The 112,944-nt window shown below is 71.4% G+C and carries 109 protein-coding genes and 1 tRNA gene (2 of these 110 running past the window's edge); 74 read left to right on the top strand and 36 right to left on the bottom strand.

Annotation, left to right across the window (positions count from 1 at the left end; all coding sequences use genetic code 11):
- On the top strand, positions 1-172 hold the 3' end of the coding sequence (locus AB0M80_RS09475) for a methyltransferase domain-containing protein (RefSeq protein WP_364561290.1). The gene continues 1,235 nt to the left of window position 1, outside the view; only the last 172 of its 1,407 coding nucleotides appear in the window; its start codon lies off the left edge, out of view; it ends in the stop codon at positions 170-172.
- Between the two features lie 28 nt (positions 173-200).
- Positions 201-3,380, top strand: a complete 3,180-nt coding sequence (locus tag AB0M80_RS09480; RefSeq protein WP_364561293.1) for a glycosyltransferase — start codon at positions 201-203, stop codon at positions 3,378-3,380.
- Here AB0M80_RS09480 and AB0M80_RS09485 read toward each other — a convergent pair whose 3' ends face one another.
- Positions 3,381-4,529: a hypothetical protein gene (locus tag AB0M80_RS09485; RefSeq protein WP_364561296.1), complete on the bottom strand. Its 1,149-nt coding sequence runs from the start codon at positions 4,527-4,529 to the stop codon at positions 3,381-3,383.
- A 242-nt stretch (positions 4,530-4,771) separates the two neighbouring features.
- Here AB0M80_RS09485 and AB0M80_RS09490 point away from each other — a divergent pair, with 242 nt between their 5' ends.
- Positions 4,772-5,377, top strand: coding sequence for a hypothetical protein (locus tag AB0M80_RS09490; RefSeq protein WP_364562021.1), 606 nt, complete (start codon positions 4,772-4,774; stop codon positions 5,375-5,377).
- A 42-nt stretch (positions 5,378-5,419) separates the two neighbouring features.
- On the opposite strand, the gene AB0M80_RS09495 is transcribed toward AB0M80_RS09490, so the two are convergent.
- Positions 5,420-6,100 carry an alpha/beta hydrolase gene (locus tag AB0M80_RS09495; RefSeq protein ID WP_364561298.1) on the bottom strand — a complete coding sequence of 227 codons (681 nt, stop codon included), beginning with the start codon at positions 6,098-6,100 and terminating at the stop codon, positions 5,420-5,422.
- 134 nt (positions 6,101-6,234) lie between these two features.
- On the opposite strand from AB0M80_RS09495, the gene AB0M80_RS09500 reads away from it, so the two are divergent.
- Entirely contained in the window at positions 6,235-6,774 is a 540-nt protein-coding gene (locus tag AB0M80_RS09500) for a DUF2716 domain-containing protein (protein WP_364561300.1), read from the top strand.
- 33 nt (positions 6,775-6,807) lie between these two features.
- Entirely contained in the window at positions 6,808-7,209 is a 402-nt protein-coding gene (locus AB0M80_RS09505; RefSeq protein ID WP_364561303.1) for an immunity 7 family protein, read from the top strand.
- A 150-nt stretch (positions 7,210-7,359) separates the two neighbouring features.
- Here AB0M80_RS09505 and AB0M80_RS09510 read toward each other — a convergent pair.
- Positions 7,360-7,432: transfer RNA gene (locus AB0M80_RS09510), tRNA-Gly, on the bottom strand.
- Positions 7,433-7,619: 187 nt separating this feature from the next.
- Here AB0M80_RS09510 and AB0M80_RS09515 point away from each other — a divergent pair.
- The 11 genes from AB0M80_RS09515 (at position 7,620) to AB0M80_RS09565 (ending at position 19,196) form a co-directional block, all read left to right on the top strand.
- Positions 7,620-9,179 carry a sigma-70 family RNA polymerase sigma factor gene (locus AB0M80_RS09515; RefSeq protein ID WP_364561306.1) on the top strand — a complete coding sequence of 520 codons (1,560 nt, stop codon included), beginning with the start codon at positions 7,620-7,622 and terminating at the stop codon, positions 9,177-9,179.
- 113 nt (positions 9,180-9,292) lie between these two features.
- Positions 9,293-9,733, top strand: a complete 441-nt coding sequence (locus AB0M80_RS09520; protein ID WP_206784122.1) for a DUF983 domain-containing protein — start codon at positions 9,293-9,295, stop codon at positions 9,731-9,733.
- 39 nt (positions 9,734-9,772) lie between these two features.
- Positions 9,773-10,633: a DNA-formamidopyrimidine glycosylase family protein gene (locus AB0M80_RS09525; protein WP_364561309.1), complete on the top strand. Its 861-nt coding sequence runs from the start codon at positions 9,773-9,775 to the stop codon at positions 10,631-10,633.
- Positions 10,634-10,732: 99 nt separating this feature from the next.
- The gene (locus AB0M80_RS09530; RefSeq protein ID WP_364561312.1) at positions 10,733-12,058 is read left to right on the top strand and encodes a histidine kinase; all 1,326 of its coding nucleotides are present in this window, start codon (positions 10,733-10,735) and stop codon (positions 12,056-12,058) included.
- 19 nt (positions 12,059-12,077) lie between these two features.
- Entirely contained in the window at positions 12,078-12,923 is an 846-nt protein-coding gene (locus AB0M80_RS09535; protein WP_364561315.1) for a S49 family peptidase, read from the top strand.
- Positions 12,924-13,080: 157 nt separating this feature from the next.
- The gene (locus AB0M80_RS09540) at positions 13,081-14,469 is read left to right on the top strand and encodes a glycoside hydrolase family 16 protein (protein ID WP_364561318.1); all 1,389 of its coding nucleotides are present in this window, start codon (positions 13,081-13,083) and stop codon (positions 14,467-14,469) included.
- Between the two features lie 94 nt (positions 14,470-14,563).
- Positions 14,564-15,397 (top strand): LytTR family DNA-binding domain-containing protein, encoded by an 834-nt coding sequence (locus AB0M80_RS09545; protein ID WP_043792552.1) that lies wholly within the window; start codon positions 14,564-14,566, stop codon positions 15,395-15,397.
- A gap of 13 nt (positions 15,398-15,410) precedes the next feature.
- The gene (locus AB0M80_RS09550) at positions 15,411-15,938 is read left to right on the top strand and encodes a hypothetical protein (RefSeq protein ID WP_364561321.1); all 528 of its coding nucleotides are present in this window, start codon (positions 15,411-15,413) and stop codon (positions 15,936-15,938) included.
- A gap of 31 nt (positions 15,939-15,969) precedes the next feature.
- Positions 15,970-17,760 carry a cation acetate symporter gene (locus tag AB0M80_RS09555; RefSeq protein WP_364561323.1) on the top strand — a complete coding sequence of 597 codons (1,791 nt, stop codon included), beginning with the start codon at positions 15,970-15,972 and terminating at the stop codon, positions 17,758-17,760.
- Between the two features lie 40 nt (positions 17,761-17,800).
- Positions 17,801-18,157 (top strand): rhodanese-like domain-containing protein, encoded by a 357-nt coding sequence (locus AB0M80_RS09560; RefSeq protein ID WP_364561325.1) that lies wholly within the window; start codon positions 17,801-17,803, stop codon positions 18,155-18,157.
- Position 18,158: 1 nt separating this feature from the next.
- Positions 18,159-19,196 (top strand): DUF4328 domain-containing protein, encoded by a 1,038-nt coding sequence (locus tag AB0M80_RS09565; protein ID WP_364561328.1) that lies wholly within the window; start codon positions 18,159-18,161, stop codon positions 19,194-19,196.
- Here the strand turns inward: AB0M80_RS09565 and AB0M80_RS09570 are convergent.
- Entirely contained in the window at positions 19,193-19,783 is a 591-nt protein-coding gene (locus AB0M80_RS09570) for a TetR/AcrR family transcriptional regulator (RefSeq protein WP_364561331.1), read from the bottom strand. The two genes, AB0M80_RS09565 and AB0M80_RS09570, sit on opposite strands and share 4 nt — an antisense overlap.
- Before the next feature lie 96 nt (positions 19,784-19,879).
- Between AB0M80_RS09570 and AB0M80_RS09575 the strand changes: the two genes are divergently transcribed.
- The 3 genes from AB0M80_RS09575 to mca all read left to right on the top strand — a co-directional run bounded on the left by AB0M80_RS09575 (position 19,880) and on the right by mca (position 21,699).
- Positions 19,880-20,230, top strand: coding sequence for an MFS transporter (locus tag AB0M80_RS09575; protein ID WP_364561334.1), 351 nt, complete (start codon positions 19,880-19,882; stop codon positions 20,228-20,230).
- A gap of 174 nt (positions 20,231-20,404) precedes the next feature.
- On the top strand, positions 20,405-20,860 hold the full coding sequence (locus AB0M80_RS09580) for an MFS transporter (RefSeq protein WP_364562024.1): 456 nt from the start codon (positions 20,405-20,407) through the stop codon (positions 20,858-20,860).
- Positions 20,857-21,699 carry a mycothiol conjugate amidase Mca gene (gene mca / locus AB0M80_RS09585; protein WP_364561336.1) on the top strand — a complete coding sequence of 281 codons (843 nt, stop codon included), beginning with the start codon at positions 20,857-20,859 and terminating at the stop codon, positions 21,697-21,699. Before AB0M80_RS09580 ends, mca begins: the two co-directional genes overlap by 4 nt.
- Positions 21,700-21,788: 89 nt before the next feature.
- Here the strand turns inward: mca and AB0M80_RS09590 are convergent, their stop codons facing one another.
- Complete coding sequence (locus AB0M80_RS09590; protein WP_364561339.1) at positions 21,789-22,955, bottom strand: cytochrome P450; 1,167 nt, start codon at positions 22,953-22,955, stop codon at positions 21,789-21,791.
- A gap of 53 nt (positions 22,956-23,008) precedes the next feature.
- On the opposite strand from AB0M80_RS09590, the gene AB0M80_RS09595 reads away from it, so the two are divergent.
- From AB0M80_RS09595 to AB0M80_RS09610, 4 genes are all read left to right on the top strand, one after another.
- Positions 23,009-23,890: a DUF5926 family protein gene (locus AB0M80_RS09595; protein ID WP_364561341.1), complete on the top strand. Its 882-nt coding sequence runs from the start codon at positions 23,009-23,011 to the stop codon at positions 23,888-23,890.
- Positions 23,891-24,019: 129 nt separating this feature from the next.
- Entirely contained in the window at positions 24,020-24,373 is a 354-nt protein-coding gene (locus AB0M80_RS09600; protein WP_364561343.1) for a DUF952 domain-containing protein, read from the top strand.
- 312 nt (positions 24,374-24,685) lie between these two features.
- Positions 24,686-25,192, top strand: coding sequence for a SigE family RNA polymerase sigma factor (locus AB0M80_RS09605; RefSeq protein WP_364561345.1), 507 nt, complete (start codon positions 24,686-24,688; stop codon positions 25,190-25,192).
- Positions 25,189-26,016, top strand: a complete 828-nt coding sequence (locus tag AB0M80_RS09610) for a hypothetical protein (RefSeq protein ID WP_364561348.1) — start codon at positions 25,189-25,191, stop codon at positions 26,014-26,016. Before AB0M80_RS09605 ends, AB0M80_RS09610 begins: the two co-directional genes overlap by 4 nt.
- Before the next feature lie 96 nt (positions 26,017-26,112).
- On the opposite strand, the gene AB0M80_RS09615 is transcribed toward AB0M80_RS09610, so the two are convergent.
- The 3 genes from AB0M80_RS09615 to AB0M80_RS09625 form a co-directional block, all read right to left on the bottom strand.
- Entirely contained in the window at positions 26,113-26,667 is a 555-nt protein-coding gene (locus AB0M80_RS09615; protein ID WP_360277390.1) for a ferritin, read from the bottom strand.
- Positions 26,668-26,811: 144 nt separating this feature from the next.
- Positions 26,812-27,996, bottom strand: coding sequence for an arginine deiminase (locus AB0M80_RS09620; RefSeq protein ID WP_364562027.1), 1,185 nt, complete (start codon positions 27,994-27,996; stop codon positions 26,812-26,814).
- 40 nt (positions 27,997-28,036) lie between these two features.
- Positions 28,037-28,849 carry a CPBP family intramembrane glutamic endopeptidase gene (locus AB0M80_RS09625; RefSeq protein WP_364561350.1) on the bottom strand — a complete coding sequence of 271 codons (813 nt, stop codon included), beginning with the start codon at positions 28,847-28,849 and terminating at the stop codon, positions 28,037-28,039.
- A 22-nt stretch (positions 28,850-28,871) separates the two neighbouring features.
- Here AB0M80_RS09625 and AB0M80_RS09630 point away from each other — a divergent pair, with 22 nt between their 5' ends.
- Positions 28,872-29,333 carry a PPOX class F420-dependent oxidoreductase gene (locus tag AB0M80_RS09630; protein WP_364561353.1) on the top strand — a complete coding sequence of 154 codons (462 nt, stop codon included), beginning with the start codon at positions 28,872-28,874 and terminating at the stop codon, positions 29,331-29,333.
- On the opposite strand, the gene AB0M80_RS09635 is transcribed toward AB0M80_RS09630, so the two are convergent.
- Positions 29,325-30,119: a DUF2470 domain-containing protein gene (locus AB0M80_RS09635; protein ID WP_364561355.1), complete on the bottom strand. Its 795-nt coding sequence runs from the start codon at positions 30,117-30,119 to the stop codon at positions 29,325-29,327. The genes AB0M80_RS09630 and AB0M80_RS09635 overlap by 9 nt on opposite strands.
- A gap of 154 nt (positions 30,120-30,273) precedes the next feature.
- Between AB0M80_RS09635 and AB0M80_RS09640 the strand changes: the two genes are divergently transcribed.
- A complete protein-coding gene (locus AB0M80_RS09640) occupies positions 30,274-31,302 on the top strand; it encodes a hypothetical protein (protein WP_364561357.1) in 1,029 nt (342 codons plus the stop codon).
- A gap of 43 nt (positions 31,303-31,345) precedes the next feature.
- On the opposite strand, the gene AB0M80_RS09645 is transcribed toward AB0M80_RS09640, so the two are convergent.
- On the bottom strand, positions 31,346-32,272 hold the full coding sequence (locus tag AB0M80_RS09645) for a LysR family transcriptional regulator (RefSeq protein WP_364561359.1): 927 nt from the start codon (positions 32,270-32,272) through the stop codon (positions 31,346-31,348).
- Between the two features lie 92 nt (positions 32,273-32,364).
- Between AB0M80_RS09645 and AB0M80_RS09650 the strand changes: the two genes are divergently transcribed.
- On the top strand, positions 32,365-33,582 hold the full coding sequence (locus AB0M80_RS09650; protein WP_364561361.1) for an MFS transporter: 1,218 nt from the start codon (positions 32,365-32,367) through the stop codon (positions 33,580-33,582).
- Here AB0M80_RS09650 and AB0M80_RS09655 read toward each other — a convergent pair.
- From AB0M80_RS09655 to AB0M80_RS09665, 3 genes are all read right to left on the bottom strand, one after another.
- Complete coding sequence (locus AB0M80_RS09655) at positions 33,579-34,316, bottom strand: hypothetical protein (RefSeq protein WP_364561364.1); 738 nt, start codon at positions 34,314-34,316, stop codon at positions 33,579-33,581. The two genes, AB0M80_RS09650 and AB0M80_RS09655, sit on opposite strands and share 4 nt — an antisense overlap.
- A 12-nt stretch (positions 34,317-34,328) precedes the next feature.
- The gene (locus AB0M80_RS09660; protein ID WP_364561366.1) at positions 34,329-36,137 is read right to left on the bottom strand and encodes a substrate-binding and VWA domain-containing protein; all 1,809 of its coding nucleotides are present in this window, start codon (positions 36,135-36,137) and stop codon (positions 34,329-34,331) included.
- 77 nt (positions 36,138-36,214) lie between these two features.
- Positions 36,215-37,387, bottom strand: a complete 1,173-nt coding sequence (locus AB0M80_RS09665) for a homogentisate 1,2-dioxygenase domain-containing protein (RefSeq protein ID WP_364561369.1) — start codon at positions 37,385-37,387, stop codon at positions 36,215-36,217.
- Positions 37,388-37,472: 85 nt separating this feature from the next.
- Here AB0M80_RS09665 and AB0M80_RS09670 point away from each other — a divergent pair, with 85 nt between their 5' ends.
- On the top strand, positions 37,473-38,327 hold the full coding sequence (locus tag AB0M80_RS09670; RefSeq protein ID WP_364562029.1) for a hypothetical protein: 855 nt from the start codon (positions 37,473-37,475) through the stop codon (positions 38,325-38,327).
- Positions 38,324-38,965 (top strand): helix-turn-helix domain-containing protein, encoded by a 642-nt coding sequence (locus tag AB0M80_RS09675; protein WP_364561372.1) that lies wholly within the window; start codon positions 38,324-38,326, stop codon positions 38,963-38,965. The genes AB0M80_RS09670 and AB0M80_RS09675 overlap by 4 nt, the downstream gene beginning before the upstream one ends.
- On the opposite strand, the gene AB0M80_RS09680 is transcribed toward AB0M80_RS09675, so the two are convergent.
- Both AB0M80_RS09680 and AB0M80_RS09685 read right to left on the bottom strand, forming a co-directional pair.
- A complete protein-coding gene (locus AB0M80_RS09680) occupies positions 38,962-39,609 on the bottom strand; it encodes a DUF998 domain-containing protein (protein WP_364561375.1) in 648 nt (215 codons plus the stop codon). The two genes, AB0M80_RS09675 and AB0M80_RS09680, sit on opposite strands and share 4 nt — an antisense overlap.
- 56 nt (positions 39,610-39,665) lie before the next feature.
- Positions 39,666-40,253, bottom strand: a complete 588-nt coding sequence (locus tag AB0M80_RS09685; protein ID WP_364562032.1) for a TMEM165/GDT1 family protein — start codon at positions 40,251-40,253, stop codon at positions 39,666-39,668.
- Between the two features lie 187 nt (positions 40,254-40,440).
- Here AB0M80_RS09685 and AB0M80_RS09690 point away from each other — a divergent pair, with 187 nt between their 5' ends.
- The 5 genes from AB0M80_RS09690 to AB0M80_RS09710 all read left to right on the top strand — a co-directional run bounded on the left by AB0M80_RS09690 (position 40,441) and on the right by AB0M80_RS09710 (position 48,801).
- Positions 40,441-41,400 carry a S41 family peptidase gene (locus tag AB0M80_RS09690; RefSeq protein WP_364561378.1) on the top strand — a complete coding sequence of 320 codons (960 nt, stop codon included), beginning with the start codon at positions 40,441-40,443 and terminating at the stop codon, positions 41,398-41,400.
- 71 nt (positions 41,401-41,471) lie between these two features.
- Positions 41,472-42,944 (top strand): cytochrome ubiquinol oxidase subunit I, encoded by a 1,473-nt coding sequence (locus AB0M80_RS09695; RefSeq protein ID WP_364561381.1) that lies wholly within the window; start codon positions 41,472-41,474, stop codon positions 42,942-42,944.
- Between the two features lie 126 nt (positions 42,945-43,070).
- Positions 43,071-44,078 (top strand): cytochrome d ubiquinol oxidase subunit II, encoded by a 1,008-nt coding sequence (cydB, locus tag AB0M80_RS09700; RefSeq protein ID WP_364561384.1) that lies wholly within the window; start codon positions 43,071-43,073, stop codon positions 44,076-44,078.
- Between the two features lie 107 nt (positions 44,079-44,185).
- Entirely contained in the window at positions 44,186-47,356 is a 3,171-nt protein-coding gene (gene cydD / locus AB0M80_RS09705; RefSeq protein WP_364562035.1) for a thiol reductant ABC exporter subunit CydD, read from the top strand.
- Positions 47,357-47,415: 59 nt separating this feature from the next.
- Positions 47,416-48,801 carry a GAF domain-containing protein gene (locus tag AB0M80_RS09710; RefSeq protein ID WP_364561386.1) on the top strand — a complete coding sequence of 462 codons (1,386 nt, stop codon included), beginning with the start codon at positions 47,416-47,418 and terminating at the stop codon, positions 48,799-48,801.
- A gap of 198 nt (positions 48,802-48,999) precedes the next feature.
- On the opposite strand, the gene AB0M80_RS09715 is transcribed toward AB0M80_RS09710, so the two are convergent.
- A complete protein-coding gene (locus AB0M80_RS09715; protein ID WP_364561388.1) occupies positions 49,000-49,626 on the bottom strand; it encodes a response regulator transcription factor in 627 nt (208 codons plus the stop codon).
- A 284-nt stretch (positions 49,627-49,910) separates the two neighbouring features.
- Between AB0M80_RS09715 and AB0M80_RS09720 the strand changes: the two genes are divergently transcribed.
- A complete protein-coding gene (locus AB0M80_RS09720) occupies positions 49,911-50,384 on the top strand; it encodes an excalibur calcium-binding domain-containing protein (protein WP_364561391.1) in 474 nt (157 codons plus the stop codon).
- Positions 50,381-51,031: a class F sortase gene (locus AB0M80_RS09725; RefSeq protein ID WP_364561393.1), complete on the top strand. Its 651-nt coding sequence runs from the start codon at positions 50,381-50,383 to the stop codon at positions 51,029-51,031. The genes AB0M80_RS09720 and AB0M80_RS09725 overlap by 4 nt, the downstream gene beginning before the upstream one ends.
- Here AB0M80_RS09725 and AB0M80_RS09730 read toward each other — a convergent pair.
- Entirely contained in the window at positions 51,001-53,289 is a 2,289-nt protein-coding gene (locus AB0M80_RS09730; protein ID WP_364561396.1) for a helicase-associated domain-containing protein, read from the bottom strand. The two genes, AB0M80_RS09725 and AB0M80_RS09730, sit on opposite strands and share 31 nt — an antisense overlap.
- Positions 53,290-53,303: 14 nt before the next feature.
- Positions 53,304-54,104: an excalibur calcium-binding domain-containing protein gene (locus AB0M80_RS09735; RefSeq protein WP_364561398.1), complete on the bottom strand. Its 801-nt coding sequence runs from the start codon at positions 54,102-54,104 to the stop codon at positions 53,304-53,306.
- A gap of 191 nt (positions 54,105-54,295) precedes the next feature.
- On the opposite strand from AB0M80_RS09735, the gene AB0M80_RS09740 reads away from it, so the two are divergent.
- Positions 54,296-55,681 carry a 3'-5' exonuclease gene (locus tag AB0M80_RS09740; RefSeq protein ID WP_364561400.1) on the top strand — a complete coding sequence of 462 codons (1,386 nt, stop codon included), beginning with the start codon at positions 54,296-54,298 and terminating at the stop codon, positions 55,679-55,681.
- A 57-nt stretch (positions 55,682-55,738) separates the two neighbouring features.
- Positions 55,739-56,077 (top strand): DUF3024 domain-containing protein, encoded by a 339-nt coding sequence (locus tag AB0M80_RS09745; protein WP_364561403.1) that lies wholly within the window; start codon positions 55,739-55,741, stop codon positions 56,075-56,077.
- Here AB0M80_RS09745 and AB0M80_RS09750 read toward each other — a convergent pair.
- Positions 56,074-56,391 carry a nucleotide pyrophosphohydrolase gene (locus AB0M80_RS09750; RefSeq protein WP_364561406.1) on the bottom strand — a complete coding sequence of 106 codons (318 nt, stop codon included), beginning with the start codon at positions 56,389-56,391 and terminating at the stop codon, positions 56,074-56,076. The two genes, AB0M80_RS09745 and AB0M80_RS09750, sit on opposite strands and share 4 nt — an antisense overlap.
- 190 nt (positions 56,392-56,581) lie before the next feature.
- Between AB0M80_RS09750 and AB0M80_RS09755 the strand changes: the two genes are divergently transcribed.
- From AB0M80_RS09755 to AB0M80_RS09765, 3 genes are all read left to right on the top strand, one after another.
- The gene (locus tag AB0M80_RS09755) at positions 56,582-57,502 is read left to right on the top strand and encodes a nitrate- and nitrite sensing domain-containing protein (RefSeq protein WP_364561409.1); all 921 of its coding nucleotides are present in this window, start codon (positions 56,582-56,584) and stop codon (positions 57,500-57,502) included.
- Between the two features lie 88 nt (positions 57,503-57,590).
- Positions 57,591-58,928 (top strand): hypothetical protein, encoded by a 1,338-nt coding sequence (locus AB0M80_RS09760; RefSeq protein WP_364561411.1) that lies wholly within the window; start codon positions 57,591-57,593, stop codon positions 58,926-58,928.
- Positions 58,929-59,157: 229 nt separating this feature from the next.
- Complete coding sequence (locus AB0M80_RS09765; protein WP_364561414.1) at positions 59,158-60,663, top strand: hypothetical protein; 1,506 nt, start codon at positions 59,158-59,160, stop codon at positions 60,661-60,663.
- 3 nt (positions 60,664-60,666) lie between these two features.
- On the opposite strand, the gene AB0M80_RS09770 is transcribed toward AB0M80_RS09765, so the two are convergent.
- From AB0M80_RS09770 to AB0M80_RS09780, 3 genes are all read right to left on the bottom strand, one after another.
- Positions 60,667-60,813 (bottom strand): hypothetical protein, encoded by a 147-nt coding sequence (locus AB0M80_RS09770; protein ID WP_176169279.1) that lies wholly within the window; start codon positions 60,811-60,813, stop codon positions 60,667-60,669.
- Positions 60,814-61,048: 235 nt separating this feature from the next.
- A complete protein-coding gene (gene coaA, locus AB0M80_RS09775) occupies positions 61,049-61,981 on the bottom strand; it encodes a type I pantothenate kinase (protein ID WP_364561417.1) in 933 nt (310 codons plus the stop codon).
- Between the two features lie 177 nt (positions 61,982-62,158).
- Positions 62,159-62,779 carry a macro domain-containing protein gene (locus tag AB0M80_RS09780; protein ID WP_364561420.1) on the bottom strand — a complete coding sequence of 207 codons (621 nt, stop codon included), beginning with the start codon at positions 62,777-62,779 and terminating at the stop codon, positions 62,159-62,161.
- A gap of 98 nt (positions 62,780-62,877) precedes the next feature.
- On the opposite strand from AB0M80_RS09780, the gene pheA reads away from it, so the two are divergent.
- The 3 genes from pheA to AB0M80_RS09795 all read left to right on the top strand — a co-directional run bounded on the left by pheA (position 62,878) and on the right by AB0M80_RS09795 (position 65,168).
- Positions 62,878-63,786, top strand: coding sequence for a prephenate dehydratase (gene pheA / locus AB0M80_RS09785; protein ID WP_364561423.1), 909 nt, complete (start codon positions 62,878-62,880; stop codon positions 63,784-63,786).
- On the top strand, positions 63,783-64,400 hold the full coding sequence (locus AB0M80_RS09790) for a histidine phosphatase family protein (RefSeq protein ID WP_364561426.1): 618 nt from the start codon (positions 63,783-63,785) through the stop codon (positions 64,398-64,400). Before pheA ends, AB0M80_RS09790 begins: the two co-directional genes overlap by 4 nt.
- Before the next feature lie 117 nt (positions 64,401-64,517).
- Complete coding sequence (locus AB0M80_RS09795; protein WP_364562037.1) at positions 64,518-65,168, top strand: DUF4232 domain-containing protein; 651 nt, start codon at positions 64,518-64,520, stop codon at positions 65,166-65,168.
- On the opposite strand, the gene AB0M80_RS09800 is transcribed toward AB0M80_RS09795, so the two are convergent.
- The 4 genes from AB0M80_RS09800 to AB0M80_RS09815 all read right to left on the bottom strand — a co-directional run bounded on the left by AB0M80_RS09800 (position 65,165) and on the right by AB0M80_RS09815 (position 68,525).
- Positions 65,165-65,635 carry a hypothetical protein gene (locus AB0M80_RS09800; protein ID WP_364561428.1) on the bottom strand — a complete coding sequence of 157 codons (471 nt, stop codon included), beginning with the start codon at positions 65,633-65,635 and terminating at the stop codon, positions 65,165-65,167. The genes AB0M80_RS09795 and AB0M80_RS09800 overlap by 4 nt on opposite strands.
- A gap of 38 nt (positions 65,636-65,673) precedes the next feature.
- Positions 65,674-66,939 carry an MFS transporter gene (locus tag AB0M80_RS09805; RefSeq protein ID WP_364561431.1) on the bottom strand — a complete coding sequence of 422 codons (1,266 nt, stop codon included), beginning with the start codon at positions 66,937-66,939 and terminating at the stop codon, positions 65,674-65,676.
- 171 nt (positions 66,940-67,110) lie between these two features.
- On the bottom strand, positions 67,111-67,461 hold the full coding sequence (locus AB0M80_RS09810; protein WP_364561433.1) for a metallopeptidase family protein: 351 nt from the start codon (positions 67,459-67,461) through the stop codon (positions 67,111-67,113).
- The gene (locus AB0M80_RS09815) at positions 67,461-68,525 is read right to left on the bottom strand and encodes a septum formation family protein (protein WP_364561436.1); all 1,065 of its coding nucleotides are present in this window, start codon (positions 68,523-68,525) and stop codon (positions 67,461-67,463) included. The genes AB0M80_RS09810 and AB0M80_RS09815 overlap by 1 nt, the downstream gene beginning before the upstream one ends.
- A 94-nt stretch (positions 68,526-68,619) precedes the next feature.
- Between AB0M80_RS09815 and AB0M80_RS09820 the strand changes: the two genes are divergently transcribed.
- From AB0M80_RS09820 to AB0M80_RS09835, 4 genes are read left to right on the top strand one after another with little or no spacing between them, the layout of a single operon-like run.
- Complete coding sequence (locus AB0M80_RS09820) at positions 68,620-69,228, top strand: hypothetical protein (RefSeq protein WP_364561439.1); 609 nt, start codon at positions 68,620-68,622, stop codon at positions 69,226-69,228.
- A complete protein-coding gene (locus AB0M80_RS09825; protein ID WP_364561441.1) occupies positions 69,229-70,395 on the top strand; it encodes a glutathionylspermidine synthase family protein in 1,167 nt (388 codons plus the stop codon).
- Between the two features lie 45 nt (positions 70,396-70,440).
- On the top strand, positions 70,441-70,893 hold the full coding sequence (locus AB0M80_RS09830) for a DUF350 domain-containing protein (protein ID WP_364561444.1): 453 nt from the start codon (positions 70,441-70,443) through the stop codon (positions 70,891-70,893).
- A gap of 40 nt (positions 70,894-70,933) precedes the next feature.
- Entirely contained in the window at positions 70,934-71,839 is a 906-nt protein-coding gene (locus AB0M80_RS09835; protein WP_364561446.1) for a haloalkane dehalogenase, read from the top strand.
- Positions 71,840-72,301: 462 nt separating this feature from the next.
- Here the strand turns inward: AB0M80_RS09835 and AB0M80_RS09840 are convergent, their stop codons facing one another.
- Positions 72,302-73,591, bottom strand: coding sequence for an aspartate aminotransferase family protein (locus AB0M80_RS09840; protein WP_364561448.1), 1,290 nt, complete (start codon positions 73,589-73,591; stop codon positions 72,302-72,304).
- A 129-nt stretch (positions 73,592-73,720) separates the two neighbouring features.
- Here AB0M80_RS09840 and serS point away from each other — a divergent pair, with 129 nt between their 5' ends.
- Both serS and AB0M80_RS09850 read left to right on the top strand, forming a co-directional pair.
- Positions 73,721-74,983, top strand: a complete 1,263-nt coding sequence (gene serS / locus AB0M80_RS09845; protein ID WP_364561450.1) for a serine--tRNA ligase — start codon at positions 73,721-73,723, stop codon at positions 74,981-74,983.
- 64 nt (positions 74,984-75,047) lie between these two features.
- Positions 75,048-76,049, top strand: a complete 1,002-nt coding sequence (locus AB0M80_RS09850; protein ID WP_364561452.1) for a DUF3558 family protein — start codon at positions 75,048-75,050, stop codon at positions 76,047-76,049.
- Here AB0M80_RS09850 and lhgO read toward each other — a convergent pair.
- Positions 76,046-77,233: an L-2-hydroxyglutarate oxidase gene (gene lhgO / locus AB0M80_RS09855; RefSeq protein WP_364561454.1), complete on the bottom strand. Its 1,188-nt coding sequence runs from the start codon at positions 77,231-77,233 to the stop codon at positions 76,046-76,048. The two genes, AB0M80_RS09850 and lhgO, sit on opposite strands and share 4 nt — an antisense overlap.
- 78 nt (positions 77,234-77,311) lie before the next feature.
- Here lhgO and AB0M80_RS09860 point away from each other — a divergent pair, with 78 nt between their 5' ends.
- Together AB0M80_RS09860 and AB0M80_RS09865 are read left to right on the top strand one after the other, a co-directional pair.
- Positions 77,312-77,920 carry a TetR/AcrR family transcriptional regulator gene (locus AB0M80_RS09860; protein ID WP_364561455.1) on the top strand — a complete coding sequence of 203 codons (609 nt, stop codon included), beginning with the start codon at positions 77,312-77,314 and terminating at the stop codon, positions 77,918-77,920.
- Positions 77,917-78,405, top strand: a complete 489-nt coding sequence (locus AB0M80_RS09865) for a nuclear transport factor 2 family protein (RefSeq protein WP_364561456.1) — start codon at positions 77,917-77,919, stop codon at positions 78,403-78,405. The genes AB0M80_RS09860 and AB0M80_RS09865 overlap by 4 nt, the downstream gene beginning before the upstream one ends.
- 10 nt (positions 78,406-78,415) lie before the next feature.
- On the opposite strand, the gene AB0M80_RS09870 is transcribed toward AB0M80_RS09865, so the two are convergent.
- Positions 78,416-81,508 (bottom strand): BTAD domain-containing putative transcriptional regulator, encoded by a 3,093-nt coding sequence (locus AB0M80_RS09870; RefSeq protein ID WP_364561458.1) that lies wholly within the window; start codon positions 81,506-81,508, stop codon positions 78,416-78,418.
- A 126-nt stretch (positions 81,509-81,634) separates the two neighbouring features.
- Between AB0M80_RS09870 and AB0M80_RS09875 the strand changes: the two genes are divergently transcribed.
- The 7 genes from AB0M80_RS09875 (at position 81,635) to AB0M80_RS09905 (ending at position 88,498) form a co-directional block, all read left to right on the top strand.
- Positions 81,635-82,768 (top strand): DegT/DnrJ/EryC1/StrS family aminotransferase, encoded by a 1,134-nt coding sequence (locus AB0M80_RS09875; protein ID WP_364561459.1) that lies wholly within the window; start codon positions 81,635-81,637, stop codon positions 82,766-82,768.
- Positions 82,769-82,791: 23 nt separating this feature from the next.
- Positions 82,792-83,721, top strand: coding sequence for an NAD-dependent epimerase/dehydratase family protein (locus AB0M80_RS09880; protein WP_364561461.1), 930 nt, complete (start codon positions 82,792-82,794; stop codon positions 83,719-83,721).
- Positions 83,722-83,753: 32 nt separating this feature from the next.
- Complete coding sequence (locus AB0M80_RS09885; protein ID WP_364561462.1) at positions 83,754-84,950, top strand: glycosyltransferase family 4 protein; 1,197 nt, start codon at positions 83,754-83,756, stop codon at positions 84,948-84,950.
- Complete coding sequence (locus tag AB0M80_RS09890; protein ID WP_364561464.1) at positions 84,937-85,563, top strand: acyltransferase; 627 nt, start codon at positions 84,937-84,939, stop codon at positions 85,561-85,563. The genes AB0M80_RS09885 and AB0M80_RS09890 overlap by 14 nt, the downstream gene beginning before the upstream one ends.
- A gap of 289 nt (positions 85,564-85,852) precedes the next feature.
- The gene (locus AB0M80_RS09895) at positions 85,853-86,362 is read left to right on the top strand and encodes a SigE family RNA polymerase sigma factor (RefSeq protein ID WP_364562039.1); all 510 of its coding nucleotides are present in this window, start codon (positions 85,853-85,855) and stop codon (positions 86,360-86,362) included.
- On the top strand, positions 86,359-87,066 hold the full coding sequence (locus AB0M80_RS09900; RefSeq protein ID WP_364561466.1) for a hypothetical protein: 708 nt from the start codon (positions 86,359-86,361) through the stop codon (positions 87,064-87,066). Before AB0M80_RS09895 ends, AB0M80_RS09900 begins: the two co-directional genes overlap by 4 nt.
- Positions 87,067-87,106: 40 nt before the next feature.
- Entirely contained in the window at positions 87,107-88,498 is a 1,392-nt protein-coding gene (locus AB0M80_RS09905) for a M20/M25/M40 family metallo-hydrolase (protein WP_364561467.1), read from the top strand.
- Here AB0M80_RS09905 and AB0M80_RS09910 read toward each other — a convergent pair.
- Together AB0M80_RS09910 and AB0M80_RS09915 are read right to left on the bottom strand one after the other, a co-directional pair.
- Positions 88,495-89,451, bottom strand: coding sequence for a Gfo/Idh/MocA family oxidoreductase (locus AB0M80_RS09910; protein WP_364561468.1), 957 nt, complete (start codon positions 89,449-89,451; stop codon positions 88,495-88,497). The genes AB0M80_RS09905 and AB0M80_RS09910 overlap by 4 nt on opposite strands.
- Positions 89,448-90,554, bottom strand: a complete 1,107-nt coding sequence (locus AB0M80_RS09915; RefSeq protein WP_364561470.1) for a DegT/DnrJ/EryC1/StrS family aminotransferase — start codon at positions 90,552-90,554, stop codon at positions 89,448-89,450. Before AB0M80_RS09915 ends, AB0M80_RS09910 begins: the two co-directional genes overlap by 4 nt.
- A 149-nt stretch (positions 90,555-90,703) precedes the next feature.
- Between AB0M80_RS09915 and AB0M80_RS09920 the strand changes: the two genes are divergently transcribed.
- The 7 genes from AB0M80_RS09920 to AB0M80_RS09950 are packed head-to-tail and all read left to right on the top strand — an operon-like array spanning position 90,704 to position 97,074.
- A complete protein-coding gene (locus tag AB0M80_RS09920) occupies positions 90,704-91,423 on the top strand; it encodes a UDP-N-acetylglucosamine acyltransferase (RefSeq protein ID WP_364561472.1) in 720 nt (239 codons plus the stop codon).
- Positions 91,424-91,434: 11 nt separating this feature from the next.
- A complete protein-coding gene (locus AB0M80_RS09925; RefSeq protein WP_364561475.1) occupies positions 91,435-91,680 on the top strand; it encodes an acyl carrier protein in 246 nt (81 codons plus the stop codon).
- Complete coding sequence (locus AB0M80_RS09930) at positions 91,673-92,404, top strand: SDR family NAD(P)-dependent oxidoreductase (RefSeq protein WP_364561478.1); 732 nt, start codon at positions 91,673-91,675, stop codon at positions 92,402-92,404. Before AB0M80_RS09925 ends, AB0M80_RS09930 begins: the two co-directional genes overlap by 8 nt.
- A complete protein-coding gene (locus AB0M80_RS09935) occupies positions 92,401-93,795 on the top strand; it encodes an AMP-binding protein (protein ID WP_364561481.1) in 1,395 nt (464 codons plus the stop codon). Before AB0M80_RS09930 ends, AB0M80_RS09935 begins: the two co-directional genes overlap by 4 nt.
- Positions 93,792-94,844: an acyl-protein synthetase gene (locus tag AB0M80_RS09940; RefSeq protein ID WP_364561484.1), complete on the top strand. Its 1,053-nt coding sequence runs from the start codon at positions 93,792-93,794 to the stop codon at positions 94,842-94,844. Before AB0M80_RS09935 ends, AB0M80_RS09940 begins: the two co-directional genes overlap by 4 nt.
- Positions 94,841-96,085 carry an acyl-CoA reductase gene (locus AB0M80_RS09945; RefSeq protein WP_364561487.1) on the top strand — a complete coding sequence of 415 codons (1,245 nt, stop codon included), beginning with the start codon at positions 94,841-94,843 and terminating at the stop codon, positions 96,083-96,085. The genes AB0M80_RS09940 and AB0M80_RS09945 overlap by 4 nt, the downstream gene beginning before the upstream one ends.
- An 11-nt stretch (positions 96,086-96,096) precedes the next feature.
- Positions 96,097-97,074, top strand: a complete 978-nt coding sequence (locus AB0M80_RS09950; RefSeq protein WP_364561490.1) for a lysylphosphatidylglycerol synthase transmembrane domain-containing protein — start codon at positions 96,097-96,099, stop codon at positions 97,072-97,074.
- A 56-nt stretch (positions 97,075-97,130) separates the two neighbouring features.
- Here the strand turns inward: AB0M80_RS09950 and AB0M80_RS09955 are convergent, their stop codons facing one another.
- On the bottom strand, positions 97,131-98,276 hold the full coding sequence (locus AB0M80_RS09955; RefSeq protein WP_364562041.1) for a DUF6541 family protein: 1,146 nt from the start codon (positions 98,274-98,276) through the stop codon (positions 97,131-97,133).
- 195 nt (positions 98,277-98,471) lie between these two features.
- Here AB0M80_RS09955 and AB0M80_RS09960 point away from each other — a divergent pair, with 195 nt between their 5' ends.
- The 3 genes from AB0M80_RS09960 to AB0M80_RS09970 are packed head-to-tail and all read left to right on the top strand — an operon-like array spanning position 98,472 to position 102,430.
- Positions 98,472-100,256, top strand: a complete 1,785-nt coding sequence (locus tag AB0M80_RS09960) for a hypothetical protein (RefSeq protein ID WP_364561493.1) — start codon at positions 98,472-98,474, stop codon at positions 100,254-100,256.
- Positions 100,253-101,692, top strand: coding sequence for a hypothetical protein (locus tag AB0M80_RS09965; protein ID WP_364561496.1), 1,440 nt, complete (start codon positions 100,253-100,255; stop codon positions 101,690-101,692). The genes AB0M80_RS09960 and AB0M80_RS09965 overlap by 4 nt, the downstream gene beginning before the upstream one ends.
- A gap of 9 nt (positions 101,693-101,701) precedes the next feature.
- A complete protein-coding gene (locus AB0M80_RS09970; RefSeq protein ID WP_364561499.1) occupies positions 101,702-102,430 on the top strand; it encodes a lysophospholipid acyltransferase family protein in 729 nt (242 codons plus the stop codon).
- A gap of 56 nt (positions 102,431-102,486) precedes the next feature.
- Here AB0M80_RS09970 and AB0M80_RS09975 read toward each other — a convergent pair whose 3' ends face one another.
- Positions 102,487-103,287: an HAD family hydrolase gene (locus tag AB0M80_RS09975; protein ID WP_364562043.1), complete on the bottom strand. Its 801-nt coding sequence runs from the start codon at positions 103,285-103,287 to the stop codon at positions 102,487-102,489.
- A 95-nt stretch (positions 103,288-103,382) separates the two neighbouring features.
- Between AB0M80_RS09975 and AB0M80_RS09980 the strand changes: the two genes are divergently transcribed.
- A complete protein-coding gene (locus AB0M80_RS09980) occupies positions 103,383-104,264 on the top strand; it encodes an LLM class flavin-dependent oxidoreductase (RefSeq protein ID WP_364561502.1) in 882 nt (293 codons plus the stop codon).
- A 137-nt stretch (positions 104,265-104,401) separates the two neighbouring features.
- On the opposite strand, the gene AB0M80_RS09985 is transcribed toward AB0M80_RS09980, so the two are convergent.
- A complete protein-coding gene (locus tag AB0M80_RS09985; RefSeq protein WP_364561505.1) occupies positions 104,402-106,411 on the bottom strand; it encodes a DUF6541 family protein in 2,010 nt (669 codons plus the stop codon).
- A 79-nt stretch (positions 106,412-106,490) separates the two neighbouring features.
- Here AB0M80_RS09985 and glf point away from each other — a divergent pair, with 79 nt between their 5' ends.
- From glf to AB0M80_RS10010, 5 genes are all read left to right on the top strand, one after another.
- Positions 106,491-107,714 carry a UDP-galactopyranose mutase gene (gene glf, locus AB0M80_RS09990; protein ID WP_364561508.1) on the top strand — a complete coding sequence of 408 codons (1,224 nt, stop codon included), beginning with the start codon at positions 106,491-106,493 and terminating at the stop codon, positions 107,712-107,714.
- The gene (locus AB0M80_RS09995; protein WP_364561511.1) at positions 107,707-108,225 is read left to right on the top strand and encodes a phosphatase PAP2 family protein; all 519 of its coding nucleotides are present in this window, start codon (positions 107,707-107,709) and stop codon (positions 108,223-108,225) included. Before glf ends, AB0M80_RS09995 begins: the two co-directional genes overlap by 8 nt.
- On the top strand, positions 108,222-109,196 hold the full coding sequence (locus AB0M80_RS10000; protein WP_364561514.1) for a decaprenyl-phosphate phosphoribosyltransferase: 975 nt from the start codon (positions 108,222-108,224) through the stop codon (positions 109,194-109,196). Before AB0M80_RS09995 ends, AB0M80_RS10000 begins: the two co-directional genes overlap by 4 nt.
- A gap of 118 nt (positions 109,197-109,314) precedes the next feature.
- Positions 109,315-110,013, top strand: coding sequence for a hypothetical protein (locus tag AB0M80_RS10005; protein WP_364561517.1), 699 nt, complete (start codon positions 109,315-109,317; stop codon positions 110,011-110,013).
- 75 nt (positions 110,014-110,088) lie between these two features.
- Positions 110,089-111,606: a hypothetical protein gene (locus AB0M80_RS10010; protein ID WP_364561519.1), complete on the top strand. Its 1,518-nt coding sequence runs from the start codon at positions 110,089-110,091 to the stop codon at positions 111,604-111,606.
- A gap of 96 nt (positions 111,607-111,702) precedes the next feature.
- Here AB0M80_RS10010 and AB0M80_RS10015 read toward each other — a convergent pair whose 3' ends face one another.
- Together AB0M80_RS10015 and AB0M80_RS10020 are read right to left on the bottom strand one after the other, a co-directional pair.
- A complete protein-coding gene (locus AB0M80_RS10015; RefSeq protein WP_364561522.1) occupies positions 111,703-112,458 on the bottom strand; it encodes a decaprenylphospho-beta-D-erythro-pentofuranosid-2-ulose 2-reductase in 756 nt (251 codons plus the stop codon).
- Positions 112,455-112,944 carry the end of an FAD-binding oxidoreductase gene (locus AB0M80_RS10020; protein WP_364561525.1) on the bottom strand. The gene runs 881 nt beyond the window's last position, so the window shows 490 of its 1,371 coding nt (coding positions 882-1,371); the start codon falls outside the window, past its right edge — the gene reads right to left on this strand; it ends in the stop codon at positions 112,455-112,457. The genes AB0M80_RS10015 and AB0M80_RS10020 overlap by 4 nt, the downstream gene beginning before the upstream one ends.

Genomic DNA, 112,944 nt, shown 5'->3' on the forward strand with positions numbered 1-112,944 from the left:
GGTCGCGAAGGCCGACGTCGGGCCGGGCCTGACGGAGCAGGTGCTGCCGGTCCGGCTCGACGCGCACCGGCAGGTGCGGCTGTCCTTCGACGCGGACTGGTCGGTGACGGCCGGTGGCGACCGGCGCACGCTGGCGTACGTCCTGGTCGGGCTGGGGCTGCTGGAAAGGTGAGGTCGGTGGGACGGCTAATCTGCCCCGCATGGGCAAGGGGACGAGCGCCGAGCGGCTGATCGACTGGACCGGCGAGCGGTGCGTGCCGTGGACCGACGATCTCCAGGTGATCTACGAGCACTACCACCGCTACGCGTTCGCGGGCCGGTTCGCCGAGGGCAAGCGCGTCCTCGACCTGGCGGCCGGCGAGGGCTACGGCTCCTCGATGCTCGCGCGCTCGGCCGCCGAGGTCGTCGGGCTCGAGATCGACCCGAAGACCGTCGAGCACGCCCGGAACCGCTACCCGGCCGTCCGGTTCGAGGTCGGCTCGATCACCGACCCGCAGGCGCTCGACGGCGAGGTCTTCGACGTCATCACCTGCTTCGAAGCCATCGAGCACGTCGACGAGCAGGACCGGCTCATGGAGCTCGTCCGCAACCGGCTCGCGCCCGGCGGGGTCTTCCTGTGCAGCACCCCGGACGTCGAGGTCTACACGCACGACCACGGCAACGAGAACCCGTACCACGTGCACGAGCTGACCGAGTCCGCGTTCCGGTCGCTGCTGTCCGCCAGCTTCGAGCACGTCGTGGTGCTGCGGCAGAACGTCGCCGTCGGCTCGCTGATCCACGACAACGGCGCCGGGACCGGCGCCGAGGTCCTCACCCTGCGGCCCGACGAGAGCGACGGCTGGATCGTCGAAACCGGCGCCCCGCACACGTACTTCGTCTCCGTCGCGTCGGCCGAGCCGCTCGAGGTGCCCTCGACGTCGGCCATGGTCGACCCGAAGCTGACGCTCGTCGCCCGCGCCGCCGCCGAGACGGGACGGCTGCGCGCCGAACTCGGCCGCACCGAGGCCGAGCGCGAGCGGGCAGCCGCGTCCGTCACCCGGCTCACCACCGAACTCGCCCAGGTCACCGCGGCCGAGCGGCTCGCGTCGACCGAGCGCGACGAGGCACTCCGGCAGGCCGAGCGCGCGCGCGAAGACCGGCAGCGCGCGGCCGACGAGCTGAACCGGCTCCAGCGCAAGGCCGGCTACGACCGCGAACGGCTGGAGTGGCTGGCCGGCAACAACACCAGCCTCAGCGAGACCATCGGCAGGCTCGCCGCGGAGAACGAGAAGCTGCGCGCCGAGACCTCCGCGCTCGTCCAGCGGGCGATCGGGAAGTACCGCGGCACGATCGAGCGGTACGCGCCCCGCGGCACCCGCCGCCGCGACTTCTACGAGACGGCCCTCGGCCGTCCCGCCGGGGTGCTGCCCGGAGCCCCGGTCGCGGTGCCGGGCCCGGTCGCGGTGACCACCAGCGACCAGCCGATCGTCAGCGTCGTCATCCCCGTCTACGGCAATTGGCGGTTCACCCGCGGCTGCCTCGACTCGATCCAGCGGCACCTGCCCTCGACGCCGTTCGAGGTCGTCGTCGTCGACGACGCGTCGCCGGACGACTCCGCCGACCGCGTCGCCGGCTGCGCGGGGGTCCGCCTGGTCCGCGCGCCGAAGAACCTGGGTTTCGTGGGGGCCTGCAACCTCGGCGCCGAGCACGCGCGCGGCGACTTCGTCATGTTCCTCAACAACGACACCGAAGTCCGCCCGGGCTGGCTGGACGAGCTGGTCGCCGTCGTCGAGACGCGGCCCGACGTCGGGCTCGTCGGCTCGAAGCTGGTCTACCCGGACGGCCGCCTGCAGGAGTGCGGCGGCATCATCTGGGCCGACGGCACCGGCTGGAACTACGGCAGGTTCCAGTCGCCGGACGCGCCGTGGTTCCAGGCGCTGCGCGACGTCGACTACTGCTCGGGCGCGGCCCTGCTCGTCCGGCGGGAGCTGTTCGAGCGCATCGGCGGCTTCGACAAGCGCTTCGCCCCCGCGTACTACGAGGACACCGACCTCGCGTTCGCCGTGCGGGCGGCCGGGTACCGGACGATGGTCCAGCCCGCGTCGGTCGTCGTGCACCACGAAGGCATCACCAACGGCACGGACGTCTCGTCCGGGGTGAAGCGGCACCAGGAGCTCAACCGCGGCATCTTCATCGACAAGTGGAGCGTCCAGCTGCGGGACCACTTCCCCGAGGCGAGCCCGCGCGCGGTCTGGGCCGGGCGGCAGCGCACGAAGGACGGCCACCGCGGCGGCACCGTGCTCGTCGCCGACCACCAGGTGCCCATGCCCGACAAGGATTCCGGGTCGGTCCGGATGTTCCGCATCCTCGAACTGCTCGTCGGCCTCGGCGAGCGGGTCGTGTTCATGCCGCTCAACAACGCGCTCCCGGAGCCGTACGCCGAAGCGCTGTACCGCGCGGGCGTCACGGTGGTGACCGGGCTCGGCGAACAGCTGGAGTTCCTGCGCGACGCCGGCCCCGACCTGAGCCTGGCCGTGCTGTCGCGGCCGCACGTCGCCTGGCAGCTGCTGGAGCAGGTCCGCGAGCACGCGCCGGACTGCGTCATCGCCTACGACACCGTCGACGTGCACTTCGTCCGGCTCAACCGCCAGGCCGACCTCGCCGCGCAGCTCGGCAACACGCGGGAAGAACTCACGCTGCGGCGGCGCGCCGAGGTGCTGCGGGAATCGGAACTCGGCCTGACCCGCGCCACCGACGTCACCTTCGTCGTGTCCGATGTGGAGCGTGAGCTGCTGCGGGAGCTCGTACCGTCGGCGCGCGTCGAGGTGCTGTCCAATGTGCACTACGCCGACGGAGCGGTGGCCGTCCCGGAAGGACGGTCGGGTGTGCTGTTCGTCGGCAGCTTCGACCACCACCCCAACCGGGACGCGGCGCGCTGGCTGGCGGAGGAGATCATGCCGCTGGTGCGCCGCCGCCGTCCGGATGCGGTCGCCCAGATCGTCGGCAGCAACCCGCCGCAGGAGATGCTCGACCTGGAGCGTGACGGCGTCGTCGTCCGCGGCTGGGTCCCGAACCTCGACAGCGCCTACCGCGAGGCCCGCGTGGTCGTCGCGCCGCTGCGGTTCGGGGCCGGCGTGAAGGGAAAGCTGGGCGAGAGCCTGGGCTACGGGGTCCCGGTCGTCGCCACGCCACTGGCCGCCGAAGGCATGCACCTGACCCACGGCCGGGACGTCCTCGTCGGCGGCTCGGCCCAGGAGCTCGCCGACGAGATCGTCACCGTGCTCGAGGACGACAAGCTGTGGCAGCGGCTGTCCGAAGAGGGCAAGACCGTGGTGGACCGCCTCTTCGGGGCGGACGTCGCTCGCCGCACCCTGGCCGGGGTGCTCGACCGGCGCGGCTGATCAGCTGGGCGGCAGCGCTTTCTTGAACACCGCGACGGCGTTGTCGAGGCTGGTCTTCAGCTCGTTCTTGTCCTTGGCGAAGGGCTGGGACGCCCACAGGACGATCGCGACCTTGCCCGAGGTGTACCAGGTGCCGTCCAGCCGTTGGTCGCCGTTGCGCCCGGTGACCGTGCCCGGGTCGGCGGGGATCGGGACGTACCCGCCGGCGGCGGCGGCCTCGCGCAGGTAGTCGATGATCGCCTTGGCGCCGTCCTCGTTCTCGGCGGGGATCGCGTAGCCGAGGAACCCGGTGTCGCCGGCCGAGGAGGCGCGGTAAACGAACTGCGTGACGCCGTGCTGCGAGAAGACCTGGGCGGCCTCCTTGGGGTACAGCTTCAGGTCCAGGCCGCGGGCCAGCGACATCGCGGAGCTCTCCGCGTGCTGCAGGCCGGGCAGCGGCGGCACCTGGTCCTCCAGCTGCGGCTGGGCCGCGGCGGCCGGGGGCTGGGTCACGACGGGCGTGAACGTGGTCAGGGCGTTCGGCTGCTGGTCGTCGCCCCCCAGCCACATCGTCGCGCCGATGACCATGCCCACCACCACCAGCACGCCGAGCACGACGAACGGCCAGGTCGCGCGTCCGGACGACTCGCCGTGGGTGGCCCAGCGGTGCTTACCGGGCGCCTCCTCCGGTTCGGGGTGCGGCTGCGGTGGGCGCGATTCGCCGCCCGGCGGCGTGATCGGCGGGAACCGGCTGCCCGGTCCTTGCTCCGCCGGGCCGTCGACGCGCAGGTAGCGGGTCGGCGTGATGTCGGCCGGGCTCGGCGCGGTCGTCATGTGGTCCGGGATGGCCGGCACGTGGCTCGTGGACAGCGACGTCGGCAGCCCGGTCCGCTGCCAGGGCGGGTGCGGCCGCTGGTGCGGCACCGCGGGACGCGGCGATTCCATGCGTTGCGGCGGGGGAGCCGGCGGGGCCGGTGCCGGGTGGTGCGCCGGGTTGGTGCTCCGCCAGTGCTCACCCGGACGGCGCAGCGGCGACGGCACCGGTGAGGGCACGGTCGAACCGGAGGCTTGCGCGAGCAGCTCATCCCGCTGTTTGCGGTGGTCAGCCGGCTCGATACGGCCTTCGGCAAGCTCCGCGTCGAGACGGCGAAGCTCTTCCTGCCAGCTCATCCTTGGACCCCCATCCACCGTTCGGGGCATCAGTCTGGCACGCACGCCCGACCTGCGAGATTGCGGTTTGAGGTTGATCGGCAACGTAGCGCAAGTCCGGCGTTTGCGGGAGACCCGAAATCTCCTCCGCCCGGGTCACCCGTCAGGCCCCCGAAACTGTCGTACATATGTTCTAAAATTGGCGTTGTCCAGGGGAGATGCTGCCCGCGTCTGCGGGTGGCGTGATGGAGGAAGGCAGGGCCATGGCCTACATCACCCTGTCCACATTCGTGGGCTACAGCGCGAGTTCCGGGCCGTCGCGGTCGTCGTTCGTCCGGCGGCAGCGCCGGCAGTACGAAGATCCGGCGCGGGCGGCGTTCAACTACTACCGGAGGGCGGCCAACGCGGTGCGGTCCGGCCGGGCGGCGAACCAGGACGAGGTGGCGTTGCGCGCGCTCGTCAACGCCGCCGACGAGCGGACGAAACCCCACTACGCGGCGATAGCCGAGGGCTGGCTGCGGTACCTCGGCCGGAAGTCGCCGCGGCTGGTCGAAGTGGGGCGCGGCCGGTGCCGGATCGGCGAGCTCGAGATCGGCGTCAGCCCCCAGATGGGGCTGCGCAAGAGCGATGGCCGCCGGTACGCGACCTGGCTCTACTTCAAGGAGGAACCGCTGACGAAGGCCTCGGCGCAGCTCGCGCTGTGGGTGCTGGAGCAGGCGATGCCCGACGTCCTGCCCGGCGGCGAAGCGCTGGTGATCGACGTCCGCCGGGCGAAGGAGTACCAGCTCTCCGCCCGCGATCGTGAACGGCTGCGGCCCTGGGCCCGCAGCGAGGCCTCGGCGTTCCTGACCCTCTGGGACGCGGCCTGAACACCGGGAGGCGCCGGGGGCGCCCGGCGCCTCCCGGTCGCCTCAGCCGTCGACGGCGCCGAGCAGCACGTCGGCCAGCAGGTCCGGCCGCGTGACGAACGGGTGGTGCGCCACCGGCAGCTCGACGACGTCCGTGGCGCGCGCCGCCTGTGCGCGCTGGGTCTCCGGCGGGGTCGCGCGATCTTCGCCGCAGACGACGTAGGTCGACGGGATCTCCCGCCACGCCGCCCGGGTCACCGGCTGGCCGAACACCGCTTCGTTCTGGCGGGTGAGCCGGTCGGCGGCCGCGGCGTAGGTGGCGTCGTCGAAGTCCTGCGCGAACAGCGGCCGCACCAGCTCCTCCCGGACGCTCGCCGTGCCGTCCCCGTGGCTGACGTGCCACGCCGGCGGCTCGCCGGTGCCGAAGCCGGCGAGCGTCTCGCCGGTGTCGGGCAGGAACGACGTCACGTAGACGAGCCGCCGGACCGCGGGATGGTCGCCGGCTTCGGTGATCACCATGCCGCCGTAGGAGTGCCCGACGAGCAGCGCGGGCTCGGCGGAGGTGTCGAGCAGGGCGCGGACGGCCGCGGCGTCGGCGTACAGGTCCCCGCGCGGCTCGCTCTCGCAGCTGGGCAGCATCGCCGCTGAACTGCGCAGACCGCGCCGGGCGAGTACCTCGGCCGTCGGCTGCCACCACCATGCGCCGTCGCGGACGAAGGCACCGTGGACGAAGAGGGTCCGCATGGTGACAACTTGGCAGAACCCACCCGGTGGTGTGACGCAGTTCGCGGCGGGCGGACGGGGACTGGACAAACCGGAGGCCGAACACAAAGCTTTCGCCTTGTTCTTCTGTGCCTGGCCGACATGAGGTCGTAACCGTGAATGCTGCCTGGGAAGCCGTCTCCCGTGTCGTCGACGAGCCCGCCTGGTACTGGGTGTACGACAAGCTGGCGTTCTGGCCGAGCATCTACGCCCACGCCTGGCCGGGTTTCCGCGAGCCGGCGCCGTCGCGGACGTGGGACCTTTCGCCCGGGGACCTGGACCGCGCCTCGGCCGAGTTCCGCCTTGGCCCGTACGCCGTCGAGGAGCACCAGGTCGCGGCGATCGCGCTGGCCGCGTTCCGCGAGGTCTGCGGGCCGGACGACTGGATGTGGGCGTTGCACTGGCAGCACCAGTCCTACCGCGTCCGCCCGCACCTGATGTCCGAGGGTGCCCGCTGGCCGGTGCCGGTGTTCCCGCGCGCGGACTACCACTTGTTCCTGGCTTCGGACTTCTCCTACGGCACGCTCGGCCACCCGTGGGAGCGGACGCTGTGCGTGTTCGGCGAGAAGCTGGTGCCGGCGTTCGAGCGGCTGGGCGAGGGCGTGCTGGCGAACGTCCTGCGCCGTGACGGGAAGCCGTCCGCGCTGGCCCGCTGAACCGCTGGTTGATCTCTTGCTACCGTTCTGCGGGTGTTCGAATATCACGGCTGGGTGACCATCCAGGCGACCGCGAGCGGCGATGACGACGCGGCGCTCCTGGAGCGCCTGGTCGACCGCGTGCACCGCGCGATCCGCGACGCGGGCGACTTCGACCTGGTCGACCTCCGCTGGAGCGCGGGCATGCCGATGCTCCACTTCGGAGGTTTCGACAAACACGGCGGCCGCTTGGCCCCCGACCTCCTCGACCTCTTCACCCGAGTGGGCGAATTAGCCCCCGGCTCGTACGGTCTCCTCCACACGTGGAACGACCAGGACACGGAGAACGACAACAACTTCCGCGTCCACCGAATGGCCCGAGGCCAGGTAACAGAGCACGAAGACCCCCACCTGACCCCAGTAGCCCCCACAATCCTCGACACCTACGAGCTCTAAAACCCAAGAGCCCCAGGCGACACGGGGAAACTCGGCCACCTCCCGAAGTCTGGCGACCGCACCGTGGGGGGTCCGGGGGGCTCGGCCCCCCGGGTGAAATGGCGAGAGGGCTGCATCGGCGCTTTTTGCCGATACAGCCCTCTACCCGCGAGCGGATGACGGGATTCGAACCCGCGACCCTCACCTTGGCAAGGTGATGCGCTACCAGCTGCGCTACATCCGCGTTGTCTTGCTGACGGGGAGAACTCTATACCCTGCCCTGAGGGGCTCGGTGACCGGGTCCCTCACGGCTCTGACCGGTGCTTCCGTGTCACAGCTGGCGTACAAGGGGTGACGACGGCTGATTCCCTCCGTATGGTGTCTCCATTCGACCGAATGGGGAGACCTTCGGGGAGGAGGTGCCGGGCCGGATGACCGAGCTGGGCACGGCGCCGCCACCGGCGGCCTCGGAATCCGACGAGCAGGCACTGCTGCAGCGGCTCCGTGACGGCGAGGACGCCGCGTTCGGGGAGCTGTTCGAGCGGCACGTCGCCGCGGTCCGCCGGCTCGCGCAGAGCCTGGCGGCCGACCGGTCCGAGGCCGAGGACATCACCGCGGAGACGTTCTTCCGCGTGTTGCAGGCCCTGCGCCGGGGCGCCGGCCCGCGGGACTACATCCGTGCCTACCTGCTGACCGTCGCCCGCCGGGTGTCCTGGGAGTGGCACGGGGCCCGCCGGGACGTCCCGGTTTCGGACGACGAGCTGACCTTCCGCGCCGGGGCGGGTGCCGACACGCACGCCCGCACGGCCGAGCACACGCTGATCACGACGGCGTTCACCAGCCTGCCGGAGCGGTGGCGGACGGTGCTGTGGCAGACCGAGGTCGAGGGCGAGCAGCCCGCCATGGTCGCTCCGCACTTCGGGTTGAGCGCGAACGCGACGGCGGCGCTGGCCCGCCGGGCCCGGCAGGGCCTGCGTGCGGCGTACTTGCAGGCACACCTTTCGGTGAACCGCGGGCCGGACTCGTGCCGCGCGGTCGTCGAAAAGCTCGGCGGGTTCACCGCGGGCAGCGTCACCGGTGCCGAGGCGGAGCGGATCAAGGCGCATCTGCTCGGCTGCCCGTCGTGCCGGGCCACGCAGGACGAGCTGCGCGACGTTTGTTCGTCGCTGCGCGCGCACGCCGGGGTGCTGGTGCTGCTGGTCCCGGCCGCCGCGTCGGTGGGTGGTGGCGGCGTGCTGACCGGTCTGGGCGCGACGATCAAGGGCGTCCTGGTCGGTTCGAAGGTCAAGATCGGGCTCGCATTGGCGTCGACCGCCGCCGTGGGCGTCGTCGGCGTCGCGGCGGGGCCCGCGCTGTTCGGGTCCGGGCCGGTGCGCGACGTCGGGTTGACCGGGGGTGCGCCCGAGCTCGTGGTGGTGCCGCCGTCGGAGACGCAGCAGCCGCCCCCGCAGCCGGAGCCGGTGCAGCGGATCGGCATCGGGGTGCTCAACGGCCGCGGTACCGGCGTCGCGATCCCGGCCCGGTCGCGTGGTGGTGACCGGCAGGCCGCCGCGAACGAGGTGCCCGGGTTGTCCGTCGCCGGGGATGTCCCGGTCGGGGACGCGGGCGGTGCCGGGGACTCGCCGGCCCCGCGCGAAGACCTCACCTCGTCGACGTTCGGGGCGTCCGGCCCCCCGGCGACTTCGCCGCGGCTGGACACGTCGAAGCCCGACCTGACGATGACGACCGAGTCCACCGAAGCGCCGCCCACGCCGGAGGACGCCGAGGCGCCCGAGTTGTCGCCGACCGGCCGTCCCGGCGAGCCGACGGCACCGGCCGATAAGCCGGCGCCGAAGGAAGACGAGACCGGGACGACTGAACCGCCGGCCACGGAGACGCCGACGACGACGGTGACGCCGACTTCGGGGAAGCCGTGCCCGGCCGGCGCGTCCGCTGTCACCGGGTCGGGGGAACCGGCGGATTCGGGTTCGGCCGGGCCGACGGGTTCTTGATCAGCGGTGATCCAGTCCGGCGGGTGAGATGTCCGGTTCCTCCCTCGCGCGGGTGAGGCCGGGCACGGTACCGTTGAGTTGCTCACCCTGCGGGCGCCCTGGGAGGCAACTGAATGAACCGGCTGGTACGCGGCGAAGACGGCCGCGACTGGGTGGTCCGTGCCCAGATGGAATGGCGCGCACCGGCGACGGCCGACGACTTCGAGCACGACGTCGCGGGCAGCTACGGGCCCGGGATCGCGATGATCGTGGTGACCGCGCTGCTGGCCGTGATCCTCGTCGTGTGGACGCCGGACCAGGTCAACATCCCGGCGTGGGTGCTGCTGGCGCTCCTGCTGGTGGTGTTGTTCTTCCCGCTGCGGTGGATCCTGCGCCGTCCGTGGACGGTCGTGGCGGAGACCGAGGGGGACGTGACCGGCGACCGGCCGTCCGAGCGCTGGGTCGGCACCATCCGCGGCATGTTCACCGTGCAGGGTGAGGTCAAGAAGATCTCCAAGACCATCCAGCGGCATTCGCTGCCCGATTTCGACGGTCCGCTGCACCCGGTCGAGTAGCGAGTACCGGATTTCGACCGAAGGGGTGAAACTGGGGACATGCCCGAGCTGCCCGAGGTCGAAGCACTGGCCCACCACCTGCGCGAGAACGCCGTCGGCCGGACGATCTTCCGGCTCGACGTCGCCTCGCTGAGCGTGCTGAAGACGGCGACGCCGCCGTGGACCGAGCTGCACGGCCGCGAGATCACGGGCGCGACCCGGCACGGCAAGCACCTCGACGTCGTGGCCGGTGACCTGCACCTGGTCGTCCACCTGGCCCGCGCGGGCTGGCTGCGCTGGTCCGACGGCCTCGCCGCCGCGCCGCTGAAGCCGGGCAAGGGCCCCATCTCGCTGCGCGTGCACCTCGAGTCCGCCACCGGGCCGGGCTTCGACCTCACCGAAGCGGGCACGAAGAAGGGTCTCGCGGTGTGGATCGTCAAGGACCCGCAGGAGATCGCGAGCGTCGGCCGCCTGGGTCCGGACGCGCTCGTGGTGGACGCCGCGCGGCTGCGTGAGCTGTTCGCCGGGAAGAACACCCGGTTGAAGTGGGCGCTCACCGACCAGTCGCTCATCGCCGGGATCGGCAACGCCTACTCCGACGAGATCATGCACCGCGCGAAGCTCTCGCCGTACGCCACGATCGGCAAGCTCGACGACGGCGCGCTGGAAACCCTCGCCGAGGCGATCCACGAGATCGAGTCCGACGCCGTCGAGCGGTCGGTGGGGCAGAAGGCGGCGCGGCTGAAGGGGGAGAAGCGGTCGGGCTTGCGGGTCCACGCGCGGACGGGGCTGCCGTGCCCGGTCTGCGGCGACACGATCCGCGAAATATCTTTCGCCGACAAGTCGTTCCAGTACTGCCCGACCTGCCAGACGGGCGGCAAGCCGCTCGCCGACCGCCGGATGTCGCGGCTGCTGAAGTAGCCGTCTCCGGACGCTCGGTAGGGTCTCCTCAACCCTCCGTCATCGCAGTTGGACAGAAAGTGGGATCAGGCCTTGCACCCGGTCGGTCGAGCGCAGAGCATGGACGCCGTGTCCGGGTTCCCGCTTGCGCAGATCGTCCCGTGGGCTCTTGTGGTGCTGCTCGTCGTCGCGGTGGTCGTGCTGCTCGTGAAACAGCGCAAACCCGCCAGCGTGGTGGAGGACGCCATGCTGCAGGCGGTGCACCGGATGTCGAAGGCGGCGCCGAACCTCCGCTCCGGCCTGGACGAGGACGCCGCCGACAAGATCACCACGCAGCTGCTGCAGATGCTCGACTGCGTCGCCGTCGGCATCACCGACAGTGAAGGCACGCTGCTGTCCTGGGACGGCGAAGCGAACGAGCACTACGTCGACCTCGTCGAGGCGATCGGGGCGGCGATCCGCAAGCACCGGCGCGAGGTCGTCGCGCACGACCGGATGCCGTGCAACCATCGCGGCACCTGCCGGATGAAGACCGCGGTCATCGTGCCGCTGCTGGTGGAGGGCGAGACCGAGGCGGCGCTGATCGTCGTGGGCCGCACCCGCGGCCGGCTGGTGCAGATGGCCGACGCCGTCGCCCAGTTCGTCTGCACCCAGTTCGAGCTGGCGCGGCTCGACGAGTCCAAGCACCAGCTCCAGCAGGCCGAGATCAAGGCGCTGCGGGCGCAGATCTCGCCGCACTTCGTCTACAACGCGCTCAACACGATTTCCGCGCTGATCCGCACGGACCCCGAAGAGGCGCGAGAGCTGCTCCAGGACTTCGCGGACTTCACGCGCTACTCGTTCCGGACGTCGGGCATGTTCACCTCCCTCGCCGAGGAGCTGCGCAACATCGACCGGTACCTGACGATCGAGAACGCCCGCTTCGGCGGCCGGCTCGAGGTGCGGATGAAGATCGCACCCGAGGTGCTCAGCGTCGTGGTGCCGTTCCTGATCATCCAGCCGCTGGTCGAGAACGCGGTCAAGCACGGACTGGCCAGCAAGCCCAGCGGCGGCTGCGTCACCGTGATCGCGCAGGACTACGGCACCGAGGCGCTGATCAGCGTCGAGGACGACGGCATCGGCATGGACCCCCGCAAGCTCAACGACCTCAAGAGCGCCCACCGCACCGGCGCGCACGTCGGGCTGGGCAACATCAACCAGCGCATGCAGCAGGTGTTCGGCAGCGATTACGCGGTGATGGTCGAGACCGCGCCCGGCGCCGGCATGAAGGTGACGCTGCGGGTGCCGAAGTTCGTCCCGGGTGTCCGGCCGAACATGCCGGACTACAGCTCCGACAGCGACACGGCCGACGCGGACGTGCCCGCCCAGGGTGGCCCCGCCCAGCTGAACGGCGCCGAGGTGAACGGCGTCAACGGCACGCGCTCCGGCATCCTCCCCATGGGCTGAATCCCGCTAGCCTGGCGTTATGAGCGTTACGGACAAACTGGCTTCGCGGATCCCGGGGCTCGCCGACCGGGTCGAGCGCAAGGACGTCGTGGCCGTGGTGAAGCTGCACGGCGTGATCACGCCGTCGCCGTCGCCGCTGGCCAGGGGCGCGATCAACCTGGCCGCGGTGGAATCGGCGCTGACCAGGGCGTTCGGCCACGACCGGCTGAAGGCGGTCGCGCTGCTGGTGAACTCGCCGGGTGGCGCGCCGACGCAGTCGGGGCTGGTCGCCGAGCGGATCCGGCAGCTGGCCGACGAGAAGGGCGTGCCCGTGCTGGCGTTCTGCGAGGACGTCGCCGCGTCGGGCGGGTACTGGCTGGCGTGCGCCGCCGACGAGATTTACGCGCACCGGACGTCGATGGTCGGCTCGATCGGCGTGATCAGCGGCGGCTTCGGGTTCACCGGCCTGCTGGAGCGTTTCGGCATCGAGCGGCGGCTGCACACGGCGGGCGCGAACAAGTCGCGGCTGGACCCGTTCTCGCCGGAGAAGCCCGAAGACGTCGAGTGGCTGAAGAAGATGCACACCCAGCTCCACGAGCTGTTCGTGAGCTGGGTGAAGGAGCGCCGCGGCGACCGGCTGACGGACTCGGAAGACCTGTTCACCGGCGACGTCTGGCTCGGCACGAAGGCGGTCGAGCTCGGCCTGGCCGACGGCCTGGGCAGCCTCCGCCAGATCATCACCGAGCGCTACCCGGACGCGGAGATCTCCGTGGCCGAGCCGAAGAGGCCCCTCTTGGCCCGCCTCGGCATCGGCGCGCCGGCTGCGGCATCGGCGGTGCTGGACGCGGTGACCCAGAAGGCGGCGTGGTCCCGCTTCGGCCTCTGACGCCGATGTCCGGTTAGGGTACTTCCGGGCAGACTTTGTGACCTGGATCACCCAACCCGTGTAACGCCTCTGGAATCGCGCCCAAGCGTCAGGTCTCCTTGTCGACGGGCTTTGTTGCGAGCGGCAACAAATCCGGTCGACAAGGAGGTCGTACCCGATGCCCCACTCCCGCAGAATCGCCGTCGGTGCCGTGCTCGGCGCCGCGCTCATCGCCATTCCCCTCACGATGCCCGCGGCGGCTTCGATCCCGCCGCCCGAAGCGGGCTGGACCACCGTCTTCGCCGACGACTTCACCGGCGGCTCCGGGTCGCTGCCCTCCGGCGCCAACTGGATCGTCGACACCGGCCACAGCTACCCCGGCGGTCCCGCCAACTGGGGCACCGGTGAGATCCAGAACTACACGGCCAACCCGGGCAACCTCTCCCTCGACGGCGCCGGCAACCTCCGCATCACGCCGTTGCGCGACGGCTCGGGCAACTGGACGTCGGCGCGGATCGAGACCCAGCGCACCGACTTCAAGCCCCCGGCGGGCGGTGTCATGCGGATCGAAAGCCGGATCCAGATGCCGGACGTCACCGGCGCGGCCGCGCTCGGCTACTGGCCGGCGTTCTGGGCGCTCGGCGGTCCCTACCGCGGCAGCTACTGGAACTGGCCCGCCATCGGCGAGTTCGACATCATGGAGAACGTCAACGGGATCAACTCCGTCTGGGGCGTCCTGCACTGCGGCGTCAACCCCGGCGGCCCGTGCAACGAGACCACCGGCCTGCCGAACAACCGGGCGTGCCCCGGCAGCAGCTGCCAGTCGGCCTTCCACGCCTACCGCTTCGAATGGGACGCGAGCACCAGCCCGCAGGTCCTCCGCTGGTTCGTCGACGGGCAGCAGTTCCACTCGGTGAGCCAGAACCAGCTCGACGCGACGACGTGGGCCAACATGACCAGCCACTCCGGCTACTTCGTGCTGCTGAACGTCGCCATCGGCGGCGCGTTCCCCAACAACAACTCCGGCACGACCACGCCGGGACCGGGGATCGTGCCGGGGCACCCGATGGTCGTCGACTACGTCACAGTCACCACGCGCGGCGGCGGTGGTGGCACGACGACCCCGCCGACCACGACCACTCCGCCGTCCGGCGGCGGCAGCGCCTACAGCACCATCCAGGCGGAGTCGTACACGCAGCAGAACGGCCTGGCCAAGCAGACGACCACCGACACCGGTGGCGGGCAGAACATCGGGCCGGCCGGCAACGGCGACTGGGCGCTGTACCCGAACATCGACTTCGGTGGCAGCGCGGCGACCAACTTCCAGGCGCGGGTGGCGTCCGGGGCCGCAGGCGGGGTCAGCGGGCTGGTGGAGGTGCGGCTGGACAGCCTGTCCAACGCGCCGGTCGGCAGCTTCGCCGTCGCCAACACGGGCGGCTGGCAGAGCTGGCGGACCGTCCCGGCGAACATCAGCGGGGTGACCGGCGTGCACAACGTGTACCTGACCTTCACCAGCGGCCAGCCCGCCGACTTCGTGAACCTCAACTGGTTCACGTTCGTGCACTGATTGCGGGGGTCCCGCGGACGGCAGGGCCGTCCGCGGGCCTCCTCGGAGGCTTAAGGCGGACGGGGGCTGGACATTGCACTCGGCAATGGGCAGGATGCGTTTCACTGTGAGTGCTCACGATGACACCCGGAAGCTCGTGGTCCTGGCTGTGGACGACGAGCCGAACGGTCTTGACGAACTCGTCCACTGCCTGCGCAACAGCCCGCACGTGGCGAAGGTGTTCCCGGCGATCGACGCCTCCGAGGCGCTGCGGTTGCTGTCCACCGACGACCCGCGGCTGCGCGAGCGCAAGGACCGCGGCCTGCCGATCGTCGACGCCGTCTTCGCGGACATCGACATGCCCGGGCTGTCCGGGATGGAGATGTCGCGGGTGTTCGCGGCGCTGCGACCCTCGCCCGCGCTGGTGTTCGTCACCGGGCACGCCGAAGAAGCCGTCAACGCCTTCGACCTCGGCGCCCTCGACTACGTGCTCAAGCCGTACCAGCAGGACCGCCTCGACCGCGCGATCTCGCGCGTGCTGGACAAGCTGGCCGCGGCCGCGGCGCCCCCGCCCGGCGCGCTGGGCGGCGAGCCGGTCAAGAACGACGACGAGGTCATCCCGGTCGAGCTGGCCGGCACCACCAAGCTCATCCCGCGCTCTTCGGTCCGCTGGGTCGAGGCGCAGGGCGACTACGCGCGGTTGTTCACCACCGAAGGCAGTCACCTGGTCCGCATCCCGCTGGCCCAGCTCGAGGAACGCTGGGAGAAGGCCGGGTTCGTCCGCATCCACCGGTCGTTCCTGGTCGCCCTGCCGCTGATCACCGAGCTGCGCATGGGCCAGGGCGGCTACCAGGTCGTCATCGGCAACGAGGAGAAAGTGCTGCCGGTGAGCAGGCGGCACACCCGTGCGCTGAAGGACCGGCTGGTCGGTTCGGGCCGGAACGGCTGAGCCGGGACCGGCCATGACGGACGACTTCTACGAGCACCGCGCGAACGGCGTCCGCGAACCCGATCCGACGCTCGGCAGGCGCGCCCGGCAGCGGCCGCTGCCGCAGCCGACCGACCGGGCCGTCGTCGAGCCGCTGCCGCCGGCCCCGGAGAACGAGCCGCCGAAGCCGGATCACCACGCGAAACCCAAGCGGGAGCGAGTGATCCTCGCCGACCCGCGCCGCGGCGGCGGCACCCTGCGCGCCCGCGTCGAGCTGGAGGAGCAGACCAGCTGGGGGAAACTGCTCGTCCGTGACCACCTGGTGAAGGTGCAGCTGCGGACGTCGCTGCTGCTCGCGCTGCTCGTCGTCGGCGTGTTCGGCTCGCTGCCGGTGCTGTTCTACCTGGTGCCCGGGTTCTCCCGGGCCAGCCTGCTGGGCATCCCGGTGGCCTGGTTGATCCTCGGCGTGCTGCCGTTTCCGTTCTTGTTCGGCGTCGGCATCTGGTACAACCGGCTGGCCGAGCGCAACGAACGCGCGTTCGTGGACATGATCGAAAACTAGTTTCGCACTCACTCGTGCGAGGATTCCTCCCGTGCAGCTGAACCCGTGGGCCTTGACCGGCATCGTGCTGGTCGCCGTGGTGACGCCCTACCTCGGTCACCGCTCCTCGCGGTCGGCGACGAGCACGCACGACTTCCTGGTCGCGCGGCGCACCGTGCGGTCCCGCCGCAACGCCGCCGCGATTTCCGGCGAGTACCTGTCCGCGGCGTCGTTCCTCGGCATCGCCGGGATCGTCCTCAAGGACGGCGCCGACGCGCTGTGGTTCCCGATCGGCTTCACCGCCGGATACCTCGCGCTGATGCTCTTCGTGGCGGCGCCGCTGCGCCGCTCCGGCGCGTACACGCTGCCCGACTTCGTCGAAATGCGGCTCGGCTCGCAGGGGCTGCGCCGGTTCTCCACGGCGTTCGTCGTGTTCATCGGGATCCTGTACATGGCCCCGCAGCTGCAGGGCGCCGGCCTGACCCTGGCGACGATCCTGCCCGTGCCGGGGTGGGCGGGCGCGGTCGCGGTGATGATCGTGGTCACCTTCAACGTGATCTCCGGCGGCATGCGCGCGATCACCGTGGTCCAGGCGTTCCAGTACTGGCTCAAGTTGTTCGCGATCGCGGTGCCCGCGTTCGTGCTGTGCATGGTGTTCTTCACCGGCGGCAGCCCGAACGGCTTCCGGCCGCTCGGCTCGCCCGCCCCGCCGGTGTTCGTCAGCGACACCACGGTGGACGTGCAGACCGACGTCACCCTGCACGTCACCTCGGACACGTACCTCTACGCCTACGGCCGCACCGACAACGGCCCCGCGGCCGGGCCGACACACTGGACACCGCTGGCGCCCCACACGGTGTCCGAAGGCACCAAGCTGAAGTTCATCGCCGGCACGCCGGTCCCGGTGGTCAGCGACGCGAGCGCGGACAACGCGGACTGGCTGCACCCGGGCTCGGGCAGCCTCACCGACCTGCTCCAGACGTACTCGCTGATGTTCGCGACGTTCCTCGGCACGATGGGCCTGCCGCACGTGCTGGTGCGCTTCTACACCAACCCCGACGGCAAGGCCGCGCGCCGCACCACCGTGCACGTCCTGCTGCTGCTCGGGCTGTTCTACCTGTTCCCGACGCTGCTGGGTGCGTTGTCGCGGATGTACGTCCCCGAGTTGCTGGTGACGGGGAAGACGGACGCGGCGATCCTGCAGCTGCCCTCGGCGATCCTGCCGGGGATCGGCGGCCAGCTCCTCGGCGCGGTCACCGCGGCCGGCGCCTTCGCCGCGTTCCTGTCCAGCACGTCCGGGCTGCTGGTGAGCGTCGCCGGGGTGGTGTCGACCGACCTGCTTCCGGGCCGGGTGCGGGACTTCCGCGTGGCGGCCGGGCTGGTCGCGCTGTTCCCGATCGCGCTGGCGGTCGCGCTGCGGCCGGAGGACATCTCGCTGTCGATCGGGCTGACGTTCGCGCTCGCCGCGTCGACGTTCAGCCCGCTGCTGGTGCTGGGCATCTGGTGGCGCAAGCTGTCCTGGCCCGGCGCGCTGGCCGGGATGTTCGCCGGCGGCGGCCTGGTGCTGGCCGCGCTCGTGATGAACGTCGTGAGCGGCTACACCGGTGGCTGGGCGCCCTGGTTCGTCAACCAGCCCGCGCTGATCACGGTGCCGGTGGCCTTCGTGACGACGTACCTGGTCAGCCGCGTGACCGGGTACGGCCGCCCGGAGCACGTCCACGACATCATGCTGCGGCTGCACGCCCCCGACCCGCTCGGCTTCATGCGTGACCGGGCCGTCGCGCGGTTCGGCCAGGCGGAAGAGAAGACCCGGGTCACCGGCCGCGGCCGTCACCGCAAGTGATCGCCCACCTCACGCGCGGGCTACCCCTCCACATGGCAGCATGGACACCGTGGTGAGCCCTGCTGAACTGCCGACCGCCGAGGTCCGCGACCTGCCCAAGGACGGCCTCGTGCTGCTCGACGTCCGCGAAGACGACGAGTGGGCCGCCGGGCACGCGCCCGGCGCGGTGCACATCCCGATGGGGGAGCTGCCCGCCCGCGTCGGCGAGCTGGCCGAGCTGCCCGACCAGCCGATCCACGTGATCTGCCGCAGCGGCGGCCGGTCCGCGCGCGCGACCGCCTGGCTCAACCAGAGCGGCTGGGACGCGGTGAACGTGGCCGGCGGCATGGGCGCGTGGCAGCGCGAAGGCCGGCCGATGGTCGGCGAGCACCCCGGCATCGAACCCGAAGTGATCTAGCTTGCACCCGGGGCAGCCTCCGCAGGGCCGGCCGTACCCGCCCGGGTACTGGCCGCGCCCGGCGCTGCCGCCGACCGCCCAGCAGCTGCAGGGCCGGACGCTGGCCGCCCAGCCGGAGCCGTACCCCTACCACCGCCGTCCCGTCCACCGGCCGAAGCTGCGCTGGGTGGCGAGCCCGCCGCCCGGCGCGTGGCCGCGCCGCCGCGTCGCGCCGCCCGAGCCGTACCTCGGCCCGCCGTCGTACCCGGTGCCGCCGCGCTGGGGCTTCCCGAACCTGGTCTGGCGGCGCCCGACGTCGGTGCCCGGCACGGCGTCCGACGAGATCCGCCCGATCGACCGGGTGCCGGTGCTCAGCCGCAGCCTGGTCGCCGTCCTCTTCGCGTACGCCGTGCTGGCCGTGGTCGCCGCCGGCGCGGAAATCTGGCGGTACGTCCTGCTCGTCCAGGGCCGCGACTCCGCGCTGTCCCGCTCGGTGGTGGCGTTCTCCGACGGGTTCGTGCTCACCGCGGGCCTGCTGGCCTCGATCCTCGCGTTGCTGCCCGCCGGGCTGTCGCTCTGGTGGCTGCTGGTCGCGCGCCAGGCGGCGGCGGACGTGTCGGGCGACGACCCGCCGCGGCCGGTGTGGCAGGTGCTGGTCGGCGTCCTCGTGCCGGTGGCGAACCTGCCGCTGGCGCTGTCGGTCGTCGGCGAGCTGGAGCACGCGGTGCTGGGCCGCTCTCGTGACGTCCGGCCGAAGCCGTCTCGCCAGGTGCTCGTGTGGTGGGGCGCCTGGCTGCTGAACTGGCTCTTGCTCGGCGCGTCGATCTTGTGGCGGTTCCGCGACGACGTGCAGTCGATGGCCGACAGCGTCGTCCTGGTCGGGCTGACCGACCTCTCCGCGGCCGCGCTGGCCGTGCTGACGGCCCTGGTGGTCCGGCGGTTCTCCGCGCTGCTGGCGCCTTCGGACGCCCGGGACGTGCGCGAGATGCGCGTGCTGAAGGTCAGCGGGGCGCCGGAGCCGGAACTGCGGACCGCACGGCCTGCCGGCGCCGCGCGCTAGTACCTGCCGAAGGCCGGTTCGAGCTGGTCGAAAGCCTGTTCCGCGAGGGGCCACAGCTCGTCGACGATCGCATCCTCGTTCTCGAGGGTCCGGTCGAAGACCTCCTGGAAGAGCACGCGCAGGACCGTGGCGAGATGGGCGCCGGCCAGCGTGGGAGCGAGGTCTTCTTCGAGGTGGCGCCGGACCAGGAGGTCGGTGAGCGCCGCCTCGCGCTCGCGGTGCATCTCGTGCAGCGCGTTCGTCAGTACCGGGCTCTCCTTGATCATCCGCACGAAGCCGGGCCCGGAGAAACCGACCAAGGCGTGCTCGGCGCCCAGCGCTTCGAAGTAGAGCTCGCGGGTGTCGTGGAAGACGCTGTCGCGGATCAGGGCGGTGGGCCAGGACGTGAAGTCGGCGCGGATGTCGAAGACCAGGTCTTCCTTGCGCGGGAAGTGGTTCGTCACGGTCATCTTGGCGACCCGCGCCTCGGCGGCGATGTCCGCGATCGTCACGTCCTCGAAGCCGTTGCGGATGAACAGCCGCGTGGCCACGTGGGAGATGGCCTTCCTGGTCTCGTGCTTCTTCTGGGCCCGGAGTCCCTCGCTCATGCGCGTCACTCTAGTGGGTCGAACCCAAGATTGTGCTTGACCTAGTCGGTAGGTCGAACCTAATCTGAGGTTCGACCTAATCAACTGGGGGTGACCATGACTGCGACGGCAGTCCGGCCCGATGCGGCCCTGTGGCGGCTCGGCGGCGTGCTGATCATGGGTGCGGTGCTGTCGATCCTCGACGCGACGATCGTGACCGTCGGGATCGGCTCGATCGCCCGTGACCTGGACAGTCCGCTGACCACGGTGCAGTGGGTGGCGAGCGCGTACCTGCTCGCGGCGTCGGCGGTCATCCCGCTGTCGGGCTGGTTGACCGACCGGTTCGGCGGCCGCGCGGTGTGGCTCTGGCGGCGTGCTGATGCAGCCGGTCGGGCAAGCGGTCTTCGCGGAGGCGGCGGGCCCCGCGCTGGGCCGGATGATCGGGTGCGTGCAGCACTCGAAACGTGATCAGGACCGGCGCCGACCACGCAAAGCCGCGCAGCAGCGTGCCCGCGGTGAAGATCGCCACCGCCGTCAGACCGTCGCCTGGGTGGCCGGGGCCGCGCTGCTGCTGGCGTACGGGGTCCACGCTTCCCGGACACGTTCGCCGGTGCTCGACCTGGACCTGTTCCGGAACAAGGGCTGGCGCCGCAGGCACTCGGCTCCGCGGCGGTCATGCTGGCGAGCGGCCGGCTCCTGGGCCGCTTCGGACCGCGCCGGATGATGCTGGCCGGGATCGCGCTGTCCGTGCTGGGCACGATCGCGTTCACCCAGCTCGGTTCGGGACCCGGCGGCGTCCTGCTGAGCCTGTCCCTCCTGATCCGCGGCGTCGGCCTGGGCGCCGCGACGACCCCCGGTATGACGACGCTGTACGGCTCGTTGGAGCGGTCTCGCATTCCCCGGGCGGCGAGCGCGTTCAACGTGGTCAACCGCATCGGCGGCTCCTTGGGCACCGCCCTGCTGGCCGCGATCCTCCACAACGCACTCACGGCCGCGCCACCGCCGGCCGCGTTCGGCACCACGTTCACGTGGGCGCTGGCGCTGTCGGCGCTGACCTTGGTCCCCGCACTTTTCTTCCCCCAGAGGAGTTCACGTTGACTCTCCGCCTCCTGAGCGTCCACGCCCACCCCGACGATGAGTCCAGCAAGGGTGCCGCCACCCTGGCGCGCTACGCCGCCGAAGGCGTCGACGTCTTGGTCGCCACCTGCACCGGTGGCGAACGCGGCGACGTCCTCAACCCAGTCCTGGACACCACCGAGACCTGGGCGGACCTCCCGGCGATCCGCCGTCGTGAGGTGGCCGCGGCCGCCGAGATCCTGGGCGTCCGGCAGCGTTTTCTCGGCCTGGTCGACTCCGGCTTGCCCGCCGACGGCGACCCCCTACCCGACGGCTGCTTCGCCGCCCTGCCGCTGTCAGCGGCGGCGGCCCCGCTGGTGGCGCTGATGCGCGAGTTCCGGCCGCAGGTGGTGATCACGTACGACGAAACCGGCGGCTACCCACACCCGGACCACATCCGCACCCACGAGGTGACGGTCGAAGCGTTCACCGCGGCCGCCGATCCCGCGCGTTATCGCGGCTCGGGCGACCCGTGGCAACCACAAAAGCTGTACTACCAGGCCACCCTGAGCCGCGCCTGGTTCCAAACCCTGCACGACGCGACCTTGGCCGCCGGCCTCGAGTCCTCAATGGCCGAAGTCCTGGACGAACTTCCGCCCGACAAGCTCCCGGTCACCACCAGAATTCGCTGCGAAGCGTTCTTCGCCACGCGAGACCGAGCCCTCCTGGCCCACGCCACCCAGGTCGACCCGGCCCACCCGTTTTTCGCCCACTCACGCGAAATCGAGCGGCAAGCCTGGCCCTACGAGGACTACCACCTGGCCCACCCGCCCCCCGGCCCCAACCTCGAAGACGACCTCTTCAGCGGAGTAACCCCATGACACAAGTCCCGTCCCCGATCACGCGAGTTCCGCCTTCAATCACGCGAGTTCCGTCCCCAAACACGCAAGAACCGGGGCGGGGACCCCCGTCACGCGGTGACCCGGAGCTCCCGCAACCCGCGGATCACGAACTCCGGCCGTCGCCGCGGAGTCTCGGCCAGACGCAAGCCCGGCAGCTTCTCCGCCAGCGCACTCAGCGCGGCGGCGATCTCCACCCGAGCGAGAGGAGCACCCACGCAGTAGTGAATTCCGAGGCCGAACCCGAGGTGGGCGTTGGGCGTCCGGCCGATGTCCAGGCGGTCCGGGTCGTCGAACACCTTCGGGTCGCGGGCCGCGGCACCCAGCAACGCGCCGATCTTCTCGCCACGGGAAACGACATGTCCACAGATCGACACGTCCTCGGTCGCCGTCCGCTCGAACAGCTGCAGGGGCGCGTCGAACCTGATCAGTTCCTCGACGCACGAATCCAGAAGGGCAGGTGAAGCCAGCAGCCGCTCCCATTGGTCCCGGTGCGTGAGCAGGGCCGTGATGCCGTTGCCGAGCACGTTGACCGTCGCCTCGTGGCCGGCCATCAGCAGCAGTACCGCGGTCGCCACCAGCTCGTCCGGCGTCAGCTCGCTGCGCAGGAGGTCGCTGATGATGTCCTCGCCCGGTGAGTCCGCGCGGGCCGAAGCCACTGACCGGACGTACTCGACGAACTCGGCGGCTGCCCGCTCGGCGGCGTCGCGTCCTTCCTCGGGGAGGTCGTACTCGTACATCTTCACGATGGCGTTGGACAGCTGGACCATCCGCGGCCCGTCGGTGCCGGGGACGCCCAGCAGCTCGGCGATCACCGCGACCGGCAGCGGCTGGGCGAGGTGCTCGAGGAGGTCGGCGCTGCCGTCGGCGGCGATCGCGGCCGCCAGGTCGTCGACCATCCGGGTGGCGAGCGTCGCGACCATCGGACGCAGCCGCTGGACATGGCCACGGCCGAACGCGCCCGCGATCAGGCGGCGTAGGCGGGTGTGAGCCGGCGGCTCGTTCTCCAGGAGCGAGTTGCGGTGCAGCAGGTTGAAGGAGGCGAACCGTTCGAGCGGCTGGGCGTCCTGCCAGATCCGGCCCAGCCCGCGGTGGCGCAGCACCGCCGACGACGCGGCGTGCGACACCGCGATGGCGAGGCCCAGCCCGTCGTGGAAATGGACGTCGCCCTGCTCACGGAGTTCGGCGAACGCCGGGTACGGGTCTTCCAGGAACGCGGGATCGCGGGGGTCGAACACGTCGCGAGAGTAACCCTTCGATAGCGTCTGAAGCCGAGCCAGAGGAGGCAGCAGTGGGCAAGGGCGCGCGCAAGAAGGGTCCCAAGCAGGCGTCGGACCGCAAGCCGAAGGTGCGTGACGTCTTCGTCGGCCAGCCGTTCGAAGGGCTGGCGGCGGAGCCCGAGCTGATCGCGCTGCGCGAGTTCGTGCCGTCCGCGACGGCCCAGCTCACCCTCGCCGACGGTGGCGACGTCACCCTGGGGACCGTGCTGCCGATGGCGGCGGCCGCGTTCGTCCGCTCGGACGGCCGGCGTTACCTCGGCCTGCAGGTGCAGACCCGCTCGTCCGACATCAGCCGTGACCTCGGCCGGTCGCTGAAGTGGCTGCTGGACGCCAAGGAGGGTGACGTCCTCGGGGTGCCGGACACCACGACCCCGCCGTCCGCCGATGAGCACGCGCGTCTCCAGGACCTGCTGACGCCGGGCGCCGAACTCGACGTCACGCTGCACACGGACTTCGGCTGGTGGCTGCCCGAGGATGCGGACGCGACCGGTGACGTCGCGGTGTCCCTCGAGCGCGCCAACGCCGCGATCATGCCCACCGAACGGCTCGGCTCGGGTGCCTACTGGGTTCTCGCCGGCGAGAAGGCCCACCTGCGCTGGGTCCGGCCGGAGCCGGAGAACCTGCTGCTCCAGGCGCTGGCCCGGCTGTCCGCGGCCGGTGAGCTCGGCCTCGGCGAGGGCTCGCGCTACGCGGGCTCGTTCCGGGCCCACGGCCTGCTCGTCCCGGTCTGGGACCTCGACTCCGAGGCCCACGCCCGCGAGTGGGCGGAGGCGAAGGACGCCCTCGGTGCCCGTCTCGAGACGGCGCTGAAGTCGCTCGACGACGAGCCGCTGAACGCGACCGAGCGCCGCGCGCGGGACGGCCTCATCGGCCGTCAGCTGACCCTGCGCTGACCGCCGTCGGAGGGTCCCGGACCATCGGTATGAACCGGTGGTTCCTCACCGCTCGATGAGCGTTCAACCAGGCATTATGTGGCGTACCAGACACCACAGCCGGATCGCGGCGGTGGGACGATTCTCGGTGTGATACTTCACATCTGCGGGGCGGCCGACTGGGCCGAAGTGGGTGAAGGCGGCGAGTACCAGCCGCCTTCACTGGGGGAAGCCGGGTTCATCCACTGTTCCGACTTCGGCACGGCACACCTGCCGGCCAACGTCCTCTACCGGGGCCGCACCGATCTGGTGCTGCTCGAGATCGACCCGGCGAAGGTCGGGTCCCCGGTCCGCTGGGAAGACGGCGTGCCGCCGCATCCGGCCGGGATCTGGTTCCCGCACGTCTACGGTCCGATCCCGCGCGAAGCGGTCGTCGGCGTGCACGAATTCCGAGAGTTCGACGGCGGCGGTTTCCGGCTGCCCGACTCGCTTGCCCACCGCTGACGTGGGCAGATCATCACCCGGCCGAGCGATCGCGAACCCGGCCGGCTACGCGGGCAACCTGAGGGGGCTGTGATGCGTGTTGGGGAGGAAGGCGACTCGGCTTCTGGCTACCCGACCCCGATGGGAGGCGATACCGTGACCGCTGCGGCACCCGTCTTCACCGGGGGAGACACTGCGTCGACCGGTACCGATCCGACCGGCAGCCACGGCGGAACGGGTACCGGTGAGCGGATTGTCTCCGGGCCGCGTCCGCCTGCTTTCGGCCGGGTTGCCACCCCGGTGACCAGCGCAGGCCGAGGGAGGGCCGCGACGTTGCCGGGTGAGTTCATCGACTTCGGTGATTTCGTGCAGGCCACCCTGCCGGGCTTGCTGCGGTACGGCCACGCGCTCACCGGCAACCCGCACGACGCGGCGGACCTGGTGCAGACCGTGCTGGAAAAGATGGGCTCGCGGTGGTCCTACGTCCACGAGAAGACGGGCGACCCACTGGCCTACGTCCGCCGGTCGATGGCGAACGCGCACGTGAGCCGCTGGCGCCGGACGCGTCGCGAGAACCTCGTGGCGGATCTGCCGGACACCAACCCGCACGTGCCGTCGGACCCGTTCGAGCACGAGCCGCTGTGGCGTGCGTTACGAACGCTGCCGCCGAGACAACGCGCCGTGATGGTGCTGCGTTACTACGAAGGTCTCTCGGAAGCGGAGATCGCCGGTGTCCTCGGCGTCACCCAGGGCACCGTCAAAAGCCAGGCCAGCAAGGCGATCGCGTCGCTACGGATGAAGCTCAAGTCGGTCGACGGCGAAGGGAGTGGTGCGGGTTGAACATCTCCGAGGACGAACTGGAGCAGCGCCTGCGCGCGCTGTTCGCCGACGAGCGGCTGGACTTGCCGCCGCCGCCGCCCGATGCCGGCACCGTCATCGTCGCCGGTGCGCGCCGGCGTCGCCGTCGGCGCCATACCGTCCAGGCGGTGGCCGGGGTCGCGGCGGCCGTGGTCACCGTCGCGGGTGGGCTGACGATGATCCGGCTCCACACGGAGGACGGCACCGCGGTGATGTCCGCCGACGGGACCGGAGTCAGCGTCAAGCCACCCGAAAACCTCACGCAGGGCCGGCCGCCCGAGCCGTCGACGCCCGGGCCGACCAGCACGCAGAGCATCCAGGCCACTGCGCCTCCGGGAGCATCGACGCGGACGCCGCCGCGGCCGTCGTCCACCCCGTCGCCGTCCACGCTCGCCGACGTGACGAGCGGGCCGCTGCTCGCGGCCGACGGCTTCGGCAAGCTCAAGCTCGGCATGTCCGAGGCCGACGTGGCCGCGCAGGCCGTCACCCTCAGCGACGCGCAGGCCGGGGCGAGCTGCACCGTCTACAAGGCACAGGGCAACGGGGTGCCCGCGGCCGCGAGCGTCGTCATTTCCAAGGCGGCCGGGCTCGTCGTCGTCACTCCGGACGTGGCCGTGCACACCGCCGAAGGCATCGGTGCCGGGTCCACGAAGGACCAGGTCCTCGCCGCCTACCCCGCGGCCAAGGAGGAGTCCGGTGACGTCGTCGCCCCGGCCGGTACCACCGCCGAATACCGCTTCCGGCTCGGCGAGACGGGCGTCGTGCAGACGAGCCTGACGAGCGCCACCCAGGACTGCGCCGGCTGAGTGCCGACCGCATGCGGAAACCCGGGCTGTCCACAGGGGGAGAGCCCGGGTTTCCGGCTTCTTGCGAAGCGAATTACCGCGTGGTGGGAGCGGAACTCAGAGCTTGCCGCCGGCCACCGGGGGCATCTGCGAGTCGGTGCCGCCGTCGCCGACGGACTCGCGGTACAGGTGCGCTTCGACCTCGAACAGGTTGCCGTTCGCGCGCTTGACGACGTTCAGCAGCGTGCTCATCTGCGAGATCTCTTCGACCTGCTCCTTGAGGAACCACTGCGTGAACTGCTCGCTGATGTAGTCCTCTTCGGCACGCGCGGCCTTCACCATCGCGGAGATGTCGGTGGCGACCTCCTTCTCCTGCTCGAGCGCGAGCTCGATGAGCTCGGTGACGCCGGAGAAGTCGTTGCGCACTTCCCCGGTGCCGGGGATCTCGACGTGGTGGTCGCGGTCGAGCATGTACTGCACGAGCGCCATCGCGTGGTTGCGCTCTTCGACGGACTGCTTGTAGAAGTGCTTCGCCAGCTGCGGCAGGTCCTCGGCGTCGAACCACACCGCGAGCGCGATGTACTGCTGGGACGCGTTGAACTCGTTGTGGATCTGCGCCTGCAGCAGTTCGTAGAACTTCGAGCGCGGCTCTTTCTTCTTGGTGAGGGCCATGCGCACCATGATACGGCAGAATTCGATTTTCGACCACTTGCGACTGGTGATCTGGCCCCTATTAGGGTTACCATTCCTAAAGAAGACTCACCTAATTTAAGTAAGCCTTCCCTAATGGTGTACGCCTTTTAGGGAAGGCTTGCATCACAACGGATCGCGGCGTACCGGGCAGGACATGCACCGCGGACCGCCCCGGCCGGAGCCCAGTTCGGAGCCCGCGATCGGCAGCACCTCGATGCCGGCCGCCTCCAGCCGCTCGTTCGTCTCGACGTTCCGCTCGTAGCCGACGACCACGCCGGGCGCCAGGGCGAGGGTGTTGTTGCCGTCGTCCCACTGCTCGCGTTCGGCCGTCACGGGGTCGAGGCCGGTGTCGATGACGCGCAGCCGGTCGATTTCCATCGCCTCGGCCGCGGCCACCAGGAACGGCGCCGGACCGGCGACCTTCACCCCGCCGTCGCCGGTCGGGCGCAGCGTGAACGCCGTCAGCAGGTCGCGCGCCAGCGGGTACATCACCACCGCGTCGGCGTCGACCATCGTGCACACCGTGTCCAGGTGCATGGTCGCGCGGGACTGCTCGATCGGCACCGCCAGCACGGTGTGCGCGATGCCGTCGGCGAACACCGACCGGGCGAGCGACTCCGCGCCGGCCGCCGTCGTCCGCTCGCCGACGCCGATGGCGAGCACGCCCGGCGCCAGCAGCATCACGTCCCCGCCCTCGATCGGCGCCGAATGGGCGCCGTACGCGCGGGCGGCGTGGCGGAACTGCGGGTGGTAGGCGTAGATCAGGTCGAGCACCGCGGTTTCGCGGCGCCGCGCGGGCATGGTCAGCGACGAAACCGCCACCCGATCGGCGATCCACACCGACGAGTCGCGGGTGAACAGCAGGTTCGGCAGCGGATCGACGGCGAAGTCGTGCGGGTGGTTCATCATCCGCACCAGCGACGCGCCCTCCGCCGACGGCAGCTCCTCGAACGTCATCCCGGCCATCAGCACCTCGGCGAGGCCGGCCGCGTCGACGCCGGAGAGGTGTGACCGCAGCGAGTCGGCCAGGTCGCCGCCGAGCCGCCGGTCGTCGACCGCCGCGTGCACGCCCGCCGCGTGGGCCCGGTCGTCCTCCAGGGCCGTCCGGAGCGCGTCGGCCAGCAGCAGGACGTCGACCCCGCGGCTGCGCAGCACTTCGGCGAACGCGTCGTGCTCGGCCTGGGCCCGGTCGACCCACGGGATGGAGTCGAACAGGAGCTGGTCGTTGTTGCGGGGCGTCAGCCTTTTGAGCTCGTTGCCGGGCCGGTGCAGCAGCACCGCGCGCAGGGGTCCGACTTCGCTGTCCACCCGGGGAGGTGTCGTTTCGTCGATCACCCCCCGATCTTAGTCAGGGCAACCAGGAAACGTGCCCCTTCAGCAGGGCATATCCGACGAAGGACACGAAGTCGAACAGCGTGTGCGCGGCGACCAGCGGCCACAGCCGGTTGGTCTTCTGCCACAGCCGCCCGAAGATCAGACCCATGATGAAGTTGCCGACGAACCCGCCGAACCCCTGGTAGAGGTGGTACGACCCGCGCAGCACGGCGGCGCCGAAAACGGCGTTGTTCTCTCGAACACCGAGCTGCCGCAGCCGCGTCAGCAGGTAGCCGATGACCAGCACTTCTTCGGCGAAGGCGTTGCCGAACGCCGAGAGCGTCAGCGAGATCGGCCGCCACCACGTATCGCCCAAAGTGGACGGTTGCACCGCCAGGCTGAACCCGAGGTGGTAGGAGACGAAGTACAGCGCCAGCCCGGGAAGCCCGATCACGGCGGCGAGCACGACGGTCAGGAGCGTGTCATAGCCCGGTGACCGGCGGTCCAGCCCCAGCCGGGTGATCTTGATGCCCGCGCGCCACAGCAGGTACAGCCCGAGCGCACCCCAGCCGACCAGCTGCGCCGCCGACAGCAGCTGCTTGAGCAGGTCGATCAGGCTCGCCGCGGCCTGCGGCACGTTCAGCTGGGTCTGCTGCTGGGCCAGCGGCACCGGCTGCAGCAGCGAGTCCACAAGGGACAGCAGGCTGCGCACGCCGGACATGCCCAGCGTGATCCCGAAGACGATCAGGAGCTCGATCTTGATCGCACGGCGCTCGGCGGGGTCCTCGATCGTCCCGGGGAACTCGGGGCGGTCCGGGGCCAGCCACGATCGCGCGGTGAACGTCATGCGCGCACGCTACCTTCGGGGTATGCCGAGGAGCATCGCCACCAACGAAACCGTCGACCGCGCCGCGCTGGTCGAGTTCCTGTCCACCCGCCACCGGGCGATCCTGCTGACCACGAAGGCCGACGGCGGCCCGCAGCTTTCGCCGGTCACGTGCGGCGTGGACGCCGAGGGCAGGCTGGTCGTCTCGACCTACCCGAAGCGCGCGAAGGTCGTGAACGTCAAGCGCAACCCGAAGGTCTCGGCCTGCGTTCTGTCCGACGAGTGGAACGACCAGTGGGTGCAGCTGAACGGCACCGCCGAGGTGCTGGACATCCCGGATTCGGTCGAACCGCTCGTGGACTACTTCCGCAGCATTTCCGGCGAACACCCGGACTGGGACGAATACCGCGAAGCCATGGTCAAGCAGGGCAAGAGCATCATCCGGGTCACGATCGAGAGCTGGGGGCCGATCGCGAAGGGCGGCTTCCCCGCCGAACTAGCCTGACCTCCCGCGCAGGAACGGGCAGCCGACCAGCCGTCGCAGCTCCGACGCGAGCTGCGACGGGTCGTCGACGGACTTCGAGAACGCCAGCCGCACGTCGTGGTCGCCCGTGTCGGACTCGACGCGCAGCCGCAGCCCGAACCGGTCGAGCCCGAGCGGGCGGATCCGGCCGCCGCGCAGCCCCGGCGGCAGGTGCTTCGCCAGCTGCTCGACGACGTCGGAGTGGTCGCTCTCCAGGTGCCGCAGCCACCGGGCCTCGTAGTCGTGGAACGGGTCGGGTGGCGCGGCGCTGAACATGTGCGGGCGCAGCGAATGGGTGCCTTCGGCGTCGGCGAGCACGAGCGAGGCGGGGGTGAGCCGCAGCAGTGTCACGCCGTGGCCGACGTCGAGGAGCCGTTCGTCCGGCCGCGTCTCGGCGATCGTCACCGCCCGCGCGCGGGCCGACACCGGGGACAGCGGCCGCAACCAGCCGGTGATCCACAGCAGTCCGCGGATCGGTTCACGCAGGTCGACCGGGGCCTGGTCGGCGATTTCGACCATCACCGCCAGCTCCCCGCGCTGGGTCTGCTTCGCCGAGCGGACCATCGGGTGGTCGTCGGGCAGCAGCACGCTGACACTGCCGCTGTGGTGCACGTGGTGCAGGACCGGCACGACGCGTTCGCCGTTCAGGTCGGCGCGGTCGCAGGTGGGCAGCAACGACGCGGGGCCGTTGCGGGTCGCGATCGTCTTGGCGCGCTCGGCGGGGTTCGGCGCCGGCGGGCGGCGGACGGATGTGGGGGCCTCGGTCACGGCTCACCTCCTACTTAGGTGAGCCTAACCTGAATTTGCCGGTCTGGATAGTCGTGGCGATCACGTCGCTTCCGCTGAACGGCGCATCCGGTAACGCCGGTGCCCAGTTCGTCGAAAAGGCGGGTAACCACTCCGAACCCGGTGGGGGCTCCGCGTGCAGATCGTCCCGTTTCCCGAGCGCGTGCGCGCTTTCGAGCTCGACCCCGCCATGCCGTCCGGTGCGCTGCCGATCTTCGGCGAGTACCTCGACCGCCTCGGCCGGAACACCACGAACCGCCGGCTGGTGGGGGGCTTCTTCGTGGTGTTCGGAATCGCCCAGTTCTTCGCCGGTGCCGGGGTGGCCCTGGCGATCGGGACGTTCGCGCTGGCCGGCTCGATCGAGGCGTGGTGGCTGCACCGCGCGTACGTCAGGGTGCCCGAGACGCGGTTGAAGCGGGAGGCGTTCCGGCAGGTGGACATCACCGCCGACGGCCTGGTCGCGGCCGGGCGGACGGTCGGCGTCCGCCTGCCGGACGGCCGGTGGCTGCGCGTCCGGCTCGACGAAGCACACCGGCTGCTGGTGGCCGGGCATCGGCGGGTCTGGCTGCTGGGGCGGGGCCCGAAGGTGTTCGTCGGCTTCTCCGGCGTGGTGCGGGTTCGCCGCGCCCGGATCCACGACGCGCCACCGCCGGGTGCGGTGCGGGTTCCGGAACCGGCCGGGTCCGGTTCACCGAGGCTCGACCCGGTGCTGACCGCGCACCGCCGCCAGATCGCCCGCGACCTGCGGGTGACGGCGGCGTTCCTGCTGGTGCTGGCCGGGTTCGCGGGATGGGTCGGGCTCGACTTCCCGGCCGTGGGGTGGGTCGCGTGGACGTTCGGGGCCGGCGCGCTGCTGGGTGCGCTCACGGCGCTGCTGCGCTCGATCGCCCACGACCGCCCCCTCGCGGCGGACCACTGGACGGAGCTGCGCGCGGTCCTCGACGGCCCGGTGCGCATGAGCCGCCACGGCTCGGCCCGGCTGAGCGGCTTGACGATGCTGGCCGACGGAACGGTGGTCGGCTTCCGGCTGCCCAAGGCGGACCCGTCGATGGCCGCGAACATCGCGGCGACGGGCCGGCTGTGGATCGCGGGGGTACCGAAGCCCGGAGGGGCGAAGACGGGCGTGCCCGGTTATCCGGTGCTGGGCACGGTGTGGCTGGGCTGAGCGCCAAGTCCGGCCGGCAACGCGCGTGCGTCGTCCTGCCGGGCTACCCGGTGCTGGGCACGGCCTGGCTCGGGTAGCGCGCCCAGTTCGGCCGCCACGCATCGGCGGCGCGCTCGCTCTTCGCGAGGTAATTCCGCAGCGTAGTGAGGCCAGGGTGCGCGTTGCCCCGGCGCCACACCAGTGAATGCGGGTACACCGGCACGGGCTCTTCGACCGGCACGCGCCGCAGGTCGTGCTCGGGTGGCCACAACACCCGGCTCCCCGCCCCGACCAGGGTCGCCACCTCCGTCGACTCCGCGATCGTGTCCAGCACGACCTCGGTGCCGAAGTTCGGCCCGGCCGCGTCGATCGACAGACCGAACGCGGCCGCGAACTCGGCGTAGTACGCGCCCCACTCGGTCCCGGGCACCACACCGGGCATCCAGATCCGATGCCCGGCCAGCTCGGCTGGAGCCACCGAAGGCGATTCGGCGAGCGGATGCCCGGGGCCGCACAACAGCTGGATCGGCTCGTCGAGCACCCACTGTGCCTCGAGGTCCTCGGGCAGCGCGAGGACCGTGCGGAACGACGCATCGATCGAGCCGTCCCGGATCGCGGCGACCGCGGTGTCGAAGAGCGTCGCGACCTCCAACGCGACGTCCGGGTGGGCCTCGTGGAATCCGCGCAGCAACGTTGCCGGGCACAGCCGCCGGCCGATGACGTCGATCCGGAGCGGCCCGGTGCGCACCGACGCAAGCGCTCGCAGCTCGGCCGCCAGCAGTTCGCGGGCGTGCGGCAGGAACGCCTCGCCGTCGCCGGTCAGGCGGGCGCCGCGCGCGGTGCGGGTGAACAGCCGGGCCCCGAGGGTCTTCTCCAGCGCCGCGATGCGCTTCGAGACCGCCTGCTGCGTGATCGACAGGTCGGTGGCGGCGTCCTGGAACCGGCCCGCCTCCACAACGGCGACGAAGGTGCGCACGGCGTCGAGGTCCACGACGACCGACTCTAGATTCACAACGCCGCGTTGTGGCTCGCCGCCGCTTCGGTTGTTTGCTCCGGACGGCGGTTCCTCGCTTTGATCTCCCGGTGATGCGCGGGCGGTCGCTGGGGCCGCGGTTCAGGTGGCTGTGGTCGGCCTACGCCGTGAGTGCCTTCGGGACCTGGCTCGGGTTCGGGGCCTTCCCCCTGCTGGCCATCCTCGTGCTGCACACCGGGCCGGTGGCGGTCTCGGCACTCGCCGCGGCCGGGCCGGCCGTCGGGGCGCTCGTCGCCGTGCCGCTGGGGCCGTGGGTCGATCGCCGCCGGAAGCGGCCGGTGCTGGTGGCGATGGATCTGGTCCGGTTCGCCTCGCTGATCAGCGTGCCGGCCGCCTACGCCCTCGGCGTGCTGAGCTTCGCGCAGCTCCTCGCCGTCTCGGTGGTCGTCGCCGCGGCGGACATCACGTTCACCTCGGCCGGCGGGGCTTACCTGAAGGGGCTGGTGCCGCCCGAGGACCTGCTCGTGGCGAACGGCCGGTTCGAGGCGACGAACTGGACCGCCACCGCGCTCGGCCCGCCGCTCGGCGGGGCCGCGTTCGCGGTGCTCGGGCCGGTGACGTCGGTGGTCGCCAACGCCGTCAGCTTCCTGCTCTCCGCCCTCGGCCTCCGCGCGATCGCCGCGGACGACGAGCCGCGTCCGCGGCCGACCACCCGGCTGCGTGCCCGTGACCTGGCCGAGGGGTGGCGCACGATCCTGACGCACCCCGGTCTGCGGCCGCTGTTCTTCAACGTCCTGTTCTTCAACGGCCTCATCATGGGAACCGAGCCGCTGCTCGCCGTGCTGATGCTGAACCAGCTCGGGTTCGCGCCGTGGCAGTACGGGCTCGCGTTCGCCGTCCCGTGTCTCGGCGGCCTCGCCGGCTCGCGGCTGACCCCGCGGCTCGTCGAGCGGTTCGGGCGGCACGCCGTGCTGCTGACAGCGGGCAGCCTGCGGGCGTGCTGGCTGCTCGCGCTGGCCTTCGTGCCGGGCGGCACCGGCGGGCTGGTGTTCGTCATGGTCGTCGAACTCGGCCTGATCGTCTGCTGCAGCGTGTTCAACCCGGTGCTCGCGACCTACCGGCTCGAGCAGCTCCCGGCGGACCGCATCGCGCGGACGCTCTCGGCGTGGTCGGTCAGCACCAAGGCGGCGATCGCCGCGCTGACCGCGAGCTGGGGCCTGCTCGCCGGCTTCACCGGCGCGCGCGTGGCGATCGGGGTTGCCGGGATCCTGGTCCTGGTGACGCCGCTGCTGCTGCCCCGCCGCGACCGGACGCCGGTGGCCGCCTAACCCAGCGACTTCCGCGTCGCCTGCTCCGTCTCGAGCACGCCCTGCCGGATGCCCTCCAGCTGGTCGCTCAGCTCCCGCACCGCGCCGGTGTCCACGGCGACGTCCGTCGTCGCGGCCGTCAGCTCCGCGACCCGGGCCACCAGGCTGTCCAGCCCGAGCGCGCCCGACTGCAGCTGGGCCAGCAGCTTGTCCCGGGCGCCGGAGAGCCGCGCGTGCACGTCCGCCTGGGCCTGCACCGCCGTCAGCGCCTGTTCGAGATCGCCATGGACCTCCGGGTTCGCCGTGCGCAGCTCGCGTTCCAGCCGACGCCGTTCGTGCGCGACGGCGTCGAGGTCCACCCGGGAGAGGGCCAAGCCGGTCGCCGAAGCGCGGCCGGCCAGGCGGTGCAGGGTCGACAGCGTCTCCTGGACCACCGCCTCCATGTCCGCGACGCGCTCGGCGAGCGGACCGGAGCTGAGGGACCCGCTGAGCGAGACGAACCCCTCGGCCGCGCCTTCGGCCCGGCGCAGCCAGTTCTCCTCGGCCGACCCGGGCGTGACGTCGAGCACCCGCGGCACACGCCGTTCCGGCTCCTTCTCGCGGGTGGCGACGGCTACGCCCGCCCACGCCGCGAGGACGGCGACGCCGACACCGGCCGACGCGACGACCGGCAGCTGCACGGCCCACGCCACCCCGGCCGATGTCGCGGCGAGCAGCAGTCCCCACGGTTCGGCGAGCTCACGGGCGAACTTCATGACCGGAGGATCTCAGAAATTCGAGATCACGGAGGTGAAGACCTGGTTGATGGAGTCCGGTTTGGACGAGTCGTACTCCGATCCTTCGGTCGCTTCCGCGATCTGCTTCAGCACGCCCTGGTCGGCGTCCCCGCCGTAGGCGATCGTGAACAGCCGGACCGTCTCCGCGTTGCCCTCCGGCCGCAGCTGCGGCACGAGGTGGTCGAGGTCGATGCCGCCGGAGTCCTCGTTGCGGCCGTCGGTGAGCACCACGACCGCGTTGATCGCCGCCGGGTCGAGGTGGGCGTTCAGGTACTCGTACGCGGCCAGCGTCGAGTCGTAGAGCCCGGTGCCCGACTGCGGCGTCAGCCCGCTCAGCCGCATGGCGAGCGTCTCTTTGCCGCTGTTCCCGAGCGCCTGCACCGGGAGCAGCTCCTGGTAGTCCTTGTCGCCGTCGAGCCGGGTCGAGAACTGCCACAGCCCGACCTGGTCCCGTGGCACGAACTGGCCGAGCGAGTCGATCGCCGCCTGCTTCGCCAGGTCGATCTTGCTCTTGCCGGTGCCCTTCACCTCGTCGCCCATCGAGCCCGAGACGTCCACGACGAGCAGCACGTTCGCCTTCTTGCGCAGGTCGGTCCACGTGGCCAGCAGCTTCGACAGCACCGTCGGCGACGGCGGCTGCAGGAAGCTGATCTTCGCGTCCGGCTGGACGCCGTTCGCGGTCGTCACCTGCGGGCCCGGCTTGCCGTCGAACGACCGGAAGCCCAACGCGGCGAACCGCTGCTGCGTCTCCGGCCCCCGCAGGTAGCCGAGGAAGTCCGCAGCGATCTGCTTGCGCGTCGGATCGGCCCAGTTCAGCGTGACGAACGGGTGGTCGGAGTTGAGCGTGCCGTCCGCCGGGTAGATCGCGACGATCGGCACCTTCGGCGGTGCGTGCTGGCCGACCTTCGCCGGGTCGTTCGTCGGGTTGCCCTGGTTGTAGCCGATCAGCGAGCTCTCCTCGACGGTCACCGCCGAGATGTAGGACAGCGCCGCACCGCGGTCGTCGGCCTTCTGCAGGTTGGTCAAGAAGGTCAGCGTGTTGTCGCCGTAGTGCACGATCGCCTGCTCGATGTTCGAGACGAACTGCTTGGCCTCGGGCTTCTCGAGCGCGGCCGCGGTGAGGTCGGACGACGTGCCGGTGGCCGCGTAGTACGCGCCGATGGTGGCGTTCAGCCCGGCGGTCGAGATGTTCGGGTTCGTCTTGCCGAGCCGGAACTTCCCCCACTCCGGGTGGCCGTACTTCGCCCAGCCCGCGGGGTCGGTCGCGAGCGTGGCGAGGTCCTTCCAGCCGATCGGCTTGGCCGGCCAGCCGAGCGCCTCGGCCATCGGCTTCGGCATCGCGACGGTCAGCGGGGAGTTCGCGATCGACTGCGGGTCGCCGTCCGGCACGATCGACGCCGAGTCGCCCTTCGCGTTGACGCGCAGCAGGTTGACCCAGCCGCTCGCGGCCGGCGTCCAGACGTCCGGGCGCGGCCCGTCGGTGGCTTCGTTCCAGCCGTTCGCCAGCGCCTGCATCGCGACGCCGGAGGACTTCGATTTCACGACGACGTCGACGCAGTGCCCGGCGACCGACCGTCCGGAGTAGGCCTTCGCGGCTTCCTGGACGATGCCGGCCTTCTCCGGCGAAGAGGCGATGGTCAACGCGACCGCGTCCGAACCGGTGCATTTCGGCTGGTCCGCGTCGTCACCCGAGTCGCTGGTCCAGTACCGGATGCCGATGATCAGGCCGGCGGCGACCACGATCGCGGCCACGAACGGGAGGAACTTTCTCTTTCGCCGTGCTGGTTGGGAATTGATCATCGAGGGCCTCCCCGTTCCGCCGGAAATTCCATTATCGGCCAGCGGAACGAGGGCGGGACGGTAATTCCGGAACTTGACTATCCCTTAGGGCCGCGGCGCGACCACGTCCAGGCGTAACCGGGGTCTTCGGACGCGTCGGCGGCTTCGCCGAGCTCCAGCGGCGCGAACGTGTCGACCATGACCGCGGTCTCGTCGAAGAACTCCGCGCCGATCGACGCCTCCGCCGCACCCGGCTGCGGGCCGTGCGTGAAGCCGGACGGGTGCAGGGAGAGCGAGCCGATCCCGATCCCCGAGCCCTTCCGGGCCTCGTAGTTGCCGCGCACGTAGAACATCAGCTCGTCGGAGTCGACGTTCGCGTGGTTGTACGGCACCGGGATCGAGTCCTTGTGGTAGTCGACCTTCCGCGGGCAGAAGGAGCAGACGACGAAGTTCGGGCCCTCGAACGTCTGGTGCACGGGCGGCGGCTGGTGCACCCGGCCGGTGATCGGCTCGAAGTCGTCGATGTTGAACGCCCACGGGTAGAGGCAGCCGTCCCAGCCGACGACGTCGAACGGGTGCGTCGCGTAGGTGTAGCGGGTCAGCCCGGCGCGGTGGCGCACGAGCACCTCGACGTCCTCGCCGTCCTCCAGCAGCGGCTCCGACGGCCCGCGGATGTCGCGCTCGCAGTACGGCGAGTGCTCCAGGAACTGGCCCTTCGCCGACAGGTAGCGCTTCGGCGGCCCGATGTGGCCGCGCGCCTCGAGGGTGAAGAGGTTGATTTCGCCGTGGGGGACGACCCGGTAGGTGCACGACGTCGGGATGACGACGTAGTCGCCGTCGCCGGCCTCGATGCGGCCGTAGATCGTCTCGAAGGTCGCGGAGCCGCCGTGGACGTAGAACAGCTCGTCGCCCGCCGCGTTGCGGTACAGCGGGCTGGGCGCGGTCGCCGTGACGAACCCGATGGTGACGTCGTTGTTGCCGAACAGGCGGCGGCGGTCGGTCACCGCGTCGGCTTCGCCGCCGAACTTGAGGTCCTGCGTGCGGAACGCCCGCGGCTTGAGCGGGTGGTTCGGGGTCAGGGACCCGCGGTCCTCCTCGACGGCGACGGCGTCGACGATCGCCGTCGGCAGCCCACGGTGGTAGAGCAGCGCGGAGTCGGCGGAGAAGCCTTCGACGCCCATCAGCTCCTCGGCGTAGAGGCCGCCGTCCGGCTTGCGGAACGCGGTGTGCCGCTTGTGCGGGATCTCGCCTACTCGCCGGTAGTAAGGCATCGACGTCCCCTTCTGACGTGTCCGGTGTGCGAACGATTTTGTTCTGATGTCGTACGCTACTAGCGTGTCAGTCGTGTCAAGCGCTGTGGAACTCACGCCACCCGGCCCCCGTGGAATTCCCCCGCTGTTCGCGAGGCTCGTCGACGATTCGGCGCTGTTCCCTCCGGTCGGTGCGGCCATGCCCGAAGCGCTCCGTGCGCACTTCGTCAGCCGGGAGTCCGAACACGCCGGTGTACTGGGGGTTTTCCTCTGCCAGGCCTCCCGGCTACCGGAACTGATCACCGAGCTGATCAAGATCAAGCCGAAGCAGCCCCTGCCGCTCTCGCTGATCATCGACACCGGCCTCGGCGGCGTCCCGAAGGCGATCTCGATCGTCGAGTCGCGCAGTGAGCTGCTGGCGCTGCGGATGGTCGAGATGCCCGCGCCGTCGGACGTCGACGAGGTCTGGCTGGAGCGCGTTTCGGAGTTCGTCCCGGAGGACGTCATCCGGGTGGTCGAGCCGCGGCGCGGCGTCGGCTGGCTCGACGGCGTGCGGAAGGTGATCGAGCACGGCAGCTGGCCGAAGATCCGCTGCGGCGGCCAGGCGGGCGAGAACTTCCCCAGCGTCGACGAGGTGGCGGACTTCCTCGCCGTCGTCAGCGGGTCCAGTGGCGCGTCGTTCAAGGCGACGAACAGCCTGCACCGCGCGGTCCGGCACACCGATCCCGGCAGCGGGTTCGTGCACCACGGCTTCCTGAACCTGCTCGTGGCGTCCGCGCGCAGCCTCGCCGGCGGCGACGTCCGGGCGGCGCTGGCGTCGACCGACGCCCAGGCGCTGGCCGACGAGGCCCGCGCGCTGTCCGAGCCGGCGGCGAAGGCCGTGCGGGCGCTCTTCGCGTCGTACGCGGCGGCCTCGTTCGAGCAGCCCGTCGCCGACATGGGCGAACTCGGCTTGCTGTGACCAGCCGGGAGGGGTCGCTGACGCTCGACCGGGGGTTGGCGCTGCTGCAGGCAGTCGCCGACGCCGGCGGGGACGCGGCGACCATCTCCGAGCTGGCCGTGGCCATCGGGGCCAGCCGCGCGGCCGTCTACCGGCTCCTCGTGCCGCTGTCGGAGCGCGGGTTGGTGTGGCGCGACGGCACCAAGGTCCGGCTCGGCGTCGGGCTTCTCCGGCTGGCCGGGCAGGTGCTGCCGCAGCTGCGGGACGCGGCCGGCCCGGTCCTGCGCGAGCTGGCCGAGAAGGTCGGCGCGACCGCGCACCTGTCGGTCGCGCAGGGTCCGCAAGCGCTTGCGGTGGCCGTCGTCGAGCCGTCGTGGACCAGTTTCCACGTCGCCTACCGCGTCGGGAGCAGACACTCGCTGACCGCCGGCGCGGCCGGCAAGGCGATGACCCTGCGTCCCGGCGGCAGCGGCTGGGTGACGTCGACGGGTGAGCTGCAGGCGGGCGCTTCCGGCGTCGCAGCGCCGGTGCGCGGGGTGCCGGGACTGCGGGCGAGCGTCGGCGTCGTCTCGATGGAGCCCCTGAAGGCGGCCGACGTGGGCCCTCAGGTCGTCGCGGCCGCCACCCGGCTGGCCGACATCCTGAAGACCGACGGCTAACGCAGCGGCCGGACCATCGTCAACAACAGCGCGACGTCGACGGTGAACAGCAACCGCTCGAAGAGACCCAACGTGACGTCCTGGTGCGCCGGGCCGAGGACGAGCGTCAGCACGAACCCGCCGAGCACCACGCCGACGCTGGCGAAGCTCGCCGTGGCCAGGCGCCGGATCGTCGTCCGGCGGGGTTCCCAGGGGCAGCGTTCGCGGCCCTTCTTCGTCAGCACGAACGCGGCTGCGGGCAGGGCGACGAACGCCGTGAGCGCGGCGAAGTTGTGGACCTGCCCGGAGAGCGAACGCGCCTGCCCGTCGGGGTCGACGGGCACGAGGCCGCACACCAGCAGGCCGGCCGACCAGATGCCGAGCAGGCCGCAGACCGCGGTGGTGCCCGGTCGGTGCGCCTTCGCGATGCCGGCGAGCAACGCCACCGAGCCCAGCGACAGCGCCAGGCACATCACGCTGAACACCGGCGCGGCCGAGGACGTGCCGAGCTTGCCGTGGACGTACTCGGACAACGTCTGCCAGATCGGGCTGACTTGGGCGGAGAGCCGCAGGTGCAGGGCGATCGAAATGGCCACGGCGAGGCCGATGCCGCCGAGCGCGATCCGGCCGTGCAGCGGCGAGACCGCGGTCGAGGGTTCGTTCACCTGGTGCTCTCCCTTTCGTTGCCGAAAGGTTACCGGGTGAACCTGTGAAGGAGCGGTCAGAAGGCCAGCTGGAGCAGGGCGAACGCCGCGAACCCGGCGAACGCGAACCCGGCGCAGCGCTGGATCAGCTTCGGCCGGATCCGGCTGCGGAGCTTCCCGCCGATGAACACGGCGAGCCCGGCGACCACGACGAGCGCGCTGAAGGCGCCGACGCCGACGGCGAAGGGGTTGCCGATCCGGGCGGCGAGGCTCGCCGTCGCGAGCTGGGACGCGTCGCCCCACTCGGCGGCGAAGAGCACGCCGAACGACGTCATCGCCGAGCGCATGAAGGACAGCGGCGAGGGGCCGGCGCGCGAAGCGTCTTCGCCCGCTGCGTCGGCTTCGCTGAATCCCTCGCGGAGGAGCATGAAAGCGCCGAGGCCGAACATCCCGGCGACGACCAGCGAAAGGACTACGTCCGGCAACAACGTCAACACGCTGCCGAACGCGACCGCGATGACGCATTGCACGGCGAAGGCCGCGCACACCCCGGCGAAAACCGGCCAGCCGCGGAAACGGGTGGTCAGCACCAGGGTCGCGACGAGCGTCTTGTCCGGCAGTTCCACAGCGAGGACCAGGCCGAACGCGCTGATCAGCGCCACCATAGCGGCAGTCATGAGTATTCTTTCGCCCCTTTCACTGCAACGATAAAGGGGCATCTCTGAAAGCCGCAAGCTGATGGCTACCTCGAAATTGCCTGATCGGCAGCCATGAATTCGGCGTCCCGGGGGGTCACACAATTTTTTTCGGCGTGCCGAATTTTCGGTTGTGGCCTGCGGTAGGTTGATCGGCATGGGGTCTGAGGCGCGTGCTGCGCAGGTCGAAGAGGTCATCCGCCGGTTGGAAGCTCACTACGTCTTCCCGGACGTTGCCGCGAAGCTGGCGGAGGTGCTTCGCGCGCGTCTCGGCGAAGGCGCGTACGCGGACCTCGGTGACCCGGAATTCGCGACGGCCGTCACAGCGGACCTCCAGTCGGTGAACGACGACAAACACCTGCGGCTGCGTCACCACCTCGACCCCGTCGCCGTGGACGGTGACGCGGAGCACGCGTCCGAAGACTTCCGGCGCGTCGCCGAGCTGGAGAACTTCGGGATCGCCTCGGTGCGGCGGCTCTCCGGCAACGTCGGTTACCTCGACACGACCATGCTCTACCCGGTCGACCTCGCGGCGCCGTCGGTCTCGGCGGCGATGACGCTGGTCGCGTCGGCCGACGCGCTGCTGATCGACGTGCGGCGCAACCGCGGCGGCGACCCGGAGACCAGCGCCTTCCTGCAGAGCTACCTCGTTGACGAGCGGACCCACTACCTCGACTTCTACGAGCGCGACGGCGACCGCGTCACCCAGATGTGGACGCTGCCGTACGTCCCGGGGCCGAAGTTCGGCGGTACCAAGCCGATTTGGGTGCTCACCGGCCCGGCGACGTTCTCCGGTGGCGAGGACCTCGCGTTTTCGCTGCAGCGGCAGGGCCGCGCGAAGACCGTCGGCGAAGTGACGCGGGGCGGCGCGCACCCCTGCGATCGGTACAAAGTGGACACTTACCTGGACGTGACGGTGCCGATCGCCCGCTCGTACGACCCGGAATCGGGGGAGAACTGGGAGGGCGTCGGCGTGCCGCCGAACATCCCGGTCGCCGCGGACAAGGCCTTCGACACCGCGTACGCGCTGGCCCTCCGGCACGTCCTCGAGCTGGGGGATTCGGGCCCGCGGCGGCTCGTCGCGGACGAGGCGCGGAAGGCCCTCGACCAGCTGTAGGACGTTGGTCCCGCCACGAACGGGACCAGTTGATCTGGCCGCGTCACCAGGGCCGGAGCACGCTGGACCACGTGGAGGTCCTCGATCTAGCAAGGTGGCAGTTCGGCATCACCACCGTCTACCACTTCCTGATGGTCCCGCTGACCATCGGGCTGTCGATCCTGGTCGCGGCGATGCAGACCCGCTGGGTCCGCACCGGTGAGCTGCGGCACCTGAAGATGACGAAGTTCTGGGGCAAGCTGCTGCTGGTCAACTTCGCCATGGGCGTGGTGACCGGGATCGTGCAGGAGTTCCAGTTCGGGATGAACTGGAGCGCGTACTCGCGCTTCGTCGGCGACGTCTTCGGCGCGCCGCTCGCGATGGAAGGGCTGGTCGCCTTCTTCGTCGAGTCGACGTTCCTCGGCCTGTGGATCTTCGGCTGGGACCGGCTGCCGAAGAAGGTGCACCTGGCGTGCGCGTGGGCGTTTTCGCTGGCCACGATGGCCTCGGCGTACTTCATCCTGGCCGCGAACTCGTGGATGCAGCACCCGGTGGGCGTGACGTTCGAGAACGGCAAGCCGACGATGAACTCGATCTGGGCCGTGCTGACGAACAACACGGCGCTGGCCGCGATCCCGCACACCCTCGCCGGCGCGTTCTCGGTGGCGGCGGCGTTCCTGGTGGGCGTCGCGGGCTGGCACCTGTGGCGGCGTGGCGACCACGAGGACGTCTGGCGGTCTTCGCTGCGCCTCGGCGGCTGGGTCGGCGTGGCCGCGTTCGCGGTCCTCGCGTTCACCGGCGACGCGCAGGGCAAGCTGATGTTCGAGCAGCAGCCGATGAAGATGGCGTCGGCGGAAGCGTTGTGCCACACGGAAAAGCCCGCGAGCTTCTCGATCATCGCGATCGGCGACGTGTCGGGCGCGAACTGCGAAGACGTGAAGACGTTCAACGTGCCCGCGTTGCTCTCTTTCCTGGCGCACAACGACTTCACGACCGAGGTCAAGGGTGTGGAGAACCTGGTCGCGGAGTACCAGGCCAAGTACGGCACGAACTACCCGGACGACCCGGCGCTGGGTTCACTGGCGGGCAAGCCGATCGACTACGTGCCGAACCTCCCGGTGACGTACTGGGGCTTCCGCATGATGATCGGCTTCGGCGCCGTCTCGGCGGGCATCGGCGTCCTGGCCCTGTGGCTGACCCGGCGCGGCCGCACCCCGGGCAATCGCTGGTTCCCCTGGCTGGTCCTCGGCGGCATCGCGACGCCGTTCCTGGGCAACAGCGCCGGCTGGATCTTCACCGAAATGGGCCGTCAGCCGTTCGTGGTGGTCCCGAACCCTTCGGGCGTCGACGGGGTGTGGATGTTCACGGCCCAGGCGGTTTCGCGGCTGACGACGGGCGAGGTGTGGACGTCCCTGATCGCGCTGACGAGCGTGTACGCCGCCCTCGGCGTGGTGGAGCTGTTTCTGATGCGCAAGTACATCCGCGGCGGCGTCGACGCGGTGATGCCCCCGCCGAAGCAGGACTCCGACAAGACGGACGGCGACACGCTCGCCTTCGCGTACTGAGGTGGTGGACTCGATGAACACGCACAGTGCTGAAGCCTCCACTCTCGCGAGTTACCCACAGCCCACCTGTGGACAACTCGGCTGGTTGTGGACAACTCACGGCTACCGCGCCCGAGGAGTGACCCGATGACCCTCGCCATCGTCTGGTTCGTCGTCATCGCCTTCTTCTGGCTGGGCTACCTCTTCCTCGAAGGCTTCGACTTCGGCGTCGGCATGCTCCTGCCGGTGCTCGGGCGCGACAACACCGAGCGCCGCGTCATGGTCAACACCATCGGGCCCGTCTGGGACGGCAACGAAGTCTGGCTCATCGTCGCCGGCGGGGCCATGTTCGCCGCCTTCCCCGCCTGGTACGCCGGGCTGTTCTCGGCCGCCTACCTGCCGCTCCTGCTCGTGCTGCTCGCCCTCATCGGCCGCGGCGTCGCCTTCGAGTACCGCGGCAAGGTCGACTCCGAGCGCTGGCGGCGCAACTGGGACCGCGTCATCATGATCGGCTCGTGGCTCCCGCCGCTGGGCGTCGGCCTCATCCTCGCGACCACCGTCCTCGGCCTGCCCCTCGACGCCGACGGCAACCGCGTCGGCTCCGCGTTCGCCGCCGTCCGCTGGGACACCCTGCTCGGCGCGGTCGCGATCACCGCCTTCTCCATCACCCACGGCGCCGCGTTCCTCGCTCTCAAAACCAGCGGTGACCTGCGGCGCCGGGCCAACAACCTGGCCGTGAAGGTGCTGCCGGTCGCGATGGTGCCGATGGTCGCGTTCCTCTCGGTCGTCCAGTGGCGTGCCGGCACGCTGTGGACGCTGCTCGCGTTCGGGATCGGCGCCGCCGCCGCGGTCGTCGCCTGGCTGCGGCTGCGCGCCGGCCGCGACGGGCAGGCGTTCGCCGCGCTCGGCGTGGTCATCGCCGGGGCCGCCGTCACGATGTTCGGCGCGCTCTTCCCGAACGTCCTGCCGTCGACCCTCGACGCCGCCAACACCCTCACCATCGAAGGCTCGGCGTCGAGCCCGTACACGCTGACCGTGATGACCTGGGTCGCCGTCTTCGGGGCCCCTGCGGTCCTGATCTACCAGGGCTGGACGTACTGGGTGTTCCGCAAGCGCATCGGCACCCAGCACATCCCGGCGGTCCACGCACCATGACGCAGCATTTTTTCGGGGGTCCCGGGTGGCGGAGCCCCCGGCCCGGGGCGGAGCCCCGGTTGTTGCAGCTTCCCGGGCGCGCTCCCCATCCCGCCTCGGAGTCCACAGTGGACTCGGCGCGGCCGGGAAAGGGCCCGCTCGGCGCGCTGCCGGCCCTCGTGCCGGCCGTGCGCCGAGCGCTGGCCCTGGTGGGCTTCCTGTCGCTGGTCAACGCCGCCGCGCTGGTGGCACAGGCGTTCCTGCTCGCCGACGTCCTCGCGGCGATCGTCGGAGCAGGTTCCGGGGGACGCACCGCCCAGCTGGCCGCGCTGCTCGCGCTCGTCGCGACGCGCGCGTTCACCGGCTGGGCGGTGCGCACGGTCTCCGCTCGCGCCGCCGCGACGGCGCAGCGCGAACTGCGCGCCAGGGCCGTCGACCACGCGCTGCGCCTGGGGCCCGAGTGGATCGCCCGCCGCGGCCACGGCGAGCTCACCGCGCTCACCACGCGCGGCCTCGACGCGCTCGACGCCTACTTCCGCGAGTACCTCCCGGCGCTGGTGACGGCGGCCGTCGTGCCACTCGGCGCCGGCGCGGCGATCCTGTTCGCCGACTGGCCGTCGGGCGTGATCGTCGCGCTGACCGTGCCGCTGCTGCCGATGTTCGCCATCCTCGTCGGGAAGTACACCGCCGACCGCGTCGCCGGCGCGACCGACGCGACGCACCGGATGTCCGAACGGCTCCTGGAACTCGTGCGCGTGCTGCCGGTGCTGACCGCGTTCCGCCGCGCCACCGCGCAGGCCGAGACCGTCCGCCGGCTGTCCGAACGCCACCGCCGCGCGACGCTCAAGACGTTGAAGGTCGCCTTCTCCTCGGCGTTCGTGCTCGAACTGATCGCGACGCTGTCGGTGGCGCTCGTCGCCGTCGTGATCGGCGTCCGGCTCGCCGGCGGCCACCTGCCGCTGGCCATCGGGCTCGGCGTGCTGATCCTCGCGCCGGAGTGCTACCAGCCGCTGCGCGCGGTCGGCGCCGCATTCCACGCCAGCGAGGACGGCGTCGAGGCGGTCCGGCGCGTCGCCGAGCTGCTGGCTCTGCCCGTGCGTCCCGAGGGGACGGCGATCCCGTCGCGGGGCGAGCTGCGGGTGTCTTCGCTCCGGGTGGCGCGGCGCGGCGGGTTCGCGCCGGACGGCGAGTCGTTCGCGGTCCGGCCCGGCGAGACGGTCTGGCTGCGCGCCCCGAGCGGCGGCGGCAAGTCGACGACGCTCTCGGCGCTGCTCGGCTTCGTCCCGGCGCACGACGGCGCCATCACCGTCGGTCCGGTGGACCTCGCCGACGCCGACCTCGAGCGCTGGCGCGAACAGGTCGCGTGGGTGCCGCAGTCGCCGGTGTTCGCCGGCGGCACGGTCCGCGAGGAGGTGGGCTCCGACGCGGTGCTCGCCGAACTCGGGCTGGCCGGGCTCGGTGACCGGCCGGTCTCCCGGTTGTCATTGGGCCAACGTCAGCGCGTCGCCATCGCTCGGGCGCTGGAGCGAGTGCGCAACGGCGCCTGGTTGCTGTTGCTCGACGAACCGACGGCCCACCTCGACGAGGTCAGCGCGCGCCTGGTGCTCGACGCGGTGCAGCGCGCCGTCGACAACGGCGCCGCGGCGATCATCGCGGCCCACGAACGCACGGCGGCGGTCGACCTGCCGTCCGAGGACGCGGCCGCTCCGGAAGCGTCCACAGTGGACGACACCGGCACGCCGCTTGGGTGGCGCGCGCTCCTCGACGGACGGCTCTTCGGCGGCGCGGCGCTGGGCGCGGTCGCGCTGCTGGCCGGGGTGGCGCTGACGGCGACGTCGGGCTGGCTCATCGCAAAGGCGTCTCAGCAGCCACCGATCCTGACCTTGACGGTCGCGGTGGTCGGCGTCCGCGCGTTCGGGCTCGGCCGGGCGGGGCTCCGGTACGTCGAGCGGCTGGTCACGCACGACGCCGCGTTCCGCATCGCCGGCCGCCTGCGGGTGCGGCTGTGGAACTCGCTGGTCCGGCTCGGGCCCGCGCGGAGCCTGCGCGCGGGCGAGGGACAACGCCGGCTGGTCACCGACGTCGACACCGTGCGCGACTTGCTGCCTCGGGTGGTGTCGCCGCCGCTGGTGGTGGCCCTGGTCGCGGCCGGGGCGATCGCCGTCCAGACGGCGGTGCTGCCCACGGCCGGGTGGACGCTGGCGGCGGCGGTGGCGCTCGGGCTGTGCGCGCCGTGGGTGGCCTTGCGTGCCGAACGCCGGGCGACGTCGGCGCTGGCGGCCGGCCGTCGAGAAGTGGCCACCCGAGTGCTCGTGATCTTCGAAGCGGCGGCCGAACTGCTCGCTTTCGGGAGGGCTGCGGACCATCGCCGCGCCCTCGCGGACGCCGACACCCGCTTGGTCACGCAGGCACGCCGGCAGGCTTTCGGCGCCGGCGCGGCCGAGGCGCTGGTCACGCTGGTGTGCGGAGCGGCCGCGGTCGTCAGCACGGCGCTCGCGGCTCAGGCCGTCGCAGGTGGGCAGCTCGACCCGGTCCTGGCGCCGCTACTGGCGCTGGTGCCGCTCGCGCTGGCGGAGGTCTTGGCGCAGCTCCCGCCGGTGGCGCAGCACTGGGACACGTTGCAGCGCGCTCGTCACCGTCTTGCCGACACGCCGGAAGAGCCGTCGTCGCCGGTTTCGCGGACGGGCGTCGCGCTGCGGGGAGCGGACCTCGGCTGGCCGGGCGGCCCGGTGGTGCTGCACGACGTCGACGTCGACCTCGCGCCGGGCACCTACGCCGCGGTGGTCGGCCCGAGCGGGGCGGGGAAGTCGACGCTCGTCGCCGCGCTGCTGGGCTTCCTCGCGCCTCGGAGTGGGGTGGTCGCCGTCCCGCAGGGGGTGGCGTGGGCCCCGCAGGAGCCGATGCTCGCCGCGACGACGGTCGCCGAGAACCTCAGATTGGCCGACTCGGCGGCGACCGAGGAGGAGTTGAGCGAGGCGTTGCGCCAGGCCGCGCTCGCCGACGTCCCGCCGGAGACGGTGCTCGGCAGCGGCGGCAGCGGACTGTCCGGCGGGCAGGCGCAGCGGGTGGCGCTGGCGCGGGCGCTGCTCGGAGCGCCGTCGGCGGGACTCGTGTTGCTGGACGAACCCACCGCGCACCTCGACGAACCGACGGCCCAGGCGGTGCGCGCGCACCTGCGGGAGGCGCTGGCGGGCCGGACGGTGGTGCACGTGACGCACCGGGCGGACGAAGCGGACGGAGCGGACGTGGTGCTCGAGGTCCGCGACGGCCGGGTCGTCACCCGGGTGCCGGTCACGTGATCGATTCCCGCTGTGTCCTTGCCGCGCCGCCACCGCGCCGCGCGATAATGACGGAACTCATGGATCCGACGCTTGCCGCGCGGGCATTGTCCGCCGCCACCGAAATCACGAGCACCGCCCTGTCCGGCGACGACCCGGGAGCGGTGCTGGACACGGTCGTCGCCAGGGCGGCCGAACTCGCCGACGCCGACCTGGGGCTGGCGATGGTCAGCACCGAGGACGGACGCGTGGTGGTCGAGGCCGCGCACTACGCAACGGCCCACCCATCGGCGGACGCCCACGGCAAGCCCGGCGAGGGACAGGCGGGTTCCGGTGGCCCGGAGTCGGAGGCTCACGGTGGTGAGCCGCCGGTGGCGCTCGGTGGCACCGAAGCGGTCGCTGGGCCGGTGGGCGATGCGCGCCTGGGTGCCGGTCCGACGGCCGACCAGCCGGCCACGCCGGCGGGCGGTGCGAGCATCGGTAACTCCGTCCCACCAACCAGCCGCCCGGAGCGGGGTGCCGGTGCCGGAGACTCGCTGCGCGGCCTGACGCTCCCCGCCGACTCCGCGGCTGGGCGGGTTGCTCGGGGCGGTGAGCCCGTTTCCAGCGAGGACTTCACCGTCGATCCGCGTACCGCGCCCTACGTGCCCGCCGAGCTTCACGGCTACGGGCCCTTCGCCGCCGCGCCGTTCGGGTCTGGGGGGCGGGTGCTCGGGTCGCTGACCGTCTACCGGAAGCGGGGGCGTGAGCCGTTCTCCGCCGGGACCGTCGAGATGCTGGTCGCCTTTGCCGCGCAGGCCGGGGTGGTTCTCGCGCTCGCCGAGGGGGCCAATGCGCGTCACCGGGTCGCGCTGTACGAAGAGCGGGAACGCATCGCTCGCGAGCTCCACGACGTCATCGTCCAGCGGCTCTACGGCGCCGGCATGCAGCTGGACCGGGTCCGGCGCAACATGCGCAAGCGGTTCGCCCAGGCCGACGGGGCCCGGCTGTCCGACGCGATCGACCAGCTCGACCAGACCATCGAGGAAATCCGCGGCACTGTGCGCGCGCTGCGGTCACCGGAGCCTCGCCACGACACCGGCACGCCCACCGACCTCGCCGAGTCGGCGCGCGGCGAGGTCCGCATCGCCGGCGAGCTGCTCGGCTATCCGCCGACCCTGGAGCTGTCCGGCGAATTCGCCGACATCCCCGCGGAACGCGCCGACCACATCCGGGCCGCCCTGCGCGAAGCACTGTCCAATGTGGTCAGGCACTCCGGCGCCAGCGAAACCCGCGTGACGCTGACCAGGGACTCCGGCGGCGTGAAACTCCGCGTCCGGGACAACGGTTCCGGCGTTCCCCAGGGCGTCGCCACCCGTGGTCTACGTCATCTCGCCGAACGCGCGGACGCCGCGGGCGGGAAGTTCTTCCTGAACTCCTCACCCAGTCTCGGCACGCTCGTCGCGTTCGACCTGCCACTCGACTGACCCGTACTCCTGCGCGACTCACCCTTCTCGGGTCATCCGGCCTCCCTTCCTCGCCCTCGTCATGATCTTACCGACCCGTCGAACATATATTCGACTCACGTTCGAGTGAATCTTGCGCGGAGAAAGCGCTGATCGACATGGCGGACCGTGACGAGAACAGGAAAAGGACGCAGCGAACGGCGGATTGCGAACGGCCGGTTACTTCTCGCGCCGCGCGATCCAGGCGGCTGCCTGGGTCCGGCGCTGCATGCCGAGCTTCGCCAGCACCGACGTGACGTAGTTCTTCACCGTCTTCTCGGCGAGGAACAGCCGTTCGGCGATCTCGCGGTTCGACAACCCCTGGCCGATCAGTTCGAGCACGTCGCGCTCGCGTTCGGTCAGCGTCGCCAGCTCGTCCGTCGGCGGGTGCCGCATCTTGTCCAGCACCCGCGCGGTGCTCACGGGGTCCAGCAGCGAGTGCCCGGCCGCCACCTCGCGGACCGCGTTCACCACGTCCTGCCCCCGCACCTGCTTCAGCAGGTAGCCCGCGGCACCGGCCATGATCGCGCCGACCATCGCCTCTTCGTCGTCGAACGCGGTGAGCATCAGGCAGGCCGGCGGGTTCGGCTTCGACCGCAGTTCGCGGCAGAGCGTGATGCCGTCGCCGTCGCCGAGGCGGACGTCGACCACCGCGACCTCCGGCTCGACGTGCATCGCGACCGCCAGGGCCTCTTCGACGCTGCTCGCCTCGGCGACGACCTCGATGTCGGGTTCGTCGCCGAGGAGGTCGCGGAGCCCGCGGCGGACCAGTTCGTGGTCGTCGACGAGCAGTACCTGGATCGGCATACCCCGAGGTTACGGGGTGCGCGGACGCCGCGGTGGTGACCGGTCGGCACCGTCACACGTGAATTACCTCAAACGTGTGACCGCGAACCCCGTAACATTCCGGCCGGTACGCATTTCCCTTGGGCGGATCCGCAGGTCGCGGCGCAAATGGCGGAGAATCACGGGCCGCGCCGCTCTTGGTGGACTGCTGGCATTTACGGAATTCCGGAATGGTCCGTAACAGCCCCGCCGACGCGGCGATAGTAACCACACAATCGCCCCGAATCCCTTGGGAAGGAATTCCGTTGTCCTTGTTTCGCCGCGCCCTGACGACGGCCGCCGCCGTCGCCGGGCTCGCTCTCCTCGGCCCCGTTCCGTTCGCCTCCGCGCAGCTCGCGACGCCCCTCGTCGGCGACAAAAACTGCCCGGATTTCCAGTACCAGGAAGACGCCCAGGCGGTTCTCGACGCGACACCGGGCGATCCCAACGACCTGGACCGCGACAAGAACGGCATCGCCTGCGAATCGCTCCCGCACCGGCCGAAGCAGAGCACCACCGCCACGTCGACGGCGAAAAAGCCCACGCACTCCGCATCGAAGACGGCCACCAAAAAGCCCGCCACCGGTAGCCAGGTGAAGGTCAAGCCGGTCGGCGGCGTCGCCACCGGCGGCGGTGCTCCCGAGGACGAGGTCCCCGGCTTCCTGGTGCTCAGCGGCACGCTGCTCGCCGCGACGGTGTCCGGCGGCATGGTGCTCTACCTGCGCCGGCGCCCGAGTTGAGGCACCCGCGCCTGTGGCCGGCGGTCGCGGCGGTCGCCGCCGCGCTCGGCGTGGTCCTGGCCGTGGCCTTCGTCCTCGTCCTGTCGCCGAAGGCGCCGCAGGAGATCGCCCCGCCGAGCCCGGCCGCCACGAACCCGCCGGGCACCGCGAGCATCGCGCACACCACGGCAGAGGCCGCCGACGGCCTCCCCGCGGCGAAACCGGCGTCCCTGACCATCCCGGCGATCGGCGTCCGGGCCGACGGGATCACGGACCTCGGGCTGACACCGGACGGCGCGCTGGAGGTCCCGGGTGACGCCACGACGGTCGGTTGGTTCACCGGCGCGCCGTCTCCCGGGGAGCCCGGCCCGGCGGTGCTGGCCGCACACGTCGACTACAAGCACGTGCCCGGCGCCTTCTCCCGCCTGAAGGAGCTGCGTCCCGGCGAGCAGGCCGAGGTCGGCCGCGCGGACGGCCGGACCGCCGTCTTCACCGTCTACCGCGTCGACCGCTACGCGAAGGCCGCGTTCCCGACCGACCAGGTGTACGGCGACACGGCGGTGCCCGAACTCCGGCTCATCACCTGCGGCGGGGCGTTCGACCGGGCGAGCGGCAACTACCTCGACAACGTCGTGGCCTACGCGAGGCTCACCGCCGTCGAAGCCTGAGCCAGGTCGATCCGCGCCAGTTCGAGCCGGCGGTACGCGCGTTCCCCGAGCGACCAGACGTCCAGGACGTCGCCGTCGAGCTCGGGGTAGGCGATCACCAGGTGCTCGGTGGTGTCCCCACGGTAGACGACGTCCGCCGGGAGCCCGGCTTCGAGCTGCCAGCAGAGCTGCTGCTGCTTCGGCGTGAGCCGGCCTGCGTAGCGGTCGCTCATCGCCCGCGCGAGCTGGCCGCGCAGCAGGGCCGGGCCGCTCACCGGGGCGGCCAGCAGCCGTTCGGCGTGGCCGGCGGGATCGGGCGGCAGTTCGCCGGGCTCGGGGTCGCGGACGGCCACCGTCGGCTCGGCCTGGTCACGGGCGGGCAGCACGATGCTCCCGTCCGCGGCGTGGCGAGTCGGCGCGTAACCGGCTTCGCGCAACGCCTCCAGCGTGCCCGAAGCGTCCACAGTAGACGTCAACACGGTCGGCGCCACCGCACGCAGGCCGAGTTTGGCGAGCTTGCGGTGCGCGGCGAGTTCGGCCAGCACCGCGGGTTCCCCGACGACGACGCTCGCGACGTCGATCACCTGCGCCTCACCGTGCCGCCGCGCGACGTCGTGCACCAGGTACACCAGCGGCTGCGGCAGCTCGCCGGCGGCGATCGCGCCCAGGTCGTCGAGCAGTTCGGCGGTCGTCGCGCCCTGGTCGAACGCCCGCCGCACGGACGCCGGGGAGAACCGCCAGCTGGTCGCGGTGCCCTGGGCTTCGCGGTCGGCGACGCGGTCCAGCAGCGCGGCGAGCCGGGTGTCGGGCGAGCCGGGCACGATCGCGGTCAGGTCGGTGCCGAACAACGCGGTCGTCCGCGCGCGGGAGACGAGTTCGTCGGTGACTTCGACGAGCGTGTGCGGTGCGAGCAGAGCGCGCCCGGCCGCGGTCACCGCGCCGTGCGCGACGACGCCGAGCAGCTCGCCCTCGGCAAGCGCGTTCCGGACGTGCGCGGCCAGGTCGTCGGCCGGCAGCATCGGCGCGTGCCACTCGGCGAGCCGGATCAGGGCGCCGACGTCCGTGATCGCGTCGCCGGGACCCAGCCGCGCCAGCAGCCGCACGACCAGCCGCCGCGTCAGCGCTTCGACGTCGACCTCGAATTCCGGCGGCGCCGGATCCCACCAGGTCGTCAGCAGCAGGCGGTACAGCAGCGCCGGCGTGGGCCGGGCGAGGTCCGGGTCCGGCTTGAGCGTGGGCGGGGGTGCTTTCTGGCCGCGGCGCGGCGGCGGTGGCTCGTCGGCCAGCAGCAACCCGGCCTGCGCTGCGAGGTCGATGGCCAGCTCGATTTCCGCCGCCGTGGCCCCGGTCTCCTTGGCCACCTTCTTGATCAGCCGGGCCCCGATCGTGCCGTCCTTGAGCAGCGGCAACGGCTCCGCGGCGGCCAGGTCGAGGACCGCCGACACGCGGTCGAGCAGCCGCAGCGCGGCGGACGACGATGCGGCTTCGGCCGCCTCGGCCCCGGTGTGGGTGACGGCGTACTCGGGTTCCGCAGGTGTGAACGGCAGCTGGTGGTCCGGCCCCCGGAGCGCGAGCGACACCTCGATCGGCATGGCCACGGTGCCGTAGTAGGTCCCGAACAGGAAGCCGTGGTCGAACGCCCAGCCCGCCGGGGCCAGGCCCTCGGCCTCGGGAACGCCGTCGGCCATGTCCAGCAACAGCTTGCGGGTCCCTTCGGGCGCGGTGGCGAAGAGCTCCCGGACGCGGTCCCCGTCGCGGAAGAAGCGCACGAGCCCGAGCAGGAGTTCCGGCTTTCGGGCGGTGCCGGGCAGGCCGAGCACTTGCGACAGCTTCGCCAGCCGGGTCGTGCCGAGCTCCCCGAGCAGGTTCGCGACGGGTTGGCCGAGACCTTCGGCGTGGAAGCTGTTGCGGTGCAGCAGTTCCGGCAGCATGATGCCGTCGGCTTCGCGCCACAGCAGGGCGTGCTCGGCCAATTCGTCCACTGAGGACTCGACGGTGCCGGTGCCCGTGCCGAGCAGCCGGGCGACTTCGCCGACGGGCGCCGGCCGCTGCCCCAGCGCGTAACACAGCTGGACGGCCCGCACGACCTGGACCAGCGGCATCGGCAACCCGAGCAGCGCGGCATCGACGGACTCGGCCGACGCGAGCCGTGCCGCGACGACGTCGAGCCGTCGCGGCCACGGTTCCTCGAGCACGTCCGGCCGGTGGGCCAGCACTTTCGCCAGCGCGTCCCGGTCGAGGCCCGCGAGCCTGCCGAGCAGTTCGTCGGCGGTGGTCATCGGCCCAGATTAGATCACCGTTCGCAGGCCACTCCGTCGCCGTCGCGGTCGAGCGCGGACCGGTAACCCGGCTCGCCGCGGTACAGCGGCGCCGCGCCGGCGGCCTTCGCGGCCGAGCAATTCGCGTAGTAGGCGCTGTGGTCCGGTTCCGGCGCCGGTGCTTCCGCGGTGGTCTCCACCGGCGGCGGCTTGGGAGCGGCCTTGGTGGCCGGAGCCGCCGGGGCAGGCGTCGGCGGCGGTGCCGGTGCCGGTGCGGGCGCGTCGATGGTCCCGTTGCACGGCGGTCCCCACAGCCCGCTGACGGCTTGCCGGGCGGCGGTTTCGGTGGCGGCGAGCGCGGGCAATGCGGCGGTGGCCGCGTACTTGAGATAGCCCTTCTGAATGGCCAGAGTCGCGTAATCCTGGCCGTCGGGCAGCGTGAGGGCGATGCCTTGCGCCGTTTCCGCGCCGAGCGTGACGGCTTTGCCGGAAAGCGTCGTGGCGGCCCAGCCGAGTGATTCCGCCGAGTAGCAACCGGTGGTGGCGACGGGTGCGGTGACGCCGAGGACGTGCACCGTCTTGCTGGTGCCGTCACTGCCGTTGATGACGACGTTCGCGCCGTCCGTCACGCTGCCGACGGTGTAGGCGACAGCCGCGGGCGTGGGCGTCGGGGACGAAGACGTGCTGGTGGACGGGGGTGTCGAAGACGACGGAGCGGCGGCGGTCGTGAGCTTGGGGTCGGGGGTCTTCCCGAAGATCGCGCCCAGCACGAACAGGACCGCGAAGGCGGCCAAGACGATCTTCAGCCAGTTCGGAAAACGCTTCTTCGGCTGCATGCGGGATTTCCTCGTTCCTCGAGCGATGTGCCGACGGTGTACTCGGGAAATCTCCCGCCGTTGTTACGGGATAGCTCGTGATCGACCATCAGTCGTTATCCGGCGGAATCTTGCCGTCACGATCACGTCACGAACCACGGTTCTTCGCCGAAAAGCTGTCACAACGGCCGAACGGGAAACGACCTGCGGACGTGATCGAATCCCTCCCGTTGCTCGGCGCCGGCGGCCATCCCGCCCAGGGCGTCGACTTCACCGCCGTGGAAATCCGGACCACCGGGTTGCGCCCCGGGCGCGTCGTCGAACTCGCCGCGGTGCGGGTCCACGCCGACGGCTCGATCGCCGGTGAGCTGTCGACACTGGTCGACCCGGGACCCGGCGTGCCGCCCGGATCGGCCCTCGTGCACGGCATCACGCGTGGCGAACTCGACGGCGCGCCGTCGTTCGGTGCCGTTCTGGGCTCGCTGCTGAACTTCTGCCGCGGCAGTGTCGTCGTGGCGCACGACCTGCCGTTCGTCGCGGCTTTCCTGGGCCACGAGGCCGCACGGCTCGGCACCGGGGTGCCGGTGCTGCCGGGCGTGGGCACCCTGGAAGCCGCGCAGACCGCCGTCCGGCTGCCCAACTACCGGCTCGCCACCGTGGCGCACGCCCTCGGCGTGCCGGCGCGGCCCGGGCCGTCGGCCTTGTCCGGTGCGCGCACGATCGCGCAGCTGGTCGTCGCCCTGTTCGAGCGGCACGGCTTCACCTTCGCGGCACCTCCGGTCCTTCCGGCGCTGCCGCGGTTCGCGACCGGTCCGCTGCGCCCGCGTGAGGTGGCGGAGCCGGCCGAGCCGGGGTGGATGGCCGAGGCCGTCGAGCGCGTGGTGACCGGCCGGGGTGGCGACGCCTACCTGGACCTGCTCGCCGGCGTCGTCGCCGACCAGCACCTTTCGCCGGACGAGGTGGCGGCTTTGGCCGTACTGGCCACCGAGGTGGGGTGGCCGGAGGACCGGGTGCGCTCGACGCACGAGCGGTTCGTGGCGGCCGTGCGGGAGATCGCGGAACGGGACGGCGTGGTGACCGCGGCGGAAGCGCGCGAGCTCCGGCAGGTGGCGACCGCACTCGGCGTCGCCGACGCCGGTGACCTGCGGCCGACCGCGGGCGGGAAGCCGACGCGGGTGCTGGTGGTGGGCACCACCGCGGCGGCGGACCGGCTGCGGGCCCGGGTTCTCGCCGAGGGCGTCCAGCTGGCCAAGAAGCTGACCGCGAGCGTCACCCACCTCGCGGTGGACGCGACCGTGCCCGCGAACGACCCCCGGCCGGCGCGCGCCGCTGAGCTGGGCGCCGTTGTGCTCGACGTCCGCGCCGCGCCCATGGCTCTCGGTTTCGAGCCGCCGCCCGCGCCGCCGGCCCCGGCGCCCGCCGGGACGTCGAAGCTCGTCGGTGGCCGGATCCTGATGGGCGTGGGGCTGCTGCTGATGTTCGTCGTCGTTCTCGCGATGTTCGGTGGGACGCCGTTGGTGGCCGGGATCTTCTTCGCCTTGTTCGGGATCGGGGCCCTGCTCGGCGGGTGGTGGCTCGCCGAGCCCGCGCCACGCTGACGCCGGTGCGGTGCCCCCGTGCGGGTGGGGTGAGCGGGACCCGGTTCACTGGGGGCCATGGCGGCTATTCCGGAGCTCGCGCTGCGGCAGATCGAACGGTGGTGCGCCCAGCGCGTCCCCGAGCACCTTCAGGACCAGGTCCGCGTCGAGTGCCGGACCCGGGGCCGCGCGGTGACCATCGTCGAACGCCGCGCGCCCTGGTCGCCGCAGGCCGGGCCCGACTGGACCGAGCAGAAGATCGCGCAGCTGCGGCTCGACGAGTTCGGGATCTGGTCGGTGTGGTGGGCCGACCGGAACGGGCGGTGGCTGAGCTACCCGGACGCGCCGGTCGCCAGCACGCCGCCCGCCTTGCTCGCCGAGATCGACCGCAACCCGAACGGCGTGTTCTGGGGCTAGGCCGGCGGCGGAAAGCGCACCTCGTTGCGGTCGATCTTCGCGTGCGCCGTCTCCGCCAGGTCGACGCCGAGGCGGTCGGCCAGCTGCAGGAGGTACAGCGTGACGTCCGCGATCTCGTCCAGCACCTTCTCTTTCAGCGAAGGATCCTCGCGCCACGCGTCGGATTCCTCCGGGGTGAGCCACTGGAACAGCGAGGTCAGCTCGCCGACCTCGCCGGAAAGCGCCATCACGAGGTTCTTCGGGGTGTGGTACGGCTCCCAGGCTCGGGCCGCCGCGAAGCCGCGCAGGCGCTGGGTCACGTCGTCGAAGGTCACGGGCGCGATTGTCCCGCCGTCACCACCGCTTTCGGGGGTCCGGGTGGCGGAGCCCCCGGCCGGGGCAGCCCCGCTTGTCACGGTGCGCTAACGGCCGTATGGCGGACTGGCGTTGACCGGTGAATCTCTCACTCAATAGGTTGGACTTCGTCGGGATGCTTGCGGGGCCCAAGGCTGGGAAAGGAACGTCTTGAAGTACCTGCGATCCGTCCGCGGCCGCATGCTGGGCATCGCGTTCATCCCCGGCGGCGCGCTCGTCGTCGTGGCCGTGGTGATCGCGGTTCTCCTGGTCCACCAAGCGGTTCGGACCCGCGACGTCGCGGTGGAGACGGCGGCCGTGGCGGACCGGACGGCCCGCGCGGTGGTCGCGTTGCAGGCCCAGCGGAGTGCCGCGATGGCCGCACCCGACCAGCGGAGCGCCGTGTATGCGAGTTACACCCAGCGGATCGAGGCCGCCATCGCCGGGCTGCGCGATTACGCCCGCCACGCTCCGGACGCCGAGTCCGCCTACCAGCAGACGACCGCCGTCGAGCTGCTTTCCGTCGCCGAAGGCATGGACCGCTCCGATTCCCTCGCTCTGGCCGGGCTCGACAACGTGACGCGGGGGTCGTTCACCTCCGCCGTCGCCTCCTACCGAGCCGACCTGGCCCGGGTCGTCCCCCAGCTCACCGAGAGTGGCCGGATGGCGTACGAGTCGCTCACCCGCAGCGCCGAATGGAGCAGGCTGGCCGCGGTGGAGAACGCGTTCACCGCCGCCGAACCGCTGCCCGTGTCCGAGTCGACGTGGCGCAGTGCCGTCTACGCGGTCTCCGCGCAGCTCGGCCTGCTGTACACCCAGCAGAGCCAGTACGCCGTGCAGCTGACGCTCGACGACGGCCGCCGCACCCTCGCCGGCGCCCTCGCGGCGGGCACGGCGCTCTTGCTGTTCGCCGGGCTCCTGATGGTCGTGGTGCGGCGGCTGGTGGCGCGGGTTCCGGTGCCGGTCGTCCCGATCATGGTGCCGACCGTCCGCCCGGCCATCCCGTGGCCCCGCCACGTACGGTCACCACGGTCGACGCTCCCGGAACCGTGGCCACTGAAAGCCGTGCTCGACGACCTGCGACGTCCATGAGCCGCTTACCCGGCGTCACGAATTACTCCGAAAAGAGCACGCGGTTGGCCCACGTGCGTGTCTGCGGCCGTCGGGCAGACTGGTGCGCGTGAGTCGCCCCTCGGATCTTCGCCCCTACCTGCGCACTTTGGACGCGGAGACGCTGGCGGACCTGCTGCACGCCCAGGCTGAGCGCGACCCGGAACTGCGGCATTCGCTCGAACTGCGCGCCGCCACCCAGTCCGGTGACGTCAGCGAGGCGCACCGGCTGCTGGACACCGCGGTGACCGACGGGAACGTCGAGTACACCGCGAAGGTCGGCGCGGTCCTCGACACGCTGCAGCGGATGCTCGACGCCGGCAGCCGCGCCGACCTGGGGCCGCTCGCTCGGCGCACGGTCGACGACATCAGCGAGGTGCTGGAGCAGACCGGTGACCACACCGGCGACCTCGCCGAGCGGCTGGACCGGGCCGTCGAGCTGTACGCCCGCGCGTGCACCGCCCGGCCGCCGGACCCGGAGAAGCTGGCCGACTGGATCCTCGAGGTCGAGTTCGACGGCCCCGGCCGTCCGGTGATCGACCTCGCCGAGTTCGCGACGGCGCTGGGCGAGCCCGGCCTGCGCCGGATCAAGTCCACTGTGGACGACGTGCTCGCGGCGAGCGGGCCGGGCCACCGCCGCGACGTGGCCGAACGGCTGCGGGAGCAGCTGGCCGAGGTGCTCGGCGACGTCGACGAACTGGTGGCGATCCTGTCGGCCAAGCCGCCGCGCGTGGACGTCAGCCTCAAGATCGTCCGGGTGCTGCGGGCCGCGGGGCGGCACAGCGAGGCCATCGCGCACGCCGCCCGCGCGCTCACCCACGACAAGAACGGCCACGCGCCGCCGCTCGAGCCGCGGGAGGACGACGAGACGGCTCGCCGCCGCCAGGAGTTCGACGCCAAGCCGGGCCGCGAGACGTACGCCGCGCTGCGCGAGGCCGCGACGGCCGGCGGGAAGTGGACGGCACAGCGCCGGACTGCCCTGACCCGGCTGCGCGAACTGGCCGCCGAGGGCGTCGAGCCGGCCGACGAGCTCGTCCGCGTCCTGCTCGACGACGGCCGTCCGGACGAAGCCTGGCGGGCCTGCGTGCGGTTCGGCGCGTCCGGAGAGCTCAAGCTCGAGCTGGCGGACCAACGGGCGGCCGACCACCCGGCCGAGACGATCCCGGTCTTCCGCGAGCAGGTCGAGGAGCTCATCGAGCGCAAGGATCCGGCGGCCTACCAGGAGGTCGCGCGTCGGCTGAAGCTGTTGCGCACCCTGCACAAGCGCGCCGGAACGCCGGACGAATTCACCGCTTACCTCGCCGCGCTGGTGGAAACCCACCGGCGGAAAACCCGGCTGATCACGGAAATCCGCACCGCCCGCATCGCCTTGCCCAAACCCGTAACCTCCCCGCGCACCCCTCGTTGACCCGGGTGAACCGGTGTTACACGTGCACCGGGACACCGTGAGCGCGCCAAGGCGTCGCGGTGGCCCAGTTCCGTCGTTTCCCGCTCGGCGCCTCCCCGCCGGGCCAGCGGCGGGACCCGCGCCAGGGCCACCGCGACCGGCTCCGCTGTCAAACCGGGGCTTCGCCCCGGGCCGGGGGCTCTGCCACCCGGGCCCCCGCAAGAAACGGGTGAAGTGAAACCATGAAGCCATGAGCCCGGTCAGTCGCGCCCGCAAGAAGGCACCGCAGCCCGTCACCCACAGCGTGACGGGCTTGTTCAAGGACGTCCTGAACGACTTCTCGGCGCTGGGCGCCGACCCCGCGCCGGTCGACGTCGAGCTGCTCGCCTCCGAGGTGCTCGGCCAGTTCCACGACCTGCCCGTCGAGGACGGCGAAGAGCCGCTCGGCCTGGAGCTCATCGCCTTCGCGCAGCGCAAGATCACGCCGGGCGCGGCCGCGCTGCTGGCCGCGCTGAAGGTCGTCGCCGAGACCGATGTCGAGCGCAAGGCCGCCGACGCCGGCCTGCAGGTCGTCCTCGGCCGCGGCATCCCGCAGCCCTCCTGGGCCACCGGGCTGGGCCGGGCCACCGCCGGCGAGTGCTGGCGGACCGGCGACGTCTACGGCGACGAGTCGTCCCTGCTCTGCGTTTTCTCCCACGGCGACCAGGCGTACGGCCTGCTCGCGCTGCTCGACTTCACCGAGGGCGGCCGGGTGCGGGACCTCGTCGTGATCGACGGGCCGGCAGATGTCATAGCCGAGATGCGGGAGCAGTCCGACGCCGACCCGGAGCTGGTCGTGTTCGAGGCGGTCGACCCCGCCGAGGCGCACCGCCTGATCGCCGACGGCCTCGCCGCCACCGACCACCTCGACGAGGCCGACGTCAGCGAGGACTACGCGCGCTTCCACGCGGTCGCGCTCCTCTGGTGCCGCGCGCTGCCGGAGCCCGCGCTCGTGCCCGAGGTGGCCGAGTGGTCCGACGCCGAGCGCGCCGCCGTCGTCGAGCAGTTCGTCGCGGCGAGCGGTGAGGACGCCGGCGCCGCGCGCGCCATCGGTGGCCTGCTGCTCGAGCACGGCGTGCGCACCGACCCGGGCAACCCGCTGCGCGTCGGGCCCGAGAAGATCGCGCGGTTCCTCGAGGGCGTGCTGGGCGAGGAGTACGAACTCGACGCCGACCACGAGGACGCCGTGGAGCCGGTGGTGCTGGCCTGGGTGCAGTGGACGGGCGAGCGGGCCGGGCTGACCGAGACCGCGATCGCCGCCCTCGACGAGGCCGTCACCGACTACCTGAGCGAGTACGCCGACGACGACTCCCCGCTGGAGCGCTACTTCAGCGAGCTCGGGGACCTGTCGCCGAGCGAACTGGCCGACGCGCTGGAACGGCGGATGTTCGCCGTGCCGTCGCCCACCACGGAGATCGACGAGGAAGAGGTCGACCTCGACCCGACCGACCCCGAGCAGCGCCGGGCGCTCGTCATCGCCGAAGCCGACGAGGACGAGGACGAGCAGCGGCTGATCCTGCGCGCGACGATCGTCGACCAGCTGTGGGACAACGAGCCCGCCGACGTCTGGCAGGCCGTCGAGCGCCTGCAGGAGGGCGAGCTGGACCGCGGCGAAATCTTCGAGCAGCTGATCGACACGCTGGAAAACACCCTGCTGGACGGGGAAAACCTCGAATACGACGCCGACGCCTACGTCGAGGCGCTGGCCGAGCTCTGACGGCTAGGGGAGGGGGCCCGCGGGTTCGGCGGGCTTCCCCTTGCGCCGGCGCTCCTGCAGCCGGTCGTCGAAGTCGACGACGAAAGTTCCGGCGGCCATCGCGATCAGCAACGCCAGACCGAGCACCGCACCGACCCACGTGAGGATCATCGAGAACATCGTGGGCCTCCTCCCAGCTCAGAGCCGTTTTCCTGACTCCTTCAGGGTGTCTTTCCCACCCGTGCCCCGGTATCGGCCAACCGGTTACGCCTGAACGCGGCGCCTCGGCCGATCGGCCGGAATCCGGCGCGGAGAGTCGCCGGACCGCGACGAATCGTGGCTGCGCACTCGCTCAGCGTGCGAATGCGCGGCATGTGGGTGACGGGCCGCGTGACCGGTCGGCGAATCAGAGCTTGCGCAGGCGAACCCGGTTGATGGCGTGGTCGCAGTCCTTGCGCAGCACCAGCGTCGCCCGCGGCCGGGTCGGCTTGATGTTCTCCATCAGGTTCGGCTCGTTGATCGAGTGCCACAGGTGCCGGGCCTCGGCGCGGGCCTCGTCGTCGGGCAGGCCGGCGAAGTGGTGGAAGTGCGACGCCGGGTCCGCGAACGCCGTGTGGCGCAGCTCGAGGAACCGCTCGACGTACCAGCGCTGGATGTCGTCGGTGTGCGCGTCGACGTAGATGGAGAAGTCGAAGAGGTCGGACACCATCAGCCGCGGCCCCGGCTGCAGCACGTTCAGGCCCTCGACGATGAGGATGTCCGGCTGCTGCACCACCTGCTCCTGGCCGGGCAGGATGTCGTAGGCCAGGTGCGAGTACACCGGCGCGGCGACGCGCTCGGCACCCGACTTGACCTCCGTGACGAACCGCAGGAGGGCGCGGCGGTCGTAGCTCTCCGGGAAGCCCTTGCGGTGCATGATCCCGCGCCGCACCAGCTCGGCGCGCGGGTACAGGAAGCCGTCGGTGGTGACCAGGTCGACGCGGGGGTGGTCCGGCCAGCGCGCGAGCAGGGTGCGCAGGATGCGGGCGGTGGTCGACTTGCCGACCGCCACGCTCCCGGCGATGCCGATCACGTACGGGACCTTCGTGCCGCGGGAGTCGTCACCGAGGAACGTCGTCGTCGCTTCGTAGAGCCGCTGGCGCGCGGCGACCTGCAGGTTGATCAGGCGGGACAGCGGCAGGTAGACGTCGGCCACCTCGGCCAGGTCGACCTGCTCGCCGAGGCCGCGCAGCCGCAGCAGCTCGGCCGCGGTCAGCGGCAACGGCGTGGAACTCCGCAGTTCTTTCCATTGTTCCCGGTGCAGCTCGACATACGGGCTGAGTTCGCGGACCCGGGTCATCGCACACTCCTCCGGCCGTCGCCTGCACCGACTGTCCCGCGGGGGTCCGGGTGGCGGAGCCCCCGGCCCGGGGCGAAGCCCCGGATGTCACTGCGGACGTTTTACCTGCTCGATCAACGGTAGGGCTTGTGGCCGGTGAAAGCGCTGTGATGTAGTCCACCCCCTATCCGGGGTTGATCACCCAGCGTCACGCTTTCCGAAGACCTCGTCCCAGGCCGCCGCAACCTGCCGGGCGCAGGTCGCGGGTGCGAGACCGCCGACGCCGGTGCCGAGCCCCGGCATCGCGATCGTGTCGACGAAGTCCCGCACCGGGCCGTGGTCGAGGTGGCCGTCGCGCCACGTCAGGAACACCGCGCGGGCGGCGAGGTACGGGTGGACGGTGTCGGCGGGCAGCCGTTCGCCGGGTTCGCGCATCGTCGGCGCGCTGATCAGCCAGGCCGGCTGGGCTTCGCCGGTCGGCACCACGACGGCGTCGCCGATCGGCAGCTCCCCGCCGTGGAAGGCCAGGACAGCGCTGCGGACGCTCTGTTCCACGCCCGGGAACGCCCGCGCGTAGACGGCGTCGATACCGCCGCGCATCCAGCCGTAGGAGTTGGCCGGGCTGACCACGGCCTGGGCGACGACGTCGAGCACCGACCCGCGGTGCACCCGGACCCGGCCGGCCAGCTTTCGGGCAGCGGCGGTCCAGGCCTCGGCGAGTGGTTCATCGACGGCGCACAGCACCAGTTCCGGGGCGCGAGGGGAGATCGGCGGCTGGACGCCCTCACGGCCGGCGTGCGTGCCCGATTCGGCGGTCACGCCCCCAGCATCGCAAAAAATGCCACCCGGCGTAACCGGTTCCCGTACCGGCTGTCCGAGTGAATGTCGCCACGACGTGGCCCCGTAGCCTGGGTGCTGTGCCACGGATCGCATACTTCGGCCCCCGAGGGACCTTCACCGAACAGGCCGCGCGGGTGCTCGCCGCGGGCGAAGAACTGATTCCGGTCGAGACCGTCCGGCTGGCGATGACGGCCGTCCGCGAGGGCGAGGTGGACGCGGCGTGCGTCCCCATCGAGAACTCCGTCGAAGGCGTGGTGCCCGCCACGCTCGACGCGCTGAGCGAGTCGACCCCGCTGGTCGCCGTCGCCGAGGCCATCCTCCCGATCCACTTCAGCGTGCTGACCCGGCCCGGGGGCGGTGAGATCCGGACCGTCGCCAGCCACCCGCACGCGCTGGCCCAGGTCCGCGAGTGGCTCGAGGCGAACCTGCCGGGCGCGCACCCGGTGGCGTCGTCGTCGACGTCCGCCGCCGCGGTCGGCGTGCTGGAGGGCGACTTCGACGCGGCGGTCTGCGCGCCGGTCGCGGTCGAGCACTACGCCCTCGAGGTGCTGGCCACCGAGGTCGCCGACGTCACCGACGCGGCGACGCGGTTCCTGCTGGTCCGCCCGCCGGGTGAGCTGCCGGAGCCGACCGGCGCCGACCGGACGTCCGTGGTCGCCGCGGCCGCGAACCGCACCGGCACGCTCGCCGAGCTGCTCACCGAGCTGGCCACCCGCGGCATCAACCTGACCCGGCTCGACGCCCGCCCGACGCGCAGCAACTTCGGCGAGTACCGCTTCTTCATCGACTTCGAGGGTCACGTGGCCGAACCGCGGATCCTCGACGCGCTGACGGCGTTGCGCCGCCACTGCCGCCAGCTGCGGTTCCTCGGCTCGCACCCGCGCGCCGACGGGACCCGCACCACGATCGAGCCCGGCTTCGGCAACGACGACTTCGTCGAAGCGGCCGTGTGGGCCGACGCGGTCCGCAAGGGGGACCTGGCGTGAGGCTGCTGCTCATCCGCCACGGTCAGACCGAAGGGAACGTCCGCGGCGCGCTGGACACCGCCCTGCCCGGCCCGCCGCTGACCGAGCTCGGCCGGCGGCAGGCGAGCGACCTGGCGGCGCGGCTGGCGGGGGAACCGCTGGTCGCGGTGTACGCGTCGCAGGCCACGCGCGCCCAGCAGACGGCGGCACCGCTGGCCGCGCAGTTCTCCCTGGACGTGCAGGTCGTCGACGGGGTGCACGAGGTCGTCGCCGGTGACCTGGAGGGAGCGACCGACCACGCGTCGATCCGGACCTACATGGACACGGTCCGGCGCTGGACGCTCGGCGAGCTGGCCCCGGCGCTGCCCGGCGGCGAGAGCGGCACGAGCGTGCGCACCCGGATGCTGGACGCCGTCGGCCGGCTGCGGGCCAAGCACGAGCAGGCCGACCCGGACGGCGTGATCGCCCTGGTCAGCCACGGCGGCGCGATCCGACTGGGCGCCGAGTGGCTGGCCCCGAACGTCCACCCGGACGTGGCCAACGCGGCGCTGATCCCGAACACGGGTCTCGTGGAGCTGGTGGCCCAGCCGGACGGCCAGTGGCGCTGCCTGACCTGGGTCGATACGCCGCTCTGATCGTCACGAACGTGTGATCCCGTCACGTTTAGAACACGCTTGGTGGGGAATTTACGAAACCAGCCAACCCGCCCGCGACCCGGTACGTCTACCCAGTAGCACCACACCAGGGAGGCGATTGACATGGTTCGAACGAAGCTCTCACGGTGGTTCCCGGTCGTCGCGGCTTCGGCGGGCGCCCTCGCGCTCTCCGCCTGCGGCAGTGGCGGCACCACACCCGCGGCGAGCAGTTCGACGCCGTCGACCTCGGCGTCGCCGACCGCCACCACCACGGTCACCACCGCCACGTCCAGCTCGGCCGGCACGACACCGGCCGCGCCGCCGGTCGCCCAGCCCGCGGACAACGGGCTCTGCAAGGCCGGGGACGTCAAGCTCTCGCTCGGCCAGGGTGACGCGGGCGCCGGCTCGGTCTTCCGGCCGCTGCTCATCACGAACTCCAGCTCGAAGCCCTGCACCATCCAGGGCTTCCCCGGCGTGTCCTACGTGGCCGGCTCGGACGGGCACCAGGTCGGCAAGGACGCCTTCCGCGACGGCACCAAGGGCAACGCCGTCAAGCTGAACCCCGGCCAGACCGCGGCCGCCGACATCCAGTTCGTCAACGTGCGCAACTTCGACCCGGGCACCTGCCAGCCGACGTCGGTGAAGGGCCTGCGGATCTACCTGCCGCAGGAGACCGCGTCGAACTTCGTGCCGTCCGACGGCACCGCCTGCGCCAGCACGAAGATCCCGGGCAACCAGCTGGCCGTGAAGACGGTCCACCCCGCTTAAACGCGGGCACAGATCTCCTTGGCCTGGGTCAGGTGCCGCTGGCCGGCGATGTCGTTGAAGTGCAGGCTGAGCACCATCCGGCTGACGCCGTCGATGTGGTCGGCCAGCGGCTGGTAGTTCGCGTTCACCTGGGCGGCGGCCGCGGACAGCTCGCGCGCCGCCATCATCCGGTGCAGCCGTTCTCCGGTCAGGCCGGGCGTCAGCGACGGCCGCGCGTCCCGGCTCGTATCGGGCAGCTCGCCCACGCGGTCGAGCGCCTGGCACGCGGCGACGGCGTCTTCGAGCGCGCCGGCGTGCACGCCCGACAACCCCCACAGGAGCCCGAGCACGCCGCCGCCCAGCACGAACCCGGCCACCGAGCACAGCACCAGCAACCGGCGTGACGGCGGGGGCGACGGAGACTCGGCCGAAGATTCGGTGAAGTCGGGATCGGCTTCGGTGCCGGTCCCCGGGTCCACGGTGCGCATGGCTGCCTCCTCACGACCGGGTGAGGAGATATTCCAGCTCACATTCCCGGATCGTGGTGGGTCAGAGCCGCGGCTGAGTCCGATTCGTCACCGAGGGAGAAGCGCCTCAGCGCGCCGAACGCGAACGCGGCGATCACCAGCATCGCCACGCCGGACACCGCGAACGTCCGCGCGGCCGTGCCGAGCCGCTCGGTCAGTACGCCGCCCAGCAGCGCGCCCACCGGGATCGCGCCCCAGACGACCGTGCGCCACACCCCGAGCACCCGGCCGAGCAGCTCGCCGGGCACCAGCGTGTGCCGGGCGGTCGCGAGCACCACGTTCACCGCCACCACCGCGGCCGCGAACAGGCCGAACAGCGCCGCACCGGCGACCGGCGAGCGCACCAGGCCCATCCCGCCGAACCCGAGGCCGCAGCAGATGATCCCGCCGACCACGACCGCGCGACGGCCTGCCGAACGCACCAGCCGCGGGGCGGTGCCCGCGCCGATCAGCCCGCCGATCCCGCCGACGAACGCGAAGAACCCGAACGTCGCGTCGGACAGGTGCAGGTCCTCCAGGGCGTACAGCACCAGCTGCGCCTGGGCGAGCTCGCTGACCAGGCTGAGCAGCCCGGCGACGACCACCAGCCGCAGCAGCAGCGCGTGCCCGCGCAGCCAGCGCAGACCGTCGCCCAGCTCGGTGCGCAGTTTCGCAGGCCGGACCGGCCGTTCCGCCTGCCCGCGGTAGGTGCCCGCCAGCCCGAGTAGCACCGCGGCCGCGAGCGCGAACCCCGCGGAGTTGAGGATGAAGGGGAACGCGGCGAAGAGCGCGAACGTCAGGCTGCCGACCGGGCCGCCGAGGAACGTCTGGCCGACGATCTCGCAGGCCTGCAGCTTGCTGTTGGCCGCGTCGAGCGAACCGTCGCCGACGACCGCCGGGATCAGCGCGTTCGCCGCGCTGTCCGCGATCGTCTCGGCCGTGCCGATGATCAGCGCGGTCAGGTAGACCAGCCAGATCGTCATGCCGCCGGCGGCGACGAGCACGGCCAGGACGCCGACCGCGACCGCGCGGGCGGTGTTCGCGACGATCATCGCGCGCCGCCGGTCGATCCGGTCGACCAGCGCGCCGGCGACCGCGGCGAACAACAGCCAGGGCAGGAACTGGGTGGCGGACAGCCCGGCGATGAGCACGGGGTCGCGGGTCAGGGTCGTGGCCAGCAGGGGCAGGGCCACCTTGCCGATGCCGTCTCCCAGGTGGGACGCCGCGCTCGACGTCAACAGCCACGTGAGTCTTCGGCCGCCTCCGTCGTTCCGGGCTTCGTCCACTGGGCCTCCCCGCACGAATCGAAGTCACCCAACGAATTGCCTAAGAGGATAACGGCGGTGATGGCTGCGCGTGGTCACGTTGTCACTACACGTAAAAACTCGTGACAGTTTCCCGGAGCAAGTGCGGAAAGCGGTGGAACCTGGTGGCGCGACGGGGAAATCCGTGCCGGTTCAGCCCCAGCCGAGCTCGTGGAGCCGGGCGTCGTCGATGCCGAAGTGGTGGCCCAGCTCGTGCACGACGGTGATCAGGACCTCCTCGACGACCTCGTCCTCGTCCTCGCACATGGCCAGGATCGGCTCCCGGTAGATCGAGATCCGGTCGGGCAGCACCCCGCCGTACGACGAGGTCCGCTCGGTCAGCGCGATCCCGTGGTAGAGCCCGAGGATGTCCGGCGCCTCGTCGTTGAACTCCTCGACGAGCACGACGACGTTGTCCATCGCGCGCGCGAACTCGGGCGGCACCTCGTCCAGGGCCTCCGAGACCAGTTCTTCGAACCGCTCCCGGCTCATTTCGACCGGCATCAGCCGCTCTGCTTCGTCGACGGCGGGGTGGAGCCGAGCGTCGCCGGACCGCCGCCGCCGTCCGACGGCGGGCCGCCGTCCGACGGCGGGCCGCCGTCCGACGGCGGGCCGCCGTCCTGCGGCTGACCGCCGTCGGCCCCCGCCGGGGCGGCCTTGATGCTGCCGGTCACCGCCTGCAGGCCGCTCTTGTCGGGCAGCGCCGCCGCGACCTTGCAGTTGACCTTGGTCGAGCCGGTGTCCCAGCTCTCCTGTTCCCGCAGGTCCCAGGTCAGGATCAGCTTCTTCGCGTCGAGGTCGGCGCCGCCGGTGTAGTCCGAAGCCGCCTTGTTGCACTCGGTGTCGAGCCAGGCCTTCTGGTCGTCCTGCGAGGGGTAGCCGTCCTTGAACTTCGTCTTGAGGTCGAGGGTCGCGACGATCTCGTACGAGTGCGGCTTCGTGCATTCGACCGGATCACCGACGCCCTTGCCCCGCAGCGCCAGGCAGGTGCCCGGCTCGAAGATCAGCGACTGGTCCTGGTCCTTCGCCGGCCCGGTCGTCGGCAGCAGCTTGCCGCCGGGGCCCGCCCACTGCAGGCCGCACCGCAGCTGGCGGTCGCCGTCTTCCCACTGCGACGGCGTCGGGCGGAGCAGGTTCGTCGTGAGTTTCCCGTACGGGTCGAGCTTGTGCCCGAGGTACGGCTTCACGTCCGCGGTGCACTTCTGCTGCGCGATCTGCTGCCACTGGTCCAGCGTCGGGACGGGCGCGCCCTCCGGGTACTGGGGGCCGAGGTCCACGAGCGCGGTCACCTCGAACAGGTGCGGCTGGGTGCAGGCCACCTTGCGCGCGTCGCTCGCGTCGAGGTTGTCCCAGGTCAGGCAGCTGCCGGGCGGGGAGTGGAACGCCTCTTCGGCGGCCGCGGACAGCTTGCCGGCGCCACCTCCGGACCCGCCGGTGATGCCGTCGCTCCAGGAGAAGACGACACTGAGGGCGAGCGCGATGAGCGCGCCCGCGAAGATCCCGCCCATCACGACGCGGGTGCGCAACGTCTGCGTGGCGGTGGGGAACCGATCGGCGCTGGGAGACATCGCAGTCCATGATGCCCGCGCCGCGCGCGACGTGCGCGATCCGGGTGGTTAGGGTGGGTCACGGTTTCGTGGTGGCCGGGATTACGGAGCGCACATGACGCAGGACGACAACACCGGGGACCAGCCGGCCCCCGAGCCGCCGAAGCGCGGCTCGATGAGATTCCAGGACGGGAACACCCAACCCCGCGAGCCCTCGCTGGCCGAGCAGCGGGCCCGTCGGCAGGCGCTCGTCCAGGAGGAGCAGGACGCGGAGCTGGCCCGCCAGGCCGACGCCAAGGCGGCGACGCGGCGCAAGATCCTGATCGGCAGCGGGGTCACGGTCGGGCTCGTCGGCCTCGTCGCGACGTTCTACACGGTCGCGAAGCCGAACAACGTCACCGCCGTCTGCACCGACGCGAGCGGCGTCGTCCAGAACGACGACAACTGCGACGAGAACTACGTGACCAGCCACGGCGGCTACCACAGCGGTGGCTTCCTGTTCCTGCCGATCGGTGGCGGCGGCTACAACAGCTACCGCTACAACTACGGCGGCAGCGGCGTGATCGGGCAGCGCGTGTCCGGCGGCTCCTACGACCCGCCGTCGTCGCGCAGCAACGTCAACACGAAGTCCGGCAAGTCCGTCCAGCGCGGCGGGTTCGGCATCAGCGGCAAGAGCGGCAGCACCGGCGGGACCGGCGGCAGCGGCAAGAGCGGGGGATCGTAGGTGTACCGGGACCGGCGTGAGCCGCGGCGCGACTGGCAGCGGATCGTCGAGGAGCAGGGACTCGTCTACGGCACGCCGGCCCGCGACAGCAGTGGCCGGGTGCGGCCGTACTGGGACGAGTCGGTGCACTACGTCTTCGACATGGACGAGGTGCTCTCGCTCGAAGCCGACGTCGAACTGCTGCACTCGATGTGCCTGGAAGCCGTCGACAACGTCGTGACGACCGAGGGCTACCAGCGGTTCGGCATCCCCGAGTGGGTCTGGCCGCACATCGCCGAGTCGTGGAAACGGCAGGACCCGCACGTCTACGGCCGGTTCGACCTGCGCTACGACGGCAAGTCACCGGCGAAGCTGCTGGAGTACAACGCGGACACGCCCACCACGCTGCTGGAGGCGTCACTGCTGCAGTGGCACTGGAAGACCGACGTCTTCCCGGACGACGACCAGTGGAACTCGATCCACGAGAAGCTCGTCGAGCGGTGGTCCTTCCTGCGGGACAAGTTGCCGTCCAACGAGCTGCACTTCACCTGGTCGGCGGCCGACCCGAGTGGCGAGGACAACGTCACCACGGCGTACCTGCAGGAGACCGCGGCCGAGGCCGGGCTCGACACGGTGGGCCTGGCGATCGAGGAGATCGGCTGGGACCCGGTGCTCAAGCGGTTCGTCGACCTCGAAGAGCGGCAGATGGCAACCGTGCTGAAGCTCTACCCGTGGGAGTGGGTGGTCGACGAGGAGTTCGGCCGCCACGCCGTCGAGTCGCTGCCGCGGACGCTGTGGATCGAGCCGCTGTGGAAGATGATCCTCTCCAACAAGACGCTCCTGGCGCTGCTGTGGGAGAACTACCCGGGCCACCCGAACCTGCTGCCCGCGTTCGCCGACGACCCCGGCATCCTCACCGAGTACGTCCGCAAGCCGAAGCTGGGCCGCGAGGGCGCGAACGTGCAGATCGTCGCGACCGGGTACGAAACCCAGACCGGCGGCGTCTACGGCGCGGAAGGCTTCGTCTACCAGGCGTTCGACCCGCTGCCCGAGTTCGACGGCTACCGGCCGGCGCTCGGCGCGTGGATCGTCGGCGACAGCTCCGCGGGGCTGGGCATCCGCGAGACCGGCGGCCTGGTCACCGACGACGGTGCCGCATTCGTCCCACACCGCATCCCCGAAGCGTGATACAACACCGTCGCTGATCAGCCCTTTCTTCCTGGGAGACAATTCGTGAACACGACCCTTGCGCTGTCCGACACGTTCGGCTCCGACCTCGTGCGGGGGATCGGCGCGATCCTGCTGTACGGCGTCATCGGCCTGCTGCTGATGTTCGCCGGCTTCTACGCGATCGACTGGACCACGCCCGGCAAGCTGTCGAAGCTGGTGCACGCCGGCCTGCCGAACGCCGTGATCGTGACCGCGTCCGGGCTGCTGGCGATGTCGTTCATCGTCGTCGTGGCGATCTTCAACTCGGCGAGCGACCTCACCGAGGGCCTGATCACGTCGCTGGTCTACGGCCTGCTCGGGATCATCGTCCAGGTCGTCGCGGTCCGGCTGCTGGAGTGGGCGACCCGCATCGACGTGGCATCGACCATCGAGAGCGAGAAGTTCGCCCCGGTGAGCATCGTCGTCGCGGCGGCGCACATCGGCCTGGGTCTCGTGGTGGCGGTCGGCATCTCCTGAGGCGTGGCCGCGCTGGTCCGATCGCACTAGCGTGGAGTTCGTGCGCCTGCTGAGGACACCGGACGACCGGTTCACGGACCTGCCCGACTTCCCCTTCGAGCCTCGCTACGCCGAACTCGCCGACCCGCACGGCGGCGTGATCAGAGTCGGGTACGTCGAGGCCGGCCCGGCCGACGGTCCGGTCGTGCTGCTGCTGCACGGCGAACCCAGCTGGTCGTACCTGTACCGCAAGATGCTGCCGGTGCTGGCGGCCGCCGGGCTGCGCGCGATCGCGCCGGACCTGGTGGGGTTCGGCCGGTCCGACAAGCCGGGCGCACTGCCCGACCACACCTACGCCCGGCACGTCGAGTGGATGCGCGGGTTCGCGTTCGACGCGCTGGACCTGCGCGACGTGACGCTGGTCGGCCAGGACTGGGGCGGCCTGATCGGGCTGCGCCTGGTCGCGTCGGAGCCGTCCCGGTTCTCGCGGGTGGTGGCTTCCAACACGGGCCTGCCGACCGGCGACGTGGACATGCCCGCGGCGTGGCACGCGTTCCGGGAGGCGGTGAAGAAGGCCCCGGTATTGGACGTTGCGCGGTTCGTCCAGTCGGGGTGTGCGTCGGTGCTTTCGAAGGCCGTGCGGGCGGCGTACGACGCACCGTTCCCGAACGAGATGTACAAGGCCGGCCCGCGGGCGATGCCGGGGCTGGTGCCCCACCGGCCGGACGACCCGGCGTCTCCGGCCAACCGGGCCGCGTGGAAGACGTTGACGGAACTGGACATCCCGTTCCTGGTGGCGTTCTCCGACGGCGACCCGATCACGGGCGGCATGGCACCCGTCTTGCGGCGCTCGATCAAAGGCGCGCAGGGACTGGAGCACCCGGTCATCGCGGGGGCCGGGCACTTCCTCCAGGAAGACGCGGGCGAGGAGCTGGCCGAGCACGTGGCGAGGTTCGTGCGCGGTTGAGGAAAACCGGCGGCCGGCGGCGCAAAACGACCACGACGTCACCAGACCTCCCCCCGCCCCTCATCCCAGGTGCACTTCAGGCGACGGTCGGGTTTGTCAAGGCACGCTTTCCCGCCTTGACAAACCCGAGCGGCGGCTGACACTCCCACCGGAGGGGCGGGGGAGGTCGGACCCGCCTCTGCCGCGGCAGAACGCCGCGGCACCGAGGTGGAACAAAAGAACTAAAGACTGTCCTCGCCGGACGGGCAGGCTCCGGGATGCCCCTGGGAGCGCTGTCCTCTCCCCTTCGCGTGTGGGCCGCTGGGTGGTCATCCCGTCGCCTGATTGAGGCCTATCACTTTGAGCCAGGCCCGCAAGCTTGCGTTGTCGTCTTGCTTTGGTCTGTGGGTTGCGGGCCTGGCTCAAAGTGATTTTTGCGGCCTCAGGCGACGGGATGACCACCCGGCTCCTATGAATTGGAGGTCAGGTCAGCGCCGCGTGCGTTGCCGCCAGGGAGTCCACCAGGATGTCCAAGCCCTCCTGGGCCTCCTCCGCGGTGAGGGTCATCGGCGGGCCGAGGCGCAGGACGTTGCCGTGCAGACCGCCCTTGCCGATCAGCAACCCGCGCTTCTTCGTCTCCTCCAGCATCCGGGCCGCGGCCGCGACGTTCGGCGACGTCGTGCCCGGCTCGATCAGCTCGATCCCGATCATCAGGCCCTTACCGCGCACCTCCGCCACGATCGGCGAGGAAGCAGCACGCAAGCCCGACAGCAATTGGGCCCCGCGGGCCGCGCAGTTCGCCTGGAGGTCGTGGTCCTTGATGTAGTCCAGGACCGCCGTCGCGCCGGCCATCGAGACCGGGTTGCCGCCGAACGTCGAGAACGACTGGGCCTGGAAACAATCGAGCACGTCTCCGCGGGCCACCACGCCGCCGACCGCCAGGCCGTTGCCCAGGCCCTTGGCGAACGTCATCATGTCCGGCGTCACGCCGTGCGCCTCGATGCCCCAGAAGTGCTCGCCCGTGCGGCCCCAGCCGGTCTGGACCTCGTCGGAAATGAACAGGACGCCGTAGGAATCCAGCACTTCCTTCATCGCCCGGAACAGCCCGTCCGGCGGGAGGCTGAACCCGCCGACACCCTGGATCGGCTCGGCGATCAGGCACGCGACGTCGCCCGCCGTCGCCGTGTCCAGCACGTCCTGCAGGTCCGCGACGCACGCGTCGATGTACTCGGCGTCCGGGAGGTCGCGGAACGGGCTTCGATAGCGATACCCGCCGTGGACGTAGTTGACCTTGACCGGGCTCAGCGCCGACGCCGACCAGCCGCGGTTGCCGGTGATCGCGACCGTCCCGAACGACCGGCCGTGGTAGGAGTTGCGCATCGCCAGCACCTGGTTGCTGCGCCGGTACTGCGTCGCCAGCATCAGGGCCGTGTCGTTGGCCTCGCTGCCGGAGTTCGTGAAGAACACCTTCGCGTCCGGGATGCCGGACAGCTTCGCGATCCGCTCGGCCAGCTCGACCTGCGACCGGATCAGGTACAGCGTCGAGGTGTGCAGGATGCCCGTGTCGAGCTGCTTGCGCACCGCGTCGCCGATCTCGGCGACGTCGTAGCCCATCGAGTTGGTCAGCACCCCGGCGAAGAAGTCCAGGTAGGTGCGGCCCTGCGCGTCGGTCATCCGGCGGTCGTGCGCGTGCACGATCTCGATCGGCTCTTCGTAGAGCAAGGACATCCAGCTGGGCATCACGGCGCGGTGGCGGGCCAGCAGCTCGGTCATCGGACGCCTCTCTGCAGGGCTTCACGGTCTCCAAGGAGTATGAGGACGCCGTGAACAGCGCTTCAACGATCAGACTGTCGGGATAACCCAGTAGGGCCGCACAGTCTGTACGGACTACCCTCAGTCCTCGTGATCGACCCCAGGACTCTGCGCGACAACCCGGAAGCCGTGCGCGCGTCGCAGCGCGCTCGTGGTGAGGACGAGGGAGTGGTCGACAAACTGCTGTCCCTCGACTCCCGGCGCCGGTCTTCGATCGCGGCCGCCGACAAGCTGCGCAACGAGCAGAAGGTGCTGGGCAAGCAGATCCCGAAGGCGCCGCCGGAGGAGAAGCAGCAGCTGCTGGCCACGGCCAAGGAGCTCGCCGCGCAGGTCAAGGCGGCCGAGGCGGAGCAGAACACCGCGTCGGAGGAGTTCGACCAGCTGTTCCGGACCCTGCCGAACCTGGTCCACCCGGCCGCGCCGGTCGGCGGCGAAGACGACTTCACCGTCGTCAAGCACGTCGGCGAGCCGACGAAGCTCGGCTTCACCCCGCGCGACCACCTCGAGCTGCTCGAAGCCCTCGGCGGCGTCGACATGGAACGTGGCGCGAAGGTGTCGGGTTCGCGGTTCTACTTCCTCACCGGCGTCGGCGCGCAGCTGCAGCTCGGCCTGCTCAACATGGCCATCGCGCAGGCGCTCGAGAACGGCTTCACGCCGATGATCACGCCGTCGCTGGTCCGCCCGGAGATCATGGCCGGCACCGGCTTCCTCGGGCAGCACTCGAGCGAGATCTACCACCTCGCCGACGACGACCTCTACCTCGTCGGCACGTCGGAGGTGCCGCTGGCCGGCTTCCACTCCGACGAGATCCTCGACCTCAACGACGGCGCCAAGCGGTACGCGGGCTGGTCGTCCTGCTACCGCCGCGAGGCCGGGTCGTACGGCAAGGACACCCGCGGCATCATCCGCGTCCACCAGTTCGACAAGGTGGAGATGTTCGTCTACGCCAAGCCGGAGGACGCCGAGGCGGAGCACGAGCGGCTGCTCGGCTGGGAAGAGGAAATGCTGGCGAAGATCGAGGTGCCCTACCGGGTGATCGACACCGCGACCGGCGACCTCGGCACGTCCGCGCACCGCAAGTTCGACTGCGAGGCGTGGATCCCGACGCAGGAGACCTACCGCGAGCTGACCTCGACGTCCAACTGCACGACGTTCCAGGCCCGCCGGCTGTCGATCCGCTACCGCGACGAGAACGGCAAGCCGCAGATCGCCGCGACGCTCAACGGCACGCTGGCCACCACCCGCTGGATCGTCGCGATCGTCGAAAACCACCAGCAGGAGGACGGTTCCGTCCGCGTGCCGGAGGCCCTGCGCCCGTTCGTCGGCGGCCAGGAAGTCCTCACGCCCCGCTGAATCGGCGGATCCCGCGGTGCTCCCCCGTTCGGCCCAGTACAGTCCGGGCCGAACGGGAGGACTCATGCGGATGAGGTGGCAGGCCGCGCTGGCCTTGACGGCCGTGGCCGTGGTGACCGGCTGCACGGCGACGGTCGGTGGTTCGGCGTCGCCGGTGCCCGGCCAGGGCCCGGTCGTCCAGGCGGTCGACGCCTGCACGCTGCTCGACGAGGCTCAGGTCGACGCGCTCGGCTACGAGTCGCCGGGCCGGTCGATGCCGGAGAACAAGAAGCTCCGCCAGCCGCCGATGTGCCTGTGGAGCTCGAAGGACGACGTCGAGCCGTCGGCCATCCTCAACATCGGTCTCGCCACGGACCTGGACTTCAACGAGTACGTCTCCGGCGCCGTCAAGAAGTCCGAGCCGCAGCGGATCGGCGGGCTGAGCTGGACGCAGTACGCCTCGATCCTGGAGAGCGATTGCGTGCTCTACACCATCCTGGGGGCCAAGTCGTTCGCCTACGTCAGCGTCTCGGCCGGCAAGCTCGAAAGGTCGTGCGAGCTGGCGAAGGTGACGATCCCGCAGGTCGCGGCGCACCTGCCCGGCGGGCAGGACGCCCCGCCGATCACCCCGACCGGCCCGGTGAAGACGGAGCCGGGCGGCCCGCTGCTGGCGGTGGACCCGTGCACGATGCTGAAGCCGGACCAGGTTGCCCAGCTGAAGAACATCTCGCCCGCCGGTGAGAAGGACAACTCGTCCACGGTGCCGAACGCCACCTTCTGCCTCTGGGACGACACCGACGGCGACGACGGCCAGAAGGCGTTCGAGGTCTGGCTGGGCCCGAGCACGCCGGTGGGCCAATGGCCGGGGGCCAAGGGTGTCGAACCGACCGAAACCATCGACGTCGGCGGCAAGAAGTGGGGCCTGTTCCCGAACATGGGCGGCCTGCGGGTCACCTGCGGCGCGACCCTGGCGATCACCGAAACCTCGTCGGTGCAGGTGGTCAGCGGGTTCATCGGCGACGACACGAAGACCTGCGACCTCGTGAAGCAGGGCCTGCCGCTGGTGACCGCGAACCTGCCTGGCTAGCCCTCGGAAACCTGGTCCGCGATGTGGCGCGCGATCTCCAGCGCGCTCGTCGCGGCCGGTGAGGGCGCGTTCAGGACGTGCACCTGGTCGCGCGCGGTCTCGATGAGGAAGTCGTCGACGAGCGAGCCGTCGCGGCGCATCGCCTGGGCGCGCACACCGGAGCCGTGGCGGACGATGTCGTCCGCGGTGACGGCCGGGACGAGCCTCGCGAGGCTCGCGGCGAACCGCTTCTTCGAGAACGAGCGGCGGACCTCGTCGAGCCCCGTCGGGACCGCGTACTTGCGTGCGAGCCGCCAGATCCCGGGGAAGGTCGCCACCTCGGCGACGTCCTTCGCGGAGAAGTCGCCCCAGCGGTAGCCCTCGCGCCGCAGCGCGAGCACGGCGTTCGGGCCGGCGTGCACGCTGCCGTCGAGCATGCGCGTGAGGTGCACGCCGAGGAACGGCAGCGTCGGGTCCGGCACGGGGTAGATCAGGCCCTTGACGAGGTGCCGGCGGTCCGGCTTGAGCTCGTAGTACTCACCGCGGAACGGCACGATCCGCGCGGACGGCGTCAGCCCGGCCAGCCGCGCGACGCGGTCGGAGTGCAGGCCGGCGCAGTTCACGAGCGCGTCGGCCTGGACGACGTCGTCGCCGGTCGCGACCTCGACCCCGCCGTTGCTCCCGGCGCGGATGGCCACGGCGGGTGAGTTCAGCCGGAGGTCGACCCCGGTTTCGTCGAGCAGCCGGACGAGCGCGTGGCAGACCGCCGGGAAGTCGATGATCCCGGTGGATTCGACGCGCAACGCGGCGACGCAGGCGACTTCGGGCTCGTACTCGCGGGCTTCTCCTGGCGAGATCTTCTTCGCCGGGACGCCGTTCGCCTCGGCCCGCTCGGCGAGGGTGTTCAGCGCCGGGAGCTCCCTCTCGTCGGTGGCGACGACGAGCTTCCCGCACACCTCGACCGGCACGCCGTACTGGCGCGCGAAGTCCACGATGGACCGGTTCCCGGCCACCGACATGCGCGCCTTGAAGGAGCCGGGCTTGTAGTAGAGCCCGGCGTGCACGACGTTCGAGTTGTGCCCGGTCTGGTGGGCCGCCCAGCGGGATTCCTTTTCCAGGACGGTGACGTCCAGCCCGCGCCTGGTCAGCTCCCAGGCCACGGCCAGACCGACGATCCCGCCCCCGACGACCACCACGTTGCGCACGATCGACCAGGCTACGCGAGTGCCTGCCGGTAGTGCGCCTGGCGTTACCTAACGATCGTCAGGTACGGTACCTAACTGATGTCAGGTAAGCGATTGACCCGGGAAGCGCGGCGCGAGCGGATCCTCGCCGCGGCCGCGGAAGTGTTCGCGTCGGCGGGGTACGACGCGGCCGGGATGCGCGAGGTCGCCGCGGCCGCCGGGATCAGCACGCCGGTGCTCTACGACCACTTCCCGGCGAAGGCGGAGCTGTACGCGGCGCTCCTGGAGTCCGAAGTGGACGGATTGCTGGCCGGCTGGGGCTCGCTCCCGCCGTCGGACGATCCCGAGGTGCTGTTGAGGAGCCGCGTCTCGGCGATCTTCGCGTGGATCGAGGCCCACGAGCGCGGCTGGCGGATGATCTTCGCGGAGACGCCGTCGGATCCGGCGGTCGCCGCGGTGCACCGCCGCGGCCAGGAACGCTCGACGGCCAACCTGGCCGCGTTGTTCGACGGGGTGCCGCTGGACCTCACAGCTCGCATTCCGCGCCCGCTGGCCGACGAAGTGCTGGCGGAGGCCTGCAAGAGCGCGCTCAACGCGGTCGCGACGTGGTGGTGGCGCCACCGCGAAATCCCGCGCGACGAGGTGGTGGCGCTGACGGTCGACCTGCTGTGGCGAGGACTCGCCACGCTGATCAAGGGGGAACGATGAGCACGGAAACGTACCGCCGCGCGGCCGAGTCGGGGGACGTGGACCTGGCGATGACGGCGTTCGCGCCGGACGCGGTGCTGCATTCGCCGCTGACGTCCCGGGTGCGCTTCACCGGGCACGAGCAGCTGCGGTCGCTGATCGAGGTGGCGTACGCCCACCTGACGGACATCCGGTTCCACACGGACGTGGGTGACGAGCGGACCCGCGTGGTGGTCTGCACCGCCCGGATCGGCGGGGAGCCGATCGAGGAGGCGACGGTGGTGCGCCTGAACGCCGACGGGCTGATCGAAGAGGCGACGTTGTTCGTGCGGACCCTGCCGGCGTTGGTGGCGTTGATGGACCGGTTCGGGCCGGACATCGCCCGCCGGAACGGGCGGCCGGTGGCGGCGCGGGTGCTGGGCGTGCTGGCGAAGCCGCTGCTGGCGATGGTCCGCTCGGGAGACCGGCACGCGGTCCCGCTGGCGGCTCCCCGGCCGGTGTCATGACCCTCGGCGGTCAGTCCACCAAGCCCGCCGCGGTCAGCGCTTTCTGCGGGCTCATCCCCGCACCCGTCCCGTAGGCCCGCTCGAAACCCTCCGCACCCAACGCCGTCACCACCCTGGCCCGCACCGAGGAGGCGTCCGGGTCGCCGCTGATCGCCGTCCCCCGCACCCCGGCCGCCGCGCCCAGCAGCATCGCCGCCTGTTCGGGAGAAGCCGCCGCCCCCGCCAGACCCTCCAGGGCGAACGCCACCACGTCGCCCGCGTTCCGCTGCCGCCCGGTCAGCAACGCCGAACGGTGCAGGCCGGCCGCTTCGGACGGACGGCCCTCCGCCAGCGCCAGCCAGCCCAGCGAGATCAGTGCCGCGGCGCGGGCCGTCTCCGCCGAGAAAGAGCCGCCCGGGCACTCCGCCAGCGCGCGTTCGCACAACTCACGGGCCGCCGCCAGGTCACCGGAGAGCCGGGCCAGGGTCGCCAGCCCGATGTACGCCGCCGCGCGGGTTTCGGGCATGCCCGAACGGCGGGCCGTCGCCGCCGCCCGTTGGTAGTCCGCGCGAGCGCCGTCGAAGTCGCCCTGCAGGAGGCAGGTCCAGGCGCGGCGGCAGATCAGGTCCGCGGCGTCGTCCGTCGCGCCGATCTCGTGCATCAGGCCCAGTGCCTCGTCCATCAGCGGCAGCGCGGCCGCGTGCTCCCCGCGCCAGGTCAGCAGCTGCGACAGGTGATCGAGGGCCATCGACAGGCCCCACCGCTCGCCCAGCGCCCGGAACTGGGCCGCGCCCTCGCGCAGGCCTTCCTCGGCCCCGGCCAGGTCGCCCGTCATCATCGCCCGCAGGCCCATGCCCGTCGGCAGGAGCGCCCAGCTCCAGGCGTCATCACCCGCCAGCAGCGCTTCGCCGCGGCCGAGCAGCTCGTCGTCGTCGCCCGGCGGGCCGACGACCACGCCGAGCAGCATCACGAGCATCGGGTTCCGGAGCGGCCAGTCCGCGTCCGTCGCGTACTGCCGGACCAGCGGCAGGTACTGCTCCAGCGACTCGTGCGGCGAACCGGACATCGCCCCGAGCACGCAGACCAAGAACTCCTCGAGGTACTCCTCGCGCAGCTCCGGTGGGCACCGCGTGACGACGGCCAGCGACCACCCGGCGCCCTCGAACCGCCGCCCGCGCATCCACCAGTACATCGCCAGCAGCGGCACCAGCCGCAGCGCGAGCACGACGTCGTGTTCGGTCGACCAGCGCAGCGCGGCCAGGATGTTGTCGTAGTCGGCGTCGATCCGCGCCAGCCACGCCAGCTGCTCCGCGGTCCGCAGCATCGGGTCCGCTTCCCCGGCGAACCGCAGGAAGTACTCGGCGTGCGCGCGGTGGAACGCCTCGGCCTCGCCCGCTTCGGCGAGCTTCTCCGCGCCGAACGCGCGGATCGTCTCCAGCATCCGGAACCGCCCCCCGACGGCCTCGACCAGCGACTTGTCGGCCAGCTCCGGCAGCAGGTCGACGTCCGCGCCGCACACCTCGGCGGCGGCCGCGGCGGTCGCGCCGCCGGAGAACACGGCGAATCTCCTGGCGAGCTCGCGTTCTTCGCCGGTCAGCAGGTCCCAGCTCCACTCGACGACGCCGCGCAGCGAGCGGTGGCGTGCTTCGGCCGTCCGGCTGCCACGGGCCAGTAGCCGGAACCGGTCGTCGAGCCGGGCCGCGATCTCGCCGAGGTCGAGGGTCCGGACGCGGGCCGCGGCCAGCTCCAGGGCCAGTGGCAGGCCGTCGAGGGCCGCGCAGATGTGCTGGACGTCGCCGATCGTCGACTCGTCGGCCGCGAACTTGGGATCGCTCGCGGCCGCGCGGTCGGTGAACAGCCGGACGGCCGCGAACTTCCTCGCCTGCGCGGCGGACGTCCCGGGCGGCGGGACGGCCAGCCGCGGCACCGGCGCCAGCTGCTCGCCGGTGATGCCGAGCGGCTCGCGGCTGGTGGCCAGCACCCGCAGCCCGGGGCACGCGGCGAGCAGGCGCGCGGCCAGCCGGGCCGCCACGTCGACGACGTGCTCGCAGTTGTCGAGCACCAGCAGCACCGAGCGATCGCGCAACGCCGACACCAGCCGCTCGACGGGGTCCTGCGGGCCCCCGCGCGAGCTCTCGCGCAGGCCGAGCGCGGCCAGCACCGCACCGGCGACGTCGGCGCCGTCGTGCGGGGCCAGCTCGACGAACGCCACCGGACCGGCCTGGGCCGCGGCGACCTCGACGGCCAGCCGGGTCTTGCCGGTGCCGCCCGGCCCGGTCAGCGTCACGAGCCGGGCGCGGGTCAGCAGCTCGGCGACCTGCCGCAGCTCGCCGTCCCGGCCGACGAAGCTGCTCAGCTGCGCGGGCAGCGCCGGGAGCACCGGCTTCTCGGTTTCGCCGCGAAGTGCCGAGAGGTGGGCTTCGGCGAGCTCCGGGCCGGGATCGGCGCCCAGCTCGTCGGCCAGCGTGCGGCGGGCGTCCTCGAACGCGGCGAGCGCGTCGGCCGGCCGTCCCGCGGCGGCGAGCGCCCGCACCAGCTGCGCACGCGGCCGTTCCCGCAGCGGCTGTGCGGCGACGGTCTCCCGCAGGCCGGCGAGGACGTCCTCGGCCTGGCCGAGCCCCAGCCGGGCCTCGACGTGGTCGTCCACCGCGTCCGCTTTCAGCTGCTCGAGCCGCGTGGCCTGACCGGCGGCGAACGGCGCGTCCGCCAGGTCGGTGAACGCGGGCCCGCGCCACAACGCCAGCGCCTCGCCCAGCACCTCCGCGGCTCGCGCGTGCTCGCCGTGCTTCAGCAGCGCGCGGCCTTCGCGGACCAGACGTTCGAAGCCATGAACGTCCACTTCGTCCGGTTCGACGGCCAGCCGGTACCCGGCCGCGGTGAACTCGACCGGCGCGAGCGCCTTCAAGGCCGTCCGCAGCCGCGAGACCTGCGACTGGAGGGCGTTCGCCGCGCCGTCGGGCGGGTGCTCGCCGTACATGCCGTCGATCAGCCGCTCGGCGGGGACGAACCGGCCGGCCTCCAAAGCGAGCAGCGCCAGCAGCGTCCGCGACCGCGGGCCGCCGACCGTCACCTGCGTGCCGTCCGGACCCCACGCGGCGACGGCCCCCAGCACCCCGAATCGCATGGGCCCAGCCTAGGACGTCCCCGACCTGCGGTAGGCCCCGCTCGAACGGGCAGTTCGGCGTGGGCCTGTGAATCAGCTGAGCACGCGTCTATACACTTCGCCGGGTCCCCACGCAATGGGAGAGGTATGCCCCCAGAGAGCATTGCCCTCGGTCAGCCGACCGTCGGTGAAGAGGAACTCGCCGCCGTCGCCGAAGTGTTCCGGTCCGGCTGGCTGGCCGGAGCGGGCCCGGCGTGCCGGCGCTTCGAGGAGCGGTTCGCCCAGGTCACCGGCACGGCCCACGCGCTGACGACCGCGAACTGCGGTTCGGCGCTCTTCCTGGGGCTCAAGGTGCTGGGCGTCCGGCCCGGCGACGAGGTGATCGTCGGCGACTACACGTTCCCCGCGACCGGCCACGCCGTCGTGCAGGCCGGCGCGACGCCGGTGTTCGCCGACATCCGCCCGGACATCTTCAGCGCGGACCCCGCGCACGTCGAAGCACTGGTCACGCCGCGGACGGTCGGGATACTCGTCGTCGACGTCGCGGGCCAGCCGGGTGACTTCGACGAGTACCGCGCGATCGCCGACAAGCACGGCCTCTGGCTCTTCGAGGACGCCGCCTGTGCCGCGGGAGCGACGTACAAGACGCGCCCGGCCGGCAGCCTCGCCGACCTCGCCGCGTTCTCCTTCCACGGCCGCAAGGGCATCACGGCGGGGGAGGGCGGCGCGCTGGTCTCCGACCGCGAAGACCTCATCGCGCACGCCCGCAAGCTGCACACCTACGGCATCGAGCCGGCGATCAGCCGCGAAGGCTCGGACACGCTGCCGATCCCGGAGTTCCACGAGCTCGGCTACAACTTCCGCATGTCGGACGTCCAGGCCGCGATCATGAACGTCCAGCTCGACCGCCTGCCGGACCTCCTCGCGGCCCGCCGCTCGGTCGCGAAGCGCTACCACGAGGCGTTCGAGGACGTCGACGCACTGACCGTGCCGGTCGAACTGCCCGACCGCGAGCACCCGTGGCAGGCCTACCTGCTCACGGTCGCCCCCGAGGTCAGCCGCGACACCCTGGCGCTGCGGATCCGCTCCCGGGGCGTCCAGTGCAACTTCGGCACGTACGCGTCGCACCTGCAGCCGATCTACGGGCCTCAGGCCCCACTGCCCGTCTCCGCCGACGCGTTCGCGCGTCAGCTCGCCATCCCGATGCACGCGAACCTCACCGATGCCGAAGTCACCCGCGTCGCCGAGGTCGTGCGCGAAGCCGTGCAGTCCCTGTCCTGAAGCCGCCTACCAAGGAGAAATTGGTGTCCGACAAGAAGGTGCTCTTCACCGGGGGCGGCGGGTTCATCGCCGCGCACGTGATCCCGCTGCTGCTCGAGGGTGGCTACACGGTCCGGATCTTCGACAACATGACCCGGGGCGACCGCGCCCGCGTCGACGAGTTCGTCGCCACCGGCAAGGTCGAGCTCGTCGAGAAGGACGTCCGCTACGGCGGCGCGGTGCGCGAGGCGATGCGCGGCTGCACGCACGTCATCCACTTCGCGACGGTGTCGATCAACAAGTCGATCGCCGACCCGCACGAGTCGATCGACATCAACATGATCGGCAACCACAACGTGTTCGCCGCGGCCGCGGACGAGGGCGTCGAGCGGCTGGTGTTCGCCTCGACCGCGTCGGTCTACGGCGACCCGAAGCGGCTGCCGATGCACGAGGACGACGAGCTGCGCCCCCTCACGCCGTACTGCATCTCGAAGCGCGCCGGCGAGGATCTGCTCGGCTTCTACGAGCGGCAGAAGGGCCTCTCCTGGAACGCGCTGCGGTTCTTCAACGTGTACGGCCCCGGCCAGAAGATCGAGGCCTACTACACCTCGGTGATCAACCACTTCATCCAGCGCCTGCGCAGCGGCCGGCCGCCGATCATCGACGGCCGTGGCGACCAGTCGATGGACTTCGTGCACGTCGCCGACATCGCACGGGCCGTCGTGGCCGCGCTGGAGTCGGAGAAGGCCAACGTGCCGATCAACATCGGCACCGGCATCGACACGTCGATCGCCGCGCTGGCCAAGATCCTCATCGAGGCGGTCGGCGTCGACGTCGAGCCGCTGTTCAACGAGCGTGACGTGCTGGTCTCGCGGCGCGCCGCCGACATCACCCGCGCCCGTGACGTGCTGGGCTGGGAGCCGCGGATCACCGTCGAAGACGGGATGCGGGATCTGGTCAAGGAAACGGAGTGACTGCCACCGCGGGGCCGGCCAGAGGGCGTGCGATGCGCATCGCGGTGGTGAACAACTTCTTCCCGCCCCGCGTGGGTGGCAGCGCGCACATGGCGGCGTCGCTGGCGGCGCAGTTCGCCGCGGCCGGGCACGAGGTGCTGGCCATCACCGCCGCCTACGGCGAGGCCCCGGCCGAGGAGGAGCGTGACGGCTACCGCGTCGTGCGCTTCCCGGCGACGAAGATGCCGCAGATCGGCCTGTCGATCGACTTCGACATGAGCTTCGCGTCGCTGCGCCCGGGCAACTGGCGGCGGCTGTGGAAGCTGCTGGACGAGTTCAAGCCGGACGCGATCCACCTGCACGGCCAGTTCTTCGACCTCTCGTGGCTGGCCGGGATCTACGCGCGACGGCACGGCATCCCCGCGCTGCTGACTATCCACACCCTGCTGATCAGCGACAACAAGCTGTACGGCGGCGTGTTCCGGCTGCTCGACGCGGTGCTCGTGCGGCCGCTCCTCGCGTACATGCGGCCGCGGTACGTCATCCTCGACAAGCTGGGCGTCGACTACTGCGTCGAGCGCTACGGCACCAGCGACGCGAACTCGGAGTACTTCCCGATCGCGGTCGACACCGGCCACTTCGCGAAGCCGGTGACGAAGGACGTCCGCGCGGAGCACGAGATCGGCGACGCGCCGCTGATCGTCTCCCTCGGCCACGTCATCCCGCTGCGCAACCGGCTGCCGCTGATCGAGGCCCTGCCGTCCATCTTGGCCAAGCACCCGGGGGTGCGGGTGGTCGTCGTCGGCCGCGTCTACCACGACGCGTTCCTGAAGCGGGCCGCCGAACTCGGGGTTTCGGACGCGCTGGTCGTTACGGGCGCGGTGCCGAAGGAGGACGTCCCGGCGTACTTCGCGGCGGCGGACATCGTCACGCACGACCTCAACGGCGGCTGTGGCACGGCGTCGCTGGAGGCGATGCTGTCCGGCACGGCCACGATCGCGTCGGTCACCGAGGACAACTACCCGGGCATCGAGCTGCGCAACGGCGAGAACGTGCTGCTCGTGCGTCCGGACGACGCGGAAGCCGTGGCGCGTACGGTGATCGAACTGCTCGACGACCCGGAGAAGCGGGCGCTGATCGCCCAGCGCGAGAGCGAGCTGGTGCGGTCGAACTTCGGCCTCGACGTCGTCGCGGAAGAGCACCTTCGAACTTTCGAGAAGCTGGTGTCGGAAGCCCATGTTCTTCGATGACGAGCGCAGCCACCGGCTGCGTCCGCAGATCCTGACCGAGCTCGTCTCGCAGTACATGAACGACGCCGAGCGGGCTCAGTTCTACGGGCTCCCCTCGACGTGCCGCGTGCGCGAGCGCGTGAAGATCATCAGCCCCGAGAACCTGAAGATGGGCGACCACTGCTGGATCGGCGAAGGCGCGGCGCTCGACGCGAGTGGCGGCCTGGAGATCGGCGAGCACACCAGCATCGGCCTGAACACGCTGATCTTCACGCATTCGAGCTGGCTCGCGAACATGACGCTGCAGAACCATCCGGGCAGCGACCTGATCGAGCGCAAGCCGGTCAAGATCGGCAAGGGCTGCTTCATCGGCGGCCTGGTGGTGATCATGGCGGGCGTGACGATCGGCGACTTCGCCACGGTCCAGCCGAACTCGGTGGTGGCCAAGGACGTCCCGCCGCGCACACTGGTGGCGGGCAACCCGGCCCGCGTGTTCCAGCGCTACGACGAGGAGTACATCCAGTCCGAGGCGGAGCGGGTCCGCGCGGAGAACGCCCGCCGCCGCGCGATCGCGGAGGAACGCGGCGACGACGCTCCCGGCTGGGGCGCGCCCTCGGGTGACTTCTCGGAGTAGCTCCACCGCTCCTGGCGCCGGCCGGTTTTGGATGACGGCGGCGCCGGCGCCGGACGTCGGCGCCGCCGTCGTGAAAACCGCCCGATCGACCCGGGGTCGTCCGGCGGCGAAGTCTTACGCACGGAACCGCACGCAGGACAATCTAGTACGCAGTGACCGAGCGCGAGGTATCGGTTACGCAACGTTTCAGTCGCTGGAGCTCGAGGCCCGCTGCCCGTCGACGCGGGCAGGATGGGAAAGCAACCTTCCCACGCCTCGGCCGTCGCTGAGGAGGACGAAAGAGGTGACGATGGCGCGCGGCGACGAGGAGTTCGCGGAGTTCGTCCGCGCGTCGTCGGCCCGGCTCACCCACGCCGCGTTCCTGCTCACCGGTGACCGCCACCAGGCGGAGGACGCCGCCCAGACCGCCTTCACCCGCACGTACGCGGCCTGGTCGCGGGTCCGGCACAAGGACGCCTACGGCTACGCCCGGACCGTCCTGATGAACCACGTCATCGACGGCTGGCGGCGCCCGATCCGCGAGTACGCCACCGAGGCGCTGCCCGAGCAGCAGGACCGCCTCGACGTCGGCAAGGCCGTCACCCAGCGCGCGTGGCTCACCGCGGTGCTCAAGACGCTGACCGACCGCGAACGCGCCGTCGTCGTGCTGCGCCACTTCTTCGACCTGCCGGAAGCCGACGTGGCCCGTGAGCTCGGCGTTTCACTGGGTACCGTGAAGAGCACCAACTCGCGGGCGCTGGCCAAGCTGCGGGTCGAGGCCGACCCGGAGGACACGCTGATCGGAGGGAGCGGGCGGTGAACGATCTCGACGACTTCCGCGCCGCCCTCCGGCAGCCGCCCGGCGAGCCCTTCGCCGAACCCGACCTGGCCAAGATCATGGCCGACGGCACGCGGCTCCGGCGTCGCCGCCGCGTGCTGACCGGCACCGCGGGCGTCGCCGCCGCGGCCGCCGTCGTGCTCGTCGTGGTGTTCGCCATCCAGCTGCGGCAGCCCGCACCCGCGCCGGTCGCGCGGCCGCCGGCACCGGCGCCGTCCGTGTCCACGACCGGCGGGCCGCCCGCGGACCAGGCGATCGGCGACGTCGTCGGCACCGGGATCCGGGCCCGCGCCGGCGAGCTCGTCTTCTACGCGCGGGCCATCGACGTGGCGCAGCTGCCGGACGTCCGCTTCGGCCTGGTCGCCGGCATCCGGTCCGAGAATTCGCTGCAGTCCGTGCTGGTGACGAACGAGGTCCGCGGCTCCGACCGGTCGTTCGGCTTCCACGCCACCGACGGCGGCGAGACCATCGGCGACCAGCTCATCCCGGTCTTCGGGTACTTCGCCGGCCCAGCGGCCAGGATCACCACGACGGTCCACGGCACCACGGTCGAAGCCAAGCTGGCGAAGTGGACCGCGGACCCGAACGTGGTCTTCTTCTGGTTCAACCCCGACGCCGTCCCGGACTCCGCCGTCCTGACCCCGTTGATCGCCTACGACGCGGACGGCAAGCGGCTCACCAAGTAGGCGGTACCCGCCGGGGTGGCGCGGGCGTAAGAACCCAACCGTGACCTCACGACGAGCTTTCCTCACCGCGTCGGCCGCTCTCGGCATGGCGTCCGTGGCCGGCGTCCCGGCCGGCGCGGCCGAACTCGGAGACCGCGGGCCCGGCGGGCCGGTCCGCCCCCAGCGTCCGGATCCGGAACTGCGGGCGCTGCTCCGCCGAGTCGACGAACGGCTGATCGAAGCGACCGTGCGGCGGCTGGCCGCGTTCGGCACCCGGCACACGCTGTCCGCGCAGGACGATCCGGCGCGGGGCATCGGCGCCGCGCGTGACTGGCTCTTCGCGCAGTTCCAGCAGGTCGCGGCGGCTTCCGGGGGACGGTTGAGCGTCGAGCTGCAGTCGTACGTCCAGCCGCCCGCCGACCGGATCCCGGTGCCGACGACGATCACCAACGTCGTCGCGACCCTGCGGGGGTCCACCGATCCCGGCCGCGTGTACGTCGTTTCGGGGCACTACGACTCGCGCCGCACCGACGTCATGGACTTCACCGGGGACGCGCCCGGAGCGGACGACGACGCATCGGGCGTCGCGGTCTCCCTGGAGCTGGCCCGGGTGCTCTCGACGCGGCAGCCGGCCGCGACGATCGTCTTCGCCGCCGTCGCCGGTGAGGAACAGGGCCTGTACGGCTCGCGGTACCTGGCGCGGCAGTTCAAGGCGGCCGGCACCGACGTCCAGGCGATGTTCACCAACGACATCGTCGGCTCGAGCCGCGCCGACGACGGCACGCGCGACCCGTCGACGATCCGCCTGTTCGCCGAGGGTGTCCCGACGGCGGAAACGCCGGCCGAGGCCGCGCTGCGCCGCAGCATCGGCGGCGAGAACGACTCACCGCCGCGGCAGCTGGCCCGGTTCGTCAAGTCGGTGGCGGAGAACGACGCGACCGGCATGACGGTCCGGGTGATCTACCGGCGCGACCGCTACCTGCGCGGCGGCGACCACATCGGCTTCCTGGAACAGGGGTACCCGGCGGCGCGGTTCACCGAGCCGAACGAGGATTTCGCGCACCAGCACCAGGACGTCCGCGTCGAGAACGGCGTCCGGTACGGCGACCTGCCGGAGTTCTGCGACTTCCCGTTCATCGCGCGGGTCGCGCGGGTGAACGGCGCCACGCTGTGGTCGCTCGCGACAGCGCCGGGCACGCCGAAGGGCGTGAAGATCCGCACCGCGGCGCTGACGAACGACTCCGAGCTGCAGTGGGACGCCACGCCGGGCGCGTCGAGCTACGAGGTCGTCTGGCGCGAGACGACGGCCCCGGACTGGACGCACGCCATCGACGTCGGCGCGGCCCGGACGGCCAAGATCGACCTGTCGAAGGACAACGTCTTCTTCGGCGTCCGGGCGGTGGGCCCCGGGGGCCGCCGGAGCCCGGCCGCGTTCCCGGCGCCCGTGAGTTAGGCCGCGGCCTGGGTCAGGACCTGCTCGACGACGTGGTGCGACGGCAGGATCAGGTCGCGCTCGACGTCGGCGTCGATCTTGCCTTCGAGGAGGTCGCAGAACCGGTCCAGCTGGGTGGCCAGCGGCTCCCGCGCCGTGATGAGCTCGGGGATTTCGATGACCGTCTGCTGCCGGTAGCCGAGACCGTCGGGGGTGACGGAGTCGTGCGAGATGTGCCGGTAGATCGTGACGTCGCGGCGCAGCAGGTCGATCTCGATCAGCCGGTCGAGCTCCGACACCATCAGCGACCGGACCTTCCGCTGCCCCAGCCGCGAGGCCGAAACGGTGGCCAGGCCGGTCGGGAACGAGAGGACCGTTTCGATCGTGTCCTCGGCGCCGTCGGCGGACTGCGGGTGGAAGTAGCCCGCGCCGGAGGTCACCCGCGACGGCGTCGCGCCGCCGAAGAACTGGATCGCCAGGTCGACGTCGTGCACCAGCAGGTCCCACGCGACGCCGGTCTTGATGCGCGGCGCGTACGGGCCGTGGCGGCGGGCCATCAAGTGGATCGGCTCCTGCACCAGCGCCCGCGCGGTCATGACCGCCGGGTTGTAGCGCTCCAGCAGCCCGCACATCAGCGGGACGTCCTTCTTCGCCGACAGCGCGACGATCTCCTGCGAGAGCTCGAAGCTGTTGCACACCGGCTTTTCCACCAGCAACGGCTTGCCCTGGCCGAGGATCTCCTGCGCCAGGCCGTAGTGCGCTTCGGTGGCCGATGCCAGCACGACGGCGTCCACATCGGACAGTGAGCCGATCTCGGGCGTCCACTGCGTCTCGTACCGCTCGGCGACGGCCTTGCCCGCTTCCTCGCGCGGATCGATCACGCGGACCAGGTCGACCCGCTCGTTCCCGGCGAGCACGCGGGCGTGCAGCGATCCCATGTTCCCGGTTCCGACAAGAGCGATCCGATGCGTCATGCGCCCAGTACCTCGCGAACGGTCTCGATGATGGTGTCCAGGTCGGACTCGGTCAGGTGCGGGTGCACCGGCAGCGAAAGGGCCTGCTCCGAAACGGCGCGAGCCACCGGGAAGTCCTCGACGCGCGCGCCCGGGATCAGGTCGTGCCCGGAGTAGCAGTCGTAGTCGAAGACGATCTTGGGGTAGTAGATGCCGTTGCCGATGCCGCGCTCGGTCAGCGCCGCGGCCAGCTCGTCGCGCGAGAGGAACGCGTGCGGCCCGACCAGCACGGTGTACTGGTGCCAGACGTGCTCGCGGCCCGGCAGGACCTTCGGGACCTCGAGACCCGGCGTGCCGGCGAGACCCTCCGAAAGCCGCTTCGCGTTGGCCTGGCGGGCGGCGGTCAGCTGGTCGAGCTTGGCCAGCTGCGGGATGCCGACGGCGGCGTGCAGGTCGGTCATCCGGTAGTTGTGGCCGGCAACCTCGTACTGGTAGCGAGCGCGCATGCCCTGGTTGCGCAGCACGCGCAGCTTGTCGGCCAGCGCGTCGTCGTCGGTCGTGATGACGCCGCCCTCGGCGGTGGTGATGTTCTTCGTCGCGTACAGCGAGAAGCAGCCGATGCCGAACGAGCCGGCCTGCTTGCCCTCGAACGACGCCCCGACGGCCTGCGCGGAGTCCTCGATCACCTGCAGGCCGTGCTCGGCGGCCAGCGGGGCGAGCTTGCCCATGTCCGCGGTCTGGCCGTAGAGGTGCACCGGCATGAGCACCTTCGTGCGATCGGTCACCGCTTTGGCGACGGCGTCGGGGTCGATCGCGAAGTCGTCGCGCCGGATGTCGGCGAACCGGACGGTCGCGCCGGCCTCGAGGATCGCGTTCAGCGTCGCGACGAAGGTGAACGGCGAGGTGATGACCTCGTCGCCCGGCTTCAGGTCGAGGACCTGGAGCGCGGCGACCAGCGCGGTGGTCCCGTTGTTGACGGCGATCGCGTGCTTCGTCCCGGAGACCGCCGCGAAGGCGTCTTCGAAGCGCTTGACCATCGGTCCCTGTGCGATGGCGCCGGAGCGCAGCACCTCGACGACGAGGTCCTCCGCGTCGCGTACGTCGACCACGGTGATGGGGATCATGGGCAGTCTCTCTCGGCAGGCGATTTCGGTGCGTCCGGTACAGTGAGCCGCCGGTTCTGCGCCCGGCCGCCCTGCAGCAACGCGGGCCACACGTTACCGGGCGCGGTAGCACGCCCAGTACCCAGCCGCCGACGAACGGATACCCGCCCGTGGCCAACCGCATCCACCCGACCGCCGTCATCGGCGAAGGCGTCGAACTCGGCGAGGACAACGTCATCGGCCCGTTCACGGTGATCGCCGGGCCCACCCGGATCGGCGACGGCAACTGGATCGGCCCGCACGTGACGATCGGCACGCCCGGCGAGGACCGCAGCCGTCCCCACCCCGCGGCTTGGGAAGACGCGCCGACCGGTGACCCGGAGCACGACGGCCACGGCGTCGTGCTCGGCAGCCGCAACCGGATCCGCGAATACGTGAGTGTCCACCAAGGGACCTGGCGGACAACGACCGTCGGCAGCGACGGCTACTACCTCCGCAACAGCCACATCGCGCACGACTGCCTGGTCGGCGACGGCGTCACGATCGCCTCCAACGCCGTCACGGGTGGCCACTGCCACATCTGGGACGGCGCGAACCTCGGCATGGGCGCGATCCTGCACCAGAAGGTCGTGATCGGGCCCGGCGCGATGATCGGGATGGGCTCGGCGGTGCGGCGCGAGATCGGCGCGTTCACCATCGCCGTCGGCAACCCGGCCCGCGTCACCGGCGTCAACGTGGTGGGGCTGTCCCGCCGCGGCCTCGACGAGGAGACGATCGAGGCCCTCGGGCCGTGGCTGAAGGGCAAGGAAGGTCTCCCGGACGTCGCGCTGCCCGAAGACCTCTCTACCTTGGTCAAGGCGTGGGACGCCCGCCCGCGCGAGGAACAATAGGAGCTGTGAGCATGCCTGAAGTGGCCCCCAAGCTGCGCGAGGTCTTCGTCGAGGCGCTGGACCTCGACGGCGACGTGGACGTCGAGAACCTGAAGTACCGCGACATCGAGGCGTGGGACTCGGTGGGCCACATGGCGCTGGTCGCGGCCATCGAAGACGAGTTCGACGTCGAGTTCGACACCGACCAGGTCATCGACATGTCGAGCTTCAAGGTCGCCGTGGACATGGTCACCGAGCTGCAGTCGAAGAATGACTGATTTGTCGGGTCGCGTCGCGCTCGTCACCGGCGGGACGCGGGGGATCGGCCTGGCCACCGTCCGCGCGCTCGTCGAAGCGGGCGCGACGGTGGTGCTCACCGGCCGTGACGAGGCCCGGGCGAAGGAAGCCGCCTCGGCGGCCGGCGCCGCGGCCGGGCTGGCGCTGGACGTCACCGACGCCAAGGCGGTGTCTTCGCTGGTCAGGGGCGTCGCGAAGGAGCACGGCAAACTCGACATCGTCGTGGCGAACGCCGGGATCATGGAGGACGCGCTCCTCGGGATGATCAAGGAAAAGCTCGTCGACACGACGCTGAGCACGAACGTCGCCGGCACGCTGCACACCGTCCAGGCCGCGGCGCGGGCGATGATGCGGAAGAAGACCGGCGCGATCGTGGTGCTCGCCTCGATCGTCGGCGAGCACGGAAGCGCCGGTCAGACGGTGTACGCGGCGTCGAAAGCCGCGGTGGCGAACATCGCACGCTCGGCCGCGAAGGAGCTCGGCCGGTCCGGCATCCGGGTCAACGCGGTCGCGCCGGGCGTCATCGAGACCGATCTCACCGCGGGTCTGAGCGAGGACGCCAAGGCGGAAAACGCCGGCAAGACGCCGCTCGGGCGCCTGGGCCGGCCCGAAGAAGTGGCGAACGTGATCCGGTTCCTGGTGAGCGACGAGGCGTCGTTCGTCACCGGCCAGGTCCTGGGGATCGACGGAGGCTTGGTGCTGTGACGTTGCTGGGTGCGGGAGCTCGGCTGGTGGACGTGGCCGGGGGCCGCACGCTGGCGGGCGCGGAACTGTCGGCCGAGGTCGGCCGCGCGATGGAAGCGCTGAGCGCGCTGCCGGCCGGCGTGGTGTTCGCGCGGATGGCGGTCGACCTGCCGAGCGTGCTGACCTACCTCGGCGCGTTCGAGTCCCGGCGGGCGATCGCGCTGATCGACCCGGCGCTCGACGCCGACGTGCTGGCCGGGCTGGTCACCCGCTTCCGCCCGGCGGCCGTGCTGTCGGCTTCGGGCGAAGCGCCGTCCGGTTACACCACCCGCGGTGCCGACTGGGTCCGCGACTCGGCCGAGGGCGTCCAGCCGCACCCCGATCTGGCCGTGCTGCTCCCGACCAGCGGATCCACCGGCAACCCGAAGCTCGTCCGGCTCTCGCGGCAGGCGATCCTGGCCAACGCCGACGCCATCGCGCAGGTGCTGCACATCGACGCCGACGAGGTCGCGCCCACCTGCCTGCCGCTGCACTACAGCTACGGCCTGTCGGTGCTGAACTCGCACCTGGTGCGGGACGCGACCGTCGTGATCGAGCCGTCCGGCGTGCTCGGCCGCGGCTTCTGGGACGCGGTGAACACCTACGGCGTCACGTCGCTTTCGGGCGTGCCGTACCACTACGAAATGCTGCGGCGGCTCAAGTTCGACCCCGCGAAGTACCCGACGCTGCGCACGCTGACGCAGGCCGGCGGGAAGCTGCGCGACGACCTGATCGCCGAGTTCAACGCCAAGATGCTCGCCGTCGGCGGCCGGATGTACGTCATGTACGGCCAGACCGAGGCCGCGCCGCGGATGACGACCGTGCCCGCCGAACGGCTGGCCGAAAAGCTCGGTTCCGCCGGGCCGGCGCTGCCGGGCGGGAAGTTCGCGGTGCGCCGGGACAACGGGTCGGAGACCACGCACCCGAAAATCGTCGGTGAGGTCGTCTACCGTGGGCCCAACGTGATGATGGGCTACGCCGACGACGAGTCGGGCCTGGCCAAGGGCGACGAGTACGGCGGCGTGCTGGCCACCGGTGACCTCGGGTACCTCGACGAAGAGGGGTACCTGTTCATCACCGGGCGGCTCAAGCGCATCGGCAAGGTGTTCGGCAACCGCGTCAGCCTCGACGATCTGGAGCAGGCCGTGCGCACGGCGGCGGTGGGGATCGACGTGGTGGCGGCGGTGGCCGCCGGGGACAAGGTCGTGCTGTTCGCCGAAGGCGCCGACAAGGACATCTGCAAGGACGCGTCGCGGGCGCTGGCCGAACGGCTGCACCTGCACGCCAGCGGGTTCGACGTCCGCCCGATCGACACCGTGCCGCTGCTGGCCAGCGGCAAGATCGACTACCGGTCATTGGAGGGGCGGGTATGAGTGTGTTCACGCGGTCGCAGGCCGACCGGGAAGCCTTGCTGCTGCCCGAGCTCGTTTCCCTGACGGCCCACCACCGGGCGAACTCCGAGGGCTACGACCGGATCCTGGCCTCGCTGGGCATCGCTTCGGATGCCGCTTTCGGCTCGATCGCCGACCTGCCGTGGCTGCCGGTGCGGATGTTCAAGACGCACGACCTCAAGTCCGTCCCGGACAGCGAGGTGTTCAAGACGCTGACGTCGTCGGGCACCACCGGCGCCGGTGCGTCGCGGATCTACCTCGACAAGGAAGCGGCGGGCGCGCAGACCAAGCAGCTGGGCGCGACGCTGCAGGAGGTCCTCGGCGGCGAGCGGCTGCCGATGCTGATGGTCGACACGATCGGCATCATCAAGAACCGCCGCTCGTTCTCCGCGCGCGGCGCCGGCGTCCTGGGCATGGCGAACTTCGGCCGCAAGCACACGTACGTGCTCGACGAGAACGACCAGCCGGACGTCGAAGCGGTCAAGAAGTTCCTCGCCGAGTACGGCGACAAGCCCTTCCTGATCTTCGGCTTCACGTTCATGGTGTGGCTGTACCTCTACGAAGTCGCACGCGACCACGGGCTCGACCTGTCGAACGGGATCCTGATCCACAGTGGCGGCTGGAAAAAGCTGATCGACCGCGCGGTGGACAACACGGAGTTCCGGCGGCGGTTCAAAGAGGACACCGGGCTCACCCGGATCCACAACTACTACGGGATGATCGAGCAGATCGGCACCGTGTTCCTCGAAGGCCCGTCCGGGAATTCGCTGTACTGCCCGGACTTCGCCGACGTCGTGATCCGGAACCCGGAGACCTGGGAAGAGCAGCCGGTCGGGGAGCCGGGCGTGATCGAGGTCGTCTCGACGCTGCCGCGGTCCTACCCCGGGCACGTGCTGCTCACCGAGGACCTGGGTGTCTGCAACGGCATCGACGACGGCGACTGGCCGGGCAAGCACTTCTCCGTGCTCGGGCGGCTGCCGAAGGCCGAAGCTCGCGGCTGCTCCGACACGTTCTCGGGAGCAGCGGCATGAGCGCTTTGACCCAGAGATTCCCCGCGGCGGCCCCGGTGGAGGTCGGCACGCTGGTCGACGAGCTGCACGCCGAACCGCCGGGCGGGCGGCTGCGCGTGGGTGACCCGCGGGTCGTCGAGTTCGTCACGAAGTTCGCCCGCAAGCTGCTGGCCCCGGCCACCGCGCGCCGGTTCCCGGAGCTGGCGTCGCTCGGATTCTTCCTGCGCAAGGGCGAAATCGCCAAGGCACTGTCCACTCTGGACACCAACGGCGGGGCCCTGCGGTTCCCGCGGGGGCTGGTGTTCCACGTGCCGCCGGCGAACGTCGACACGATCTTCGTCTACTCGTGGGCGCTGTCCGCGCTGGCGGGCAACCACAACGTCGTGCGGGTGTCGTCGCGCTCGGCCGGGGCCGCCGAGGCGGTGCTGGACGCGCTGAACGCGGCTCTGTCCGAAGTGGACGCCGACACCGCGGCCGCGATCACGGCGACCCAGCGGATGGTGACCTACGACCGCAGCGACGAGGTGAGCGGCGCCCTGTCGCTGGCCGCCGACCTGCGCGTCATCTGGGGCGGCGACGGCTCGGTCGCGGCCCTGCGCAAGTACCCCCTCGCCCCGCACGCGCGTGACCTCACGTTCCCGGATCGTTCGTCCTTCGCCGTCGCGTCGGTGGCCGGCTGGCAGCGCGCCTCGGAAGCCGAGCGCCGCGCGGCCGCCGAGGGCTTCTACAACGACTCGTACTGGTTCGACCAGGCCGCCTGCTCGTCACCGCGGGCGGTGTTCTGGGTCGGTGACGAGCCCGGAGCCCGGGCCGCCGGGCAAGAATTCCGGACGCTGCTGGTGGCGGTGCTGGAGACGAAACAGCACGTCACCGAGCCGGCGATGGCGGTCCAGAAGCGCGTCTCGGCGTACGGCGCGGCGGTCGACGGGCTGGTCAAGGGAATCGACTTCCAGGGCAACGGCCTGGCCACGCTGGAGCTGGCCGACCCGGCGGTGCTGCCGCGCGAGTGGCTCGGCGCCGGCACGTTCGCCAACGCGCGCGTGTCCTCGTTGTCCGATCTGGTGCCGATCGTCCTCCGGAAGGACCAGACGGTCAGCCAGTTCGGGTTCACGGCCGAGGAGCTGACGGCGTTCGCGCACGAGCTGGCGGGCCGCGGCGTCGACCGGATCGTGCCGTTCGGATCGGCACTGACGTTCTCGGCGGTGTGGGACGGCTACGATCTGCTCTCCGAGTTCAGCCGCCTGGTCACGGTCCAGGCCTGAGGAGGACGTCGATGACGACCGTCGAGACGCCGGAGGACCTCCCGGCTGCCGGCAAGCAGCCCAAGTCCGCCAAGGCGAAGATCCTCGACGTCGTCCGGTGGGTCGCGATCCTGCTGGTCATCGGCTTCGCGGCGAAGCAGCTGGCCGCCAACTGGGGCGAGTTCTGGCACACCCTGCGTGACGTCGCCTGGGAGTCGTCGCTGCTGAGCCTGCTCGCCCTGGTCGCGGCGATCATGGTGTCGACCTGGGGCTGGCAGGTGATGGTCGACGACCTCGGGGAACCGATCGGCTACGCCCGCGGCGCGCAGATCTGCCTGGTCGGCTCGCTTGGCAAGTACGTGCCGGGCTCGGTCTGGGCGTACCTGCTGCAGATGGAGCTGGGCCGCAAGGCGGGCCTGGCCCGCGCCCGGATCTTCACGGGCTCCCTGATCCAGCTCGGGGTGGGCATGGTGTCGGCGCTGGTGGTGTCGCTCCTGGCGGCGCCGGCGGTGTTCAGCAACAGCCCGCGTGCGCTGTGGCTGTTCGTGCTCATCCCGCTCGGCCTGGCGATGCTGCACCCGAAGATCCTGACGTGGGGCACCTCGCTGGTGCTCCGCGTGCTGCGCCGCCCGCCACTGCGGCACCCGCTGGGCTGGCGGGTGATCGGCAAGGTCTTCGGCGCCTCGACGGCGGCTTGGTGCCTGCAGGGCGTCCACCTGTGGCTCCTGGCCAACTCCGTGGGCGCCCCGGGCCTCAGCGGCTTCGTGCTGTGCGTGGGCGCGATGGCCGTGGCGATGACGGTGGGCACCTTCGCGTTCATCCTCCCGAGCGGAGTCGGCGTCCGCGAGGTGGCCCAGGTGGCGGTCCTGACGGCCAGCGGCCTCACGGTCGGCCAGGCCACGGCGTTCGCGGTGGCCTCCCGCGTGATGTTCACGGTGGCCGATCTTGTGACGGCGGGCCTCGCGGCGGTCGCGGCCCGCTCGACCCGCCCGGCGGTCACCCCCGGCTGAGCCGGTTGTCCACAGGTTGTCCACAGGCGTTACGCGCATGTGGACAACCTCGCGCCTCAGGACGTCGGCCGGTGGATCACCGCGTCCGGGTTGCGGTAGACCTCCGTCAAGAACGGCTCGCCCGCCAAACCGACCAACCCCGGCTGATAAGGCCGGCCCGGTTCGGTGGACGGCTTTCCCAAATTCACCCAGTGGATGTGCCACCGCCGCACCGCCGCCCGCACCGCGGGATCCGTCGAATAATTTCGAAAGCCGTTCGCGAGCAACACCGCGTCCCGGGGTGGTGAAGTTTCGTCGAAATGCCCGGCGACCGTTCGAATTCCCGCCAACGCGTAGGTCCAAGCGGTTCCGTCGAACCGGTCGTTCATCGCCCACTCGCCGGGTTTCGCCAGTTCGCCGAGTTCGGCCATCGCCGACTGCTCACCGGGCGTCACGCGGAGCGCCGACGGGTCCGCCGCCTGGTAGCCGGTCGAGACCCGGGCCCCGTTGGACCGGACGTACAGCCCGTTCGAAAGCACCGCGAACCCCAGCAGCACCACGGCCGCCCCCGCGAAAGCCGGCACCCGGGACGGCAGCCGGTCGCGCAGCCAGGCCTGGGTCGAGGCCAAGCCGTGGGCCGCGAGGACCGACAGCGGGATCGCCGCCATCGAGAAGAACCGGAACGGGTCGTCCCACCAGGGCCGGGACAACGCCATCACGATCGGCGCGTTCGACGACGCCACCGCCAGGTAGGCCAGGCCGGTCACCGCCGCCGTCAGGCCGATCCAGCGCAGCTCGCCGGCCCGCGCGAAGAACACGATTCCCAGGAACAACGCCACCGAGAGCCACACCTGCGGGTGCGCCTCGAAGTGCTGGAAACCGAGCAACGCGCCCAGTGCCGTCGAGGCGCGGTACTCGCTCGGCCAGCCGTAGTACGGCAGCGTGCTGGTCGCCAGCCCCAGCGCGCCGGACAACTGCAGCCACGCCACCAGCAGTGACACCACCGCGATCGGCAGCAGCGGCCGCGCCGAGGTGACCCAGCCCGAGCAGCGTGGCGATGAGGCCGGTCGCCGCCGCGAACGGCAGGCACGCCCCGACCGCCAGGTGCCCGCGCCCTGCCCACCACCCGGGCTCTGGCGATGCCGACGGAGAGCACGGTGGAGACTAGGCCGGAAATGACCCGTCGGACGCGCTGAGGTGATAACCCGATCGGCCCTTTTCAGGACGTCACTTCAACCGTCGGAGGCAACACCCGATCGGGTTATATTGACGGGTGAATTTCCCTGCTTGACTGTCGCCGGCGAAGTGATCCTCCCCCATTCGGGCAAGTGATCGGTCCACCGGAAACGCCTCGCCGCCGGCGATCGATAACCTGGCGAGGAACTGGGCGGGTGCGGTGACGAGGTGGAGGGTGCCGGGTGGTCTACGCGGTCGTGGTGGCGTGGCTGCTCGTCGCCGCGATCGTGGTGCTGACCTGGAACCGCCTCGACGCCGACCGCGGCTGGCGCGGCTTCGTCCTCACCCTCACACTCGGCCTTTCCCTGCTGCACCAGCTGCTGTTCGCGACCGTCACCGAGGACGCGCTGGTCACGTTCCGGTACGCGCAGAACATCGCCGACGGCAACGGCCCGGTCTTCAACCCCGGTGAGCGCGTCGAGGGGTACACGAACTTCCTCTGGCTGGTGCTGATCGCCCTCCCGCGCGCCGCGTTCGGCGCCGACGTGCGGACCGCCGCCGTCGGGTTCGGGGTCCTCGCCGCCCTCGGCTGCGTGCTCCTGTCCTGCTTCCTGGCCAACCGGATCGTCGCCGGGGCCGCATCGCGCGGCGCCGAGCCGCGTCCCGCGATCGGGGTGGCTGCCGCGGTGCTCACCGCGAGCGCCGGCGGCCTCGCCGTCTACGGGGCATCAGGCTCCGAAGTCCCGCTGTTCGTGCTGCTCGTCCTCGCCGTCGGCTACGCGCTCGCCGCGCGCCGCCCGGTGGTCGCCGGGGTGCTCGTCGCCTTCGCCGTCATGACCAGCCCGGAAGGCCTGGTGGTGGCCCTGCTGGCCGGGTTGTGGCTGGTGGCCGCCGCGCTGAGGCGGAAACACAGCTGGTGGGCGCCGGTGGGGTACGTGCTGGGCGCGCTCGTTTTCCTGGTTCCCCGGCTGGCCTGGCGGGCGACGTTCTACCAGCACTTCCTCCCCGCGCCACTGGCCGCGAAGCTCGGCGGGCCGCTCGCCGCGCAACTCGCCGCCGGCTGGCCGTACCTGTCCGGCTTCGCCTTGGCGCACCAGGGTTTCCTGCTGCTGGGCCTGGTCGCCGCGGTCGCGCTGCTGCTGCGGCGCACCGACCCTGCGTTTGGGGGGTTCCGGGTGGCGGAGCCCCCGGCCCGGGGCGAAGGCCCGGTTGGCACAGCTGCGTTTGGGGGGTTCCGGGTGGCGGAGCCCCCGGCCCGGGGCGAAGGCCCGGTTGGCACAGCCACCGAGGCCCGTGCCCTGCTCTGGCTGCTGTTCGCGACGGCCGCCGGGCTGGCCGCGGCCGCGGTGCTGATCGGCGGCGATCCGGGTCCGTCGTGGCGGCTGCTTGCCCCCGTGCCGCCGCTGCTCGCCGTCGCGGCCGCGGGGGTGTACGGCGTGCTCACCGTGGCCGTCGCGGGGAAGCCGTCGCCGCAGCCGAAGTCGTGGCCGGCCGGGACGCGGCTGGTCCCGGTGACCGCGGGCGGGCTGGCCGGGATCGCGGTCCTCGTTTCGGTGTTCAGCCCGGAAATGCTCGACCGCGTGCGCGACTGGCACTCGCACGGCACCGAACTCGCCGAAATCGGCGGCTGGCTCGGCGACTACCTGCCGCCCGGGTCGGTGGTCAGCGCCGCCGCGCCCGGTGCGCTCGCCGCCCACGGCGGGCAGCTGCTCATCATCGACGTCCTCGGCCGCACCGACGACCACATCGCCCGCGACGGACGGCACGACGGCGGCATCGCCACCGACTACGACTACGTCGTCAACGGCCGCCGCCCGACCGTGGCCGTGCCCGCCGACGGCGGCTACGCCGATCGCCAGCACTGCGCGATCGACCCCGTGTACGCCGGCAAGTACGAGGTCGCGACGTTCCGCCGCGTCGGCACGCCCTACTGGGTCACCGTGTACCCGCGGGCGGAACAGGCGAAGGTCCTGGTCGCCGACCTCGACCAGGGGCCGGACTTCCGCTACGTACCCTGTCCTTCGTGAAGCTCGAGGCCCCGCAACGGCAGCTCGGCGCGGAAGCACGGCTCGGGCTCGGGGTGTTCGGCGCGTCGCTCGCCCTGTTCGCGGTGCGGTTCCTGGTGCCCCGCCCGATCGCGATGTCCAACAACGGCGACGGCGCCCGCGTGCTGTGCGGCGCGGGGATCACCTGGCACGGCGGCCCCGAACCGTTCATCCACCTGGCCTACTTCGCCGAGCCCGGCGCGGCGCCGTGCCGGCCGACGTACCTGCTGACGCAGAGCTGGCTCGCGGACCTGGCCGCCCGGATCGGCAGGCTGATCGGCCTCCACGCGACGCTGAGCCTGGTCGTGCTGGGCCTGCTGAGCAGCGTCATCGCCGCGGCGGCGATCACCGCGATCGTGCTGGGCCTGCCGTACCGGCGCCGGGCCCGGCTGGCCGTGGCGGCCGCGCTCCTGCTGGTGGTCGCGGACTCGGCCTTCTTCGGGTACTTCGCCGCTGTCCTCGGCGAAGGCGCGGCCTTCCTCGGTGTGCTGCTCGCCGTCGGCGGCCTGCTCCTGACCGCGCGCGAGGGCCGATGGGCCTACGCCGGCATGGCCGTGACGTTCGCGGGCGGCGTCCTGGTGGTCAACGCCAAGGTCCAGACGCTGATCATCCTGCCGATCCTCGCGCTCGCGATCCTGCTCGTCCGGCCCGGCACACTGCGCGGCGCCCGGCGGTGGGCCGCGGCGGCGCTGGTCATCGGCGCCATCGGGACCGTCACGCTCGCCGCCCAGCAGAGCGTCGAACCGGCCGTCGCGCCGGACGGAACCCTCGCCGCGCGGCCCGGCGACGACTCGCGCGAGATCAACGTCTTCAACTCGATCTTCCTGAACATCGTCGACGGCCGGCACGACACCCAGGCCGACCTGGCCGAGCTGGGGCTGCCCCCGTCGTTCGCGCAGTACGCCGGCAACGGCTGGTGGCACCCGCACCCGGCGACGATGGACCCGCGCTACCCGCAGTACCGCGACCGGATGAGCCGCCGCAACGTCGTGACGTACTTCGCGGCCCACCCCGGCCGGACCCTCGAAGTGCTGCACCGCGCCGCGACCGACCAGCTCACCGCCCGGCCGGACTACCTCGGCAGCTTCGACCAGGACGCGGGGTTCCCGCCGCACGCGCAGGAGCACCGGGTGCCGGTGGTGTCGTGGCTGACCGGCCTGATCGCCCCGCTCGGGTTGTTCGCGCTGGCGCCGATCTGGCTGTTCGTGCTGGTCAGCGCCTGGCGGCAGCGGCGGACCGCGGTGGGGATCGCGCTGGCGTTCCTGTTCGCGGTCTCGGTGACGCAGTTCGGCACCGCGGCACTGGGCGACGGCATCGAGGGCATCAAGCACCAGTCCGTCGCGCTGTTCACGATCCTGGTGGCCCTCGTATTGTGTTCTTCCCCGCTGAACCGCCGCCGGCAACCTACGGTCCCGTAACCTTGCCGGATGGCTGACCTGGTGTACCCGCCCGTGATCGGGGCGGCCCGGACGATGTTCCGGGTACTCGACAACCGCATCCGGATCGAGGGCGCGGAGCACATCCCGCGCCGCGGCGGCGCGGTCATCGCGTGCAACCACATCAGCTACCTGGACTTCATCTTCTGCGGGCTGGGCGCGCGCCCAGCCAAGCGGCTGACGCGGTTCATGGCGAAGAAGGAGATCTTCGACAACCGCATCGCCGGGCCGCTGATGCGCGGGATGCACCACATCTCCGTCGACCGCTCCGCCGGGCTGGCCTCCTACCGCGAAGCGCTCGAGAAGCTGCAGGCGGGCGAAGTGGTGGGCGTCTTCCCCGAAGCCACCATCAGCCGGTCGTTCACCGTCAAGGAGATCAAGTCGGGCGCCGTCCGGATGGCCGCGGCGGCCGGCGTCCCGGTCGTGCCGATGGCGCTGTGGGGCACGCAACGGCTCTGGACGAAGGGCCGGCCGAAGGACCTGACCCGCCGGCACGTGCCGATCTCGATCCTCGTCGGCGAGCCGATGCACCCGGCGAAGGGTGACGACTGGGACGTCGTGACGAAGGAGCTGCGCACCCGGATGAGCGCGCTGCTCGACCGCGCCCAAGCCGAGTACCCGGACCAGCCGGCGTCCGACGAGGACCGCTGGTGGCTGCCCGCCCACCTGGGCGGCACGGCGCCGACCCCGGCCGAAGCGGCCGAGCTCGACCGGCTGTGACATCCGGGGCTCCGCCCCGGGCCGGGGGCTCCGCCACCCGGACCCCCGCAAGACAGTTAGAACCAGCGCTCGAGGACCTGCGCGACGCCGTCCTCGCCGGCCGGCCCGGTGACCTCGTCGGCCACCGCGAGCACCGCCGGGTGCCCGTTCTCCATCGCGACGCCGTGGCCCGCCCAGCGGAGCATTTCGACGTCGTTGGGCATGTCGCCGAAGGCGATCACCTGCTCCGGCTCGACCGCCAGCCGCTCGGCGACGTCGGCGAGGCCGGTCGCCTTGGTGATGCCGTGCGCGGACAGCTCGACCAGCCCGCCCGCCGACGAGTACGTCACGTCGACGTCCCGGTCGAACAGCGCGTTCACCGCGTCCGCCATCTCCTCGGACGACATGCCGCGGTGGCTGACCAGCAGCTTGATCGCCGGGTGCCCGAGCACCTCGGCGCGCGGCCCGGTGCGGCCCTCGCCGTCGCCCCACGGGTTGTGGTAGTCCGGCTCGATCACGAAGTTGCGCATGTCGTGGTCCACCGCGCCGGTGCCGACGCGCTCGGTCGCCAGCCGGCAGCCCGGGAGCGCCTTGTCGAGCGCGTGCGCGATGTCGTGCAACAGCATGGGCTGCAGCAGGCCGTGCACCTCGACGATCTCTTCGCGGGCGCAGTCGTACAGGACCGCGCCGTTCGCGCACACGGCGTACCCGGTGAGCTCGAGGGGCTTCGCGATCGGGGCGATCCACCGCGGCGGGCGCCCGCTGGCCAGCACGAACGGCACGCCGGCCTCGATCGCTCGGCGGACGGTCGCGATCGTGCGGCCGGTCAGGGATTCGGAGGGGCCGAGCAGGGTGCCGTCGACGTCGGACGCGATCAACTGGGGTCTCTCCACCCGGCCATTGTCCCTGACACGTTCGGGGGATGGCTTGCCCGTCCGTGCGACTGTCGGTGGTAGCCGATACGGTCCGGATTGTGCGAGCAGGCATCGTCATTCTTCCGGAAGATCGTTGGTGGGCCGCCGAGCCGAAGTGGCGCGCCGCCGAGGAGTACGGCTTCGACCACGCGTGGACCTACGACCACCTCGGCTGGCGCAACCTGGTCGACGGCCCGTGGTTCTCGGCGATCCCGACCCTGACCGCGGCGGCGATGGTGACGTCCCGCATCCGGCTGGGCACGTTCGTGGCGTCCCCGGTCGCCCGGCACCCCGTGCCCTTCATGCGCGAGCTGAACACCCTCGACGACGTCTCGGACGGCCGGCTCGTCCTCGGCGTCGGCGCGGGTGTCGACCACTCGCACTACGACGGCGCGGTGCTCGACGCCCCCGAGCTGACGCCCAAGCAGCGCGCGGATCGCTTCACCGAGTTCGTCGAGGCGCTCGACGGGCTGCTCATGACGGACAAGTTCGACTTCGCGGGCGAGTACTACCGGGCCCGCGAGGCCCGCAACCTGCCCGGCCCGGTCCAGCGGCCGCGGCTGCCGTTCGTCGTGGCGGCGAACGGGCCACGCACGATGACGCTGGCGGCGCGCTTCGGCGCCGGCTGGGTGACGACCGGCAAGGGCGGCGCGACCGCGGACGAGTGGTGGCGCGGCGTGGCGGCACTGTGCGAGGTCTTCGACCGGCAGCTGGACGCGGCGGGCCGGGACCGGGCGAGCATCCAGCGCCACCTCAGCCTGGACGCGTCCCCGGTGTTCTCGCTCAGCAGCGTGGAGGCGTTCCGCGACGCGGTCGGCCGGGCGCGTGAACTGGGCTTCACCGACGTCATTTCGCACTGGCCGCGGTCGTCGTCGCCCTACGAGGGCCGGGAAACCGTCCTGGAACAGGTCGCGAGCGACGTCCTGCCGGAGCTGCACTAGTCCGAACGGGTGACATCGGGGTGATCGGGAAACCGATTCCGGCTCTCCAGGCGTCGGTATGGGCAGACGACCGAGATCACCCCGGGGGTGCGGGGGCCCTCGTGGCCGCGGAGGGGCGCCGCGGCCACGAGGGCGTTCTACTTCACGATCCGGTAGATCACCGCACCCGGGTTCCGGTACACGACGCTCAGGAAGTCGTGCCCGTCCAGGTGCTGCAGGCCGCGTGCGATGGGCGTGTCCCGGCGGATGGTGCCGCTGCCCACCAGCACGTAGTGGATGTCAAGTCGTCGAACGGCCGCGCGCACCTGCGGGTCGCTGTCGTAGTCGGCGAAGTGCTGGGCCAGGTACAGCGCGTCCGGGGGCGCCACGCCCGCGTCGTAGTGGCCGGCCACCGGGTGCACGCCGGTCAGCGCGTACATCCAGGCCGTGCCGTCGAGCCGGTCGTTCAGCACCTTCTGGCCGGCGGGAATCCCGAGCGTGCCGAGCTTCTCCATCGCGTCGATCTCGTCCTGGCTCACCGGCGGGACCACCTCACCGGGCAGGCCGTTGTAGTACAGCAGCGACACCGTCTTGGCGTTGGCCGCGCGGTAGAACCCGCCGGTCAGCACGCCCATCGCCACGACCAGCAGCACCGCCGAGGCGAGCCCGACCCGGCCGGTCAGCCACGGCCGCGCCCGCACCCACGCGCGTCCGCTCGCGGCCTTCGCCAGCCACCGCTGGGCCTCGCTCATGCCGTGCGCGGCGAGCAGGCACATCGGGATCGAGGCGAGCGCCATCAGCCGGAACCGGTCGTTCCACCAGGGCCGCGACAGGCTGATCACCCAGTCTTCGCCGCCGAAGCACGCGACGACCACGAACAACGCCGACAGCCCGAGCGCCGAGAGCCCCAGCCAGCGCATCCGCCGCAGGGCGACGAGCGTCAGCACGCCGATTGCCAGGAACACCGTCAGCCAGATCTGCGGCACCGGCAGCACCTGCTTGAACGTCGCCAGCATGGCCAATGCCTTCCACACCGGCATGTGCGAGCCCCAGGGATGGTAGGGGTACGAGCCGGACGTGAAGCCGATCGCGCCGAGGATCATCGGCGCGGCCAGCAGCCCGGCGACCACCATCACCGGCACCATCCGCAGGACGTCGCCGCCGATGACCCGCCAGGCGCGCCTGCCCTCCGGAACGCCGTCGACGCGGCGGCCGCGCAGCGCCCGGTACCAGCGCTGCACCACCAGCGGCAACGCGAACAGGATCGCCCCGAACAGCGCGCTCGAGTGGGCGGCGAGCAGGCCGGTCGCGCTCAGCGCCAACACCGCGCCGGTGTCGACGCCCGGCCGCACGACGAACCGCTGCAGCGCGATCACCGCCAGCGGCGTCAGCACGATGCCGAGCGCGAACGGCAGCAGCCCGCTCGACACCGACTCGTACGCCCCGGTCGTCGCGCCGCCCGCGACCAGCGCCGCGCTGCCGGCGAACACCGCGCGGCCGCCGAGCTGGCGCACCAGCGCGGCCATGGCCAGCGCGAACAGCCCGGCGATCGGCATCGTGACCGCGTTCAGCGTGACCGGGATCGACGTCCCGGACAGCTGGTAGACCAGGGCGCCGACCAGGTGGTAGGCGTTCGGGTAGAAGGAGCCGCCGGGGTACCAGTTGATGGTGCCCATGCCGGTCAGCGAGCCGTCGCCGGTCTCGGCGATGTAGCGGATGCCGTTCGCGTGGAACACGGTGTCCCAACGCTGGAACACCGCGGTCGTCCCGCCGCGGCCGGAGACCACCACGGCGATCGACACGGCGACGGCGATGGCGACGCAGGCGCCCACGGCCAGGTGGGCCCGGCGCGTCCACGGCTCCGCCGGCTCCTCGGCACCCGGCGTGAGCCAGCCTCGCGCGGTGAACAGCCGGCGCAGGCCGTACAGCACGGCGGCGAGCAGCAGGGTGCAGGCGGCGACGCTCGGCGGGCCGTACGGCACGTGCGCGATCGCCAGCCAGGGACCGGCCAGGCCGGTGATGGCGTAGCTGAGCAGCGGCGCGAGGCCGGCCAGGGCCCAGCTCCGGACCCCGGCGGCCCACCCGACGACGCCGCCGGGCACCGCCAATACGGCCAGGTAGGTGGCCACCGCGGCGAAGTAGCTCCAGAAGTCTTCGGGTGCAGGCACTGCTTTCCAGGTGTGTCGTAGGCCGAAATGTGATAGTCGGGTGCGGGCCGTGTCGCCGACCTGCGTACCCTCGACGCCCGTGAGCGCGCACACGAACCCCGCCAAGATTACTGAAGACGATTTCGCAGGTTACGACCTCGTCGTCGTCGGGTCCGGTTTCTTCGGCCTGACCGTCGCCGAACGGGCCGCGGCCGAGCTGGGCAAGAAGGTCCTCGTCCTCGAGCGGCGCAGCCACCTCGGCGGCAACGCGTACTCGGAGCCCGACCCGGAGACCGGCATCGAGGTGCACAAGTACGGTGCGCACCTGTTCCACACGTCGAACAAGCGCGTGTGGGAGTACGTGAACCGGTTCACCGAGTTCACGAACTACCAGCACCGGGTGTTCGCCAAGGTCAAGGACCAGGTCTACTCGTTCCCGATGAACCTGGCCCTGATCAACCAGTTCTTCGGCAAGTCGCACACGCCGGACGAGGCCCGCGAGCTCATCGCCAAGCAGTCGTCCGAGTTCGAGACCGACGCCGCGCAGAACCTCGAGGAGAAGGCCATCTCGCTGGTCGGCCGTCCCCTCTACGAGGCCTTCATCCGCGGGTACACCGCGAAGCAGTGGGAGAACGACCCCAAGAACCTCGGCGCCAACATCATCACGCGCCTGCCGGTCCGCTACACGTTCGACAACCGGTACTTCAACGACACCTACGAGGGCCTGCCCGTCAACGGGTACACCGCGTGGCTCGAGAAGATGGCCGAGCACGAAAACATCGAGATCCGGCTCAACGTCGACTACTTCGACGTGCGCGAGCACATCCCGGCGGGCACCCCGACCGTCTACACCGGGCCGCTGGACCGCTACTTCGGCTACTCGGCGGGCCGGTTCACCTGGCGCACCGTCGACTTCGAGTCCGAGGTCGCCGAGACCGGTGACTTCCAGGGCACCTCGGTCGTCAACTACAACGACCAGGAAGTCCCCTACACCCGGATCATCGAGTTCCGGCACTTCCACCCGGAGCGGGACTACCCCAAGGACAAGACGGTCATCTTCCGGGAGTACTCCCGCTTCGCGGGCGAGGAAGACGAGCCGTACTACCCGATCAACACCCCGGAGAACCGCGAGAAGCTCGAGGCCTACCGCGAGCTGGCCAAGCAGGAAGCCCGAGAGCGCAACGTGCTGTTCGGCGGCCGGCTCGGCACCTACAAGTACCTCGACATGCACATGGCCATCGGGTCGGCGCTGTCGGCGTTCGACAACAAGATCGCCCCGCACCTGACCGACGGCGCGCCGCTCGACGGGTCCCTCGATGCTTGAGAAGGGGGAGCCCACCGGAGAGGTGGCGGTCCTGGCCAAGGCGCAGGGCTTTCTGAAGAGTGAAGCTTCGGTGAAGGCCGCGCGCGGGCTTTCGCACTTCGGCGAGCACAGTGCCGGGTGGTTCGCCCTGGGCCTGATCGGGGCCGCGGTCGACAAGAAGCGCCGCAAGGACTGGCTGGTCGCCTCGGTGGGTGTCGTCGGCGCGCACGCGGCGTCCATCGCGGTGAAACGCGTGGTCAGGCGGCCGCGACCGGACCACCCGAGCGTCGAGGTACTGGTCGGCACGCCGAGCAAGCTGAGCTTCCCGTCGTCGCACGCGACGTCCACTACGGCGGCGGCGGTGCTCTACTCCGGATTGACCGGGCGTAACCTGGTGCCCGCCCTGGTACCGCCGATGCTCGCCTCGCGGCTGGTGCTCGGCGTTCACTATCCGACAGACGTTCTGGCCGGTGCAGCTCTCGGGGGGCTCGTCGGTGGTCTGATACGACGGAAGCTGAAGAAGAATCCATGAGCGAAACGACCGAGCAGCGCAACAGCGACGAAGCGGCCGTGACTCCTGAGGCACCGGAGACCCCGGTGACGGCGGAGACGGCTGCACGCGGGCCGTTCGGCCTGGTCGGCGGCGTCATCAAGACGGCGCGGCCGCGGCAGTGGGTGAAGAACGTCCTGGTCTTCGCGGCCCCGTTCTTCGCGTTCTCGAAGTCGACCGACCGCACGGGCCTCCTGCTCGACGCGATCGTCGCCTTCGTGGCTTTCTCGCTGGTGGCGAGCTCGGTCTACCTCATCAACGACGCCATCGACGTCGAGGCCGACCGGGCCCACCCGACCAAGCGGAACCGGCCGATCGCGGCCGGGATCGTGCCGGTCCCCGTCGCGTACGGGGCCGCGGTCGTGTTCTTCCTGGCCGGTCTCGGCGTGTCGTTCCTGGCCAGCTGGCAGCTCGCCGTGGTGCTGGGCGTCTACGAGGCCGTCCAGCTCGGCTACTGCTTCGGCCTCAAGCACCAGCCGGTGGTCGACCTGGCCATCGTCGGCTCGGGCTTCCTGATGCGCTCGATCGCCGGTGGTGTGGCGGGCGGCCTCGCGCTCTCGCAGTGGTTCCTGCTGGTCACGGCGTTCGGTTCGCTGTTCATGGTGGCCGGTAAGCGCTACGCGGAGATCATGTTGTTCGAGCGCACCGGCGCGAAGATCCGCTCGTCGCTGAAGAAGTACTCGGCCAGCTACCTGCGGTTCGTCTGGGCGACGTCGGCGGCGATCCTGATCATGTCCTACTGCCTGTGGGCGTTCGAGATCCGCCAGACCGAGCACAACTCGGTGTGGGCGCTCATCTCGATGGTCCCGTTCGTGGTGGCGGTCCTGCGCTACGCGGTCGACGTCGACGGCGGCATCGCGGGAGAGCCCGAGGAGATCGCGCTCAAGGACCGCATCCTGCAGGTGCTCGGCGCGACCTGGGTCGTCACGCTGTTCCTGTCGTTCTACCTCTGATCCATGGCCGGCTCATGGCGGATCGACAGGTTCGCTTCAGGTCGTACACAGCTGAGCAGCGCACCCTGAGGTGGTGGGGGCGGGCACTACGCCCGTCCCCGTAACCACAGGAGCGACCATGAACGACCAGCCGCGCGAGTCGAAGGCCCCGGACGGGGCCGAGCCACCGACGGTCGAGCAGCCCACGGCCCAGTCCGGCACAGCCGACCAGCCGACGGCGGTGCACGGCACGCCCGCCGCTGATCCGGGCCGGCCGGCGGACGCGGCCGGCGAGCCTCACGCCACGCACTCCCCGGCGGCGCCCGGCCCCGGCCAGAGCGAGCCCGCCGCGGCCGCCCCGGGGGCGACCACCGCCCAGCCTGCGGCCGGTCAGGGTGAGCCCACCGCCCAGCCCGCGTCCGGCCAGGGCGAACCTGCCGCACCGGCCTCGGCCGGAACCGCCGACCAGACGGCCGTCCACGGTCAGCAACCGCCGCCCGCGCCACCCACCCCGCAGCTGTCCCAGCCCGGCCCCGGCCAGACCTACGCCGCGTGGGGACCGCCTCAGGCGCCCCCTGGGCAGCCCGGCGGATTCCGGCGGTTCGTCGGCCACCGCGCCACCCAGCTGGTCGGCGTCGGTGTCCTCGGCCTGCTGGTCGGCGGCGGGATCGTCGGCGGGATCGCGGCGGCGACCCACCACGGTCCCCGCGACGGCCGCCCGGGTATCCACCGCCAGTACGACGGCCCCAACGGCAACCAGGGCTTCGACGGCCGGGGTCCCGGCTTCGGCGGCCGAGGCAACGCGGGCTCCGGCTCCGGCTCCGGGGACGGCATCTGACCCAAAACTGTGGCCTGGGCCACCCCTACCGCGCTCAGATCACGAAAGCATCACGGGCGAGGTACGGTGTCCCGGATGCGAAGTGCCTCCGCAGAACTCCCCAAAGTCGTCCGCGTGCTGCCGGCGGCCGTCCCCGTCGCCCGCTCGTGGGCCTTGCCGGCGGGGGCTGCGGCGGCCTCCGCTCTGGTGTTCGTCCTGGTCAGCAGCCATCTCATCGATGACACCTACATCACGCTGTCCTACGCGAAGAACCTCGCCTTCCACGGCCACTGGGGCCTGATCGAACAGGGGACGGCGAACACCGCGACGTCCCCGCTGAACGTCTTGGCCCTCGGCGCGGTCACGTTCGTCGTGCGCGACGCCGTGTTCGCCGCCGGGACCGTGTTCGTCGCCGCGCAGGTACTGCTCGTGCTGGGCCTGCGCCGGCTGGGCGAGCGCACCGGCCTGCCGCCGGCCTTCGCGCCGCTGTCGTTCGCGTTGCTGCTGGTCAACCCGCTGCTGCTGTCCTCGATCGGGCTGGAGGTGGCGCTCGGCGCCACCGGGGTCGTGTGGACGCTGGTCTACGCGGGGGAGCGCCGGCCGGGGGCGCTCGGCGTCGTGATCGGGCTGCTCGCGCTCGTCCGGATCGACCTGCTGCTGATCGCCGCGGTGCTGTTCGCGGCCCGTCGCGAGTTCTGGGCCGGGATCTGGCGGACGGCGTTCGCGGCGCTCGCGGTGACGCTGCCCTGGTTCGGGTTCAGCTGGGTGGTGCTCGGCTCGGCCGTGCCGGACACGCTCGTCATCAAGATCAGCCAGCAGTCGTGGGGACCGTTCAGCTTCACCAACGGCCCGCTGCTGTACTGGCGCAACTTCCCGGCCGCGGCCACGCTGTCGTTCCTGCCGCTGGTGCTCACGGGCCTGGCCGGGGTGCTCTGGATCGTGCAGTACCGCCGCGGCTCCGAGGCCGCCCGCCGCCTGACGCCGTTCGCGGCGCTCGCCGTCGCGGGCGCCCTGCACTACCTGGCCTACAGCCAGTTGGGCGTGCCGCCCTACCACTGGTACTACGCGCCGAGCATCATCGGCGCGACGATCTTCCTCGCCGCCTGCGCGTCGGCCGTCCCGGAGCGGGTGCGGCGCGGGACGTGGACGCTGGCCGGGACGGCCCTCGCGGCGAGCGTCGCGGTGTACGCGCTGCCGGGCGTCCCCCGCCAGTTCGCGCCGATCACGAGCAACCACGCGTCGACGACGGAGTACCGCGAGATCGGCCAGGAGCTGGCGGCGATCGCCCACGGCCGCAAGGTCGAGACGGCGGGCGAGGTCGGCGCGCTGGCGTACGCGTGCGACTGCGAACTGGTCGACGAGTTCTCCGACCGCGGCGCGGTCGACCCGGCGATCACCGAGACCAAGCGCCGCAGCGACGACCTCGGCCGGGCCTTGCTCGAAGCCAACTTCCACAACTTCGACCACAGCGTGGCCCCGATCAGCCCGGACCTGGTCCTGGCGACGACCCGCCGCGCGCCGCCGCCGGCCGCATTGGCGAGCTGGCACATCGACTCGCCGTGGATGGGCAGCCAGAACCTGTACCTGGTGCCCGCCCACGCTGTCGGCGGCTGAGCTGCTGTCGTCCGCCCTGTCCACAAGCGGCCGCCAATGTGGACAACCTGCTCGGCCGGCGGCTGCTCGGCTACCTGGCCACGACGAAGCCTGACGTCAGATCGGGAGCTTGCGGAAGATCGGCCGCGGGACGTGCCGCAGCGCCGACATCACCAGGCGGAACGGGGCGGGCGCCCACACCAGGTCCTTGCCCGCGCGGGCCGCGCCGACGGCGATCTCCGCGACCTGCTCGGCCGTCTGCGCCAGCGGGGCGTCCTTCAGGCCCTCGGTCATCTTCGTCTTGACGTGGCCGGGGCGGACGACCGTCACCTTCACGCCGTGCGGCGCGAGGGCCTCGCCGAGGCCCAGGTAGAAGCCGTCGAAGCCAGCCTTGGTCGAGCCGTAGACGAAGTTGGACCGCCGGACGCGCTCGCCGGCCACCGACGACAGCGCGATCACCGTGCCGTGGCCCTGGACCTTGAGCTTCTCCGACAGCGCGACGCCGACCGACACCGCGGCGGTGTAGTTCACGGTGGCCAGCTCGACGGCCTTGGCGTGGTCCTGCCAGACCTCTTCCGGGTCGCCGAGCAGGCCGAACGCCACGACCGCGACGTCGATGTCGCCGCCCTCGAACGCCTTGGCGAGCACGCTGGGGTGCGACGCCGTGTCCTTGGCGTCGAAGGCGACCGTCGAAACCTCCGCCCCGCGGTCCTTCAGGCGCTGTGCGGCCGCGTCGAGGCGCGGCGACGGCCGGGCGGCCAGCACGACCCGCAGCGGCTTCTCGGCCAGGTACTTCTCGGCGATCGCCAGTGCGATGTCGGACGTGCCGCCGAGCAGGAGCAGGGATTGGGGGTTGCCCACCGCGTCGATCACAGTTCGAGCCTCCGGCTCATGTCAGAGGCGAAAACGCCTTCGGGGTCGATGGAAGCGCGCACCTTGCGCCATTCTTCGAGCCGCGGGTACATCTTCGCGAACGTCTCGGGCGACGTGCGCGAGTCCTTCGCGGTGTAGAGGCGGCCGCCCAGCTCCAAGACGTCTTCGTCGAGCTCCTGGCAGAAGCGGCTCAGGCCGTCCTTGATCGGGAAGTCGACGCAGACCATCCAGCCCGGGTGCGGGAACGACAGCGGGGCCGCGTTGCCCTCGCCCATGCGCTTGAAGACGTTGAGGAAGGACACGTGCCCCGACTCGGCGATCTTCCGGACGATGTTCCGCAGCGGCTCGTGCGCGTTCAGCGGCGTCGAGAACTGGTACTGCAGGAAGCCCTTCGAGCCGTAGGCCCGGTTCCACTCGCCGAACATGTCGAGCGGGTGGTAGAAGGCCGTCAGGTTCTGGATCACCCCGCGGGCCGCCTTCGGCGTC

Source organism: Amycolatopsis sp. NPDC051045 (assembly GCF_040682955.1).
Lineage (GTDB): Bacteria > Actinomycetota > Actinomycetes > Mycobacteriales > Pseudonocardiaceae > Amycolatopsis.

What these genes read in the sequence shown, in the direction of transcription:
- AB0M80_RS09685 (WP_364562032.1), bottom strand. Translation starts at nt 40,253, where the DNA reads ATGGTGGCGCTGATCAGCGCGTTCGGCCTGGTCCTCGCTGTGGAACTG.
- AB0M80_RS09485 (WP_364561296.1), bottom strand. Translation starts at nt 4,529, where the DNA reads ATGAGCTGGCAGGAAGAGCTTCGCCGTCTCGACGCGGAGCTTGCCGAA.
- AB0M80_RS09925 (WP_364561475.1), top strand. Translation starts at nt 91,435, where the DNA reads ATGCCTGAAGTGGCCCCCAAGCTGCGCGAGGTCTTCGTCGAGGCGCTG.
- AB0M80_RS09570 (WP_364561331.1), bottom strand. Translation starts at nt 19,783, where the DNA reads ATGAGCGAGGGACTCCGGGCCCAGAAGAAGCACGAGACCAGGAAGGCC.
- AB0M80_RS09520 (WP_206784122.1), top strand. Translation starts at nt 9,293, where the DNA reads ATGAACCGGCTGGTACGCGGCGAAGACGGCCGCGACTGGGTGGTCCGT.
- AB0M80_RS09840 (WP_364561448.1), bottom strand. Translation starts at nt 73,591, where the DNA reads ATGACCGAGCTGCTGGCCCGCCACCGCGCCGTGATGCCCAGCTGGATG.
- AB0M80_RS09495 (WP_364561298.1), bottom strand. Translation starts at nt 6,100, where the DNA reads ATGCGGACCCTCTTCGTCCACGGTGCCTTCGTCCGCGACGGCGCATGG.
- AB0M80_RS10010 (WP_364561519.1), top strand. Translation starts at nt 110,089, where the DNA reads ATGCGAAGTGCCTCCGCAGAACTCCCCAAAGTCGTCCGCGTGCTGCCG.
- AB0M80_RS10000 (WP_364561514.1), top strand. Translation starts at nt 108,222, where the DNA reads ATGAGCGAAACGACCGAGCAGCGCAACAGCGACGAAGCGGCCGTGACT.
- AB0M80_RS09530 (WP_364561312.1), top strand. Translation starts at nt 10,733, where the DNA reads ATGGACGCCGTGTCCGGGTTCCCGCTTGCGCAGATCGTCCCGTGGGCT.
- AB0M80_RS09730 (WP_364561396.1), bottom strand. Translation starts at nt 53,289, where the DNA reads ATGACCACCGCCGACGAACTGCTCGGCAGGCTCGCGGGCCTCGACCGG.
- AB0M80_RS09575 (WP_364561334.1), top strand. Translation starts at nt 19,880, where the DNA reads ATGACTGCGACGGCAGTCCGGCCCGATGCGGCCCTGTGGCGGCTCGGC.
- AB0M80_RS09770 (WP_176169279.1), bottom strand. Translation starts at nt 60,813, where the DNA reads ATGATCCTCACGTGGGTCGGTGCGGTGCTCGGTCTGGCGTTGCTGATC.
- AB0M80_RS09950 (WP_364561490.1), top strand. Translation starts at nt 96,097, where the DNA reads ATGACGACCGTCGAGACGCCGGAGGACCTCCCGGCTGCCGGCAAGCAG.
- AB0M80_RS09735 (WP_364561398.1), bottom strand. Translation starts at nt 54,104, where the DNA reads ATGCAGCCGAAGAAGCGTTTTCCGAACTGGCTGAAGATCGTCTTGGCC.
- AB0M80_RS09525 (WP_364561309.1), top strand. Translation starts at nt 9,773, where the DNA reads ATGCCCGAGCTGCCCGAGGTCGAAGCACTGGCCCACCACCTGCGCGAG.
- AB0M80_RS09945 (WP_364561487.1), top strand. Translation starts at nt 94,841, where the DNA reads ATGAGCGCTTTGACCCAGAGATTCCCCGCGGCGGCCCCGGTGGAGGTC.
- AB0M80_RS09930 (WP_364561478.1), top strand. Translation starts at nt 91,673, where the DNA reads ATGACTGATTTGTCGGGTCGCGTCGCGCTCGTCACCGGCGGGACGCGG.
- AB0M80_RS09560 (WP_364561325.1), top strand. Translation starts at nt 17,801, where the DNA reads ATGGACACCGTGGTGAGCCCTGCTGAACTGCCGACCGCCGAGGTCCGC.
- AB0M80_RS09875 (WP_364561459.1), top strand. Translation starts at nt 81,635, where the DNA reads ATGCCCCCAGAGAGCATTGCCCTCGGTCAGCCGACCGTCGGTGAAGAG.
- AB0M80_RS09860 (WP_364561455.1), top strand. Translation starts at nt 77,312, where the DNA reads ATGTCAGGTAAGCGATTGACCCGGGAAGCGCGGCGCGAGCGGATCCTC.
- AB0M80_RS09885 (WP_364561462.1), top strand. Translation starts at nt 83,754, where the DNA reads ATGCGCATCGCGGTGGTGAACAACTTCTTCCCGCCCCGCGTGGGTGGC.
- AB0M80_RS09820 (WP_364561439.1), top strand. Translation starts at nt 68,620, where the DNA reads ATGACGCAGGACGACAACACCGGGGACCAGCCGGCCCCCGAGCCGCCG.
- AB0M80_RS09745 (WP_364561403.1), top strand. Translation starts at nt 55,739, where the DNA reads ATGGCGGCTATTCCGGAGCTCGCGCTGCGGCAGATCGAACGGTGGTGC.
- AB0M80_RS09625 (WP_364561350.1), bottom strand. Translation starts at nt 28,849, where the DNA reads ATGACGTTCACCGCGCGATCGTGGCTGGCCCCGGACCGCCCCGAGTTC.
- AB0M80_RS09655 (WP_364561364.1), bottom strand. Translation starts at nt 34,316, where the DNA reads ATGAAGTTCGCCCGTGAGCTCGCCGAACCGTGGGGACTGCTGCTCGCC.
- AB0M80_RS09535 (WP_364561315.1), top strand. Translation starts at nt 12,078, where the DNA reads ATGAGCGTTACGGACAAACTGGCTTCGCGGATCCCGGGGCTCGCCGAC.
- AB0M80_RS09995 (WP_364561511.1), top strand. Translation starts at nt 107,707, where the DNA reads ATGCTTGAGAAGGGGGAGCCCACCGGAGAGGTGGCGGTCCTGGCCAAG.
- AB0M80_RS10005 (WP_364561517.1), top strand. Translation starts at nt 109,315, where the DNA reads ATGAACGACCAGCCGCGCGAGTCGAAGGCCCCGGACGGGGCCGAGCCA.
- AB0M80_RS09490 (WP_364562021.1), top strand. Translation starts at nt 4,772, where the DNA reads ATGGCCTACATCACCCTGTCCACATTCGTGGGCTACAGCGCGAGTTCC.
- AB0M80_RS09890 (WP_364561464.1), top strand. Translation starts at nt 84,937, where the DNA reads ATGTTCTTCGATGACGAGCGCAGCCACCGGCTGCGTCCGCAGATCCTG.
- AB0M80_RS09970 (WP_364561499.1), top strand. Translation starts at nt 101,702, where the DNA reads ATGGCTGACCTGGTGTACCCGCCCGTGATCGGGGCGGCCCGGACGATG.
- AB0M80_RS09865 (WP_364561456.1), top strand. Translation starts at nt 77,917, where the DNA reads ATGAGCACGGAAACGTACCGCCGCGCGGCCGAGTCGGGGGACGTGGAC.
- AB0M80_RS09515 (WP_364561306.1), top strand. Translation starts at nt 7,620, where the DNA reads ATGACCGAGCTGGGCACGGCGCCGCCACCGGCGGCCTCGGAATCCGAC.
- AB0M80_RS09810 (WP_364561433.1), bottom strand. Translation starts at nt 67,461, where the DNA reads ATGCCGGTCGAAATGAGCCGGGAGCGGTTCGAAGAACTGGTCTCGGAG.
- AB0M80_RS09545 (WP_043792552.1), top strand. Translation starts at nt 14,564, where the DNA reads ATGCGTTTCACTGTGAGTGCTCACGATGACACCCGGAAGCTCGTGGTC.
- AB0M80_RS09850 (WP_364561452.1), top strand. Translation starts at nt 75,048, where the DNA reads ATGCGGATGAGGTGGCAGGCCGCGCTGGCCTTGACGGCCGTGGCCGTG.
- AB0M80_RS09910 (WP_364561468.1), bottom strand. Translation starts at nt 89,451, where the DNA reads ATGACGCATCGGATCGCTCTTGTCGGAACCGGGAACATGGGATCGCTG.
- AB0M80_RS09665 (WP_364561369.1), bottom strand. Translation starts at nt 37,387, where the DNA reads ATGCCTTACTACCGGCGAGTAGGCGAGATCCCGCACAAGCGGCACACC.
- AB0M80_RS09915 (WP_364561470.1), bottom strand. Translation starts at nt 90,554, where the DNA reads ATGATCCCCATCACCGTGGTCGACGTACGCGACGCGGAGGACCTCGTC.
- AB0M80_RS09715 (WP_364561388.1), bottom strand. Translation starts at nt 49,626, where the DNA reads ATGCCGATCCAGGTACTGCTCGTCGACGACCACGAACTGGTCCGCCGC.
- AB0M80_RS09480 (WP_364561293.1), top strand. Translation starts at nt 201, where the DNA reads ATGGGCAAGGGGACGAGCGCCGAGCGGCTGATCGACTGGACCGGCGAG.
- coaA (WP_364561417.1), bottom strand. Translation starts at nt 61,981, where the DNA reads ATGACCCGGGTCCGCGAACTCAGCCCGTATGTCGAGCTGCACCGGGAA.
- AB0M80_RS09660 (WP_364561366.1), bottom strand. Translation starts at nt 36,137, where the DNA reads ATGATCAATTCCCAACCAGCACGGCGAAAGAGAAAGTTCCTCCCGTTC.
- AB0M80_RS09800 (WP_364561428.1), bottom strand. Translation starts at nt 65,635, where the DNA reads ATGCGCACCGTGGACCCGGGGACCGGCACCGAAGCCGATCCCGACTTC.
- AB0M80_RS09710 (WP_364561386.1), top strand. Translation starts at nt 47,416, where the DNA reads ATGGATCCGACGCTTGCCGCGCGGGCATTGTCCGCCGCCACCGAAATC.
- AB0M80_RS09690 (WP_364561378.1), top strand. Translation starts at nt 40,441, where the DNA reads ATGGGGTCTGAGGCGCGTGCTGCGCAGGTCGAAGAGGTCATCCGCCGG.
- AB0M80_RS09940 (WP_364561484.1), top strand. Translation starts at nt 93,792, where the DNA reads ATGAGTGTGTTCACGCGGTCGCAGGCCGACCGGGAAGCCTTGCTGCTG.
- AB0M80_RS09550 (WP_364561321.1), top strand. Translation starts at nt 15,411, where the DNA reads ATGACGGACGACTTCTACGAGCACCGCGCGAACGGCGTCCGCGAACCC.
- cydB (WP_364561384.1), top strand. Translation starts at nt 43,071, where the DNA reads ATGACCCTCGCCATCGTCTGGTTCGTCGTCATCGCCTTCTTCTGGCTG.
- AB0M80_RS09895 (WP_364562039.1), top strand. Translation starts at nt 85,853, where the DNA reads ATGGCGCGCGGCGACGAGGAGTTCGCGGAGTTCGTCCGCGCGTCGTCG.
- AB0M80_RS09765 (WP_364561414.1), top strand. Translation starts at nt 59,158, where the DNA reads ATGAGCCCGGTCAGTCGCGCCCGCAAGAAGGCACCGCAGCCCGTCACC.
- AB0M80_RS09615 (WP_360277390.1), bottom strand. Translation starts at nt 26,667, where the DNA reads ATGGCCCTCACCAAGAAGAAAGAGCCGCGCTCGAAGTTCTACGAACTG.
- AB0M80_RS09870 (WP_364561458.1), bottom strand. Translation starts at nt 81,508, where the DNA reads ATGCGATTCGGGGTGCTGGGGGCCGTCGCCGCGTGGGGTCCGGACGGC.
- AB0M80_RS09815 (WP_364561436.1), bottom strand. Translation starts at nt 68,525, where the DNA reads ATGTCTCCCAGCGCCGATCGGTTCCCCACCGCCACGCAGACGTTGCGC.
- AB0M80_RS09630 (WP_364561353.1), top strand. Translation starts at nt 28,872, where the DNA reads ATGCCGAGGAGCATCGCCACCAACGAAACCGTCGACCGCGCCGCGCTG.
- AB0M80_RS09540 (WP_364561318.1), top strand. Translation starts at nt 13,081, where the DNA reads ATGCCCCACTCCCGCAGAATCGCCGTCGGTGCCGTGCTCGGCGCCGCG.